General features: G+C 43.9%; 88 protein-coding genes (2 of these 88 cut by a window edge). 40 read left to right on the top strand and 48 right to left on the bottom strand.

Translation table 11 applies throughout. The features are described 5' to 3' along the window. Positions 1-1,046: the 5' portion of a BatA domain-containing protein gene (locus tag SNE26_RS08635; RefSeq protein WP_321558956.1), read on the bottom strand. 1,003 nt of this gene lie to the left of the window's left edge; the window shows 1,046 of its 2,049 coding nt (coding positions 1-1,046); it begins with the start codon at positions 1,044-1,046; its stop codon lies off the left edge, out of view. A gap of 208 nt (positions 1,047-1,254) precedes the next feature. On the opposite strand from SNE26_RS08635, the gene SNE26_RS08630 reads away from it, so the two are divergent. The 5 genes from SNE26_RS08630 (at position 1,255) to SNE26_RS08610 (ending at position 7,896) form a co-directional block, all read left to right on the top strand. Then, the gene (locus SNE26_RS08630; protein WP_321558955.1) at positions 1,255-2,250 is read left to right on the top strand and encodes an aldo/keto reductase; all 996 of its coding nucleotides are present in this window, start codon (positions 1,255-1,257) and stop codon (positions 2,248-2,250) included. Between the two features lie 16 nt (positions 2,251-2,266). Further along, entirely contained in the window at positions 2,267-3,442 is a 1,176-nt protein-coding gene (locus SNE26_RS08625) for a dipeptidase (protein WP_321558954.1), read from the top strand. 73 nt (positions 3,443-3,515) lie between these two features. Further along, a complete protein-coding gene (gene trxB, locus SNE26_RS08620) occupies positions 3,516-4,472 on the top strand; it encodes a thioredoxin-disulfide reductase (RefSeq protein ID WP_090526227.1) in 957 nt (318 codons plus the stop codon). A gap of 350 nt (positions 4,473-4,822) precedes the next feature. Continuing rightward, positions 4,823-7,129, top strand: a complete 2,307-nt coding sequence (locus SNE26_RS08615) for a family 20 glycosylhydrolase (RefSeq protein WP_321558953.1) — start codon at positions 4,823-4,825, stop codon at positions 7,127-7,129. Positions 7,130-7,149: 20 nt separating this feature from the next. After that, the gene (locus SNE26_RS08610) at positions 7,150-7,896 is read left to right on the top strand and encodes a hypothetical protein (protein ID WP_321558952.1); all 747 of its coding nucleotides are present in this window, start codon (positions 7,150-7,152) and stop codon (positions 7,894-7,896) included. A 204-nt stretch (positions 7,897-8,100) separates the two neighbouring features. Here the strand turns inward: SNE26_RS08610 and SNE26_RS08605 are convergent, their stop codons facing one another. Further along, positions 8,101-9,729: a carboxyl transferase domain-containing protein gene (locus SNE26_RS08605; protein WP_321558951.1), complete on the bottom strand. Its 1,629-nt coding sequence runs from the start codon at positions 9,727-9,729 to the stop codon at positions 8,101-8,103. Between the two features lie 178 nt (positions 9,730-9,907). Further along, positions 9,908-10,492, bottom strand: a complete 585-nt coding sequence (locus tag SNE26_RS08600) for a TIGR00730 family Rossman fold protein (RefSeq protein ID WP_321558950.1) — start codon at positions 10,490-10,492, stop codon at positions 9,908-9,910. Positions 10,493-10,597: 105 nt separating this feature from the next. On the opposite strand from SNE26_RS08600, the gene SNE26_RS08595 reads away from it, so the two are divergent. After that, a complete protein-coding gene (locus tag SNE26_RS08595; protein ID WP_321558949.1) occupies positions 10,598-11,377 on the top strand; it encodes a hypothetical protein in 780 nt (259 codons plus the stop codon). 74 nt (positions 11,378-11,451) lie between these two features. Here the strand turns inward: SNE26_RS08595 and guaB are convergent, their stop codons facing one another. The 3 genes from guaB to SNE26_RS08580 form a co-directional block, all read right to left on the bottom strand. Next, positions 11,452-12,924: an IMP dehydrogenase gene (gene guaB / locus SNE26_RS08590; protein WP_321558948.1), complete on the bottom strand. Its 1,473-nt coding sequence runs from the start codon at positions 12,922-12,924 to the stop codon at positions 11,452-11,454. A 187-nt stretch (positions 12,925-13,111) separates the two neighbouring features. After that, entirely contained in the window at positions 13,112-14,389 is a 1,278-nt protein-coding gene (locus SNE26_RS08585) for a pitrilysin family protein (protein WP_321558947.1), read from the bottom strand. A 95-nt stretch (positions 14,390-14,484) separates the two neighbouring features. Next, a complete protein-coding gene (locus SNE26_RS08580; protein ID WP_321558946.1) occupies positions 14,485-15,723 on the bottom strand; it encodes a pitrilysin family protein in 1,239 nt (412 codons plus the stop codon). Positions 15,724-15,848: 125 nt separating this feature from the next. Between SNE26_RS08580 and SNE26_RS08575 the strand changes: the two genes are divergently transcribed. After that, positions 15,849-16,412 carry a hypothetical protein gene (locus tag SNE26_RS08575; protein WP_321558945.1) on the top strand — a complete coding sequence of 188 codons (564 nt, stop codon included), beginning with the start codon at positions 15,849-15,851 and terminating at the stop codon, positions 16,410-16,412. A gap of 126 nt (positions 16,413-16,538) precedes the next feature. Here the strand turns inward: SNE26_RS08575 and SNE26_RS08570 are convergent, their stop codons facing one another. The 4 genes from SNE26_RS08570 to gpmA all read right to left on the bottom strand — a co-directional run bounded on the left by SNE26_RS08570 (position 16,539) and on the right by gpmA (position 20,372). Beyond that, a complete protein-coding gene (locus tag SNE26_RS08570; RefSeq protein WP_321558944.1) occupies positions 16,539-16,883 on the bottom strand; it encodes a phosphoribosylpyrophosphate synthetase in 345 nt (114 codons plus the stop codon). A 179-nt stretch (positions 16,884-17,062) separates the two neighbouring features. Then, positions 17,063-18,673: a hypothetical protein gene (locus tag SNE26_RS08565; RefSeq protein ID WP_321558943.1), complete on the bottom strand. Its 1,611-nt coding sequence runs from the start codon at positions 18,671-18,673 to the stop codon at positions 17,063-17,065. A gap of 434 nt (positions 18,674-19,107) precedes the next feature. Next, positions 19,108-19,593 carry a hypothetical protein gene (locus SNE26_RS08560; RefSeq protein WP_321558942.1) on the bottom strand — a complete coding sequence of 162 codons (486 nt, stop codon included), beginning with the start codon at positions 19,591-19,593 and terminating at the stop codon, positions 19,108-19,110. Between the two features lie 89 nt (positions 19,594-19,682). Then, complete coding sequence (gene gpmA, locus SNE26_RS08555) at positions 19,683-20,372, bottom strand: 2,3-diphosphoglycerate-dependent phosphoglycerate mutase (RefSeq protein WP_321558941.1); 690 nt, start codon at positions 20,370-20,372, stop codon at positions 19,683-19,685. A 178-nt stretch (positions 20,373-20,550) separates the two neighbouring features. Here gpmA and SNE26_RS08550 point away from each other — a divergent pair, with 178 nt between their 5' ends. The 5 genes from SNE26_RS08550 (at position 20,551) to SNE26_RS08530 (ending at position 25,036) form a co-directional block, all read left to right on the top strand. Next, positions 20,551-21,141, top strand: coding sequence for an acetate uptake transporter (locus SNE26_RS08550; protein ID WP_321558940.1), 591 nt, complete (start codon positions 20,551-20,553; stop codon positions 21,139-21,141). A gap of 23 nt (positions 21,142-21,164) precedes the next feature. Next, a complete protein-coding gene (locus SNE26_RS08545; RefSeq protein ID WP_321558939.1) occupies positions 21,165-21,548 on the top strand; it encodes an SRPBCC domain-containing protein in 384 nt (127 codons plus the stop codon). 58 nt (positions 21,549-21,606) lie between these two features. Further along, positions 21,607-22,383 (top strand): HAD-IIA family hydrolase, encoded by a 777-nt coding sequence (locus tag SNE26_RS08540; protein ID WP_090525692.1) that lies wholly within the window; start codon positions 21,607-21,609, stop codon positions 22,381-22,383. A gap of 328 nt (positions 22,384-22,711) precedes the next feature. Next, positions 22,712-24,391, top strand: a complete 1,680-nt coding sequence (locus SNE26_RS08535) for a hypothetical protein (RefSeq protein ID WP_321558938.1) — start codon at positions 22,712-22,714, stop codon at positions 24,389-24,391. A gap of 222 nt (positions 24,392-24,613) precedes the next feature. Continuing rightward, complete coding sequence (locus SNE26_RS08530) at positions 24,614-25,036, top strand: acyl-CoA thioesterase (protein ID WP_321558937.1); 423 nt, start codon at positions 24,614-24,616, stop codon at positions 25,034-25,036. Positions 25,037-25,038: 2 nt separating this feature from the next. Here the strand turns inward: SNE26_RS08530 and xerD are convergent, their stop codons facing one another. Next, positions 25,039-25,938, bottom strand: a complete 900-nt coding sequence (gene xerD, locus SNE26_RS08525; protein WP_321558936.1) for a site-specific tyrosine recombinase XerD — start codon at positions 25,936-25,938, stop codon at positions 25,039-25,041. 40 nt (positions 25,939-25,978) lie between these two features. Between xerD and aroQ the strand changes: the two genes are divergently transcribed. Together aroQ and SNE26_RS08515 are read left to right on the top strand one after the other, a co-directional pair. Continuing rightward, entirely contained in the window at positions 25,979-26,398 is a 420-nt protein-coding gene (gene aroQ / locus SNE26_RS08520; protein ID WP_321558935.1) for a type II 3-dehydroquinate dehydratase, read from the top strand. 79 nt (positions 26,399-26,477) lie between these two features. Then, positions 26,478-29,024: a mechanosensitive ion channel domain-containing protein gene (locus SNE26_RS08515; protein WP_321558934.1), complete on the top strand. Its 2,547-nt coding sequence runs from the start codon at positions 26,478-26,480 to the stop codon at positions 29,022-29,024. Here SNE26_RS08515 and SNE26_RS08510 read toward each other — a convergent pair. Further along, positions 28,996-30,039, bottom strand: coding sequence for a glycosyltransferase family 2 protein (locus SNE26_RS08510; RefSeq protein ID WP_321558933.1), 1,044 nt, complete (start codon positions 30,037-30,039; stop codon positions 28,996-28,998). The two genes, SNE26_RS08515 and SNE26_RS08510, sit on opposite strands and share 29 nt — an antisense overlap. Then, a complete protein-coding gene (locus tag SNE26_RS08505; protein WP_321558932.1) occupies positions 30,036-30,920 on the bottom strand; it encodes a lysophospholipid acyltransferase family protein in 885 nt (294 codons plus the stop codon). The genes SNE26_RS08510 and SNE26_RS08505 overlap by 4 nt, the downstream gene beginning before the upstream one ends. A gap of 35 nt (positions 30,921-30,955) precedes the next feature. Here SNE26_RS08505 and SNE26_RS08500 point away from each other — a divergent pair, with 35 nt between their 5' ends. The 3 genes from SNE26_RS08500 to SNE26_RS08490 are packed head-to-tail and all read left to right on the top strand — an operon-like array spanning position 30,956 to position 33,135. Further along, positions 30,956-31,567, top strand: coding sequence for a WbqC family protein (locus tag SNE26_RS08500; RefSeq protein WP_321558931.1), 612 nt, complete (start codon positions 30,956-30,958; stop codon positions 31,565-31,567). Next, entirely contained in the window at positions 31,568-32,692 is a 1,125-nt protein-coding gene (gene corA, locus SNE26_RS08495; RefSeq protein ID WP_321558930.1) for a magnesium/cobalt transporter CorA, read from the top strand. A 2-nt stretch (positions 32,693-32,694) separates the two neighbouring features. After that, on the top strand, positions 32,695-33,135 hold the full coding sequence (locus SNE26_RS08490) for a hypothetical protein (protein WP_321558929.1): 441 nt from the start codon (positions 32,695-32,697) through the stop codon (positions 33,133-33,135). Between the two features lie 36 nt (positions 33,136-33,171). Here the strand turns inward: SNE26_RS08490 and SNE26_RS08485 are convergent, their stop codons facing one another. Further along, positions 33,172-33,420 (bottom strand): DUF3820 family protein, encoded by a 249-nt coding sequence (locus SNE26_RS08485; protein WP_321558928.1) that lies wholly within the window; start codon positions 33,418-33,420, stop codon positions 33,172-33,174. Positions 33,421-33,457: 37 nt separating this feature from the next. Beyond that, the gene (locus SNE26_RS08480; protein WP_321558927.1) at positions 33,458-34,393 is read right to left on the bottom strand and encodes an MBL fold metallo-hydrolase; all 936 of its coding nucleotides are present in this window, start codon (positions 34,391-34,393) and stop codon (positions 33,458-33,460) included. Between the two features lie 165 nt (positions 34,394-34,558). Between SNE26_RS08480 and SNE26_RS08475 the strand changes: the two genes are divergently transcribed. Continuing rightward, on the top strand, positions 34,559-34,798 hold the full coding sequence (locus tag SNE26_RS08475; RefSeq protein WP_321558926.1) for a hypothetical protein: 240 nt from the start codon (positions 34,559-34,561) through the stop codon (positions 34,796-34,798). 52 nt (positions 34,799-34,850) lie between these two features. Here the strand turns inward: SNE26_RS08475 and SNE26_RS08470 are convergent, their stop codons facing one another. The 7 genes from SNE26_RS08470 to SNE26_RS08440 all read right to left on the bottom strand — a co-directional run bounded on the left by SNE26_RS08470 (position 34,851) and on the right by SNE26_RS08440 (position 44,149). Then, positions 34,851-36,161, bottom strand: coding sequence for an MFS transporter (locus SNE26_RS08470; protein WP_321558925.1), 1,311 nt, complete (start codon positions 36,159-36,161; stop codon positions 34,851-34,853). 20 nt (positions 36,162-36,181) lie between these two features. After that, complete coding sequence (locus SNE26_RS08465) at positions 36,182-36,844, bottom strand: bifunctional 4-hydroxy-2-oxoglutarate aldolase/2-dehydro-3-deoxy-phosphogluconate aldolase (protein ID WP_321558924.1); 663 nt, start codon at positions 36,842-36,844, stop codon at positions 36,182-36,184. Continuing rightward, a complete protein-coding gene (locus SNE26_RS08460) occupies positions 36,841-37,872 on the bottom strand; it encodes a sugar kinase (protein WP_321558923.1) in 1,032 nt (343 codons plus the stop codon). Before SNE26_RS08460 ends, SNE26_RS08465 begins: the two co-directional genes overlap by 4 nt. Next, positions 37,873-39,273 (bottom strand): glucuronate isomerase, encoded by a 1,401-nt coding sequence (gene uxaC / locus SNE26_RS08455; protein ID WP_321558922.1) that lies wholly within the window; start codon positions 39,271-39,273, stop codon positions 37,873-37,875. Positions 39,274-39,482: 209 nt separating this feature from the next. After that, positions 39,483-41,189 carry a sodium/sugar symporter gene (locus SNE26_RS08450; protein WP_321558921.1) on the bottom strand — a complete coding sequence of 569 codons (1,707 nt, stop codon included), beginning with the start codon at positions 41,187-41,189 and terminating at the stop codon, positions 39,483-39,485. A gap of 48 nt (positions 41,190-41,237) precedes the next feature. Further along, a complete protein-coding gene (gene xylA / locus SNE26_RS08445; RefSeq protein WP_321558920.1) occupies positions 41,238-42,563 on the bottom strand; it encodes a xylose isomerase in 1,326 nt (441 codons plus the stop codon). A gap of 110 nt (positions 42,564-42,673) precedes the next feature. Further along, entirely contained in the window at positions 42,674-44,149 is a 1,476-nt protein-coding gene (locus tag SNE26_RS08440; RefSeq protein ID WP_321558919.1) for an FGGY family carbohydrate kinase, read from the bottom strand. 130 nt (positions 44,150-44,279) lie between these two features. On the opposite strand from SNE26_RS08440, the gene SNE26_RS08435 reads away from it, so the two are divergent. Beyond that, positions 44,280-45,311 (top strand): LacI family DNA-binding transcriptional regulator, encoded by a 1,032-nt coding sequence (locus SNE26_RS08435; RefSeq protein WP_321558918.1) that lies wholly within the window; start codon positions 44,280-44,282, stop codon positions 45,309-45,311. A gap of 338 nt (positions 45,312-45,649) precedes the next feature. Here the strand turns inward: SNE26_RS08435 and SNE26_RS08430 are convergent, their stop codons facing one another. Then, positions 45,650-48,202 (bottom strand): glycoside hydrolase family 9 protein, encoded by a 2,553-nt coding sequence (locus SNE26_RS08430; protein WP_321558917.1) that lies wholly within the window; start codon positions 48,200-48,202, stop codon positions 45,650-45,652. A 488-nt stretch (positions 48,203-48,690) separates the two neighbouring features. On the opposite strand from SNE26_RS08430, the gene SNE26_RS08425 reads away from it, so the two are divergent. The 12 genes from SNE26_RS08425 (at position 48,691) to SNE26_RS08370 (ending at position 63,909) form a co-directional block, all read left to right on the top strand. After that, positions 48,691-50,601 carry an alpha/beta hydrolase-fold protein gene (locus SNE26_RS08425; RefSeq protein ID WP_321558916.1) on the top strand — a complete coding sequence of 637 codons (1,911 nt, stop codon included), beginning with the start codon at positions 48,691-48,693 and terminating at the stop codon, positions 50,599-50,601. 35 nt (positions 50,602-50,636) lie between these two features. Next, positions 50,637-51,980: a family 43 glycosylhydrolase gene (locus SNE26_RS08420; RefSeq protein WP_321558915.1), complete on the top strand. Its 1,344-nt coding sequence runs from the start codon at positions 50,637-50,639 to the stop codon at positions 51,978-51,980. A 35-nt stretch (positions 51,981-52,015) separates the two neighbouring features. Further along, positions 52,016-53,197 (top strand): endo-1,4-beta-xylanase, encoded by a 1,182-nt coding sequence (locus SNE26_RS08415; protein ID WP_321558914.1) that lies wholly within the window; start codon positions 52,016-52,018, stop codon positions 53,195-53,197. An 11-nt stretch (positions 53,198-53,208) separates the two neighbouring features. Beyond that, on the top strand, positions 53,209-54,783 hold the full coding sequence (locus SNE26_RS08410; RefSeq protein WP_321558913.1) for a glycoside hydrolase 43 family protein: 1,575 nt from the start codon (positions 53,209-53,211) through the stop codon (positions 54,781-54,783). Positions 54,784-55,189: 406 nt separating this feature from the next. Then, complete coding sequence (locus tag SNE26_RS08405) at positions 55,190-56,560, top strand: alpha-L-fucosidase (RefSeq protein WP_321558912.1); 1,371 nt, start codon at positions 55,190-55,192, stop codon at positions 56,558-56,560. A gap of 387 nt (positions 56,561-56,947) precedes the next feature. Continuing rightward, positions 56,948-57,310, top strand: coding sequence for a transmembrane 220 family protein (locus SNE26_RS08400; RefSeq protein ID WP_321558911.1), 363 nt, complete (start codon positions 56,948-56,950; stop codon positions 57,308-57,310). Between the two features lie 35 nt (positions 57,311-57,345). Then, complete coding sequence (locus SNE26_RS08395) at positions 57,346-58,218, top strand: EboA domain-containing protein (protein WP_321558910.1); 873 nt, start codon at positions 57,346-57,348, stop codon at positions 58,216-58,218. Between the two features lie 90 nt (positions 58,219-58,308). Further along, entirely contained in the window at positions 58,309-59,214 is a 906-nt protein-coding gene (locus SNE26_RS08390) for a TatD family hydrolase (protein ID WP_321558909.1), read from the top strand. Positions 59,215-59,252: 38 nt separating this feature from the next. After that, positions 59,253-60,107, top strand: a complete 855-nt coding sequence (gene eboC / locus SNE26_RS08385; protein WP_321558908.1) for a UbiA-like protein EboC — start codon at positions 59,253-59,255, stop codon at positions 60,105-60,107. Between the two features lie 30 nt (positions 60,108-60,137). Next, the gene (locus SNE26_RS08380) at positions 60,138-61,310 is read left to right on the top strand and encodes a 3-dehydroquinate synthase (protein ID WP_321558907.1); all 1,173 of its coding nucleotides are present in this window, start codon (positions 60,138-60,140) and stop codon (positions 61,308-61,310) included. Between the two features lie 21 nt (positions 61,311-61,331). Further along, entirely contained in the window at positions 61,332-62,543 is a 1,212-nt protein-coding gene (gene eboE / locus SNE26_RS08375) for a metabolite traffic protein EboE (RefSeq protein WP_321558906.1), read from the top strand. A gap of 13 nt (positions 62,544-62,556) precedes the next feature. Beyond that, positions 62,557-63,909: an alkaline phosphatase family protein gene (locus SNE26_RS08370; protein WP_321558905.1), complete on the top strand. Its 1,353-nt coding sequence runs from the start codon at positions 62,557-62,559 to the stop codon at positions 63,907-63,909. A gap of 59 nt (positions 63,910-63,968) precedes the next feature. Here SNE26_RS08370 and SNE26_RS08365 read toward each other — a convergent pair whose 3' ends face one another. The 14 genes from SNE26_RS08365 to SNE26_RS08300 all read right to left on the bottom strand — a co-directional run bounded on the left by SNE26_RS08365 (position 63,969) and on the right by SNE26_RS08300 (position 82,436). Beyond that, positions 63,969-64,925 (bottom strand): AraC family transcriptional regulator, encoded by a 957-nt coding sequence (locus tag SNE26_RS08365; RefSeq protein ID WP_321558904.1) that lies wholly within the window; start codon positions 64,923-64,925, stop codon positions 63,969-63,971. Positions 64,926-65,228: 303 nt separating this feature from the next. Continuing rightward, positions 65,229-66,209, bottom strand: coding sequence for a hypothetical protein (locus tag SNE26_RS08360; RefSeq protein WP_321558903.1), 981 nt, complete (start codon positions 66,207-66,209; stop codon positions 65,229-65,231). A 33-nt stretch (positions 66,210-66,242) separates the two neighbouring features. Further along, positions 66,243-66,899, bottom strand: a complete 657-nt coding sequence (locus SNE26_RS08355; RefSeq protein ID WP_321558902.1) for a hypothetical protein — start codon at positions 66,897-66,899, stop codon at positions 66,243-66,245. A 29-nt stretch (positions 66,900-66,928) separates the two neighbouring features. Beyond that, positions 66,929-68,431, bottom strand: a complete 1,503-nt coding sequence (locus tag SNE26_RS08350; RefSeq protein ID WP_321558901.1) for a RagB/SusD family nutrient uptake outer membrane protein — start codon at positions 68,429-68,431, stop codon at positions 66,929-66,931. A 69-nt stretch (positions 68,432-68,500) separates the two neighbouring features. Continuing rightward, on the bottom strand, positions 68,501-71,689 hold the full coding sequence (locus SNE26_RS08345; protein ID WP_321558900.1) for a SusC/RagA family TonB-linked outer membrane protein: 3,189 nt from the start codon (positions 71,687-71,689) through the stop codon (positions 68,501-68,503). Between the two features lie 1,006 nt (positions 71,690-72,695). Further along, positions 72,696-73,688, bottom strand: coding sequence for a helix-turn-helix transcriptional regulator (locus SNE26_RS08340; protein WP_321558899.1), 993 nt, complete (start codon positions 73,686-73,688; stop codon positions 72,696-72,698). 70 nt (positions 73,689-73,758) lie between these two features. After that, the gene (locus SNE26_RS08335; protein ID WP_321558898.1) at positions 73,759-74,322 is read right to left on the bottom strand and encodes a biliverdin-producing heme oxygenase; all 564 of its coding nucleotides are present in this window, start codon (positions 74,320-74,322) and stop codon (positions 73,759-73,761) included. A 42-nt stretch (positions 74,323-74,364) separates the two neighbouring features. Continuing rightward, a complete protein-coding gene (locus SNE26_RS08330; RefSeq protein ID WP_321558897.1) occupies positions 74,365-75,624 on the bottom strand; it encodes a S41 family peptidase in 1,260 nt (419 codons plus the stop codon). Positions 75,625-75,636: 12 nt separating this feature from the next. Further along, positions 75,637-76,644: a hypothetical protein gene (locus SNE26_RS08325; protein WP_321558896.1), complete on the bottom strand. Its 1,008-nt coding sequence runs from the start codon at positions 76,642-76,644 to the stop codon at positions 75,637-75,639. Between the two features lie 95 nt (positions 76,645-76,739). Continuing rightward, entirely contained in the window at positions 76,740-77,366 is a 627-nt protein-coding gene (locus SNE26_RS08320) for a hypothetical protein (protein WP_321558895.1), read from the bottom strand. Between the two features lie 249 nt (positions 77,367-77,615). Next, positions 77,616-78,584 (bottom strand): hypothetical protein, encoded by a 969-nt coding sequence (locus SNE26_RS08315; protein WP_321558894.1) that lies wholly within the window; start codon positions 78,582-78,584, stop codon positions 77,616-77,618. 16 nt (positions 78,585-78,600) lie between these two features. Then, complete coding sequence (locus SNE26_RS08310) at positions 78,601-79,395, bottom strand: HmuY family protein (RefSeq protein ID WP_321558893.1); 795 nt, start codon at positions 79,393-79,395, stop codon at positions 78,601-78,603. An 11-nt stretch (positions 79,396-79,406) separates the two neighbouring features. Then, a complete protein-coding gene (locus SNE26_RS08305) occupies positions 79,407-80,081 on the bottom strand; it encodes an HmuY family protein (protein ID WP_321558892.1) in 675 nt (224 codons plus the stop codon). Between the two features lie 3 nt (positions 80,082-80,084). Next, positions 80,085-82,436 carry a TonB-dependent receptor gene (locus tag SNE26_RS08300; protein WP_321558891.1) on the bottom strand — a complete coding sequence of 784 codons (2,352 nt, stop codon included), beginning with the start codon at positions 82,434-82,436 and terminating at the stop codon, positions 80,085-80,087. A 363-nt stretch (positions 82,437-82,799) separates the two neighbouring features. Here SNE26_RS08300 and SNE26_RS08295 point away from each other — a divergent pair, with 363 nt between their 5' ends. The 5 genes from SNE26_RS08295 to SNE26_RS08275 are packed head-to-tail and all read left to right on the top strand — an operon-like array spanning position 82,800 to position 87,050. Beyond that, positions 82,800-83,306: an HmuY family protein gene (locus SNE26_RS08295; protein WP_321558890.1), complete on the top strand. Its 507-nt coding sequence runs from the start codon at positions 82,800-82,802 to the stop codon at positions 83,304-83,306. Positions 83,307-83,328: 22 nt separating this feature from the next. Next, positions 83,329-84,177, top strand: coding sequence for an ABC transporter substrate-binding protein (locus SNE26_RS08290; RefSeq protein ID WP_321558889.1), 849 nt, complete (start codon positions 83,329-83,331; stop codon positions 84,175-84,177). Next, on the top strand, positions 84,174-85,214 hold the full coding sequence (locus SNE26_RS08285; RefSeq protein ID WP_321558888.1) for an iron ABC transporter permease: 1,041 nt from the start codon (positions 84,174-84,176) through the stop codon (positions 85,212-85,214). Before SNE26_RS08290 ends, SNE26_RS08285 begins: the two co-directional genes overlap by 4 nt. A gap of 1 nt (position 85,215) precedes the next feature. Then, complete coding sequence (locus SNE26_RS08280; RefSeq protein WP_321558887.1) at positions 85,216-86,031, top strand: heme ABC transporter ATP-binding protein; 816 nt, start codon at positions 85,216-85,218, stop codon at positions 86,029-86,031. Between the two features lie 2 nt (positions 86,032-86,033). Further along, positions 86,034-87,050, top strand: a complete 1,017-nt coding sequence (locus SNE26_RS08275) for a ChuX/HutX family heme-like substrate-binding protein (RefSeq protein ID WP_321558886.1) — start codon at positions 86,034-86,036, stop codon at positions 87,048-87,050. A gap of 277 nt (positions 87,051-87,327) precedes the next feature. Here the strand turns inward: SNE26_RS08275 and SNE26_RS08270 are convergent, their stop codons facing one another. The 4 genes from SNE26_RS08270 to SNE26_RS08255 are packed head-to-tail and all read right to left on the bottom strand — an operon-like array spanning position 87,328 to position 94,539. After that, positions 87,328-88,566, bottom strand: a complete 1,239-nt coding sequence (locus SNE26_RS08270; protein ID WP_321558885.1) for an alkaline phosphatase family protein — start codon at positions 88,564-88,566, stop codon at positions 87,328-87,330. Positions 88,567-88,577: 11 nt separating this feature from the next. After that, positions 88,578-89,498, bottom strand: a complete 921-nt coding sequence (locus SNE26_RS08265; protein WP_321558884.1) for a metallophosphoesterase — start codon at positions 89,496-89,498, stop codon at positions 88,578-88,580. A gap of 6 nt (positions 89,499-89,504) precedes the next feature. Then, positions 89,505-91,295, bottom strand: a complete 1,791-nt coding sequence (locus SNE26_RS08260; protein WP_321558883.1) for a RagB/SusD family nutrient uptake outer membrane protein — start codon at positions 91,293-91,295, stop codon at positions 89,505-89,507. A gap of 34 nt (positions 91,296-91,329) precedes the next feature. Further along, a complete protein-coding gene (locus tag SNE26_RS08255) occupies positions 91,330-94,539 on the bottom strand; it encodes a TonB-dependent receptor (RefSeq protein WP_321558882.1) in 3,210 nt (1,069 codons plus the stop codon). 177 nt (positions 94,540-94,716) lie between these two features. Between SNE26_RS08255 and SNE26_RS08250 the strand changes: the two genes are divergently transcribed. Continuing rightward, positions 94,717-95,325, top strand: a complete 609-nt coding sequence (locus tag SNE26_RS08250) for a TetR family transcriptional regulator (RefSeq protein ID WP_321558881.1) — start codon at positions 94,717-94,719, stop codon at positions 95,323-95,325. Here SNE26_RS08250 and SNE26_RS08245 read toward each other — a convergent pair. After that, positions 95,311-95,556, bottom strand: coding sequence for a hypothetical protein (locus SNE26_RS08245; protein WP_321558880.1), 246 nt, complete (start codon positions 95,554-95,556; stop codon positions 95,311-95,313). The genes SNE26_RS08250 and SNE26_RS08245 overlap by 15 nt on opposite strands. Positions 95,557-96,110: 554 nt before the next feature. Here SNE26_RS08245 and SNE26_RS08240 point away from each other — a divergent pair. The 3 genes from SNE26_RS08240 to SNE26_RS08230 all read left to right on the top strand — a co-directional run bounded on the left by SNE26_RS08240 (position 96,111) and on the right by SNE26_RS08230 (position 102,249). Beyond that, positions 96,111-97,712 carry a tetratricopeptide repeat protein gene (locus SNE26_RS08240; RefSeq protein ID WP_321558879.1) on the top strand — a complete coding sequence of 534 codons (1,602 nt, stop codon included), beginning with the start codon at positions 96,111-96,113 and terminating at the stop codon, positions 97,710-97,712. A gap of 224 nt (positions 97,713-97,936) precedes the next feature. Next, complete coding sequence (locus SNE26_RS08235; protein ID WP_321558878.1) at positions 97,937-99,937, top strand: DUF4157 domain-containing protein; 2,001 nt, start codon at positions 97,937-97,939, stop codon at positions 99,935-99,937. Positions 99,938-100,212: 275 nt separating this feature from the next. Beyond that, positions 100,213-102,249, top strand: a complete 2,037-nt coding sequence (locus tag SNE26_RS08230; RefSeq protein WP_321558877.1) for a DUF4157 domain-containing protein — start codon at positions 100,213-100,215, stop codon at positions 102,247-102,249. A 186-nt stretch (positions 102,250-102,435) separates the two neighbouring features. On the opposite strand, the gene SNE26_RS08225 is transcribed toward SNE26_RS08230, so the two are convergent. The 6 genes in view from SNE26_RS08225 to SNE26_RS08200 are tightly spaced (at most 14 nt apart) and all read right to left on the bottom strand, a layout consistent with a single transcriptional unit that may run on beyond the window. After that, complete coding sequence (locus SNE26_RS08225) at positions 102,436-103,797, bottom strand: ATP-binding protein (RefSeq protein WP_321558876.1); 1,362 nt, start codon at positions 103,795-103,797, stop codon at positions 102,436-102,438. Next, a complete protein-coding gene (locus SNE26_RS08220) occupies positions 103,782-105,692 on the bottom strand; it encodes a contractile injection system tape measure protein (protein WP_321558875.1) in 1,911 nt (636 codons plus the stop codon). The genes SNE26_RS08225 and SNE26_RS08220 overlap by 16 nt, the downstream gene beginning before the upstream one ends. A 1-nt stretch (position 105,693) precedes the next feature. Then, positions 105,694-107,184 (bottom strand): hypothetical protein, encoded by a 1,491-nt coding sequence (locus SNE26_RS08215; protein WP_321558874.1) that lies wholly within the window; start codon positions 107,182-107,184, stop codon positions 105,694-105,696. Next, entirely contained in the window at positions 107,160-109,592 is a 2,433-nt protein-coding gene (locus SNE26_RS08210) for a hypothetical protein (RefSeq protein WP_321558873.1), read from the bottom strand. The genes SNE26_RS08215 and SNE26_RS08210 overlap by 25 nt, the downstream gene beginning before the upstream one ends. 14 nt (positions 109,593-109,606) lie before the next feature. Beyond that, entirely contained in the window at positions 109,607-111,544 is a 1,938-nt protein-coding gene (locus SNE26_RS08205; protein WP_321558872.1) for a tail fiber domain-containing protein, read from the bottom strand. A gap of 11 nt (positions 111,545-111,555) precedes the next feature. Next, on the bottom strand, positions 111,556-115,343 hold the 3' portion of the coding sequence (locus tag SNE26_RS08200) for a baseplate J/gp47 family protein (protein WP_321558871.1). The gene runs 49 nt beyond the window's last position; only the last 3,788 of its 3,837 coding nucleotides appear in the window; its start codon lies off the right edge, out of view — the gene reads right to left on this strand; its stop codon occupies positions 111,556-111,558.

The following is a 115,343-nucleotide window of genomic DNA, read 5'->3' as shown; positions in this document are numbered from 1 at the left end:
AAAAAACCATCAGAAGCAAAAACAGCTTTTAAGTAAGCGTTAGGTGTACCTCCGTCAATCAGTAAAACCGGCATTTGCTGCTTTACATTAAAGCTGAAGTAAAACTGGTTATCAAATGTAACCGGGTTATCCTGTAGCTGAACCTCGCCGCGCTGCCATCCGGCTTTTAAACCCGAAAACGATAAAGTATCGTTTTGAACTTCACGGGCATTGATACTGAAACTGCCAAGCGCTTTCTGTCCGCCATTGATCAGGATCTTGAGGGGGATTTTTTCGGCCTTTTTTGCTGCATAATTATGCAGGCGTACAACCAGCTTTTCACTTTCGCCCGGGCGGTGCACAGCACTAAGCAGCCAAACCGAATCAACCGCCACATTAGGCAGGTTTCCGGCCTTAAGCTGAACAAGGCTAATGGCTATATTGCTATCAGCTTTTACAGGTTTATCATTTTTGCTTTTTTGAAAATCTGAAATAATGAATATCGACTTAACTACCCCAGCTTGATTTTTCAACAAGTTTTCCTGCCTGCTGATCACCTGTTGCAGGTCCCTGCTTTGCGGACTTACCTTAACCGCATCAACAGCATCATTAAACTCATCGCGACTAAGCAGTCGTTGATGTTTACCCTCAAAATCTTGCGTGAGTAGTTGAAAGCGGTCGTTTATATTGTAAGCCGAAACTATTTCTTTGGCGCGGCGTTTAGCCTCATCGAGCAATGAGCCCTCGCGGTTAAGGGTTTCCATGGAGTAGGAATTATCTACAAAAACACTGATCGTCCGCTGTTTACCCGCATTAGCATCCTGAGCGCCGGGGATAAAAGGGCGGGCAAATGCCAGTATCAGAAACAACAAAGCAAGCAGGCGCGAAGCCAATATCAATCGTTCCTTTAAATTACGACGCGATGCCTGCTGCTCCTGCACTTCCTTTAAAAACTGCACATTGCTAAAATAAACCTTCTTGTACCTGCGAAAATTGAACAGATGGATCACAACCGGGATAGCCAGGCTTAGCAACGCGAATAAAAAAGCAGGATATAAAAAATACATATTTTATATAGGTGGTTGTGCTATTTACAAATGTGGCAATTAATTTTTTAATATGCTGATAAGCAAATTCCAGATATGCAGATTTTACTCAATCCATAACCACAGCTTTCTATTTATTACAACAGTTAAATTCTTATCGATGAGTCGGAACCCTTTCAAATCATGTTTAATTAAATATATTTGAATCGAACATCAATCTACTTTTAAAATGGAATACAGAAGATTAGGCGAAAGTAAACTAAGTGTATCGGCGATAACCTTTGGGGCATGGGCTGCAGGCGGCTGGATGTGGGGCGGAAACGATGACCAGGAAGCTATTGATGCCATGCGCGCGGCTTATGATCTTGGAATAACATCAATTGATACCGCCCCGGTTTATGGCCAGGGTAAAAGCGAAGAATTGGTTGGCCGGGCAATTAAGGACCTGCCACGTGACAAAGTGCAGATCCTCACCAAATATGGTTTGCGCTGGGACCTGGCTAAAGGCGAATTCTTTTTTAAAAGCAAGGATAACGGCGGGAAAGATATTGATGTTTATCGGTATGCCGGTAAGGATAGCATTATCGCCGAGTGCGAAAGCAGCCTCAAACGGCTTGGTACCGATTATATCGACCTTTACCAGATCCACTGGTCGGACAAAACAACGCCTATTGAAGAAACGATGGAGGCTATCCTGCGCTTGCAGGAACAGGGGAAAATCCGCGAGGCAGGCGTTTGCAATTACGATGTAAGCCAAATGCAAATAGCTGCCAAAACCATTAAACTGGCTGCAAACCAGGTTCCGTTCAGCATGGTTAACCGTGCTATTGAGGATGAGCTGGTTCCCTATTGCATCGAGAACAGGAAAGCGATACTGGCTTACAGCCCGCTTGAACGCGGTTTGCTGACCGGGAAAATGAAACCCGGCCAAAACTTTGGTGAGGGCGATCATCGTGCGGGTGTAAAATATTTTAAAGATCAAAACATCGAACGTACAAACGCTTTCCTTGCCAAAATAAAACCATTGGCCGATGAAAAGGGTGCTACGCTTGGTCAACTGGTTATCCGTTGGACAATCAATCATCCGGGTATAACAGTTGCGCTGGTTGGTGCCCGCAATGCCGAACAATCCATCCAAAACGCCAAGGCTATCAATATCCATATCAACGGAGAAGAAATGGAGTTTATCAATAACCAGTTAAGTGACCTGGTTATTGTTGGGTAAAACCTAAGATGTTTTTATGAGAAAACCGCTATTAATTTTCCCGTTATTGCTTGCATTGAAGCTATCAGCCCAAAACGCTCAGCAAATCCATCAAAAGGCTATTTTAATTGATACGCATAATGACGTTATTTCAAACGAACTGATAACCAAAGCCGATTTGGGCAAGCGTCAAACCGAAGGAAATTTCGACCTTGTTCGTGCTAAGGAGGGCGGCCTTGATGCCCAGATCTTCTCTATCTGGTGTGGTGAAAGCTATGGCAAAGGGACGGCGTTTGCTTTTGCCAATCGTGAAGTAGATTCGTTATATGCACTCATAAAGCGTAATCCCGATAAAATAACTTTAGTACACAATACCAAAGAGTTAAAAAAAGCGGTAGCCGATAAAAAGCTGGCTGCGCTGATAGGTGTTGAAGGCGGACATATGATTGAGGACAGGATGGATTATATCGACAGTCTGGCCAAACGCGGCATGCGCTATCTAACCCTCACCTGGAATAACAGTACCTCATGGGCTACCTCGGCACGTGACGAGGTTACCAAAAAAGATAGCCTGAAACATTTAGGGCTTACCGATTACGGCAGACAGATTGTGAAACACCTCAATGAGCTGGGTGTGATGGTTGATGTATCGCACGTGGGCGAACGTACTTTTTATGATGTACTGGCTACTACCTCCAAACCGGTGATCGCCTCACATAGCTGTGCTTATAGTATCGATCCATTTCGTCGCAACTTAAAGGATGACCAATTAAAGGCACTGGCTAAAAACGGCGGTGTAATATGCCTCAATTTTTACAGCGGCTTTGTTGACAGTACTTATACGCCAAAAGTTATCAAGTTTTTGAGCAAGCATAAGGTTCAACTTGATTCATTGACTAAGGTCTACAATGATGTCGATCTTGCTAATATCAGAATAAATACCTTGTATAAAACTGAATCAGACAAATTGAGACCACCGCTTGAGTTGCTGATCAAACATATCGATTACATAGTGAAACTGATAGGCGTTGACTATGTAGGAATAGGCTCTGATTTTGACGGTGCCGAATCATATCCCCTTGGTTTGAACAGCGTAAGTGATTATCCTAAAATAACCGAAGAACTCTTGAAACTGGGATATAAACAAAAAGATATAGATAAAATATTGGGCGGAAATGTGATGCGGGTACTTGCTGCCAATACAGGCAAATGATGTCACTTTGTTGACGATATGCGCTTTGCCTTATGCGCTTAAAATTGTAAATTCGCAACTCATTTATAATAAAATGTCTCAAGAAACTGAACACGTAAAATGCCTGATCATTGGATCAGGCCCTGCAGGTTACACTGCAGCTATATATGCTTCCCGCGCTGATCTTAAACCAGTTATGTACACCGGTTTATTAGCCGGCGGTCAGCTTACTCAAACTACCGAAGTTGAAAACTTCCCGGGCTATCCGCAAGGTATTATGGGCCCCGAACTGATGGAAGATTTCCGCAAACAGGCCGAGCGTCTGGGTACCGAGATCCGTTTCGGATATGTTAGTTCTGTTGATTTTTCAAGCCTGCCACATAAAGTAGTGGTTGATGATGTAAAAACCATCACTGCAGATACCGTGATTATCTCAACCGGTGCTTCAGCTAAATGGCTTGGCCTGGAATCTGAACAAAAATACAGCGGCTTTGGTGTTTCGGCCTGTGCTGTTTGCGATGGCTTCTTTTTTAAAGGCCAGGATGTAGCTATTGTTGGCGCCGGTGATACCGCAGCCGAAGAAGCTACTTATTTAGCTAAACTGGCCCGCAAGGTATATATGATTGTTCGCAGGGATGAGTTCCGTGCTTCAAAAGCGATGGTTCACCGCGTATTGAACACGCCAAACATTGAAATTTTATACAATACCGAAACCAAGGAGATTTTAGGCGATGGCCAAAGCGTTACCGGTGTTAAGGTGATCAATAATCAAACGAATGCCGAAACTGATCTTGACGTTACCGGATTTTTCGTGGCAATTGGTCACCACCCTAATACTGATATTTTTAAAGGCTGGTTACATATGGACGAAACCGGTTATATTATTACCCGTCCCGGCTCAACCGAAACCAACGTTGAAGGCGTATTCTGCGCCGGCGATGCACAGGACCACATTTACCGCCAGGCTGTAACGGCAGCGGGCACCGGCTGTATGGCCGCCATCGACGCCGAGCGCTACCTGGCTGCTAAGGAGCATGTGGTGACAGCGTAATTGGAGCCCCACCCAAACCCTCCCCTAAAGGGAGAGGGCTTTAAAAAGCGACAAGTAACTACTTGTCGTTTTTTTTTGTTTTCAAATTATCTCCCCCGTTGCCGTGTCCTCACGGCAACTTATCGCTTCAAAATAATGCATGGATATTGTCATGAGGGCCACACAACGGTGGAGCTTCTCCTGAAGCTGAATTAAACAGATTATAGTAATTTATTGGCTTATAGTAGTAGGTTCAGATAAGCACCTGATCACCCAATCAGTTAATGAACTAATTTTTTACATACCAAAACTTCTTATATTTTTTTAAAAAGATTTATCTTACGGGCTCATACTAACCTGATCGATAAATTATGTATAAAAAGGCTCCTTTGATACTGCTTGCCGTGCTTGCAGTGTGCACCACCACTGTGAACGCGCAGGATACCGACCCAAACCTGGGTATCATCCCCGCTCCTGTTTCGCTGAAAAAAGCTCCCGGCCAATTTGTTTTGAGCCAGGAAACTACTATCCAAGCGGATACACCTTCAAACAAAGCAGTAGTATTTTTTAAAGATTATCTTGCCAATAACCAGGCTTATAACAAACCCGTTGTTGTTGCTAAAAGCGGCACGATTACAAACGTTATAACCCTAACAGCCGCCGGCACCGATGGGTTACCTGCCGAAGGTTACCGTTTAACGATCACACCTCAACAGGTAATTGTTGCAGGTAAAGGTTCCGGGTTATTTTATGGCGTACAAACCCTGCTTCAACTGATGCCGGCCGAACATGCTGCTACCATTAAACTGCCATGTGTGCAGATTGAAGATTATCCGCGTTTTGGCTACAGGGGGGCCATGCTTGATGTTGGTCGCCATTTTTTTGGGGTAGAGATGGTTAAGAAATACATTGACCTGTTAGCCGCCTATAAGCTTAATACTTTTCACTGGCACCTTACTGAAGACCAGGGTTGGAGGATTGAGATAAAAAAATATCCAAAACTAACCCAGATTAGCAGTATGCGTGCGCAAACACTGATTGGTGGCTATCGCGACCGTACCCCGCAGCAGTTTGACAATACTCCATATGGGGGCTTTTATACACAAGACCAGATCCGCGAGGTAGTAAAATATGCGTCGGACAGGTTCGTTAATATAGTGCCCGAAATTGAAATGCCGGGCCACTCACAAGCGGCGCTTGCCGCCTATCCGGAATTAAGCTGCGATCCCGGCAAAACTTATAAACCTGCCGAAACCTGGGGCGTTTTCCAGGATATTTATTGCCCTAATGAAAAAACGTTTGCCTTTTTGCAGGATGTTTTGACCGAGGTAATGGCGCTTTTCCCGAGCAAATATATTCATATTGGTGGTGACGAAGCACCGAAGGACGCCTGGAAAAAATCGGCTTTTTGCCAGCAACTGATCAAAAAATTAAAACTAAAGGACGAGCATGCGCTTCAAAGCTATTTTATACAACGGATTGAAAAGTTTGTAAACTCAAGAGGCCGCAGTATCATTGGCTGGGATGAGATTTTAGAGGGCGGCCTTGCTCCCAATGCTACAGTAATGAGCTGGCGTGGTGAAGACGGTGGTATTGCTGCCGCGCAACAAAAACATGATGTGATCATGACGCCGGGAAGTAACGGTTTATACATCGACCACGGCCAGGGCAAACCAAGCCAGGAGCCATTAAGCATTGGGGGTAATGAACCGCTATCAAAAATTTACAGCTATAACCCTACCCCTGCTGTATTATCGCCTGATGAGCAAAAATATATCAAAGGTGTACAGGCCAATTTATGGACGGAATACGTAGCAACTGATGCTAAAGTTGAATTTATGCTGCTGCCAAGGCTCTTAGCTTTATCGGAAGTAGCCTGGTCGCCGCTGGCTAACAAAAATTATACTGATTTTGCCGATACACGTTTACCAGGGCACTTGGCATGGTTGGATAAAAATGGTTTTGATTACCATGTACCAACAGCTATCGGCGCAAAAGATACTGTAATGATAGGCAGCAAGTTGACAGCTGTTCTGAAAACTTCTGTCGAAGGAGCTAAAGTTCATTATACTATTGACGGTTATACCCCACGCGAAACAGACCTGATTTATACTATTCCTTTAAATTTTGATGTGCCCCTTGACCAATACCGGGAGTTGCAAACCATTGTAATAACCCCATCGGGCAAGCGAAGCAATGTAACCCGCACATTGGTTTATAATAAAGCGCCAATGGCTGCCGTTAATTATACAGGTACAGCGACCGGCGTTAAGTACCAGGTTTATCCGGGACTTTATACCAGCACTAACCAGCTTGGCACAATGCCTGCCGATAGCGGTGTAAGCAAAACCTTCAATACAGCCGATCTGAGAAAAAATAAAGGTAAATACGGTGTTATTTATTCAGGATTTATTAATATTGATACCGATGGCGTTTATAGCTTTGCAACATCGTCGGCAGGTGGTTCGGTATTACTGATTGACGACCAACTGGTAGTTGATAATGACGGAAAACATACCATGAACGAGCAGATGGGTGCTGCGCCGTTATTAAAAGGCTACCATAAAGTAACTGTAAAATATTTTGACCAGGGAACCGGGCCTGTGGCGTTAAAAGTATTTATCACCGCGCCGGGCAAAGCCAAAGCCGAGTTAACACCAGATGCATTGTATAATTAAAAGTTGAATCATAAAAAAATATGACTAACAGGTTTTACCTTTTTGTGCTTGCGATAAGCGCATTAATGGCAGGATGCGGCGGGACGGAAACAAAAAAACCCGCTACTCCAACGGTACCTAAAAAGCCGGAATTAATGGCGCCTTTCAGGTTTCACAAACTGATAGAGGTATCGCCGGGGCAAAGCTATGATGTTTTGAGCTGGGGCCGCGGTTCAGAAGAAGCCGGGGCCTTCATGATATTACATTCGGATTCATCGGCCATAAAATATACCACAACAACCGGTGATTTGGATGGTGCTATTATTGACGTTTACAATTCAGACATGGATGTAGATGGCAACCCGGAGATCCTGATCCAGGCAAAATCAAAAGATACAACCAATTATACATCTATCTACGCTTTTGAATTTAACGATAATAACAGCAAGCCTGATAAGCTCGATTTTCCAAGATTAACCAGTTCACAGCGTAAAGGCTATCGTGGTAATGATAATTTCTATATCAGGGATGGTAAGCTGATGCGGGAATTCCCGATATTTAATGGCACAGGCAAAGAGGCCAAACCTTCAGGGGCTAAACGCCAGCTGGAGTATGGTTTACGCGGTAATGAGTTTACTGTAAAACAGTTGAGTAAAGATTCGACTGATGTAAGCAATAAAGCATCCGATAATCAACCGGTTAAAGTTGAGGAGAAAAAATCTTCGGATAAAAAAAGCTCATCTTCGTCAAAATCACCAAAGAAAAAGCATAAAAGACATAGAGGTTAGTTTTATTTGCGTTACAAATGAACGCAAGATAATCTTAAAAACGTCATTGTGAGGTACGAAGCAATCCCCGATCGGCAGGTCCGCCCTGTAAAGTTCGCGATTGCTTCGTACCTCGCAATGACGTTTTATCTACAACTTATCTTTAAGTATCTTCAAATAAGAGATTTTACTAATCCCCTATCTCCAACCTCTAATCACTAAAAGCTACGTTTGTATCACCCCCACATTAAATGCCTTTTCAATAGGCGCATGATTAGCGGCCTCGATGCCCATAGATATTACCTTTCGGGTTTCAAGCGGATCGATGATCCCATCAACCCAAAGCCTGGCTGCTGCATAGTATGGAGTTGTTTGGGCGTTATACCTGTCGGTTATCTGTTTTAACAATTCAGCTTCTTTTACAGCATCAATCTCTTCACCTTTGGCTTTGAAGCCGGCTGCCTGGATTTGTAACAGCGTTTTGGCTGCTTGTCCGCCGCCCATTACTGCAATTTTGGCCGATGGCCAGGCATAGATCAATCGCGGATCATAGGCTTTGCCGCACATGGCGTAATTGCCTGCCCCGTAGCTATTGCCTATAACAATGGTAAACTTAGGCACAACAGAATTTGCTACTGCATTCACCATTTTAGCACCATCTTTAATGATGCCCCCCTGCTCCGAGCGGCTGCCCACCATAAAACCGGTGACATCCTGTAAAAACACCAACGGGATCTTCTTCTGATTACAGTTCATGATAAAACGGGTAGCCTTATCTGCCGAGTCGGAATAGATCACACCGCCAAATTGCATCTCCCCTTTTTTTGATTTGATCACCTTGCGCTGATTAGCAACAATGCCTACGGCCCAGCCGTCAATACGGCCTAAGCCGCAAATAATGGATTGTCCGTAACCATCTTTATAGGGTTCAAACTCTGAATTATCCAACAAACGGAGCATGATCTCCTTCATGTCATAAGCCTTTTCCCGGTTATCGGGCAGTATGCCATAGATTTCTTTTTCACTGAGTTTTGGAGCAGAGGGTTGGATCCGATCGAAACCGGCTTTGGTATAATCGCCCGTCATGCTCATGATATTGCGGATGGAATCAAGCGCGGCCCGATCATTAGGCTGCTTATAATCGGTAACGCCTGAAATTTCGCAATGGGTGGTGGCACCTCCGAGGGTTTCGTTATCCACATCCTCACCAATGGCCGATTTTACGAGATATGACCCCGCCAGGAAAACCGAGCCCGTACCTTCCACAATCATAGCTTCATCGCTCATAATTGGGAGGTATGCCCCTCCTGCTACACATGAACCCATAATGGCAGCGATCTGGATAATCCCCATACTGCTCATGATGGCGTTATTGCGAAAAATCCGGCCGAAGTGCTCCTTATCCGGAAAGATCTCGTCCTGCAAGGGCAGATAAACCCCGGCCGAATCGACGAGGTAGATGATGGGTAATTTGTTTTCAATGGCGATTTCCTGGGCACGGAGGTTCTTTTTAGCCGTTATCGGGAACCAGGCCCCTGCTTTTACTGTAGCATCATTAGCCACAATAATACATTGCCTGCCCGATATATACCCGATACCGCAAATAACACCACCGGATGGGCAGCCGCCGTGTTCAGCATACATCCCGTCTGCAACAAAAGCACCCACCTCCAGCCATGGTTTATCTTTATCAATCAGATAATCCACCCGTTCGCGGGCCAGCATTTTTCCTTTTTCTTTTTGTTTGGCTGCTGCTTTTTCGCCACCGCCCTGGTATACTTTGTTAAGCCGGGTGTTTAGTTCGTAAACAAGCTGCTTGTTAATATCTTCATTTTTATTGAATTCGATATTCATAATTGGTTTTAGATAGGACAGGTAATTTAGAAAATTTCCTATCTAAAAAGGGAATTGCAAACGGTTTTGTTTTAAAGAGATAAGACAGTTAGCAGTAAATAGTTGGCAGCAGGCAGTTCATCAGCTTATAAACCTTCGCAAACACCAAAACTTTTGACTAAAACTTCGAACTTAAGACTTAAGTAAGATTTCTATCCTTAAACCATACATCATCGGGTTTGGCATTGAAATTATCCATCAGGTTTACCAGTTCTATTGGATTGCCAGAGGTAAGGATCAGTTCGCGATTGGTTGGCTTTAGAAAACGCTGCTCAACCATTACGTCCATCTGTTTAAGTAACAGGTCGTAAAAACCATTGACGTTTAGCAAGCCGATCGGGTGATTATGCAAACCTAATTGCAGCCAGGTTAATACCTCAAAAAATTCTTCAAGGGTACCTAAACCTCCGGGAAGTGTGATGATACCCTCACAAAGGTCATTCATCATTTGCTTGCGCTGGTGCATATTTTCAACTATATGCAACTCCGTTAAACCGGTATGCCCAACCTCTTTATCCATTAAAAATTGCGGAATAATGCCTATGGCCTTGCCTCCTCTGCTTAACACGGCATCTGCTATTAAACCCATAACACCAACTTTACCGCCGCCAAATACAAGGGCGATATCACGACTCACCATTACCTCCGCCAGTTGATCAATAGCTTGTTTTAATACAGGGTCGCCGTTGAAATTAGCGCCGCAGAATACACAGATAGATTTCATGCTCAATAATAGTAAAATTTGTTTGATGGCCTATTAAGGTTTTGTTACCGGTTAATTCTATTACAACAACATTTATATTATTGATATATTTAAAAAAATTATCACATGAAAAAACCTATTTTAACCATTATCACCTTTTTTATTATTGCAGCGCAGGCATTCGCGCAAAACATTACAACTCCTAACGTTGAGCAAAAAGACGATCAGTCAACAATTATCAAAAAAATTGAAACCAATAGCCAGTATACTATTGTGACTTTTGAAAACTACGCCTATCAGGATAATGCTTGGGTCCAACTCAATAAAGAGATCTTTATTCAAACTGATTTGAGCAACGAGCATTATGACTATGTTAAGTCGGAAAACATAGCCATGGTGCCCAATAAAGATGTATTAAAAAAGGCTGGTGATAAACTTGAATTTAAAATCTATTTTAAAAAAATACCGGCTGCTGCAAAATCCATTGATATTATTGAACACGCCGGGTTACACAAATCCGGAATAAGTTATTTTAATTTTTATAATGTTAGTTTAACCGAACAAGCTGCCGTAACCAAGCGTGTTAAGGTAACAGACGTAGTTTTGCTTCCACCGCCACCAGTTGCCGCCGACTCAGCCTCTACAGGTTCATTTTATGGAAACTCCTCCAATGATATGCAAAACGCGATGAGTTCTATGGGGCCGATGTATGCCTCGATGGCTAAATCAGTACTCGATGCTCAGCTTGCCTATTTTAAGCAACCAGGCAAAATAGCCGAAATAGCTAAATTAAATAAAGACTATTTTGACGCGCTCGTTAAAGTAGGTTTCAATTATGATCAGGCATTGAAGATCATTACAGCCAACGGCTTAATTTCAAAGTCTTCATCTATGACCGGCCAATAAGGTCATTAAAAACAAAAGAGTCTGAAAGATGCTGCATCTTTCAGACTCTTTATTTTATGCAGTTTATATAAGAGTTACCTGCTGGTATAGTTAGGAGCTTCTTTGGTAATAGTGATATCATGCGGATGGCTTTCGCGCATACCGGCAGCGGTGATCCTCACAAATTTGGCACGTTGCAGGTCTTCGATATTGGCGGCACCACAATAATGCATACCGGCACGTAAACCACCGATGTATTGGAATATCACTTCGGCCATGCTACCTTTAAATGGTACGCGGCCAACAATACCCTCAGGAACCAGTTTGGTTACCACGTCGGTTTCATCCTGGAAATAACGGTCTTTTGAACCTTTAGCCATCGCTTCAACCGAACCCATACCACGGTATGATTTAAATTTACGGCCTTCGTATATAATAGTTTCGCCGGGTGATTCTTCCACACCGGCAAATAATGAACCTGCCATGATTGAGCTCGCACCGGCTGCTATAGCTTTAACGATATCGCCGGTTTGTTTGATACCGCCATCGGCAATTACCGGGATACCGCGGCCTTCAAGGGCTTTGGCACATTCGTAAACTGCATATAACTGCGGTACACCTACACCTGCAATGATACGGGTAGTGCAAATTGAACCAGGGCCAATACCTACTTTAACCGCGTCTGCGCCGGCATCGGCAAGGGCAATAGCAGCATCGCCTGTGGCAATGTTACCGGCAATTACCTGCAGGTTAGGATAGAGTTTTTTAACTGCCTTAACCATATCAATAACTCCTTTTGAGTGGCCATGTGCTGTATCAACCGTAATCACATCCACACCGGCGTTAACCAGTGCAGTTACACGGTCAATGTTATCGGCGGCTACACCAACAGCTGCACCTACGCGTAAACGACCGTACTCGTCTTTACAGGCGTTAGGGAAGTTTTTAACTTTCTGAATATCTTTATAAGTAATGAGGCCTACCAGTTTCCCATCTTTATTCACAACCGGTAGTTTCTCAATTTTATTGCTTTGCAGTATGTTGGCAGCGTCAGTTAAGGTTGTCCCTTCCGGTGCAGTGATCAGGTTAGTTTTGGTCATTACTTCGCTTACAGGAACGCTCATATCCTTTTGGAAACGAAGATCGCGGTTGGTGATAATGCCTTTCAGGTTATGATCGGCGTCAATTACCGGGATACCACCAATGCTGAATTCTCTCATGATCTGGAAAGCATCTGCAAGTAAAGCATCTTCAAGTAAAGTTACCGGGTCCTGGATCATACCGCTTTCTGAGCGTTTAACCTTGCGCACCTCATCGGCTTGCGCCTGTATGGTCATGTTTTTGTGCAACATACCTATACCACCTGCCTGTGCAATGGCAATAGCCAGATCAGCCTCGGTAACGGTATCCATGGCGGCCGAGATAATAGGAATGTTTAACCGGATGCTTTTAGTTAAGTAAGTGCTGGTATTCACTTCGCGCGGTAACACTTCTGAATAAGCCGGGAGTAGTAAAACGTCGTCGTAAGTTAATCCTTCGGCAACAAATTTTGATGGGTCTAACTGCATAGCAAATAATTATTTTGGAGTTATTATTTGCCGGGCAAAGGTAATAAAATATTTCGGATTTTGGAATTTCGATTTCGGATTTATTTAAAATTGCCCTGAGATGATAATTGGCGGCACCCTTTAATCTCCCCGGTTGGGGAGACTTGTATCTTTTAGCCCTCCCCATCCGGGGAGGGTTGGGTGGGGCTTAATATTTCCCTACAATCACTTTGTAAAACTGATCGAAGTTGAAATAAGTATTAGCCAGTTGAATCAGCTTATCTGAAGTGATATTTTTTACGGTTACCGTGTACCTGTCATAATAATCATAATCCAAACCCGCAAAATAGATGGTTTTGAACTTGTCGGCATGCGAAAACACATTTTCAAGGCTGCCCAATAATGAGCCAAGCATATAATTGCGCACTAATGATAATTCTTCTTCAGGCAACAGTTCAGTTTTCAGGATGTTTATTTCTTTTTCAATTTCGGCAACCGCCGGCTTGCAAACATCTGCGCCAACTTCAGTCGCTATAAAAAATGACCCGCCCTGCTTAAATGAGGCCAGCCCCGATCCTATACCATAGGTATACCCTTTATCCTCGCGGATGTTAGCCATTAGCCGCGATCCAAAATAACCGCCGAATACCGTATTTAAAACCTGTAACGCCTGAAAGTCCTCATGCGAACGGTTGATGATCGGTGTACCTATCCGGATTGCCGATTGCAATGCTTCCGGTTTCTCTGTAAAATAAAACAGGTTGGCTGCTGCTTTAATATCGGGCTGTATTGTAATAGCCGGGGGTAGGTTATTTTCCCAGTTTTTATCAAAGGTATCTGTAAGCAGTGTTAGCGTTTCCGGTTCAACCTTACCCGCTATAATGATAGTGCAATTTGAAGGCTGGTACATTTTTTTGTAATGTGCCAGCATATCATTGCGCTGAAGGGTTTGATAGTCGGTCATCTCGGCAGCATATCCAAAAATGGTAGCTCCATAAACTGCCCTGTTAAAAGCCCTGCGGGCCACAACATCATTTTTTTGCAGGCTAACCTGCAATTTTTGTTGTTGATTGCGCTTGAAAGTCTCCAGTTCCTTTTCCGGAAAAATGGAATTGTTCAGGATATCGGCAATAACCGGCAGCGTGTGATGCAGGTGCTTGTTCAGGCTATACAGTGTTACCTGCGAGTTTTCGTACCCATAATCAACTTGCAAAAACGCGCCGTAAAAGTCAATTTTGTCGGCAATTTGCGCAGCTGTTAAAGTTGTAGTACCATCGGTAAGCATGGAGTTTACGGCCATATTAAGCAATGGCTTCGCCGGATCAAAGCTCAGGTTGCCGAAGATCCACTCAATACGCACCAGCTCCTGGTCGCCGGAGTTGAAGCAAAAAATATTGCAGCCATTGCTGAGTTTCCTGTGCTCCGGCCTAATCAGATTAATATTATCGATAGCCCTGAATTCGGGGGCTAATTTTCTGTTGATCATATGTATACTATTTGACCTTGATTTTCATGATTTTAGGATTCTTAATTCAATAAGTACTTTGTATCAGGGCAATCCCAAAATCAGGCAAATCAAGGTTACTTCTCTGCTAAATAAATAAGCGTGGATGAATTATCTTTTCTGAACAGTTTATTGGCTTGTGCTTTTACCTGAGCAGCGCTTACAGCAAGATATTTTGCTGTTTCATGGTTAATCAGGTCAGCATCGCCAAGCAACTCAAATGAGGCCAGGTTCATGGCCTTATCCAATAATGACATTTCTGAGAAAATCATGGTTGATTCGGTTTTATTCTGAACTTTAGTAAGCTCATCTGCCGGGATCTCCTCAGCTTTTATTTTCTCCAGCTCTTCCCATAATGCCGCTTCCGCCTGTTCAATGCTGATGCCTTCAAGCGGCTTGCCTTCTAACACAAACATTCCTTTATCTAAACTGCCGGTAATGTAGGCATGAACCTCGCTAAAAATCTGTTTTTCCTTGATGAGCGATTTGTACAACCGTGACGAGTTACCGCGGGAGAGAATATCCGAAAGCAGCTCAACCACATAATAATCCTCGTCGGTACGTGTACCCATCTGGAAAGCTATATACACATCATTAAGCGGCACTTTGGCTGTAACAGTTTCACGCCGGGCTTCCTGTTGTTCAGGTTCCTGGGGAAGGCTGCGGTGATATTTTTCGCCGGCCGGGATCGGGGCAAACCATTTTTCGGAAAGCGCTTTTACCTGTTCGGTGGTTACATTACCGCCTACCACTACAATTGCGTTTTGAGGGTTGTAATGTTTTTTGAAGAAGGCTTTTACGTCTTCGATTTGTGCATCCTCAATATGTTTGATGGTTTTACCAATGGTTGCCCAGCGGTAAGGGTGTTTTTTGTAAACCAGCGGGCGAAGCTTTAACCAAACATCGCCGTAAGGCTGATTTAAGTAACGTTGTTTAAACTCCTCTATAACCACGTTACGCTGCACCTCAAGGCTTTTTTCGCTAAAAGCAAGGCTCAGCATCCGGTCACTCTCCAACCAAAATGCGGTTTCGAGGTTGGCCGATGGCAGGGTTATGTAATAGTTGGTAATATCGTTGCTGGTAAAGGCATTATTTTCGCCTCCTACCCTTTGCAGTGGTTCGTCATAAACAGGAATGTTTACGGATCCGCCAAACATCAGGTGCTCAAATAAGTGGGCGAAGCCGGTTTGTTCCGGATCTTCATCGCGTGCGCCAACATCATACAGAATATTGAGCACTGCCATTGGCGTTGTATTATCTTCATGCACAATAACCCTGAGGCCATTGTCAAGTGTAAATCGGTTGAATTTAACCATGTATCTATTAAATTGTTAATACGGACAGCAAATGTATAACTTTTGGTGACATTGAAAGTGAATGCCAAAAATGAGCAAGTGTTTTAGGTTAAGTATCGGCATTTATTTACTTTTAAGCTACTATAATGACCCGCGACGAACTCACACAAAAAATAGCGAACACCATAGGCAAACTCAAAGTGCTTGAACTAAGCCGTATTTTGACCGAACAACAGTTTGATTTGCGCGACCTGATAGACACTACCTTTCATTCCGACAAGCCTCTCGCTTTCCGCGCGGCATGGCTGCTTGAAAATATGTTTTTGAAGGATGCTGATGTTTTTACCGGCAACCTGCAATATTTTATTGAACGGTTACCACAGGTTACGAACCCCGGCTGCCAAAGGCATTACGCCAAAATACTGATGCACGCAACCGAAGAAAAAGAACACTCCCCGGTAAAACAAAAACTTAACAGCCTTGATCTTGAACCTGCTGTTGAGCAGCTTTTTGACTGGATGATAGATCCAAAAGTTAAAATAGCGGTGAAAGTATTTGCGGGCTGGGCTTTGCTTAATTTGCGGTATCGTTACCCCTGGGTGGCCGATGAGTTGCCTGCCCAGCTTGAATTCCTGATGCGTAACGGTACTGCAGCCATCCAGTCGGCGGGGAGAAAAATGATGAAAGAATTGAGCCGTAAACCTCTCTGAATCTCCCCTAAGCAGAGATTTTTAAAGATTGACCATCATAAAAGCCAAAAGCCGGCAACAAATATCCCGCTGTCCCTACAGAAATATTTGTCACCGACTTTTAACTTAAGATTTTCGACTTAAGACTTACTCCGTCGGCCTGTCTTCACCGTGCAGGTTATGACTTACCTGGCCATGATGCAACTTGGCAGCCAGGGCTGATGAGCTATCATCAGCATAAGTGCCATAAGCATTTACCAGCACGCCTTTTAAGTTATATTTTGACGATGATACAGCGTATACTATCGACATATCCGATGGGTTACTTGGGCCTTCAAAGCGGTAAAACTCATCAATCTCAAAGTCATCGGCAGTCATCCTGATATCTTTTTCTTTATCATCAATAGTATCGCCATCAAGGCTAAGGTTGGCCGTATATCCCCTCTTCATGAGGTCATTAGTGGCATCCACTAAGGTTTCATAATTTTTCATGGTGATGTTTTTGTATAGGTAAACAAGAGACGACCTCATTGATCACCTCGTACTATGATAACTGCAAAAGCAACTAACTTGTTTGAAGCAGGGAAATAAAAAAAGTCCTGTTGCCGGTGGCAACAGGACTTAAACTAACAAATGTAATTCTCCCTTTCGGAAGAAAGGTCATGATATACTTACTGGGCTTTAGCCAGCCAGAACGACGCATTTAAATGAAATGACGAATGCGAGGTATATCCTGATGGAGCATCGCCCGACCAGCCGTTAAACAAGTTATCGCCGGTATCGCCTGTGCCGTCATCAGCATCTGAACTATCACCGATCCAAACCACGCGACCGCTTCCATAGGTTGCCAATAATGCCATAGCATTGGCATTGCCACCATTGGTAGCGCTGTTACGCCAGAATAATCCTTGTACGCTTGAGTTGTTGGTCGGGAACAGGGTTGCTGTTGAACCATCGTAGAAAGCCATTTTTGAAGCAGTGCCTGCCGCACCGTTCAGTACTTTCTGTGCATCGGCATTGGAGCCGGTATAAACGTTGGTTGACGGGCTTTCGCTGATATCAACATAATTTACGCTAAAGCCGAATGGGTTATTGTTATTGATACCGTTGTTGGTCATCAGATCATTCCAAACCCTTGGCGAATCATAACCATCACCGTCACGGTCTGAAGGGTTGTAGCCATTGGCATCAGTACCGGCGGTTGTTGCCGCGGTATGATCAGCTATCATGAATAAACCGCCACCGTTAGCCACAAAGTTCATCAAAGCAGTTTTTTCGGCAGCAGTAAATAAACGGTTAGGCTCGCAAACAACAAATACATCGTAGTTGCTCAGGTCCTGCGCGCCACCGCCGCCGTAGGTAATTGCTGTACCTACGGGAAGCGATTCAACCAGCTCACCACGTTTTACCAGTTCTACAGCCCAAGCTGAAAGAGCACCTTTCCAATAAGTTTCGGTAGTAGATGAAGTAATACCTGTGTATGAAGGAGTAGGAATGCGTTGTGCCTTGGTTTCGGTAGTTGTACCGCCTGTGTAAATAGCAACCTGCTCAGTGCCATCAGCATCTATCTGCCAGTCGGCGCTGCCTGCGTTTTCAAGGTGACTTGCATCAAACAGGAATTTTTTGCCTGTAAGCACGGTACCGCCGCCTGTACCGCCGCCGCTGTTATCATTAATGGTGATATCATCAATATTGATACGGTTAGTACCGCCGGTTAGCTTACGGATCTCTAAACGTACAGTACCGGTTTGTGTAACTGTAAATGTAGATACTGTTAATGTTGATGTAGTAGTAATTGCCGAACCCGACTGTGTCCATGACGAACCGCCGTTAACTGAATAAAACAATCCCCAGGTGCTTGGGCTGTCGCCGCCGTAGGTAGCGCTTTTAATGGTAACTGTGCTGACGCCTGTAGTAACATCAAACAGCATAGTAATTTTACCGGTATTGCGTACACGGGCACTCCAGGAACCCGCTTTTTGGTCGGCAGAGAGATTGCCGATCAGGGCATCATACATATTCCATGAATTGCCCGACAGGGTAACATTGTCGCCGCTTGATGAACCGGTTGGCGATACGTCATAAGCAGTTTTAGGGCTGGTTGCGCCAACTTCAAAACCCTGTGTTAAGGATACAGCTAAGGTTTTAATTGTTTTTGAACCGGTAGCAGTTTGATCAGCATCTTTCAATGCAGGCATCTGGCCATTTTTTTGACAGCTTGCCAGCATGCCGGTTGCGGCAGCGGCCAATACCCACATACGCAGATTAGTAAGTTTTAGCATAATGATTTTTTAGGTTTTAATGTATAAGTTAATAATGTTAAATTATACGGTAAAACTGCACAAAGGTTAATTCGTAATTATTTCTATTTCATTAACTTATTGTTAAGTAAACCTGGTAAAACTTACAATCCGGCTGTATCATAAATCAAATCGACCACCCTTGGTGCTGTGTTACCTATGAATTGAAATTTAGCCGATGATATTTATGCAAAAAGGGGGTTTACACATTTTCTGCATAACAAACACCCAATTATTTGATTATTAATTATTTATGTAAATATCAACCCTGAATTGTGTTAACCCTGTTAACCCCCTTTGGTTAGTAGGGTCAACCCAAGACTATATACAGTATAAGTATCTTAGTAAATCAAAAAAAGAGGCTGATCATGATATTCATGATACAGCCCCCTTTCACTATTAAAAATCATTCAAGCCTATCTGGCAAAATAAGCTCCTATTCGCTTAGCAAAAGCTACGGTAAGGATCCCGATGAATATTTTTGCACCTGCCAATATTACACTGCTTTGTTCATTAACATTAGCAAGCGTATACAGGTGATATAAAAAATCGGGAATAGTGCCAACCAACAATAATCCTCCTATTATTACCAGGGATATTTCGTAGATGACTTTCCGCTCGGCAAAAAGTTTCGCGTTTTCCTGGTAATCACTTTCATTGGTGATCCAGCGGGTAATCTTTTTTGTGCCGGAAATAAGCAATACGGCTAACACGATCAGGAAAATAAAGTTTAACCCATTTACGATTAAAAGGCTTCCCTGGTCGGCAGCTTGCTGCTCGACAGGTGAACTTGCATGGTTACCGATAAAAGTAATCAGGCCGGGAAGTTTAGAGATATCGGCCACCAACAGGTATATACCCAGTATTTTAATGGCGACCTCATAGATGTCGGATTTTTTCATTCGTATTAATTAGGGATTAATTGGTTTATGGCTTACAAGATAAACAATTGTACTACAAGTAAAAGAGAAATGAAGGTCCGGAGGGCAAATTATTCCAGGTAATAATGCCTGATCCTATTTAAGTCGCCATCAAGTTCATAAACCCAGGGGGTAGCGGTAGGGATTTCCAGCGCAGTTACTTCCTCATCACTTAAATTATCAATGTATTTTATAAGCGAACGAAGGCTGTTACCATGTGCTACTACAATAACCTTTTGATTGCGGCGCATAGCCCTGACAATTCTTTCGTTCCAAAATGGCAATACCCTGTCCATAGTTTCGCTCAGGTTTTCGGTTAGCGGGAGCTCACGCTCGGTCAGGTCCTTGTATCTGAGATCACGGCCAGGGTATCGGGCGTCATCTTTAGTTATAGCAGGCGGGTGTTCATTCGGGTCACGCCGCCATTTTAACACCTGCTCTTTGCCATATCGGGCAATAGTTTCATCTTTATTTAACCCTTGTAAGGCACCATAAAAGCGTTCGTTTAGCCGCCATGATTTTTCAACCGGGATCCATAGGTGATCGAGCTCCTCCAGTATGTAATGCAATGTTTTGATTGATCGCTTTAAATAGGATGTGAAGCCGATATCGAAATTGTAGCCATTCTTATTAAGGATCTTTCCGGCATGATGGGCCTGTTCGTAGCCTTTTTCTGACAGGTCGACATCTTCCCAGCCCGTAAATCTGTTTTCCTGGTTCCAGGTACTCTCGCCGTGGCGTATTAATACTAATTTTTGCATAGGTAGGCGTCTCTAAATCTCTCCTAAAGAGAAAACTTTTATTGTTGTTGTTTAAAGCCCTCCCGCCGACAGGGTTTGGGTGGGGCTACCGCAAAAGTAGGTTAAGGGTGTGAAAAACTTGCTTAATATTTATAAATCAGTTAGCTTGCGGTACAAACCAAATAAACTAAAACCTATTATGATCCCTACTACACCAGTACCAGTGAAGGATGGCATTGCCAACCCGGCGCCGCTTGGCCTTTGCGCTTTCGGAATGACCACCGTTTTATTAAACATTCACAATGCCGGTTTTTTTGAAATAAACACCATGATATTGGCCATGGGCATATTTTACGGCGGTTTGGCGCAAGTTATTGCCGGGGTTATCGAAGCTAAAAAGAACAATACCTTCGGGCTGACAGCATTTACTTCCTACGGATTTTTCTGGCTTTCATTAGTGGGCCTTTTGGTAATGCCTAAGTTTGGCTGGGGAGCTGCACCATCTGAAGGAGCCATGATCGCTTACCTGAGCATCTGGGGTGTATTTACCCTCCTGTTGTTTTTTGGTACATTAAAGCTTAACCGCGCGCTGCAATTTGTTTTTGCATCGTTAACCATATTATTTTTCCTGTTAGTAGCCGGCGATGCTACCGGCAATGCAGGCATTAAACACCTGGCCGGTTATGAAGGTATTATTTGCGGGGCATCGGCCATATACACCGGTATCGCTAATGTTTTGAATGAGATTTACGGAAAAACCGTTTTGCCAATTGGCCCGGTGAAGGTTTAAATTATTTCAGCTAAATTGCGCGGGTGAAAGATTTTAAAAAATATTACAGCATACCGGCCACTCCCGAAGAGATCTATATGGCCATCACCAACCCGGTTACCATTGAATTGTGGACTGGCGACGTCGCCGAAATGTCAACAGAGCCCGGTACCGAATTTTCTATGTGGGATGGCAGTATTGTAGGTAAAAACATTGAGTTTGAACCCAATAAAAAAGTAGTGCAGCAATGGTATTTTGAAGGACAAAGCGATAATTCTATCGTTACGATCAAACTGCATGCTGATAAGCAGGGCACTTCGGCCGAGTTAAGGCACACCAACATTCCCGATGATGATTATAATGATATTGTTGACGGGTGGAACGACAGCTATTTTGGCGGCCTGATCGATTTTTTTGAAGGAGCTTAAAACGCCGGTTATTCAACATCGCCTCTTTAACAAAACAAAACATTTATAACTTATACTTATGAAACAAGGTCTTTTAATTGATATGGATGGGGTAATTTACAGCGGGGAAGAACTGATACAGGGCGCTGATAAATTCATCAAACACCTTATTGATAACGATATACCATTTGCCTTTATGACCAACAACAGCCAGCGTACCAGCCTGGAGGTTGTACGCAAGCTTAAAAGATTGGGAATAACTGTAGAAACAAAACATATTTATACAAGTGCCATGGCTACCGGGAAATTTTTGGGCGATCAAAGCCCCAATGGTACCGCTTTTGTGCTGGGCGAGGGCGGCTTGCTGAGCAGTTTGCACGAAAACGGGATCACACTTGTTGACTCCGACCCGGAGTTTGTTGTTTTGGGCGAAGGCCGCAACTTTACTTTGGAAATGGTGCAGCGCGCGGTCGACATGATCCTGGCCGGCGCTAAGTTTATAACCACCAACAGGGACCCCTCTCCTAAAAAACCGGGCTGGAACAATTTAGGTATAGCAGCTACAACAGCCATGATTGAGGAAGCTACCGGTCGTAAGGCCTTTGTAACCGGAAAGCCAAGCCCTGTAATGATGCGCTCGGCAAGGAAATTCCTGGGCCTTGAAACCGCCGAAACCACTGTAATTGGCGATACGATGGAGACTGATATCCAGGGCGGTGTGCAAATGGGCTATAAAACAATCCTGGTGCTGTCTGGTATCTCCAGTAAAGACCAGCTGAGCCATTATGCGTTTAAGCCGGATATGGTGGCAAGCTCGGTTGATAAGATAGTTTTTCCGCTTAAGTGGTGGTCATAAAACAGATTCTGTATCCTCATCAAAAGCGGACGGTCCACAAGATCGCCCGCTTTTTGTTTTTAGCGATATTGTCAATTAGCTCATCGAAGGATGTTTGATCGAAACGTAATTTCATTAAGTTTTTATTAAGTATTTTTTAATCCTACAATGGTTATTTGCCTCCAACCAATTAAAACCGATGCCTTTTCCTAAAATGGCTGCGGTTAAACCATTAAACCAATATTGCTATTTATGTCTGTTACCGTATTTAAACCTCCGTAGGTTTTTTAGCAGGTTATGCCTGTATCCCGTCAATATACCAATCTATCAAACAATCACATCTAAAATTATGAACTTAAAAAAACTTTATGTTTTAAGCTGTGCGCTTATTATAGGTATTGCAAGTGCCTGCTCAAAAAAGGACCTGGCTGGCAATTCAATCAATACATCAAATAATAATCAGTCAAAAATAAAAACAGCAGCTTCGCCGGTTGGTGATGTTGTGGGTAAAATTACCGTAGGCTACCAAGGCTGGTTTGCCGCTATTGGCGATGGTTCGCCCATTAATTTATGGTGGCATTGGTCTAACCCCAATAACCAGGCCCCTAATTCCAATAATATCGGCGTTAAATCGTGGCCTGATGTACGGGAGTACACCAGCACTTATCAAACAGGGTTTGCCAATCTGAATAACGGAAGCCCGGCAAAGCTGTTCTCTTCCTTTAATGACCAAACAGTTAATGTTCAGTTTCAGTGGATGCAGCAAAATAATATTGATTGCGCGGCGCTGCAGCGTTTTAATCCAACTGGCGGCGAAGGTCCGGTACGAGACGCTATAACTGCCAAGGTAAAAACCGCCGCCGAGGCTACAGTCCGTAAATTTTATATTATGTACGATGTAGGTGGCTGGACAAACATGCAGTCGGAAATTAAAACCGACTGGACAAATAAGATGTCGGCCTATACCTCATCATCGGCTTACGCCAAACAGAATGGTAAACCGGTAGTCTGTATCTGGGGTTTTGGCTTTAACGATAATGATCATCCATTTTCAGCGGCGGTTTGCCTGGATGTGATCAATTGGTTTAAAAGCCAGGGTTGCTATGTTATAGGAGGCGTACCTGCTTATTGGCGCGACCCTAACGCCACTGAGGTACGGCCTGATTTTTTGCCAACCTTTAATGCCCTCAACATGATCTCGCCCTGGATGATCGGTAAAATAGCTAATATAAGTGAAGCTAATAATTTTTACAACAATACGCAGGTGGGCGACCAGGCTTATTGCAACGCTAATGGTATTGATTATCAGCCATGCGTACTGCCTGGCGATTTGCAATTACGTCAGCGTGTGCATGGCGACCTGATGTGGACCCAGTTTTATAACCTGATCCGTGGCGGCGCACAGGGACTGTATATATCGATGTTTGATGAATACAATGAAGGCAATCAGATTGCCAAAACATCAGAGAATTCATCATTTGTTCCGGCGGGATCTAATTTTTTATCGTTGGACGAGGACGGTACTGTTTGCTCTGCTGATTATTATTTGCGGTTAACAGGCGATGGCGGCAGGATGCTAAAAGGACAAATTGCGCTTACTGTTGTACGCCCTACCGCTCCTGTAGCGGGTGGCAGCAATCCAACCACCCCTCCAATAGGACAAACGATAACCCTTAAAGGTTCAAACAATAACTACGTAAGCAGCGAAAACGGAACACAACCTATGAATTGTAACCGGGTTACCGCCGGTGGCTGGGAACAATTTACTATTGTTGATGCAGGCGGTGGTAAAGCTGCCTTGTTAAATTCGGGTAAATATGTATCATCTGAAAACGGTACCCAGGCTCTTACCTGCAACCGTACGTCTATTGGCCCGTGGGAACAATTTGACTGGGTGAGTAATGCCGATGGTACCGTTTCCTTCCGGGGTGGTAACGGAAAATACATTTCAGGTGAGAATGGCACACAAGCCATGACCTGCAACCGGGCTACCGTTGGCGGCTGGGAATCATTCAGGGTCAACCAATAAGTTTATTTATCTTTTTAAGGAAAGAGGCTGTGTTTACAGCCTCTTTCTGTTTAATCTGCTGTCTTATTTCATAATATATTTATTAAACATAAAAAACATGTGATATGCGATTAATCATAAGAATTTGTGTAAAAATTTAACTGCCTTATTGTCAAAACAAAGCATACTTGCCTTGCCGAACCCAAAAGATATTGAATTGCCTTTACTTACTATATTTGCTGTATGGATACACCGCTCCAACTTTCCACCTTCGAATCTGAGTTTCGCGTACGCCCTGATGATATAGATATGTTTCAGCACGTACATAACAGCAAATACTTTGATTATGTACTGGCTGCGCGCTACGATCAGATGGAGCGCTGCTATGGGATGGCCATGGAAAAATTTATGGAACGCGGCTTTGGCTGGGTGGTACGTACCGCCCACGTGGACTATAAGCGCGCCTTAACCATGGGCGATTACTTTATTGTAAAAACCGGTATTGAAAGTATTGACGACAAAGGCTGCAGAGTAAAGTTCAGCATCACCAATAAAGCTACCAAAAAGATCTGTTGTGATGGCTGGTTTGATTACGTGATGATTGATATGGCCACCGGGCGTGGGGCAAAGATCCCGCAGGACGTAATTGATCAGTACCTGATCTGACCTTAACTGCGGGGATGAAACTGGCTTATCGTACTTTTTAAATATTCCCTATCCAAATGAGTATAAATTTCCGTTGTGGTAATACTTTCATGGCCCAGCATCTCCTGCACCGCCCGCAAATCTGCGCCCCCTTCTACCAGGTGTGTGGCAAAGGAATGCCGAAAGGTATGGGGACTTATCTTTTTCTTAAGCCCTATAGTTTCGGCCAAGCTTTTGATGGTTAAAAAAATAATTTGCCGGCTTAATCTTGTACCGCGCCGGTTCAGGAAAACATAATCCTCCTCGCCTCTTTTTATAGGGTTATGTACCCTTACATTTTCTATCCAGATCTTCAGCGCTTTTATAGCTTCACCTCCTATAGGCACTAATCGCTCTTTGTTGCCTTTACCGGTTACTTTTATAAATTCAATATCAAGGTACAGGTTGGAGAGTTTCAGTTCGGTGAGCTCAGATACACGCAGGCCTGAACCGTATAGGGTTTCCAGGATGGCTTTGTTACGTATGCCTTCGGGTTTGGAGAGGTCCAACGCAGCTATTATTTTGTTAATTTCCTCGTAACTTAACGTATCCGGCAGCTTTCGTCTGATTTTTGGCGATTCGAGCAGTTCTGACGGATCTGTTTTGATAACATCTTCCATCAACAGGTACTTATAAAATGCTTTGATCCCCGAAAGGATCCTGGCCTGGGATGACGGGATCATCCCCAACTCATTTATCCAGTTGATGAACTCTCGTAAATTAGTTAAAGTAATTAATTCGGGTTTCAATTTAAGCGGCTGTGAATCTGAATATTGATATAGCTTTTCTATATCCCGGCTATAAGCTTCGATGGAGTTGTCGGACAGCGACTTCTCTAATTTTAAATATGCCTGGAAACCTTTTATTGCCGAACGCCAATCCAATTGATTTTAGTTTTGATGATTTATAGCTAAGTTTGAACTGATGAAGATACAAATAATAAACGGCCCCAATCTGAACCTGTTAGGTGTTCGCGAAAAATCAATTTATGGCGATGCCAGTTTTGAAACCTACCTCGAAACCCTGCGTCAACGCTATGCAAACATCACCATTGATTATTATCAAAGCAACATTGAGGGCGAAATTATAAATAAACTGCATGAAGTTGGCTTTAGTTATGATGGTATTGTAATGAACGCAGGGGCATACACCCATACGTCAATTGCCATTGCCGATGCTATCGCTGCTATCAACACGCCGGTTATTGAAGTGCATATTTCCAACGTACACAAACGCGAGGAGTTCAGGCATAAATCAATGATTGCGGCTAATTGCCGCGGCGTAATTGCAGGCTTTGGGATGGATAGCTATCGCTTAGCCATTGAAAACCTGTCGCTTAAATAATATTAAAATATTTTATCGTTTTGATAAAACGCTTTTGGCAAAAAAGCGTTTAAACATTGCTTCCAGCTTATTGTTACAGATGCTTAAAATATTCAGAGTTGCCGCGCTAAGTTTGCTTTTTGTTACACTGTTAAGCAGTGTTAATACCTTTGCCCAAACCAAAAAGAAAAAGCCAAGATCGGTAAGAGACTCGCTTCGCGCCTCTATCCTTTCGCGCGATTCGATGATGCGGGCGCTTAAACGCTCGGATACATCGGTAAATAACCTGCTGCAAAAGGTTGAATATTATACATCTGCCTTTAACCAGATCAAAAGCAATCTGTCAAAAAAGTTAGATACTGCCGATATCAGTACCAAACTGCCGTCGTTTGAAAAAAGGGTTACACTTATCAAATCGCTTATTGACAATGATAAATCAAGCACGTTAAGATATTTATATACCATCAGGGATGTGCTTACCCGAAGTGATGATCAGCTTGACTTGTGGCAGGAACAGCTTGCCGATATCAATAGTAAACTCGTTCAGAATCAAAACGATCTGGACGCCATATCGCGCGATAGCGTTTTAAAGATCCTGCCCGCCGATAGCTCACTGGCCACTACTTATCTTATCCAAAAAATAGCTATCGACAGCAAATATCACCGTCTGGACACCACCAACAAAAAGGTGATGGTGAAGGTAGGCCTGCTGCAAAACCGCACTTCGGCTGTTTATATTACTATACTCGACCTTAAAGACCAGATTGATACCAAGATCAGGGACTTTAGTATCAGGGCCATGTCGCAGGAATATAACAACATCTGGAGCATGAATGCCGACGAAGGCAACGATTTTGGAACAGCTACAAAGGCTACTGCCAATATGAACGCCAAGCTTTTTAGCTTTTTCTTCGGTCGGGATATACTTATTCATCTTGCGGGATTAGTAGTATTATTTGCCTTTTTTGCCTGGGTGCGCGCCAGTCGCCGTAGGATCATACGTGACAACGATACGCCCGAAAGTGTATTTAGCCAGGCCAATTACGTTGTAAATTACCCGTTCGCATCCTCAATTATTTTAACCTTTACATTGCTGCCTAACGTTTATGATCATCCGCCTGTGATTGTATTGGAGATGTTTTTATTGGTGTTGATGATCGCCTTGCTTTACCTGGTAAAAAAGGCATGCCCGGCAACCATGTTCCGTTACATGCTGCAGTTATTTGGGATCACTATTATTTACAGCCTGAGCAATCTTTATATCCAGGTAACCAATATCGACAGGGTGGCTATTTTGATTTTAGGCATGGCTGCATCGGTAATAAGTTTCAGGTTTTTATCAAAAGTGCGTAAAGCCAAGGACGATTACCTGCCTTATACCGGTTTTATATTGAAGGTTTTTATATTTCTGCAGGGCTCATCTTTTGTGTGTAATGTTTTCGGCAGGGTGAGTTTGGCTAAGATCATCGGTATTAGTGTGGTGTATAACCTGTGGCTTGCCCTGGCTATGTATTATATAGTGCATATCATTATGGAAGCCTTGTTCCTGCAACTGGAAGCCGGTAAAAAGAGCAACAATCTTACCTCTTTTATCGATTACAAATTAATGCAAAATAAGTTCAGGAGCGTGCTGAGCATATTGGCTACCTTGTTGTGGCTGGTAATGCTTACGCAAAACCTGAACGTTGAAGATACCGTATTTGATTACCTGGGCGATTTTCTGACCAAAAACCGCAGCATTGGCGGTACCAATACCCAGTTCACGTTTCAAAGCGTAATCATATTTGTTGCCGTGATCTGGCTGTCATCTATCGCGTCAAAGATCATCAGCTATCTTTATGATATTGCGGCCAAGCATGCCAATGATATTGACGTTGCCAAGAAAAAGAACCGCACCTCTACCCTGCTTATCCGCATTGGTGTGATTGCTTTAGGATTCTTCCTTGCCGTTGCTGCTTCAGGTGTACCTATTGATAAAATCACCATTATTATCAGTGCCTTTGGTATAGGTATCGGTTTCGGTTTACAAAACATAGTTAACAACCTTGTATCGGGTTTGATATTGGCTTTCGAGAAACCTATCCAGGTTGGAGATATTATTGAGGTAGACAGTCGCTCGGGTACTATAATGGATATCGGCATCCGCGCCAGTAAAATTGCTACTGCAGATGGCGCAGAGGTAATTATCCCTAATGGCGACTTAATATCTCACCACGTAATTAACTGGACACTAAGCAATAATAACCGCCGGGTTGAACTGATTATTGGGGTAGCATATGGATCCAATATCGAACAGGTAAAAGAGGTGCTGATCAGCTTGCTCCGCGATCATGAAGACATCATGACCGAACCTCCTCCCTCGGTGTTTCTGCATAACTTAAATGAAAGCTCGGTTGATTTCAGGGTGTTTTTCTGGGCAGCTGATATCAATACCTGGCTTGGGCTTAAAAGCCGTGTATTGGCAGATATCTATGATGCCTTCAATAAAGCAGGCATCGACATACCATTCCGCCAGCAGGATGTGCGTGTAATATGGCCAAAAGGCTTGCCTCCCATTAAAGTAGAAGCGCCGGGCTTAAACGACAAAGCAGAAGAGCCGGAACAGGGTGTAGATGACGCTAAAACTCCGAAGGATCAAGATCAGTAAAATGAGTTTTCTTTTTCACAAAGAAATCCCAAACGATACTGCCCCTGTATATACCTGCAGTATTTTGTTTCCTAACTTCCCGACTTTCGGACTTTCGGACCTTCGGACTTCCCGACTTAAACAGACTCAACACAAAACTTTGGTGCGCCCTGCTTACCGCCCAGGCGTCTTTACGCTTGCCTTCCATCAAAAACCTGAACAAGGCAAGCAGATCCATTATAAAGCGGATACAGATCACCCAAACTGCGCGCCAAAAAGGAAGGTTCTTTTTTATAAGCAGCAGGTTATTCCTGAAGTTGAGATAGGTCTTAAACGGATTTTCGGCATTTAGTGTACCACCACCAACATGAAATATGGTTGATTGCGCGCAGTACATTACTTTATAACCCATATTTTTTAAACGCCAGCAAAGGTCGATTTCCTCCATGTGGGCAAAAAAGCTTTCATCAAAACCACCGGCTTCATCCCAGATACTTTTTTTGATGAACAGCGATGCCCCCGACGCCCAGAACACTTCGCCCGATTGCTCATACTGGCCAGTATCCTTTTCCAGTTCGTAAAAGATCCTGCCGCGGCAAAACGGGTAACCATGCTTGTCAATAAAGCCCCCGGCGGCGCCAGCATGCTCAAAATAATCTTTTTGTGCGTATGACCTGATCTTTGGCGCAGCAGCGGCAATTAAACCATCGCTTTCCATTAATTCAATTACCGGGTCAATCCAACCGGGGATAACTTCCACATCCGAATTAAGGAGGATATAGTAATCAGCATCAACCTGGGCCAGCACCCGGTTATAACCGCCTGTAAAGCCGTAGTTTTTATCATTTTGGATGATCTTAACTGATGGATAATGCTCACGCATAAATGCCGTCGAGTCATCAGATGAGGCATTATCGCCCATCACAATCTCCAGGTTGGGATACGTTGAGGATAATACCGAAGGAAGAAATTGTTTAAGGTATTTTAGGCCGTTCCAGTTTAAAATAACTACAGCAACTTTAGGTGTATGGGTCATCTATGTAAATCCTCCGGCTTAAACTTCCATCTCCGGTGCGACCATAACCAGTATTGCGGTTCTCTCCTGATCATCCCCTCAAGGTATTTCACGTGCATATCTGTTATTTCGTGTTCGGCAGTTTCTTTTGGTGTTTCGGTAAGCGGGATTAGCGTATATTCATAATATCCGCGTTTTACCCTTTTCATGTCGTAAAAAACAACAGCGGCATCAATTGTTTTGGCAATCTTTTCAATCCCCAAAAATACTGCAGTCGGCTGGTTTAAAAAATTGGTGAAATAGTTTACCTCATGCATCACAGGAGTTTGGTCGCCAACCAATACACTAACGGTAAGTTCCTTGCGGTATTCAATCATTTTACGCAGTGTTTGCTTCATAGCAACCGGCTGCCCGCCAAACCTTGACCGGATCTTAATAAAAAAATCATCAAATGTTTTGTTCGACAGGTTTTTGTAAATGATCATGAACCTTTTATCGGTAACAAAGTTGAAATTGAGGGCCGCCATTTCCCAATTGCAATAATGGCCGGCAACTGCAATAATACTTTTACCTTTAGCAAAGTAGTCAAACACGAGATCGGAGTTGGTAGCCACTACCCTTTTCCGGATCTGTTTTTCTGATACGGTGATCATTTTAATGGTCTCTACTATCAAATCGGCCAGGTAACGATAATACTTTCGTTCAATATCGTGGCGTTGCTGATCTGTTTTTTCCGGAAAGGCATTGCGCAGGTTTTGCTGCACTACATCGCGGCGGTAATGAATAATGTAGTAAATAATAACAAACGCGATATCGGATAAAATGTATAAAAACCAAAAGGGAAGCAGCGATATAAGGTATAAAATTAATATCCCTAACTTAGTAAAACCCTTTTTTATCATTATTTTAGCCAATTTTGAGCACAAACATAAAATATATGATTGAAAAAGGCGCTGTGTTACCTATGTTTTATCTTCCGCCGGTAGATTATTTTGTACAGTTAAATACGTACAAGCCTGATATACAGATAGAAAAAGAAGAACATTTCCCTAAACAAACTTATCGCAACCGGGCTAATATCTACTCGCCCGATGGTGTGCTGGCATTGGTGGTGCCGGTAATTAAAGGTTCAAAAAATCACACTAAAGTTAAAGATGTAAAAATCAGCTATGATTTTATGTGGCAGCGCCTGCACTGGCAAAGCTTACAAGCCTGTTACCGCCGTTCGGCTTATTTTGAGTTTTATGAAGATGACTTTGCACCTTTTTATGAAAAACAAATTACCTACTTGTTTGATTATAATCAGGAGCTTTTGAACCTGCTGCTTAAGCTCACCAAAATAAAAACAGAATTAAATTATACGGATGAATACCAGGCCGAATATCCTAACCTGCATGATTTTCGGTTTTCTATCCATCCCAAAAAAGAAAGCGATATGCAGCAGAAACCATATTTCCAGGTATTTGAAGACCGTGGGGGCTTTATGAAAAACCTAAGTATCATTGACCTGCTGTTTAACCAGGGTCCGCAAACCATAAACTATTTGTAGATGAATGGCAACTTTAAACGCCTGCGCCTTAAAAAGCACAAACAAGCGGGAAATGTAGGCGACCGACCGGGTACTATCAGGATAGCCGAGGATGCACTGAAACCCATTATATCCGTTTACTCATACAATAAAGATGAACTCGTAACCTGTGAGGGCAAGGATATCAAAACGGCATTAAAACAGCTCAATAAATGCGATAACCATACCCATTGGATCAAGATCAATGGTTTGGGCGATGCCGCGCTCATTGAGCAAATTGGTGAGCATTGCAATATAAACCCCCTGGTTTTGGAGGATATTGCCAATACCCACCAGCGCCCCAAATTTGATGAATACGAATATTATGCTTTTTGCACCAGCCGGATCATTCATTTCAATAAAGATAACGAGATCATTAACTGCCAGTTTTCGGCTATTATTAAGGATAATATCATCATTAGCTTTGAAGAAGATCATACGGAACGCTTTGATGCAGTTAAGACTCGCTTAAAGGCTGGAAAGGGTGCTATCCGCACTGCCGGTCCCGGATATATGTGTTATGCGCTTACCGACACTATAATTGATACCTACTTTGTGCTGCTGGCCGAAATTGGCGATCATTTGGATGCCCTTGAAGATAAGCTTTATCTCAGCGCCGATAAAACCATCATGTTTAATGCCCAGCAATTAAAACGTACATTGATTGTTGTACGCCGTGCCAGCTGGCCCGAGCGGGATAAGATCAATGACATGATCAGGTCTGAAAGTCCGCTGATAACTCCCGAAGTTAAATTGTTTTTGCGCGATGCCTATGACCATTGCATCCAGGCCATGGACCTTATTGAAAACTATAAAGAGGTGACGTCAAGTATCATCGACCTGTACCTATCCATGGTAAGTAACCGCATGAACGAGATCATGAAAGTGCTTACCATCATTTCCGTGATCTTTATCCCACTTACTTTTATAGCCGGTATATATGGGATGAATTTTTCCCGGCAGGATGATAAAGGCCATATCCTTCCGGATAATATGCCCGAATTGTACTGGCATCATGGTTACATTTATGCTATCGTATTTATGTTTTTGATAGCCATAATACAGGTGTTTGTATTTTGGAAGAAAGGCTGGTTTAACAGATTATAGCGATGGAGGGTATAGATAAAATATTAGATCCTAATACAGGGAAAATCTTCTTATCTGAAAAGTTCTACATTAATTCAAATACCAAACCTAATGACCTGAAGATACATTTTGGACAAAATGAACTCAGATCATTAAGTATGGGAAATGGCTGGATTCATTACTCAATTAAAAATGCCCAAATAGCAGGTGAATATTTCATTTTTATCTTCCTGTTTTATAAAGACTTCTTAAAGACAGTCAGTTTTGCTATTTCAGAACTTCCATTTTCTGAAACTTCATGGAATGATTGGAATAAGGAAAAAGAAATAAAAAACAAAAGCATCTTTGAAAACTGGTTGTCGAAACAAATAGGTACTCAAAGAAGTTTTGCGTGGGGTAATATCAGTACTATCCTTGATGAAAAAAGTGGCAGCTCGGCTATTGTACTAAATTATAGAGAATGATTATCTCTGAAACTCCGGTTTAGCCCATCTTTATCGCTATCGGTTTCCTTGCCGAAAAAGCGATTGCTTCACCATGAAAAGGATCTCGCCCAAGCCATTGGTTTTAATCTCGAACGTGGTTGATAACAACATCCCCATTTTATCTTTAGTAAAACCCTTGCCGGCCATCCACTCCAGGTATGATACCGGGATATCAGCTATAATAGTGCCTTTATATTTACCGTAAGGCATTTTGGTTTGTACAATATCGATGAGAATTTTAGGATCTGGTTTTAAATTTTCCACGCGGTAAAGGTAAGCACAAACCGATGGGATTCTCCTCCTATTCCTGCAATCCTTTTATAATAAAAAATGTCGCGAGTGCAGCTGCGATACCAACTGTTGCTTTTAAAATACCGCTGCTTACATAAGGCGGAATATAGGTTACGCCCATTTCATCAGCGACAGCCGGATGCCCTACATATCGGCCTTTTGCCGGTATTGCTACCTGCTCAAAGTTATCGGCCAGTTCATGTAATTGGTCATGCAGCTCACGGCCGCGCATTATGGGGCCATGGCCTGCCGCTACTGTACGTGGTTCAAGCGCGGCAAGCCGGCGTACCGATTGAGCAGCCGCTTCCCAGTCGGAAGTAAAGTACCTTGGCGGGCCTGTTAGTTTCTTAAGCGAACTGAATGAATATAAAGCTGATTCGGCCTTAGTGGTTGAAAACGCATCGCCGGCTATAAGAGTTGAATTTATTGGCAGGAACAGCGAAATATGCCCCGGTGTATGGCCTGGTGTGTGAATGATCTTCCATTCGGGCAGTTCGGGGATCCCTGCTTCCATGTCGATGGCCTTTACCTTTGTGCCGAGGTTTATAGGCGCAGTAGGGAAAAATACAGATAACAGGCTCATCATGCCATCAGCCAATGAAGGATCGGCCGGCGGATATGATGATAGGCCGGTTAAATAAGGTAATTCAAATGCGTGGGCATAAACCGGTACATTCCAGATCTCCAAAAGCTCTGCCAGGCCGCCGGCATGGTCGGCATGCCCGTGTGTAAGCACAATAGCTGCTGGTCTGGTTCCCGGTCCAAAAAGTTCCTCGGCCATGGCTATGATCTTATTGGCCGAACCTTTTAACCCCGTATCAACCAAAACCCAGCCTTTGGCAGCACCGGGACGGTTAGCGATCATGTAAACGTTAACAAATAATAATTTGGTTCCCCATACCCTTTGCGATACCTGGAAATATTTTGTACTGAGCCTTCTGTTCATGGTTTATAATTATTAACAAAACGTAACTCGTGTATTAAAAGTTTTAGCTACCTTAAATTTAAGCACAATTTTATCAGCCTAAAAACAAACAACATGACCGCCATCTCAAGACTGATGCAAACAGAAATTGCCCGAACTATGTTAGGTTAATAAATTATAAACACTATGGAACAACAATTTGACGCCACACTTACGGGGACTGATAGCATTATTGAAGGCACGGCACAACAAGTAACCCTTCAAGGGTATACAAACGCTTATGAGTTTAAGTCAATAGATGAAACACTGCATTTGGTAATAGCCAAAGATGAGGACGGCGAATGGATCAGGATTGATGGTACAGAGCCCTACCTTTCAAGCTGGATTGATGAACTGGCCGAACAGGCGGCGAGTCACTCTTTATAAAAAAGAAAGCCGGGTCAAAATGATCCGGCTTTCTTCATATTATTTTATATGGTTAATCCAATTCAATTGGTTTCATTTTAGGCACTAAAAAATGCATAATGAGCCAGGCTAAAATGTAAGCGCTGCCACAAACAAAAAACATAATGTAATAGGCTATCTCAATCTTACCGATTGACCGATAATACACAAACAGGTTTTTCTGCACCGCAAGCGATAGGAATACTCCCCCTATCGAACCAAACATACCACCTAAACCGGTTACCGAACCTATGGTACGTTTTGGGAACATATCCGAAACTGTGGTGAAAATATTAGCGCTCCATGCCTGGTGTGCCGATGCTGCTATACCAATTACTATAACCGCGAGCCACATATTAACACCACCCAAAATCTGGGCGAATATGATGGGTATTACTGCCAGCGCATAAATAAACATGGATGTTTTACGGGCTTTAAACACCGGCCAGCTATTTTTGATGAGGTTCATGGGCAGCCAACCTCCGCCAACACTGCCAAAGGTAGACATAGTATAAACCAACGCAACAGGAATGGCTATTTCTGTACCTTTTAAATGATACTGACTTTCCAAAAAATCAGGTAGCCAAAAGAGGTAAAACCACCATATAGGGTCGGTAAGGAACTTGCCTATAACAAATGCCCATGTTTGTTTAAACGAAAGCAGCTTGCCCCATGATATTTTCTTTTGCTCAACAGGCTGCAAAGCCTCGGTTTGGCTGTCATGATCACTGTTGATGTAATCGAGCTCGGCTTTTGAAACCTTGCTATGTTTTGAAGGTGCACGATAAATAACCTGCCAAAGCACCAGCCATATAAAACCAATAGAACCTGTGATAATAAAGGCCCATCGCCATCCCCAGGCAACCGCAATAAACGGGACTGTTAAAGGAGCAACTATGGCGCCAATATTTGCACCTGAATTAAAGATGCCTGTAGCGAAAGCACGCTCCTTTTTCGGAAACCATTCGGCCACGGTTTTAATAGCCGCAGGAAAATTCCCTGCCTCGCTGAGACCTAATGCAGAACGCACTACGCCGAAGCCAAAAGTGCTGCCAACAAAGGCGTGGCATACCGCCGAAATACTCCATAGTAGTGTTGAAAGGAAATAGCCCAGCTTGGTGCCTATCTTATCGATGATCCTTCCGGCAGCCAGCAGGCCTATAGAATAGGCTATTTTAAATGCAATCTCAATATTGGCATAATCACCATCATTCCAATTGAACTCCTTGGTAAGGTCTGATTTAAGCAAACTGATCACCGCCCGGTCAAGGTAATTAACGGTTGTTGCGAAAAACACCAGCGAGCAGATCACCCAGCGGTAGTTTCCAACTTTTTCTTCTCTCATTATAATTTAGGGTTAACAGGCTATTTAATGGTTTGTACTATTTCCAGCAGCTTGAGGGTATCGTTATACAGCTTGTCGTACTCCTGGTTTTCCAGTACGTTTTTGCTGATGAGCTTGCTGCCCATGCCCACCGCGCATACCCCTGCTTTAAACCAGGTACTGATGCTGTCATGGTTCAATTCAACCCCACCTGTTGGTATAAACAATTGGCCGGCAAACAAATCCCTGATTGAGGATACAAACTCGGGCCCCAGTATATTGGCCGGGAATATTTTTATTAAAGCAGCTTCATTTTGTTGAGCTGTGTAAATTTCGGTTGGCGTCATACAACCGGGAATCCATAACAGGTTGTGCTGCGCTGCCAGTTTACCCACTTCAGGGTTAACAATTGGCGACACGATGAAATCGGCTCCTGCCTCAATAAAGGCCTCAGCCTCCTGAGCACTTTTAATGGTACCGATACCTAATTCAAGTCCCGGCATTTCGCCATTGGCCAATGCTTGTTTTAACACCCTGAAGTTTTCGAGGGCGGCAACGCCCCGGTTGGTATATTCAAATACCCTTATGCCTGCTTTATAAAGTGTGCGGGTTATTTGCAGGCTCACTTCCGGGTCTTTGTAAAAGAACAGCGGTAATGTCCCTTGCTTTAGTATCGCGTCAAGTACTATGTCTTTTTTGCTCATTGTTTCATTGCGTTATAAATTTTATCAACTGTTTTGGTGGTCGCATCGCCTTCAATAAACAGCTTTTCGAAAGCGGCTGCAGTTGCAAAGTCCAGTAGTTGCTGCGGATCCTGCTTGTTATAAAAGCCGTAGATAAGTCCTGCCATAAAGCAATCCCCACTGCCTACTTTATCAACCACAGTTTCGGTTGTATAGGTTGGCGAATGATAAAAGCGATTGCCCGCATAAAGCGAAGTATAATATTCAACGCCTTTACCGGCATCAAAACGGAAGGTATTAGCAACAGCCCGGCAACGCGGGTAAGCCTCCATAATCCTTTCGGACGAGTAAAGCCCTTCCTTAAGGTAAATGCTTTGCTGACCCGATTCATGAATATCCGGCGTAACGGGAATGCCCAGCATAGTTTCCTCGGCCCAAACATTGCCCATAATTATATCGGCGTATTGTACCAGCTTTGGCATTATCTCCGTTGGCTTTTTGCCGTACTGCCACAATTTAGGGCGATAATTAAGATCAACAGATATGATGATATGTTTCCTGCTTGCCGCCTGTAAAACCTCCTCGCAAACATCGGCAGCCTGCTGGCTTAACGCCGGGCATATTGCGCTGAAATGAAACCAGCTTACCCCTTCCAGAACAGCATCCCAGTTAACCATGCCCGGTTTCAGATCGGCAAAGGCCGAACCGGCACGGTCATATACAATGGCATTGTTCTTTACATCTTTACCACGGGTAAGGTAATAAAGGCCTATCCTGTTACCACTATGATGTATTGCTGATGTATCGATGTTTTTGCTTTCCAGGTAGCTGATAATCTGTTCGGATAAGGCATTATCAGGCAAAGCGGTAAAATATTTTATTGGCTGCTCCCAAAGGGCTAAAGCATTGGCTACGTTAAGCTCGGCGCCACCCATAAAAAATGGCAGCTTATTGCTTTTTAGCCATTGCCCTTCGCCATCGGGGCACATGCGTAACAACAGTTCGCCAAATGACAGGATACTTCCCTTTGTATTTTCGATATTGCTCATTTAAAAATTGAAATAGTTTTTGGCGTTAAAATAGCAAATATCGCTCACGATCTTGCCAGTCCATTCAATATCATTTGGCAGTTCGCCGTTTTCAATATCATCGCCCAACAGGTTACAAAGCAACCTGCGGAAATATTCATGCCTCGGGAACGACATAAAGCTCCTCGAATCGGTAAGCATACCAACCAAACGGCTCAGCAGCCCCATATTTGATAAAGCGTTTAATTGCTTGATCATGCCATCCTTTTGATCCAGGAACCACCAGGCCGAACCAAACTGCATTTTTCCTGCTACCGAACCATCATTGTAATTACCAACCATGGTAGCAAACAGCTCGTTATCGGCGGGATTTAGATTATAAATAATGGTTTTAGCTAACTGGTTAGTGGTATCCAGCCTGTTCAGGAATTTAGATAGTGCCCTGCCCTGTGCAAAATCGCCGATAGAATCCCAGCCTGTATCGGGACCTAAGTTGGTTAAAGCGCGTGCATTATTATTGCGCAGCGCACCAAGGTGAAATTGCTGTACCCAGCCCTTTTCATGATCCCAAATGGCAAAATAGTACAACATAGCCGATTTAAATTTCAGGATCTCCAAAGGAAGGAGTACGTCGTTATTTCTGATCTTACCGAAGATAGCGGTAATCTCCGCATCGGTATAGTCTTCCGCGTAGATCTGCTCCAGGCCATGGTCAGATAATTTACAGCCATTCGCCGCAAAATAATCATGACGGCTTTTAAGAGCTTTCAGATAATCATCAAAATTTGAAATATCTACATTAGCCACAGCTTGTAGCTGATCGATGTATTTGTTAAGCCCGGCAATATCATCGGCATTCATGGCTTTATCAGGGCGATACGCAGGTAATATTTTTACGCTATATGCGTCCTGCTTCAGTTTTTGATGATAACTGAGATTGTCCAGCGGATCATCAGTAGTACCAACAACTTCTACATTTTTATTTTTGAGGATATTGCGGATGCTAAACTCCGGCGATTGCAGCTTTTCATTGCATTGAGCGTATATTTTTTGCGCCGATGCTGGCGAAAGCAACTCATCGATACCAAAATACCGTTGCAATTCGAGGTGTGTCCAATGGTATAGCGGGTTTCTTAGCGTATATGGTACGGTAGCAGCCCATTGCATAAACTTTTCTTCGTCGGTTTTATTACCGGTGATATAAGCTTCATTTACACCATTTGCCCGCATGGCGCGCCATTTGTAATGATCGCCATAAAGCCAAATTTGGGTTATGTTTTTAAAATTGATATCATCTGCTATCTGATCTGGTGGCAAATGGCAGTGGTAATCAATAATAGGCTGATGGCTCGCAAACTCGTGGTATAAGCGCTGCGCCGTTTTAGTTTGAAGTAAAAAATCCTGATCTAAAAAATTCTTCATTGGTTGTTAACAGATGAATACCATGGTTATTGGTATAGTAGTTTATGCTTGTAAGCGGCAAATTACACATCATATAGGCAAGTTGGAAGTAATAAGACCAAACAATCCACGCAAACGTTTTCGTTAACCGGTAAATGCTATCAACTACGAAGCAAAAAGGCGATGAGTATTAACCCATCGCCTTTTTTTATCTGTTGGTAAAATTTATGCTACCAGAAAATTGAGTACAATGCAACTACAATACCGGTTACAATTAATGCACCTGCTAAAAATCCTCTTGACGTTTTAAACATCGAAGCTTCAATTTCAAGGCCATTTGTTGTAACGCCCCTGGCCTGGTCAATTTTTGATATAATGTACATACCGATAACGCAGAGAATAAATACAAAACCCATACGGTCAAGGAAAGGGATTTCGTATAACTTGGTTACCTTATCATCCTGCAAGGCTAATTTTGAGAAGCCATACGGCGACAGGAAACTCAGATCAATAAACCTTGGGCAAAGTTTAAAGAAGCATGAGAATATGAACCCGCCGATGGTTGCAAATAATGCAGCATTTGAAGTCGCTTTTTTCCAGAAGAAACCAAGGATAAACATGGCAAAGATACCCGGAGATACGAAGCCCGTATATTCCTGGATATACTGGAAGCCCTGCTTACCTTCGCCCATTAATGCTTTACCGATAAGCTCAGATAACAGGATACCTAATAACAAGGCAACCAGTACGGAGATTTTACCCAGGTTAACCAGTTTCTTATCGGTAGCTTCAGGATTGATTGCTTTTTTGTAAATATCCAAAGTAAAGATGGTAGCGATACTGTTTGCTTTACCTGCCAATGAGGCTACAATTGCAGCAGTTAACGCGGCAAATGAAAGGCCTTTTAAGCCGCTTGGCAATAAGTTTAACAGTGACGGATATGCTTTGTTAGGATCCAATACACCTGATGAGCTTGCCATTTCCTGGTGGAACATACCTTTTTGATATAACAGGTAGGCAGCAATACCAGGCAGCACTACAATAACAGGCATCAGCAACTTAAGGAAAGCCGCAAACAGAATTCCGCCGCGGGCAGTTTTAAGGTTTGCGCCCAAAGCCCTTTGCGTGATATATTGATTACAGCCCCAGTAATTAAGGTTAGTGATCCACATACCGCCAATCAGTACAGATAAACCCGGAAGGTCCATGTAATTTGGATTATCCTTTTTAAAGATCATATGGAAGTGATCTGTAGCTTCGCTATGGAGGATCTTGAAACCGTTTAATAAGCCTGTGGTGCCTTCTTTTTCACTTAACAAAGTAAGTGCAAGATAAGATGCCATTAAACCGCCCAATATCAATACCGCCACCTGAATAACGTCAGTATAGCCGATAACCTTCATACCGCCCAGTGTAATAACTGCCGAGAATATCGCAAGCAACCAGATACACAGGTGAATATCCAGGCCTGATATACCGCTGACAGCTAATGCACCAAGGTAAAGGATAGACATTAAGTTAACCACGATGTACAGCAACAGCCAAAAGATGGCCATGATCATAGCTACTGTTCCGTTATACCGCTGGTGCAGGAACTGCGGCATGGTAAAAATCTTATTTTTAAGATATACCGGGATAAAGAAAACCGCCACAATGATGAGGGTAATAGCAGCCATCCACTCGTAAGTAGATATCGCCAGACCCATTTTAAACGCAGACCCACTTGTACCTATAAATTGTTCGGCAGAAATATTTGAAGCGATGAGCGATGCGCCGATAGCCCACCAGGTTAACGACCCTTCGGCCAAAAAATAGTCTTTTGAGGTGGCATCGGCGTTGTGTTTACGCTTATACACCCACCAGCCGTAACTGGCAACAATTACAAAGTAGATAAAGAAAACAGCATAATCGCCATTCGAAAGGGTTTTGAGGTTCATTGTTTTGGTTTGTCTTTGGGTTTAATATGTATGATTGACAATTATAAACTATATATATCGATTTATCAAATTTTCGATGTATTCTTGTTTACCGCTTGTCACTTTAGGTTCGCCATTAGCTATCGCATAGTTACGCAAATCTTCCAAAGAAACCTTACCCTCTTCAAAATCTTTCCCGGTGCCGGCATCAAATGAGGCATACCTGTCGGTACGTAATTTTTTATATTCCGATTTTTGCAAAATATTATCAGCAGTTACCAAAGCCCTTGCAAAAAGGTCCATACCGCCAATATGCGCATAGAACAAATCGGCCGGATCAGTTGAGTTACGGCGGATCTTGGCATCAAAGTTAATACCGCCACCCTGGAAACCACCTGCCTCAAGAATGATCAGCATGCACTCGGTCACTTCATTGATATCGTTAGGGAACTGGTCGGTATCCCAACCGTTTTGCGTATCACCGCGGTTGGCGTCTATCGAACCTAATAAACCTGAGTCGGCAGCTACCTGAAGCTCATGCTGGAAAGTATGGCCAGCCAATGTGGCATGGTTAACTTCAAGGTTCAGTTTAAAATCGTTGATCAGATCGTATTTCTGTAAAAAGCCTAACACTGTGGCGGCGTCATAATCATACTGGTGTTTGGTTGGCTCGCATGGCTTAGGCTCGATAAAGAATGTACCCTTAAAGCCTTGCTTACGGGCATAATCTTTAGCAGTATGTAAAAACTTAGCCAAATGCTCCTGTTCGCGTTTCATATTGGTATTCAGCAGGCTCATATAACCTTCACGGCCACCCCAGAAAACGTAGTTTTCGCCACCTAAAGCAATAGTTGCATCAAGTGCCGCTTTTACCTGCGCGCCGGCATGTGCCAATACATGAAAATCAGGATTGGTTGATGCACCGTTCATATAACGTTTGTGGCTGAACAGGTTTGCAGTACCCCAAAGCAATTTTACACCGCTGGCAGCCTGTTTTTGTTTGGCATAATCAACCAAAGCCTGTAAACGGCGATCGTTTTCGGCAACATCATTGCCATAATCAACCACGTCAACGTCGTGAAAGCAGTAATACGGCAGGTTCATTTTGGTGAGGAACTCAAATGCCGCGTCCATTTTGTCTTTTGCGCGCTCAACGGCGTCAGATTTTTCATCCCATGGGAAAACATGCGTAGCGCCGCCAAACGGATCGGCACCGTTACCGCAGAACGAGTGCCAGTAAGCTCCCGCAAAACGTAAATGATCTTTCATGGTCTTGCCGGCCACTACCCTATCCGCATCATACCAGCGAAACGCCAGCGGGTTATCTGATTCAAGACCTTCAAATTTTATCTGGCCTATTTCTTTGAAAAATTCTTTTTCGCCTGTTACTATCATTTTAATTATTGAATTAGTGAGTTATTGAATTAATGATTTTTTTATTGGGTAATTGTTGAATTATTTATTTGGATACACGGGCAATACCTTTCGCCTTTAACCTTAACCTTTCACTTCAGTTTCGCCTCTAAAAGAGTTTTCCACTCCTGGTAAACCGGTTCAAATTGGTCTGTAGTTGGTTCAACCAGTTTAATGGCTTTGATATTGCTGAATGCTTCGGCCGGTGATTTGAAGATACCCGCACCTATGCCCGCGCCTAAAGCTGCGCCTACGCTACCATCGTTATTATAAAGTTCAACAGGCACACCCGTGGCATTTACAAAGGTTTGGGTGAACAGATCGCTCAGGAAAAGGTTGCTTTTGCCTGCGCGGATCACGGTAGGGTTCATGCCGTTGCCGCGCATAATATCAAATCCATAACGGAACGATGAGGCTATCCCCTCTTGCACCGCCCTGAAAATATGTGCAGGTGTATGCAGGTTAAGGTCGATATTTTGAAAATGTGCACCCACTTGTTTATTATTTAACATACGCTCTGCACCGTTGCCAAATGGCAATACCTGCAGGCCCTCGCTGCCCAGGGGCGCTTTTTCGGCTTCTGCATTCATTTGGTTATAGCTATAGCCTGTACCGAAAGCGTTTTTTACCCAGCGATACAAACTTCCGGTTCCGTTAATACAAAGCAGTACGCCAAGCCTCTTTTGCTCATCAGCATAATTAACGTGTGCAAAGGTATTGATGCGTGATTGCTGGTCATAAACCAGTTGGTCATCCACGCCATATATAACACCCGATGTGCCGGCTGTGGCAGCTACCTCGCCGGGGTTAAGCACGTTTAATGAGAGGGCATTATTGGGCTGGTCGCCGGATTTATAAGTAACCGGAATGCCTGCCTTTAAATTCAGTTTTTCGGCAACGGAGGCCTGCAAAGTTCCATGCGAGGAAAATACGGGGTTTATAACCGGGAAGAGGTTTTCGTCAAAACCAAAGTAATTGATAATTTCTTTAGAGATGCCGTTAGCCTTAAAATCAAAGAATACACCTTCAGATAATGCAGAGACCGATGTGGTTATCTCGCCTGTAAGCTTCATGGCAATATAATCGCCGGGCAGCATGATCTTATCAATTTTACTGTAGATCGCCGGTTCGTTCTCTTTTACCCAGGCCAGTTTTGAGGCCGTAAAGTTACCCGGCGAATTGAGCAGGTGCGACAGGCAGTGTTCTTCTCCTATTACACCAAAGGCTTTATCGCCTATTTCAACGGCACGGCTGTCACACCATATAATACTATCGCGTAAAACATTTTGATCTTTATCAACCAATACCAGGCCGTGCATTTGGTATGCTATACCTATGGCTGCTATATCTTTTGCATTATAATTGCCTTTAGCATGACAGCGCTCCAATGCTTTTTGTGCCTGCTGCCACCACATGGAGGGAGACTGTTCAGCCCAGCCGGGATGCAGTGCTTTAATTGGCGACTCCTGGTCGGGGTATTGTGCCGAAGCGATTGTATTTTGCGTTGCGGCGTCAACAACACTTACTTTTACCGACGAAGTACCTATATCAATCCCTAATAACAGCATAGCCTATTCAGATTTTTGTATGATTTTTTGGTTGTATTTATTAATTGGTAACTTAACGCAACGAAAATAAAGAAATAAATAAAAATTGCAATCGATTGCGTAAAATATTTTTTCCAACTTGCACGCTATAATGAAGAAAGTTAAACGCACCACCATTTATGACATTGCCGCCAAGCTCGGCATAACCGCGTCTTCGGTATCAAGAGCGCTGAATAACAGCAGCCAGGTGAACGAAAAAACCAGGGAGCTGATCATCAAAACCGCCGATGAGCTCAATTATAAACGCAACACCCTTGCCTCCAACCTGCGCAAAGGGCATTCAAAAACCATTGGTGTGGTGGTACCGCGGATAAACCAGAACTTTTTCAGTAACGTGATAGCCGGCATTGAGGAAACAACCTATCAAAAAGGATACAACCTTATCATCTGCCAATCGGGCGAAGTACATGATAAAGAGATCCAGTGCGTTAATACGCTCATTAACCAACATGTGGATTGTATAGTAATATCGGTATCGGCGGATAGCTACGACTATCAACACCTGCAGAATGTACTTGACCATGGCATTCAGCTGATCCAGTTTGACCGTGTTGCCGAAGAGCTGGAGACCCTCAAAGTGATCAATGATAACGAGCAGGCTTCGTTTGAAGCGGTATCACACCTGATAGAGAATGGGTACAAACGCATTGCATTACTTGAAGGTCCGCAAAACCTCAATATTTTTCGCCAGCGAAAAAACGGGTACCTGAGGGCATTGGAAACGTATAAGATTGCAGTTATTGATGAACTGGTAGTTGAAAACGCCTGGACAAAAGAACTCGGCGCCGAAGCTACGCGTAAACTGCTTAACCTCCCTCATCCTCCTGATGCGATATTCGCTTCAACGTCCGATTTTTCGGCTTTAGGTGTTCTGGAAGTGGCCAATGCGATGAATATTAAAGTACCATCTGAACTTGGCATTTGCGGTTACTCTAATGAAGCATTTACGGAGATCACAAGTCCGTCGATAACTTCGATAGACCAATTCAGTGTTTATATGGGTAAAACTATAGGTAACTTATTTTTCCAGGAGATTGCCAATACTGAGGTTTCAGTTAAACCCAAGATCATCAGTATAAAACCGGAATTGATTATACGGGGCTCCACAGCAAAGAAGGGATAAGGCCCGAGCCCCTCTAAATCCCACAACTGGCGCAAGTATGAAGGGCTGGAAATGTGTGTAAGGGCTACTTGTGCCTGTCTCAGTATCTTACATTTCTGAAAACACCGCTCACGAGTTCCTAACCTGGCGCCGTAGCCTTTACGAACTCGCACCGCTTTTGTTTAAAGAAAGTACCTATCCCCCAAACACATAAGTAATACACAGAGAAGCCCTGCCGGCAAAATGCTGACAGGGCTTCTCTGTAATGAACAGTTTACCTAGATCCACCTCCCCGACTTCATTGATTCGAAGTCGGGAAAGTGATTGCTAAAATTTGAAATAATGCTCCTTTAACTTAGTTAATTATGCAGACCTAACTGATTAGCGGCTCCTGACAAAACAATGTACTGAGCACAGCCGGCAATTGTTACTTCATTCTCCCCCCAGAAAAACGGCCAGTCTTCCTTGTTTTCCGGAAAATCAGGTTTGAGCAGCAGTATACCAGGCACAACCCCACCGGCAATAAACCTGAAATCGGCCCGGTTATTACCATAGGTTACTTTTTTTGAACGTACACCTACTGATGATACAAAGGAAAGGTTTGAATAAGGATGGCACCCAAAGATATAATTCAACCCTTTGTAAACATATTCGGGGCCGATTATATTAGGGAAATACTTATTTGCGTAATAGTTGGTAATGGCGTAGTTAATAACCTGTCCGCTACCGCCCCATCCGCCCGGTGTAACGGGTACACCATAAGGGTTCTGTTTATCATACTCATCGCACGTGGCTTTGTATTTTTGCATGTAGCCCGCTATTTTATCCTGGTAATCTTTATCCATATAAGGGTAAGCGTGCAGCGCATTTATCATCACAAAGCCCGGAAAACGATCAAGCATCGGCATGATCAATTTTTTGAAATGATCGGCATACAGCTGATCTTTGGTTGTGATATACAATTGAAGAGCGGCAAGCATTTCGTTACCTGCAAGGAACCTGTTACGTGCCCGGGCTGCCGAGTCCATGTGCATTTTCAGGCTATCGTCTTCATGCCAAAGTCTTTGGGCACATTGGAGGCTTTTTAAGGCCAGGGTATCATTATATCCTTTAAGCGCCCTGCTGGCAGCAGCAAGTGCAGCAGCTGTCTGGTAATCCAATGCTATGTTCCTTGTGGTGAACGCCCACCGGTCATCCATGGTACCGCTTGATTTACCGTCGGTTTGGTAGGGCTTCAGCGAGGCGTTATAAGGCAGGTTATCTGTTTCGTTAACGGCGTCCCCGAGGTGATGGTACTGGTGCAGATTCGGCACTATGATTCCGCGCGCCGGATGGCCAATGTTCACCACCTGCGCCACCAGGTTAAGCGTGCCGTGTTCTATTTGCTGCAAAAGATCAGGCTTACCATCGGGGCGGTGTATATCTACGTACCGTGTTGGGTAATCTACATATGTTTCGTCGCGATCGATTTTAAAATTCTCCCAGGCTTCAACAAAACTCAATACAACGCTGCAGTGCGATGGCGTTTCAATGTCAAAGTCGCCGGCATCAAACCAGCCGCCAACGTTAAGCCCGGGGATCCGTTCAAGCGGTTTATATTTGGTATCAGTAGTTGGCCCCATCTGGTAAGTGTCAAAGTGCTGGTGGTTTGGAGGTGCCTGCAAGGCATCGTCAAGGAAAGGCGCACCGTGCCATACACGGTAGGCTTCGTTAACCATCATGTGATCCATCTGAACCGGAAACCAAACATCCATTGTGGGATGCCCTATATTTTCATAAATATTTGCATTTATGGGGAATGCATTGGTTTTTTGGTCGCCATAGGCTATCACATATAATCCGGCCTTTTTTACACTGCTGAAATCAAATTTCAAATAATTGTAACGGGTAAATTGCCCCCAGTGCTGTGCAGCTGATTTAAGCCGCTCAAGGTATTTCCCATCGGGTGTTACCTCAAAAAGCGTCGCGGTTTTTAATGGTGTATCATTTTTATCCAGCTCTATTACGGCGGTCTTTTGCTGATCCGGGCGATAACCTACCTGCGAAAACTCTATTACCGGCGCACGCTTCCAACCAGGAACGGCGTTAGGCTCAATATACCATGTTAACACCTTACCCGTTTTACCGGCCGGCAACAAACTGCGGACGATAAACCATCCGTTTTGTGCAAGGCTCCGGCCGTCAAACAACTTAAGGTCTGCATCCAAGGATTGAATTTTAATGGTGCGCTCGGGATCTTCAGGTGCCATTAACAGCGTTTTACCGGTAGCAAGCGGTGCCGGATCGATAAATTCATTACGGCCGCGATCGTCAAATGTGGTATGACCGGCAAACTGCGGGATTTTTTGGCTTGATGGAAGCATTTTTGTCAAACCCGCCGGATACAGCGGAAATTCGCCTGGTTTTCCATCAATCAAAAATGTTTTTTCAAAATAGGCTGATGGTATGATCTCAAGATTAAACCCTGCCTTGCCCGCTAATTTTTCCGGCACCGGTTTATCCAGATACAAATTCAGCTCAACACCGTTGCCCTTAGGTGTTACGCTGATCTTTGAATCAAAATCGTAGCCTTCATAACGCATGGTTACGTCAATACGATGATTAACGCTATCAACCGTGCGGTTTACCAGCGTGGGCACCAGGTCCCACTGCTCGGGCGTATTTTGCAGGCGTACCGCGCCGCCGGTAATGGTACGAACGCCGTGGTGTATCAGTTCAACACCGGCCGTTTTCTCGTCCTGAAAAATTCCGTTGTATTGGTTACTGAATACCAGTACGTTTACGCCGGGCGTTTCGAAATAGCCCAGCTTGTTTAATTTTAGTTTTTGAGCCATGACATGGATAGATAACAGGCAAAGGATCAATGCCATCGCCACCATAACCGGCTTTGGTGAGTAAATTTTTAATTGCATGGTTTATAATATTGATTATAGAAGTTTATGATCGGGCATACCGATTACGGACCGTACGAAAGTATCCGTACAAAAGCTGGTTTGCTACCACAATCCAATATTTTGATACCACGAATGTATCTACACTCCTCTGCGGTAAAAAAGCTATATGATTGTTACAATCAATGCAGGTAAACCACTATCCGGGAATTCATAAACCTTCAAAACAAACTCACAATCAATAACTTAACCAAAAGTTCCATCAATCAACAGCAAACAGCCGCTACATTTACCTTTCGCCCATTTATTTTCGCCAACCTGGTTTATTAGTTATTTTTTTGGCCTTAAACATTCGTGCTATCATTATCATGATTTGTGTTAACCACAGCAAAGTGCTTGCCCTACTTTCGGGTATTCCTCAAACGAGCAAAAACTAACACAATTTAACCCGCTTTAGCCTCTTTAATCCGAAAGACAATCAGTTTAGCGGATTAACTGACAACAGAATTATGAAGAAGATAGCCTACCTCACCGTCATTGGCATTTTGCCTGCCCTACTGGCCCTTTCACAGCCGGCTCTTAAACATTCACCTGCCGGCTTCGACACTTACCGCGCTGGGATAGCACACGGAAAATTAGACACCGTCACCTATGATTCAAAAACAGTTGGCTCCAAACGCCGCGCGGTAGTATACCTGCCGCCCGGGTATACTGCAAAAAAAACATATCCTGTTCTTTACCTCCTTCATGGCATTGGTGGCGATGAATTTGAATGGCTTAACCAGGGCAAGCCCCAGGTGATATTGGATAACTTGTATGCCGATAAAAAACTGGAACCAATGATTGTGGTGTTGCCCAATGGCCGCGCAATGAAGGATGACCGCGCCACCGGCAATATAATGGCTCCGGATAAAGTAGCCGCATTTGCAACTTTTGAGCATGACTTGCTGGATGACCTGATCCCATTTATCCAAAAAAAGTATCCTGATTATACCGATCGCGAACACCGGGCGCTGGCCGGATTATCAATGGGCGGCGGTCAGTCACTTAATTTTGGACTGGGAAACCTGGATAAATTTGCCTGGGTTGGAGGCTTTTCATCGGCACCTAATACCAAAAAACCGGAAGAACTTGTACCTGATCCCGATGCCGCGAAAAGTAAACTTAAATTGCTCTGGATCTCCTGCGGCGATCATGACGGCTTAATGTCATTCAGTAAACGTACCCACGACTACCTGGAACAAAAAAACGTACCGCATATCTTTAGTGTCGAGCCGGGGATACATGACTTTAAGGTTTGGAAAAATGACCTTTACCTGTTCTCGCAGTTCCTGTTCAAACCTGTTGATATCGATAGATATAATGCGATGATCAAGGGCGGCCCTGCATCTACCAATATCAGAGGCTCAAAATATCCCTTTATCCAGCCCGACCACCGGGTGATTTTCCGCTTTAAGGCACCGGATGCACAAAAGGTGCAGGTTGACCTTGGCAAAAAATATGATATGGTGAAAGACACTGCCGGCTATTGGACAGCCACAACAGATTCAATTGGCGAAGGCTTCCATTATTATTCGTTGATTATAGATGGTGTGGCTACAACTGATCCTGCCAGCCAAACCTTTTACGGCATGGGACGTATGGCAAGCGGCATAGAAATACCATTTGACGGAGGCGGCTATTATGCTGTTAAAAACGTTCCGCACGGCGATATCCGTATCAAAACTTATTTTTCAACCGTAACTAAATCATGGCGAAGGCTATTTATTTATACCCCGCCGGGTTATGATGCAAGCCAGGTTAAATATCCTGCGTTGTATATACTACATGGCGGCGGTGAGGATGAAACCGGCTGGGCAACCCAGGGCAAAACCGATATGATCATGGATAACCTGATTGCAGCCAGGCAAGCCAAGCCCATGCTGGTGGTAATGCCCGATGCCAATTTCGGCGGGGGTTTTGGTGAAGCCGGCCTCAAAACCTTTGCAAGTGAAATAAAACAATGCATTATCCCCTTTATAGAAAAGAACTACCGGGTTGACCGCACCGCGCAAGGCCGTGCCCTGGCCGGGCTTTCCATGGGCGGACTTAATACTTTATATACCGGCATCTACAATACCGATACGTTCAGTTACCTTGGCGTATTCAGCTCGGGGTGGATTTTACCTGTACAAAATACCATCGCTGGTACACAGTATGACTTTATGAAGAAAAATGCCGCCAAAATCAACAGCAACCTGAAAGCATTTTGGATAGCCATGGGCGGCAAGGAGGATATTGCTTATAAAAATTGCCAGGTTATGCTGGGTAAGCTGGACGAGATGAAGATAAAACATACCTATTACGAGTACCCGGGAGGCCATACCTGGCCTGTTTGGCGAAATGATCTTTACAAATTTGCCCCCATCCTATTTAAATAATTAACGATCAAAAATCAGATCAATACATTCGTTTCATGAAAAATATTAAGTTCTGGCTATTGCTATTCGGATCAGTACTGAGCTTTGCCGGGCGATCCGTGGCACAAAATCCATTGATCAGAGACCAGTTTACGGCCGATCCATCGGCCCGCGTTTTTGGCGACAGGGTCTACGTTTATCCATCGCATGATATTAAGGCAACACCCGGCCATGGCCGCCCTGGTTGGTTCTGCATGGAAAATTACCATGTTTTTTCATCAGCCAACCTCACCGATTGGACTGATCATGGCATGATCATCAGCCAAACCACAGTGCCCTGGGCCGACCCGGCTTCGTACAGCATGTGGGCTCCCGACTGCATTTTCCGCAACGGCAAATATTATATGTATTTTCCTACAACCGCAAAAGGCAGCGAAAACGGCCGGGGCTTTACCATAGGTGTAGCGGTAGCCGATAAACCTTACGGCCCGTTTACCCCACGCCAAGAACCTATAAAAGGGGTACACGGCATTGATCCAAATGTGTTTATCGATAAAGACGGGCAGGCATACCTGTATTGGGCGCAGGGTAACCTGTATGCCGCAAAGCTTAAGGAAAACATGCTCGAACTTGCTTCAGAACCGGTAATTTTAACTGAGCTGCCGGATAAAGGGCTAAAGGAAGGCCCCTACCTGTTTGAACGTCAAGGCGTTTATTATTTGACCTATCCGCATGTGGCAAATAAAACTGAAAGGCTGGAATATGCTACCGGAAATAATCCGATGGGGCCTTTTAAATTTGCAGGCGTGATTATGGATGAGTCGGCTTCCGGTTGCTGGACCAATCACCAGTCTATCATCCGGTTTAAAAATCAATGGTACCTGTTTTACCACAACGATGACCTGTCACCTAACTTTGATAAAAACAGGTCGATAAGATGCGACAGCCTGTTTTTCAATGCCGACGGAACAATCAGGAAAGTTATCCCAACCCTGCGTGGCGTGGGAATAACCAAAGCCTCAGAAAAAATACAGATTGACAGGTACAGCGATAAGGACAGTACCGTTAAAATCTCTTTTCTTGATACCGCAAAAAGATTTGACGGATGGAAGACTACGTTCAACAATACCGATAGCTGGGTTCGTTACAATCGTGTTGACTTCAATGGCAAAAAATTTAAAGAATTGCAGGTTATGGCTAACGCGGAAGGCCCGGCAACTATAGAGGTGCGGCTTGGCAATACCACCGGACAATTACTGGCGACAGCGAAGATTGGCAAAGGAAGCGATTGGCAGGTTACGCAACTCCCTCTCACTTCGCCTCCTCCAAAAATTGCCGACTTGGTAATCGTATTAAAAAGCGGTACGGCTGCCAACATTGACTGGATAAGCTTTAAATAAATCCGATTACATTAGTCAAACTGTTCCTTACTAAAATGAAACTTAAAACTTTGATATCTTTTGTATTTCCGTTATTGCTGATGAGCTCTGCTGCTTTTATGTCGTTCACAAGCCGGCAGGCATTACATCCTGGGACAGGAGAAAATCGGGTTACCCATTCGCTATACAAGCCGGATAAAGGTTTGAAAGATTATTACCGAAAATATTTTCCTATCGGTGTTGCAATAAACACGGCTGCACTTAGCGGGCCTCAAGCAGAACTAATTGCAAAGGAGTTTAACAGTGTTACGCCGGAAAACGATATGAAAATGGGTCCCATTCATCCGCGCGAAAATGAATATAACTGGAAAAACGCCGACGCCATCGTAGCATTCGCGCAAGAGCACCACATGAAAATCAGGGGCCACAATTTGCTTTGGCATGCCCAGGCACCTGCATGGATGTTTAAAGACAGCACGGGCAAACAGGTAAGTAAAGATGTGTTACTGAAACGGCTTAAAGATCATATCACCACAGTAGTCAATCATTTTAAAGGTAAGATCTATGCGTGGGACGTAGTTAACGAAGCCATTGATGATAAGCCCGATAACTACCTGCGTAACTCGTTATGGTACCAGATCTGCGGCGAGGATTTTATTGCCAAAGCGTTTGAATACGCCCATGAAGCAGACCCAGACGCCCAGCTTTTTTACAACGATTACAATAGTGAAGTTCCATCCAAGCGGGATAAGATCTGCAAATTGCTCAGGAGCCTTAAAGATGCGGGCGTACCTGTCACCGGAGTAGGCCTGCAGGGCCACTGGAAATTAACTGACCCCAGTTTGCAACAAATAACTGAAGCTATGGATAAGTATGCAGCGCTTGGATTAAAGCTGCAGATCACCGAATTGGATGTTACCGTACGTACCGGCCCGCCGCATAAAGCAGGCGATCAAACGGTGCCGGATTCCGCATATACTGAAACCATGGCCGCCCAACAAGCCGAAAGGTATAAGGCGATCTTTGAGATCTTCAGGAAATACAAAAAAGTAATAACCGGGGTTACTTTTTGGAATGTATCAGACCGGTACAGCTGGCTTGATTTCCGTGGTGGCGGTATTGCCGGCGGCGCAGCTGCCACCGAGGGCACAAGCCGCAAAGTTATCAAAGCCTACCCTCTCCTGTTTGATGAAAAACTTCAGCGAAAAAAGGCATATTGGGCTGTGGTTAACTTTTAACATAAACTTGAATGAAAACAAAAAACATCGCATTTCTTAAACTGGCAGTTACCTGCCTTTTATGGCGACTGGCAGTTATGCCTTTAAACGCGCAAACAGCACAAAACCCCATTATCTATGCAGACGTTCCGGATGTATCGATGATCAGGGTTGGCGATACCTATTATGCAAGCAGCACCACCATGCATCTTAGTCCCGGGCTGCCTATCATGAAATCGAAAGACCTGGTAAACTGGCGCATTGTAAGTTACGCATATAATACACTTGACAGTGGAGATGCCCTTAACCTGGCAAACGGAGCAAGCGCATATGGCCGGGGCTCATGGGCAAGCAGCTTACGTTATCATAACGGTACTTTTTACGTTTCAACATTTTCGGGCACTACCAACAAGACATATATCTACAGCACAAAGAACATCGAAAAAGGCCCATGGAAAGAAATGTCCTTTAAACCGGCATTACATGACCACTCACTTTTTTTCGACGATGACGGCAAAGCTTATATGATTTACGGGAGCGGCAGGATCATGCTGGCCGAACTGAATGATGACCTGTCTGGCGTCAATCCTGATAAAAAACCGCAAATCCTGATCGAAAATGCCAGCGCCGTTGCCGGTCCCAATATTGGTTTGCCTGCCGAAGGCTCGCAACTGTTCAAAATTAACGGCAAATATTACCTTTTCAATATCAGCTGGCCTAAAAGCGGAATGCGTACCGTTTTAATCCACCGGGCCGACAAGCTGACCGGACCTTACGAAGGCCAGGTAGGGCTTCAGGATAAAGGCGTGGCCCAGGGCGGGCTTATCAATACCCCGAAGGGCGATTGGTATGCGTATTTATTTCGTGATTTTGGCGCCGTTGGCCGGGTGCCGTACCTGGTACCGGTTACCTGGACAGATGGATGGCCTGTATTGGGTGTTGATCACAAAGCGCCTGATACGCTGGACTTACCTGCAAATAAAAGCCTGATGCCGGGTATTGTATCCCCGGATGAATTTAGCCGTAAAAACGGGGAGCCAATGCTGCCTTTGGTGTGGCAATGGAACCACAACCCGGATGATCAGTTATGGTCGTTAAAAAAGCGGCCCGGTTATTTGAGATTAACCACCGGGCGACTGGACAGCACATTCCTATCGGCACGTAACACGTTAACGCAACGCACCATTGGCCCCCAATGTTCAGGAACAACTTTAATTGATGTTTCCAAAATGAATGATGGAGACTTTGCAGGTTTGGCTTTACTACAACAAAAGTATGGCTTCGTCGGTGTTAAATCAGATCATGGCTCCAAATGGCTTGTCATGTATAACGCGCAATCCGGATCGGCCACAGAAACAACCCGTATACCTTTAAAGCTGCCTGCAGTCTATCTTAAGGCAAGCTGCGATTTTACTAACCGGACAGATAAAGCCTACTTTTTTTATAGTTTCGACGGGCACAAATGGGAACCTATTGGTACGCCGTTGCAGATGGCTTATACAATTCCCCATTTTATGGGATATCGATTCGGCCTGTTCAACTATGCAACCATGTTAACGGGTGGTTATGTCGATTTCGACTTTTTCCATATCAGCACTGCACCATAAAATAGTTATGCCCCTGATGGTCTTTACAGAATAATGCTGAGATTAAGGGGCCTTTAACCAGCATGATCCGGAAAGGCGACTAAGTATTCTTTGCACTTCGCTTAACGCCCCGGCCCATTGATCTGATAAACACAGAATCGAATGGGTCAAGCATGCCGGGATATTCCACAGAGCGGGCGGTTGCCCATTAAGCAGCTATGAATTGCCACCAAAGGTCATTGACAGCCTACCAACAAAAGAGGGTCGGATTTATGCCAACGAAAGTCTGATTAATATAATCCTGATACGTGGGTTTTACCTAATTTCGCGTAACCAGATAAACATAAGACAACCCCTGCCGTAAGTTATTGCAAAGAACCTTTGTAAGCGAGAAGATGCCATGTTGTCAATTATATAAACTAAAATCATGCTCAAACAAAAAATAAAAATTATTGGCACCGGGCTTATATTAATTCTCATGAGCTATTCTTTTGCGGCAAAAAGCCAGGAAATGGGCGACGCAGAAAGAAAATCAATGGAAAAAGGTAAGGTCTACCCCTCATTAAAGGGTGTAGGGCAAGGCGTATCGGGCCCGGGTTCCAATCTTCCGCCCGAAAAGATGCAGTGGTGGGAAGATCAGAAATTCGGGATGTTCATACATTGGGGCTTGTATTCAATCCCGGCCACGGGCGAATGGACGATGTTCAACCAAAAGATACCTGCTGAGGAATATGCCAAATTAGCTGATCAGTTTAATCCGAAGCATTTTAACGCTGCAGAATGGGCTAAAGTAGCGAAAGAGGCAGGTATGAAGTATATGGTAATGGTGAGCAGGCATCATGATGGTTTTGCCCTTTGGAACAGCCCTTCAAGTTATAAGCATTTTGATAGTTGGGAAACTATCGCTCACCGCGATTTTGTAAAAGAGTATACAAATGCCTGCCGTAAAGCGGGTTTGTATGTTGGTATTTATTACTCCCCGCTTGACTGGCGTTTTCCGGGTTATTTTGATCCGAAAGGGCTTCCTGACAATGCAGCCTTGCTCAAGAAACAAACGTATGGGCAGGTAGAGGAGTTAATGAAAAAATATGGCAAAATAGATATTTTGTGGTACGATGGCGGCTGGCTGGCGCATCAAGGTACTGATGCCGACGCGGCCTGGTTTTGGGAACCATTAAAACTTAATGCCATGGTACGTAGCTATAACCCGGATGTGGTCATTAATCCAAGATCGGGAATGGTGGGAGATTTCCAGACAGATGAAGGCGGTGGCGATGTTAAGGGCCCCATTATTCCCTTCCCATGGGAGAAATGCCTGAACCTTAACGAAACAAGTTGGGGATATAATAAAGCTCAGCGACTGATGCCGCTGAAAAAAATTATAAATATGCTTGTTAATACTGTTGACCGCGGCGGAAATATGTTATTAAATGTTGGGCCAGACCCGGATGGTGTTATTCCTCCAACGCACGTGGACCGGCTGAAAGAAGTGGGAAACTGGTTAGCAAAAAACGGGGAAAGTATTTATCAAACGCGTCCCGGGCCTTTTCAACCCGTTGATGATTTTTATGGTGCTACTTACAAAGGCAGTAATATATACATCCACCTGCTCAAAATGCCGGAGGGAGAAACCGTAATTAAATTGCCGCCAATTAAACAGACTATTACAACGTGTTCGGTGCTTCATGGTAAAAAGGTTAAATTTCATCAGGATGCAACCGGTGTCAATCTTGACCTGGCCACAGTAGGATTAGATTCGCTGGTAACCACTTTGGTATTAAAAACAAAAGGCAACTAACTAATCCATATCCGAAAGATTGAGTTAAGTAACTTATAATCAGCACACTGACGGTTATACCCTTAAGTGGTTATATCCAAATTGGCGGGTTGGGTCAAAAGGTAGTGGCTTATACGGTAAAATAATACTTATGCAAAAATGCAAGGCTGCAATGTTGTTGCAGTTTTAACATAGTGGTTTTACCGCAACCACTCATGCCAGCAATTGCTATAATCTTAGCAGTATTTAAAGTTCAAGTTGTCAGAACTTACAGCTCACGCTTTTCAACCGTGGGTATTGTTACGAGAATTCATTCCTGAAATTGTCAAGCGTTAGAAAATATATATTGATATATGAGCCTTAGATTACATTACATTTATTAATTTGCCCGGCCCCGATCTGTTCAATATGGTTGCTATTATAAATATCATTTTCTGTCTTTCTTTCCTGGTCTTCGCTTACCTTAACCTCAACGATGTCGATCCATGGCTTTGGGTACCGATCTACCTTAGTGCGGCGGTATGTTGCGGGCTGGTAGTTTTTCACCAGGTTTATCCGAAGTTGTATCTATGTTTGATCGCGATATACCTTGTTCACGCATGTATCATTTATTTTTCTAAAGATGGCGTCCGCGACTGGATAACGAAATATAACAAGCCAAGTCTGGTAGAAACGATGCAGGCAGACAAGCCCTATATAGAAAAAACGAGGGAGTTCTTTGGCCTGCTGATTATTGCCGGCGCATTGCTCATCAATTATATCGTGGCCTGAGCAACACAGATCGGCCAACCCTGATGATTGAAGATATGTTCACTTATGATATAGAAAAATTTAAGTCCCTGCTCACAGATCTCATTGCAAGGCATATAAGCCCGGATGCCAAAGACTGGCTGCTGGCCCAGGGAGCTCATGCTGCATCTGCCGTGGCATTTAACACTGCCTTTGCCGCTTTGCCGCGCAGGACAGGAAAAGCACCGGTTAATGCCGGTCCAGAAAACGAAGCTGGTTTATCGGCTATCCGTAAAGATTTTTCGATCGCAGGATGGTCGGTTGACAGGCTTGCCAGGGTATGGTTGTTGTTAACACTTGATACCACCGATCAGGAGCGTTATCAACGGAACATTGAGAACCTGTTTTTAGCTGCTGAAATGAACGAATTGGTCGCTTTATATTCGGCTTTACCTCTGCTTGATTATGCCCCGATATGGGTACAGCGCTGTACGGAAGGGAACCGCAGTAATCTGGGCGTTGTGCTCGAAGCGATCATGTACCACAACCCCTACCCGGCAGAAAACCTACCCGAGCCGGCCTGGAACCAAATGGTATTAAAGGCCCTTTTCACCGAAAAAAGGCTAGACCTGATCACGGGATTGGACGAGCGTGCCAATGCCAGCCTTGCACATACATTGATCGATTACGCGCGCGAGCGCAAATCTGCCGGCCGGGATACAGATCCTATGCTATGGCGATTAGTAAGTCCCTTTATGGATGATGCGATACTGCAGGACATTCGGGAAGTATTAACGGGCTTAGGCGAACTTGAAAGGGAAGCGGTGGCATTAGCTATTGCTGAAAGCAGCTTTCAGCCGGCAAAAGAATTATTGAAAGCTGGTGCTTTAAAGGTGGCGGCGGGCAGAAAAACGAGTTGGAACGAATTTATTAACGGTACAAAAAATTAACTTTGGGATATGTGTTGCAGCAATTTTGAAAACAGAGAGCAAATACCTGGCGAAAAACCAGAGTCATTTGATATAACGACCACAAAAGGTATGCGTTTTTTTGACCCGCATGTACATATGACATCCCGTACTACTGATGACTACCAGGCTATGGCCGATGCGGGTGTGGTGGGGCTGATAGAACCTGCTTTTTGGCTGGGACAGCCCCGGACGGGCATTGATAGCTTCCGCGATTATTACAGCAGCCTGGTTGGCTGGGAAAGATTTCGCTCATCGCAGTTTGGCATTAAACATTACTGCACCATAGGGCTTAACTCCCGCGAGGCAAACAATGAAAGCCTTGCAGAACAGGTGATGGAATTACTTCCGCTGTTTGTTTATAAAGAGGGTGTTGTGGGTATCGGTGAAATAGGTTTCGACGATCAAACCGCGGCTGAAGAAAAATATTACCGCTTGCAACTGGAGCTGGCTAAGGAAGCCGGCCTGCCGGTACAGGTCCACACGCCGCACCGCGACAAGAAAAACGGCACGCGCCGTAGTATGGACATCGCGATAGAACATGGCATCGATCCTTACAAGGTCATCATTGATCATAACAACGAGGAGACTGTTAAAGAGGTCCTTGACCGGGGTTTTTGGGCCGCATTCACGATTTACCCATTCACCAAAATGGGTAATGAGCGTATGGTTGAAATCGCCAGGCAATATGGCCCGGAGCGGATCATGGTCAACTCGGCTGCTGATTGGGGCATCAGTGATCCCCTGGCCGTACCGAAAACTGCTGCACTAATGAAAATGCGCGGCATCAGCGACGAAGATATCCAATTGATTACCTACGGCAACGCGGTTGCTGCTTTTGCCCAGAGCGGACAGCTCGATGAAACTGATTTCGCGGCGGTCAGGAACGTTGATCAAAGCGTAAAATTTGAAGGTAACAGTATATTGCGCGGCGGCCAGCAACCGAGAATCGATAAATCATCCATCATCATAAGCTAACCGTGATCTTCAGGAAACTGTACATTTATCTTCAACTCATGCGGCCGGCCAATATTGTCACCTCGGTCGCTGATATTCTGGCGGGGACCGCTATTGCCTGTGTCCCGGGCAGTTTACCGGAAACAGCCTGGCCGGCAACCCTCCTGCTTTGCCTTTCCACAGCCTGCCTCTACGGCGGCGGTATTGTTTTTAACGATATTTTCGATGTGGAGCTTGATAAAATTGAACGGCCTGAACGGGCCATCCCCTCAGGCAGGGTTAGTTTACCGGAAGCTTCAGTGCTCGGCACATTGTTGTTAAGTGCAGGCATCCTGTTGGCGTTTCTCGTTTCGGCGGCATCGGGTATGCTCGCGGCAGCTATCGCGCTCTGCGCACTGTTCTACGACAAGTTTGGCAAACATCATCCCTTTTTCGGGCCGCTTAATATGGGGATGTGCCGGGGATTAAATCTGCTGCTGGGAGTCAGCATAATACCGGATGCGCTCAACCATTGGTCTGTGTTGGCATTAGTGCCTGTGGTTTACATATTCTCAATCACCCTGACCAGTCGTGGCGAAGTTCATGGCGGCAAAAAGAGCAACCTGTATATAGCAGCGTTTCTGTATGCTGTGGTCATCGCTTTTATCAGCTACTTTTCGTACGTTAATAACCGGCTGCTATGGTCACTACTTTTCATCTTACCATTTACCTGGATGATATTCAAACCGCTGCTCATAGCCATAAGAGAGCCGATTGGCAAAAATATTGGTAATGCCGTAAAGGCCGGCGTAATCTCCCTGATATTGATGGATGCTTCCTGGTCTGTCACATTCAGCTCGCTTACATTCGCCCTGATGATCGCCTGCCTCTTACCGCTCTCAATGTGGCTGTCGAAAATATTTGCAGTCACCTAATCAATTTCAATAACAATAGATCTTTCCTTTATGGAACATTTGCAACAGAACTTCAGCGTAAAATATAGTTACAACGTATTTTTTACTTCGGCCTTATTCGCAAACGACAATCCCCTTATGAACGGTTTTCTGACAAACGTTGCTACTTCAGGCGCGTCAAGGAAGATCCTTTTTGTGGTCGATCAGGGGGTTGCTGACGCCCATGAGCATTTATGCTCCGATATCAGTTCCTATTTTCAGGCGCATACTGCTGTTCAACTGGTGCCCGATATATTGCTGATACCCGGCGGTGAGTACGTAAAGAATGATGAACGTTATTTTGATTTGATCCTTGAAGCGGTAAATAATTACGGTATTGACCGGCATTCATACATCGCCGCAATAGGTGGCGGGGCCGTATTGGATATGGCAGGTTATGCCGCTGCTGTAGCCCACCGGGGAGTAAAACTTATCCGTATACCAACAACTGTGCTATCTCAGAACGATTCAGGAATCGGGGTAAAGAACAGCATCAATTATTTCGGGAAAAAGAATTTTCTGGGCACATTCGCGCCCCCTGCCGCTGTTTTTAATGATGAACAATTTTTGACCACGCTGACCGACCGTGACTGGCGTTCGGGGATATCAGAAGCGATCAAGGTTGCCCTGATCAAAGACCCTGTTTTTTTCAGCTGGATAGAGCGGAATGCCCCCGCCCTCGTGAGCCGCGATGCGGCAGCAATGAATTACCTGGTTTGGCGCTGCGCGCAGCTGCACATGCAGCATATTGCCGGTATCGACCCCTTTGAAAGCGGCTCATCACGCCCTTTGGATTTCGGGCATTGGAGCGCGCACAAACTGGAATATCTCAGCAGTTTTAACATCCGACATGGTGAAGCGGTAGCCATGGGAATTGCCCTGGATACGGTTTATTCCTGCCTTTGCGGCCGTTTAACCGCTGCGGACAGTGAACGCGTGGTAAGCCTGATCCAAAGCTTAGGTTTTGAAATCAGTCACAGGCTCTTAAGGATCAGCGGAGATGACAGCCCTGTATTGCAGGGCCTGGAGGAGTTTCGTGAACATTTGGGCGGAGAGCTCACCATAACGTTACTCAATGCTATAGGCGAAGGCGCCGAGGTGCATGAAATTGATACCCAGCTTTTGAAGCAAGCGAGTATTGACCTGTACAACCGGCAATTCGAACTTCAGCAAACGCAAATTTAAATAATACAAACATCTGCCATCATGAAAATAAATGCAGCACACCTCACCTATTGTACCAATATCCATCCCGCGGAGAACTGGCCGGAAACTTTCGGGGCCCTGCAAAACCATTTCCCTGCAATCAGGACCGCCCTTGCGGGGAAGGAACGAATGGGTATCGGCCTGCGCCTTTCCAATATGGCCAGCCTCGGTTTGCTGGCAGAGGAAGATAACTTAGCGGAGTTCAAACAATGGTTGTCTGATCATCATGCTTATGTTTTCACGATGAACGGTTTCCCCTACGGCGGTTTCCATAACACCATAGTCAAGGACGAGGTGCATGCGCCGGACTGGACAACAGCTGAGCGCGTGGATTATACCTTACGCCTGTTTCATATATTGGCCGGATTACTTCCTGAAGGCTTGCAGGGAGGGATTTCAACCTCACCCTTAAGCTATAAACCATGGCATGCGGCCGGTAAGGCCAGGAACACTGCAAGGACGATCGCCACGGAGAATATTTTAAAGGTGGCGGCTGCACTTTTTGAAATACACCGTTCGGCCGGGATCCTGATGCACCTGGATATTGAACCCGAGCCGGATGGCTTCCTGGAATCAGGCCGGGAGTTCATGGATTGGTTTGAGAACGACCTTTTACCGCGTGGTGTCTTAATGCTGGGAGACCAGTTCAACCTGTCTCCAGCTGATGCCGAAGCAGCTGTAAAACAACATATTAACCTGTGCTATGATGTTTGCCATTTTGCTATCGGCTATGAGGAACACGAGCGCGTCATTGATGAACTGGCCGCGAAAGGTATACGGGTAGGCAAGATACAGATCAGTGCTGCCTTAAAGGCCCAGCTTCCGGTGGAATTGGCGACGAGGGACGAGGTGAGCGACGCGCTTGCCAGATTCAACGAGCCAACGTATCTGCACCAGGTGATCGCCAAAACCGCAAGTGGAGAATTGATCCGCTATCCCGATTTACCGGAAGCCATGGCAGATAGCCGGAACCCGGTAGTTAATGAATGGCGTGCGCACTTCCATGTACCTGTCTTTGTGGAGGATATGGGTGTGGTGCAATCAACACAAAACGACATTGTCAGGGTGCTCAACAAATTCAGGAGCGCTGCTTTTACACAACACCTGGAAGTGGAAACATATACCTGGAGTGTATTGCCTGATGAGCTGAAGGCCCCCCTAACGCAATCGATCATCCGGGAATTGGATTGGGTTAAAGCGCAAATATCATAAAAGAGAAGCCAATATGAATAAAACGGTAGTTATTGATGTAGTGGGTTTATCCACATCTCTGATCGGCGAGCATACACCATTTCTTAAATCATATATCAAAGACAGGCATCTGACGCATATAACGCCTGTATTGCCTGCTGTTACCACCGCTATGCAGTCCGCCTACGTCACCGGTAAATTTCCTGTTGACAATGGCATTGTGGGTAATGGGTGGTACGACCGGGCGGATTGTGAAGTAAAATTCTGGAAACAATCAAACAAACTCGTGGGGGGTCAGAAAATATGGGATAAGGCCAGGAGCGAAGATCCCTCTTTCACGAGCTCGGTAATGTTTTGGTGGTACAATATGTACTCCTCTGCAGATTACTCCGTGACACCCAGGCCGAACTACCTCGCCGACGGGCGAAAAATGCCGAATTGTTACTCGGAGCCCGCCGGCCTGCGTGACCACCTCCAGGCAAAGCTCGGGCAGTTTCCGCTTTTTCAGTTTTGGGGGCCCGGCGCCAATATCAAATCAAGCCGTTGGATAGCTGATGCTGCAATGGAAACAGATACGCTGCATGACCCAACGCTGACGCTGATCTACCTGCCTCACCTGGACTATTGCCTGCAAAAATTCGGCCCGGATTTACCGGTTATCGCCAAAGACCTGAATGACATTGATAAAATTATCGAAGACCTGGTTTCCTTTTACCGGGAAAAAGATGCCGGGATCATCATCCTTTCCGAATATGGGATCTCCCCGGTAGACCGGCCGGTTCATTTAAACCGGGTGTTGAGGCAAAACGACCTGTTAGGCATCAGGATTGAACGTGGACTGGAGATACTTGACCCGGGCGCTTCCAAAGCCTTTGCGGTAGCTGATCACCAACTGGCGCATGTCTACATCAACGATGCGAGCATAACGGCAAAGGTCAAAGCACTGCTTGAAGCCGTGCCTGGTGTTGAAAGGGTGCTTAACCAGGAAGAGCAAGCCGCGTATCACATCGATCATCCCCGGGCCGGAGACCTCGTTCTGATTGCTGATGAAAGAAGCTGGTTCACTTATTATTTTTGGCTGGATGATGCGCTTGCCCCGGATTATGCCCGCGTAGTTGACATCCATAAAAAACCGGGTTATGATCCTGTTGAAATGTTTATGAGCTCAAAGCTCCGCGCCGGCTATAAGTTGCTGCGCAAAAAAGCGGGTTTCAGGTATGTGATGGATGTTATTCCCCTGGATGCTACCCTGATAAAAGGCTCGCATGGCCGGGTGGACGTACCGCCAAAATATCAGCCGGTGATCATTACCGATAGCCCATTGGAAAAACAGGACCTGATAGCGACTGACGTTCATGATATCATCTGGAGGCATCTGAAAAATTGATTAGCTCACCTGCTTCTATACTGATTCAGCGTGTAAAGCCATACGTATTGCCCCACCCTTTAGTTATTTGCAAGGATTAAAAAGCTTTCATACGCTCCGTCCCTGTTCATGCTAAACACGTTGTTGTTGTTATAGCGATCGATGTAGCTCTTCGGCGTTAGCCCAATTAAACATTTAAATACCCTGTTAAAGTTTGTAATACTTGCAAAGCCGCATTTGTAAGCCACATGATTAATGCTTTCAAATTTATGAGCGATGAGTTTCTTACAGGCTTCATTTATCCTTACCTCATTTAAAAATGAAATGAAAGTGTGGCCTGTATGTTTTTTAAAATAGCGGCAAAACGAGCCAGGCGTCATATAAGCTATATCGGCCACATCCTCAAGCGCAATAGGTGTATTATAATGTTGCATAATGTAATTATAAATTTTCCCAATCCTGATCCCTTCATTTTCCTTAATAGACGGGAGCTTACTTTGGGTAGCTAAGGCACTGAATTTACATTTGGCAGTTGTAAAATGGCCAATGAGGTTAAAAAAATGTATAATCTGGTCCGGGCCCGATGCATTATCGAGTGCAATCATGGTTTTAATCACCTTATCAACAATTGCATCAGGCACTTTAAAACCATTTTTAAAGTGCTGAAAAAAGGCTAAAGCAGGCTTCATCTCCGGCATAGAAAAAAGAGGGAGCAGCGTTTCTTCGGGATTAAAGAAAAAGCTCAGCGCTTCAACCTTTTTTTCGGATTTGCGTTCGAAGTATTCCGGGCTGCTTTTAAAAACATGCGGTAAATTTGCTCCCATTAAAAATACATCGCCTGCACAATAATCATGTACATTATTACCAACAATCAAGGTCCCCTCCCCACTCCTGATCCAGGTTAATTGTATTTCCTTATGCCTGTGCAAATATGGATAATGATGAGGCAAACTAACTCTCTCAACAATAACACTTCTATCGTGAGGAACCGGGATAGTAAACTGTAAAACTTTCATGATCTGGGTTTGATTTATCATGAAATTACAATTGCTTAAATTGAAAAACTAATTCTGCTCCCTTATCAGATAATATCTAACCACTACTTGTTAATTTGCTGCAAGTACCCGCTTAAATTAAGTGTTATTTACACAATAAAATAAGGAAAAACACGAACATAAGTAACCCAGTATGTATAAACACTATTTATTAGTGTTCAATTAACACTAATAAAGAAACAGGTAAGCGCCTGAATAGCATGACAATTCAAAATGCCTTATAACTGCAAAAAGCTGATGGTTACTAAACCATCAGCTTTTTGCAGTTATACTTTAAAGAAAATACTATGGAACCCTTACAATATCTTTTATAGTAACAACAACAACAAACGTTCCTTTTGTAAGGTTATAATTTATGGTAAATGTAGTATTTGCGTTGGAGCCCGAATCATTATGCGTACCGGCTACGCTATAGTAAGTAATTGCAGTACCAAAGCCGGGGTACTTTTTCGCGGCACTAAAAACAGGCATTTGAGGCACTCCGGCCGGATATCCGTATTCTAAAGAAGTATCCGTTTTTAATTGCGGGTAATAAGGATCCCAGTCTGACCAGATGGGACGAGCCGGTCGTCCAATCACTTCACCTTTTGACGGGTTAAAGGAATGGCCGTTTTTATCCTTCCATACATAAATGATCTTATTAGGGCCGGCAGCATTATGGGTTATTTTCAGATCCAGCAACGAGGCTGCTTTGGTTACAAAGGTTGTAAATTTATTATCAGATTGATTGTAGGCCAAATAAGTGAGTGTATCTGGCGAGGCACCCTGAACAATTATTTTACACGCGTTGTTAAGGATTTTTGTTCCGCGGATATTGGAAACCTGGATATCAAAATTATAGCTCCCTAACGGAACAAATTTAGTGGCTTGTGTAAACTGGAGCCGCCCCCCTATTCCGTTGATACTAAACGGTGCAAGGGTGCTGTCCTTTAGTTTAAGGTTTAACAATGCTTCGGTTGAGTCATTGTAATCAACAGTGCCTTTAAATACCCTGATAGTATCCAGTTTCAGCAAAACACCGGAAGCGTCCTTACCCGTAGCCATATCCCTTACCGCTAATAGTTTAACGTTGAGGGGTGTTGTTGAACCATCAATTACCAGGCCGGTAGAAACCGTCGTTATCCCCTGCGAAACAGTGAAAGGATTAATGTTGTAAAAAATATTATCGCTTATAAAACCCTTGGGTACTTTTTGGCAACCATATATGATGAGCAGGGCGACTGTCAATAACAATGACGCCAGCATCGCTTTTTTATTTTTGAGCATGTTGTTATGATTTTAATATAAAATAAACCAATACTATAATTTATTGAGTGCCGCGTTATTTACCAGCACATGCAGGGTAGTTCCTGTACTTGTTTGTACCCCTGTGGTTTGACATTGCAGAACCAGGTCTACAGGGTCATCGGCAGGAGCGCCCGGCGAACCATCAACCACACTATTTACTTTTACATATTCAAGCGTAAAATAATTGAAGGTAGGCGCGCTGTTGGTAAGGTAAACCGGTACGCCCGTGCTTATTTTTTTAATAGCCGATGGGGCAATTGCACCAACCTCGTTGGTATACAAAACAGAGTTTACGGTAGCATCATCAAGCGTAATAGTTTTGTTGAACATATACTGGCTAAACAGCTTAGAGCTCACCGAATCCTTAAGCTGTTCAATACTGGTAACTTTCAATGTATTCATAAGCCCGTTCACAGACATATCTGTAAATGCGAAAAAGGTTTTGGCGCTGTTCACCGCATCTTTCAGCTTATAATGGTCAATCAGCATAATAACTGTATCAAACTGGTGATACTGGTTATTTTTAAGATAATCATAGGTAGAATATGAAGTATAAGCCTTACTTACGCCCCCATCTGTGAGATACCCGTCCTTTTTGCAGGCAGCCATACTGCAGGCTATAAAAAGGCCCAGCATGATCAGGATATTATTTTTTATACTGTGTTTCATGTTTTCTGTTTATTTAATTAAGCGCGTTATCAATTCATTACCTTGCCTACCCAAAACGCGGTTTGCGTAAGCTGGGAGTTGTTAATAAACAATGTTGGGTCAAGCGGCCAGTAGTATTTCCCCGCAGCAAACTCGCCGGGAGATATATTATCAAATTGCTGCAAATGATTTATCCTTTCAAGACGCACCAGGTCATAAAAGCGGTGCCCCTCCAAAAACAATTCCCTTCCGCGTTCGTCAATTACTGTTTGTAAAACATCGGCACCTGCTACACCCGTAATGGAGGCTGCATTGCGGGCAGCACGAACCTTGTTTACTAATGATAAAGCAGTGCCGTAATCAGGAGACGACCTGGCGCAAAGTGCTTCTGCTTTTAATAATTCAATATCGGCAAGCCTGAAAATGACGATATTATTTAATGATACCTGGTAATTGGCATTACCATTTACATTTTGAACATTAACGTATTTGATACATTCATAAAAAGAGGTTGTACCGCTTGATAAACGCAGGAAACCTTTTTTTAGGCGAACGTCATTAGTATCGGTGTAAAGCGCATTAACCTTGCTATCATCAATAACCCAGGCAGGTACCGCACGTTTATTATAAGGAGCCGTAAGTGTTGAGCCTGCAAGTGTATAATAAGTGTTTGCATCGCTGCTTTCAGATATATTATTCTGCGCAATTTCAAAAATACTCTCCTGCGACTGCCCTTTATAGATATCCATAAAATTGGCAGCACTCATTAAACTGTATGACCCTGAATTGATCACCGCGTCGCAAGCCGTATTGCAGTTGTCATAATCGCCCATCCAGGCATAGATATGTGCAAGCAGCGCATAGGCTGCACCCTTATCCGCACGTACTGCTCTGTCTGTTGATGAATTATCTTTTAAGTTTAAATACTGCGTGGCTTTGGTTGCATCGGCAATAGCTTGTTTTAATACCGTAGCCTGCGATGTCCTTCCGTATTGTTTAGAAACCGTTTCTTCAGTATTTTCAAGCACCAGCGGCACATCCCCCCAAACACGGCACATAATAAAGTATGCAAAAGCCCTGGTAAAATAAGCCTCGCCCAGGTACCTGTTTTTCGATGTTGTTTGAGATGCTGTATTATCGCCGGTAAACGCAGTTACAGGCATGTTATTGATATAAGTAAGGCACCGGTTGCTTTGTGCTACAGCGGTATAGAAAGGAGTGTAAATCCTTAGCTTTAAAAGCGGATCATAAGTAAACGAGCTTTGTACGGCAGTCCCCCAGCGCATATTAAGCACATTGCTAAAGGATGGGTCTTCGGCCGTTAAAAACTCACCGGATGTAAGGTCTCCATAGCTGTAATAAGCAATTGAAGCATTAAAGGCCGATCTTAGCAACGAATAACTTGCGGCTACACCGGCATTAGCATCTCCCTCTGTTTTCCAGGTAGTTTGATCTGTTGCGGTGCTTACCGGGGTTTGATCAAGGAATTTTTTACAGGAAGTAAACAACAGCACCAGCACTGTCATATATAATATTTGATTTTTAACTTTCATTTTCACGTTAGTTTAATTTTAATGATTTGACTTAAGGAGATTGGCGAACAATCCCCAATTAAATCCGGCTTACAGATCGATATTTAAACCCAGTGTATACTTTGCGGCAGTTGGATAGATCACATTTGACGAACCGGTTGTAGCATCAACTAACTCGGGGTCGGCTATATCTTTCGCCTTTTTCCAGATAGCCAGGTTATCGCCCATTACATACACATTAACACGTTTAAGCCCCAACGATTTAAGCCACCTGTCGGGCAGGTCGTAACCAAGCGTTACGTTCTTTAATTTGATAAAGCTGCCATCCCTTATAAAATAATCGGTACCGATATTCCAGGGATCAGTTTGGGAACCGTTAGGGTAAACAAGGCGGGCGTAAGTTGTCTGATCGCCGGGAACCTGCCAAAACTGGTTAAGCGTATTGGTAAAGGTTGCCACGCCAGCTGCTGGTCCCCAGCTGCCAAGATTGCGGGTGCCATTAAGCGCATCAGATAAAGCACCATTTAATATTTTCCTGCCCGCAACAAACGAGGCAAAAAAGCTCAAAGTAACACGTTTGTAATTGAAGGAACTGCCAAACCCGCCTGTATATTTAGGGTTCGGGTTACCTGCAATGTATTTATCATCATTGGTAATATTATAATCGCCGTTTACGTCAACATATTTGGGGTCGCCAGCCTGGAGCGGCACTCCATAATAAGTCTCTTTTCTACCTGTAGTGGGGTCTGAAGGCACATCGGCATTGGTTGCGTAAACACCGTTGGTATGAAACACCCTGTAGCTGAATAAAGGCTCGCCAAGGGTAAGGGTTTTATAAAACCATGAGTCGCCAAAAAGAAAGTCCCTATTGTTATTTGGCAGCTTGGTGACAAGGTTTTGGTTGATAGATACATTAAAATTAAAATTCCATTTAAATGGAGATTTAGGCCCCATAACGTTGATGTTTGCGGCAAACTCGAGGCCATGGTTACGGATATCTACATAATTCCCTGAGTAGTATTGATAACCGCTTGTGGCCTGCGCAGGCACGTTATAAAAAAATACATCTTTCGCATCTTTCTGGTACCAATCAACAGTTATATTAACACGGCTGTTAAACAGCTCCATATCTGCACCGAAATCAACCTGGTGGTCTTTTTCCCAACGTACGCTATTGCTTGATTTCACCCCAAAACTGTAAAAGTTGTTATAATACGGGAAAGGGGAAATTACTGTAGTGCCATTATACGTGCTTGGGGAACCACCTAAATAACCGTTAGGGTTAATCGTTCCGTTAGTGCCTGCCAAACTACTGGCATCGGTACTCAGCGTTTGGTATTTTGAATACCACTGGCCGGGATCTTTACCGTCGATACCGTAACTGGCCCTAAATTTTAAAAAGTTAACTACTTTTTTTATCGGGGTAAAAAACGGCTCGTCAGATGCTATCCACCCGATAGCCATAGCCGGGAATGTGCCCCAACGGTACTGCGGACTATAAATAGACGTAGCATCGCGCCGGAAACTTGCCGTAAACAGGTATTTGCCCGCATAATCATAATTAAGCCTGCCATAATATGATTCGGTAGTTTTACGCGAATAGCTGGTATTAGTATTGAGGTTGATACCCGCAGGTACGGTTTGCACAGAGTATATTCCTGAAACATTGATACCTGCTGCAGACGAGTAATTATAATTATTTTCATAACTGTACAACGATGCGCCCACTGCAAAAACAAACCGGTGTTTCCCAAAATCCTTGTTGTATTGCAATAGGTTTTCAAATGACCATGACGGGCTGCTGCTTACGGTACTGTAAGCGGTGTTCAACGTACCATTAAGTATCTGCGGCGAAAAATAATCGTATTTGTCGGTATAATTTGTTGACCCGTAGGTACTGTTGAATGTCAGGTTTTTTGCTAAAGTATCTGTCAGGTGAACCGAACCAACAATGGTAAATGTCCGGTTATCATCATAATAATGGGTCTTCCCGCTGTAAACAGCAACCTGCTCCGGACTAAGCTGCAACAACGAGCTCGGAAAGTTCCAGGCTGTAAACAAATAGGCGCCCGCGCCGCCTACACCATGGCTCTGTCTTTGTGAACTCATCAACAAGTCAACCGCGATAGACATTTTTTTGAGCGGCTGGATGGTAAGGTTTAAATGAGGCGTAATTTTTTCAAGTCCATAACCGTTAAGTACACCCTGCTCGTTGTAATGGTTTACCGATAAACGGTATGATGTTGTGCCAGCGTAACCCGCGACAGCGGCACTCTGGCTATTCACTACCGTTGTTTTCCTGATCAATAATCCCTGCCAGTCTACATCATTGTTAAAAGCAGGATTTAAACTATCTGTTAATGCCCTCGGGATTACGCCTTGCTGTATGTTATTATAACCCAGCTGCCCTTGCAGTAATTTTAGCTTTAAAGCGCGTTCTGCCGCACCGGTGGTAACTTTAATTAAATTAGGCGACGTTGTTACGCCTGCAAATGCCGAAATTGATACCTGCGGCTTACCTCTTTTGGCTTGTTTTGTTTTTACGATAATGACACCATTACCGCCTCTTGCACCATAAATAGCGGCAGCCGATGCATCCTTCAATACATCTATCGATTCAATATCGGCGGGGTTAATTAATGCAAGCGGGTTATTATTGCCATATGCTGTTCCTATTGCGTTTACATCAAATATAACCCCGTCAATAACATATAATGGGCCTGAATTGCCCCCATTGGCATTGCCAAAGTCAACATTGGTTGATCCGCGGATAACGATATTCGTTTTCGCTCCTAACTCACCGGTGCTTGACAACACGCTCACACCGGGCAGCCGCCCCTGCAGCATCTGGTCAAAGCTGGCTTGCGGTATGTTGGCAATATCCTTGCCTTTTATCGATGATACCGCTGCGGTAACTTCCCTCCTGCTTTGACTTTGATAACCAACCACAACTACATCGTTTAATGACTGTTCATCCACTTGTAGCGTATATGATGTATTTTTGTCGCCCGCTTTGGCTTCAATCCGTTTGTAACCTATCAAACTGATAATAATTGTATTTGAATTGCCTTTAAGTTTAAGTTGAAACCGGCCTTCCATGTCAGTTACAGTCCCGTTGGCCGGAATTCCTTTTTCGGAGACTGTTGCGCCGGCTATTGCTTTTCCTTCTGTATCTTTTACCTTTCCCTGCACTATAACGCCATTAGTTTGAGCGTAAACAGGGTTAAGGAAACTACAGGATATGCAGCACAGCATAAGGTATAGTATAAGTTTTCTCATGTGTTTGGGGTTTATTGTACGTTGAATGTTTGCTAAATATTAGTGATGTGTGCGGGTGCAACGTTCGGTTCATTGCGGATCCGCCTGTTTGTTTTGTTCATGTCATGTATTGCATTTTTAGTGGTTTTTTTAATATTTCAAAACAGTTTAGGTACAGGGCATCGCAAACAAAGGGCATAGCTTATCCAATCCGCGCTATCGGTTAAATGAGTTAAAAAAATCTTTGTGAGCTGCTGTTTTATATTGACAGAACAAGTGCGTTAAAACGCCTGTATTTCATCTGCCCTACAAATTTAATTCCTGAGGGCTTCCTACTTTTTTATAAATTATCTTTATATAAGCCGATTTTCGCTGATATTAAAATATGCAACGAAAACGGGCAGCCGATTCTGCTTAACTTCAAATCATTAATATTTGCAATCGCTGAAAATGAAATGTCAAAAGCGCAGGCATTTATATTCTTTCATAACAATGATCGGACTATTACCTTCATTCGTATTTACAGAATTTTGGAAATACAAGGCCCTCTCACTTGCGATATTTGGGAGGTATGTGGGCCTTGGTCTCAAAATCCCGATTGAAATATTTTTTATTAACATCCGGTTGAAGATCATCCGGCGTAATCCTGCGACTAACGAATTTAATATTTTCAAAAACTGAACTGTTTTGAAGCGGCGTTTGCGGTTTTATGGCCTTGCTCAGGCACATTGATGGGATATAAAGTACCGCCTAACGAATTAAAGTACCTTGAACTAAATCACCTCGTTACAAAACGGTTTGTGATATGCGACCGGTAAGTGTTGGGTATGAACTTGCACAAGTTGGTCATCAACTGGAGCCTGCGATCCTGACAACATCTTAATAGAGAATATTATATCGCAACATCATCGTAAACAATAAATAATAACAATTAAATAATTGCGATCCTGCTTTTATGCCAAATGTCTCTAACAGTCGGTAGCAATCACTTGTCCTTACCCAATGTAATATTCAATATCTGACGGCGTTACACCGTTAATTTCACTTCGCTGGGCAAAATGCCGTAATATTTTTTGAAGGCACTTGTTAAGTGCGCCTGGTGTTTAAAACCGATGGCATGAGATACCTCGCCGATACTTTTATGATCGTCGATGATCATTTTTTTGGCGGTTTCCATCCTTAATCTTGTGATATATCCGTAAATTGTTGTACCATAGTAAGCTTTAAAACCCTGCTTCAGTTTAAATTCGTTCAGGCTGATGAGCCTTGAGAGTTTTTTTATGGTTGGCGGGTTAACATAAACTTTATCCAATAATTCCTTTGCCTGGTACAACTTTTCAAGGTCATCGGTTTTTATCTGCAAACTGTTTTCGTCCTCCCCTTGCTTCTGCATTTGCTCAAGCTGCAGCATCAGCAGTTCAAGAACTTTTGATTCAGTGTAAAACTTTTTAAGCTCACCTGTTTTTTTGCATTCGCAGATATCGGTGATCACCCTTTTCATTTCGGGAGTTACGGCCAGGTCCTGTGCGGCAAGTGATGTGTATTTACCCTCCATAATGGCCGATACAAATGATGAATGGATAAGGGCATGCCTGTCGATCAAATGAAAATAATACTCTTTGGAAAGCACCATTAAAAAGTAGCTATACTCCATATCGGGCACAACTTCATATTTGCCTTTTGATGAGGGTATGTAGCGAATATTGTGGCGGTTATTGCCATAAATGCCTTTCTTTAATAATTTTGGAGGCGTGCTACCCGATTCGTAAAATATAAATTGCGAGGTAATGGTTTCGCCCTCCACTTCCGATAAGATGCGTACATGCTCATTAAACTGCATATTGGAATGAAGCAAAAACAACCCACCCGAGCTTAGCTGATAATAAAATAGTTTTTTTACAGGCTCGCGCTTTATCGAGATATGTTTTTCTGAAAGCTGTGAACCGGGCGAATAAGCGTCGGGCAGTTCCTCAATAAACAACCATTCATCAAAACCTTCAATCTTCGACTTTATCTTCATTACAATTTCAATACAGGTAAACTTAAAATGGGTTTAATATCCAATATGCAGCGCAACGGCCGGTTATCCGTTAATCGGCTGTTCTTGTTTCGGCAAACACTGCAGCGAAGTGATTAAATGTATCATTTGCGGTATGCGCAGCAGTAGTTTCTTCTTCATCGTTGGCGGCGCTTGCATTCAATATCGAAATAAAAGCACCCCACATTTGGCCGGTTGCGGGTCCGTAACCTGAAAAGAACGATACGCCCCCGGTAATGCCGCCTTTGGCCAGCATCTGTACAATAATGCTTCCACCCATAATGGAGCCTTCCATTACGTACAAAGCGCCAAGCGCCTGGATCAGGTTATTAATTTCAGGGACTGTTGTTTCAGGCAGGCTGTTGATATCTCCACCCAATGCTTCTATATCGCTTTTAAGGAATGATGAATTTCTGCGTTGTGCATGATCCGGTAAAACATCAACGGTAATAAAAGGCGCAATTACTTTTTCCAGGTGATTGAAGTAGGCATAAAAATGCCTCAGTAAATCGGCATAATCCTGGTTACTGCGGATCGCTTTTAATTTCTGAACTACTTTTTTTTCTAATTGCTGATGGGCTTCTTTGGTAGCCTCTTTAATAGTTGTGCTTAACATATGTCATTTTTTTATGTAGGAGTTTATCTCCTGGTGTATTAATTATTTCTTTAGTTTTAATCTGTTCTCGATCATTCCGTCCTGTTTTATTATGCTACCAGCCGGACTTGATTTAAATACGGAAGCTATTTGTACCGTTTTATTATTTGCCTGTTGTTGCACTGTGCTTAACGACGTACCATTAATCAACTCCAGTACAGCGCTCAAACAGGCTTCATTAGGGTCCCCCAGCACAGGCCCTCCTTCCGGCGTTATTTCAACATCTGCGGGGATCCCCTGAAAATATTCAGACCAGCCCTGCGCGTTACGGATCAGGAAGCCTGATAAATAAACATTGTACACATCTATCTTAACCGGGAAAAAACCAACGGGCTTTCCATAGGTGGTGCCGCCGACAAGCTTCACATTAAAATAAGGCTTCAGGGCGCTGATGAGCAACTCACTTGCCGAAGCAGTAGCAGCAGAGGTTATGAAATAAATATCCTTTACCGTTTCCATACCGCTTTGCTTATTGAAATGATGCGTGTTTCCCGCTTCGGTGTAGTCAACATCGGACAGGGTAGCCGTACGACCTTTGTAAATTACCGTATTGCCGTTGGCGTCATAGTAAGTTTGATTTTTAAGTGTGGTAGCGCCTGATGCCTGTAGCAAGGCATTATATTGCTCAGAAAACATCACCTTTCCGTTTAATGCTGATGGTGCTATCAAGTTGGCAACATACTCGGCTGTTTCAACAAAACCGCCGCCGTTGTACCTCAAGTCAATTACGAGCTGCCTGGGGTTAGCGGTTTTAAGCGTAGCGAACGCAGCATCAAGCAAGTCCTTACAAGTATTTAATTGGGGAAACGAGCCCAACGCAACATAGGCGACATTTTTGCTAACCACTGTATCTTTTAACACAGCATTCAATACCGGAGCCCCGACAGCAGCCAGCGAACCGTTACTGCCCAGCTCCGTAAGGAATGAATATTTTGGCGAACCCGGGGTTACCGGCTCCTCATATTTAAGACTGGTTTGCGGGTTAACCTTTAATTGCGATAAATCAAAAAGTTCGGCATTAAACGCGTTCAATACTTGCAAATCCGATGCGTATTTCCTCGGATTAAAGGCAGCATATGATGGTAATGCATCACTCCAGAGGTAAATTTGTTTGGCATACAAATAAATAGAATCAAGTGTAAACTGGGCGCGGGTACCTGTAGTTGGCGAAACAGGAAGCTCAGGAGTAACAACAGCACTTTTTCTGCATGCCGACAAACCGGCAGCAAGTACTATAATTTCGAGAGCTTTTAATATCCGCATTTTATGATTCCCTTAATTTATAATAGAGGTAGCAGGTTCTGTAGCGGCATCCCATACATATGCAGCCGGCCTCTCTCCGTTTTCCAATTCAAACGGCAATATGATCAGGGAGATCTTCCCATTTGAAACGTCATCCGGCAGTTTAAAATGAATTACGTTTTGGGTTAGCCGGGTAAGCGGTACTTCATAAAAGAGATCTTCAGAGCCATCATCTGCTCCGTTTGGAGGCCTTACCAAAAGCTGTGCATTCACGAACTTACCCGTAAAGTATTTTTTAGCTAAATTGGAAAATGTATAGTTGAAACTTATTTCGTTTCCGGCCTTAAGCGATTTTCCGGCTTCGTTAAATGTACAGGTAACAAGGCTTGACAAAAATTGAGGACGGCCAAAATGATAAGGGCCTTTGGTAATAATATTTTGCCCGCTTACTAATTTTATCTTATAAAAACCCGTATCTATACTGCCATCTACAGGCAGGTTGACCACAATGCCAAGAGAATTGAACCTCGAAGCGTTTTTCAAGCTAAGGGGAATGCTTTTATTGCCGCTATTGACCAGGTATAATTTAGTTTGATTGGTATCAGGAATAAAATATTGCCCCTGTATTGAAAAATAAGGTATGGTAAACTCATAACCGGCAGCAACTTCAAAAACCAGTGCAGGCTGATTGATCATCGGCAATAGAAAGTAAGTTTTTTTACTGCCATCCTGTGCAGTAACCGTATAGGCAGTTCCTCTTTTAAAGGCAACACTTGTGCCCGATGCAGGACTGATACCGGCTCCCGAAGAAACCGAAATTTGAGGCGTAACATTAACAGGAACAGTTTGAAACGGAGGCCAGTAAACCCTTATACTGTCGCCCACAATGGAAGCTTTGAGTTTATTTCCGGCGGAATCTGCAATGGTAAATTCTTCTACGTTGTTGTATGCTGTTTTTACATACTCTTTTTTACAGGAGGCCAGCAAGAGCAAAAGCGAAACGACAAGAGATAAATAAAGTATTGGTTTGATTTTAATCATTTTTTAATAGTGATAATCATTAAAGAGAAGCACCTGACCCGGATCAGATGGCCAGGCACTATCTCTTTGATGTTATTTACAACAGGACTTTTAACTTAATTGATCAAAGTACCTCTACGGAACCAGTAACGGCCCCTGTTTAACGTAGCTGAACCCTGGCCATCAGCAGCATAGCATTGGAAAGCATAAATGGTGGTTCCGGTGCTAAGGAACAATACTACATTATGTGTGTAGTTTACCGCATGGGTAGTGATGTTGTAATTTAACCATCCGTTTGCGCCAACCGGGTTATTAAGGGAATCGGTAGAGGTATTTAACCCCAATGTGGTTGATACAGTGGTTGCAGCGGTATAATCACTGTTGTTAATAGTATTAAGTGTTTTAGTAGTATTTAAATATTTGAGTGTATAGCCTGATTTTGCTGCCATTGCCAGGTTATTTGTTGAAGTAAAAGTTAAATGATAAGTAATAGCACCGGTTGAGTCCTGTGCACCATTGGCAATATTCAGATATTTTGTGCCATATGTGCCTGGTGCAGGTGTTGGGCTTCCATAGTCACCGGTTAATAATGTTGTAGTAACGCCGGTTACTGTTGCACTTTGGTTTGCAGCGGGCAAAGGTTTTACGCTATCGCTATTGTTTTTTTGGCAAGATGAAAATATTACTGATACAGTGATTACAGCAACAGCTGTTTTTGACAGGTTTTTGATTATTGAAATCATGGTAATTGTGTTTTTAAATTAAATTTTTATTTAATTCGCATGTTGAACGCTGTAAGGCCTTCATTATCGTCCAGGATAATGTTTTACAAGTCTTATAAAGCGCATTGATCTTGACCGGCAGGTGGTTTGCGAGAATTTACCTGCCGGTTTTTGTGTTTTTCGGGGCTTTGATGTTTACATAGGCTTCGGTTTTATGGTTAAACATAGGGTTGATTATAATCCGCCTCCGTGTGCGCAGCGTTTAATGTTTTAACCGCCGGTGTTGGATTTAACCACCAGCGGCACATTGGTTACTACCGGCTGCCAGTTGCCAAACTGAAAACTAAAAGGCGTGCTGCCCCAGCTGCCGGCAGGCAAACCTTCAGGAACTTTGATCACAATCTTTGTGCGGGTGCTGGTTTGAACAGGGAAATCATAAGCCTGTCCGCTTATCGTAGCTTTCACCGATTTCAGGTCGATAAATACATCTGCCTGGTTAATAAAACTGATGGAATCACCGGCTGCTACAGTTTGCGTATTAAACGTAGTTGCAATTTGCGGGCGGTTGTAGTAAACCCTTAGCGGTTTATCCATTTTCACCGAATGGCCAAGATAATCTACCTGGACATTATAACGGCCACTATCAATATCCAAAGGCGCTTTGATACCCAGTATATAAGTGTCGCCGTAACTATCGGCGTTGGTAACGATCTGCGCAGTGCTCAAATCGCCAAATACAGTTTTATTAGTAGCAGTGTTTAAGAGTGTTACTTTTAGCGATGCTGTACCCGTACTCAAAAAATTACCGCTGATCAATGTGAGTTGACCATTAGGAATAGCCCTGGGGTCAAGCTCAAACCAGTTTAAGGTAAGGCTGGCAGTATTTTGCTGTATAATATTCAGCTTGTAAGTACGTGTCGTGCCATCCCCTCCTTTTACCGTGTAGGTTTGCCCGTTGTTATCAACACTCACTGGCTGCGCTGTAGCTGTAAGGGCAGCGTTGGCATCTAAAGTGATTTTAGGTTCAATAACCGTTAGGCCATAATAGTAAGGAATGTACACGGTTATGGTATTTTCAATATTATCAACCGAACCGTAGATCACCGTATCCTGTACGTTCACCACCTTATATTCCAGGATCTTGTTTTGGGGCAGCGCATCGGGATAGATTGTTTTTTTACAGGCAGCAAATACGGTAATAAGGCCGGCGAGCAATAAGTAGAAGTATTTGATTTTCATAGTGTAAGTATAGGGTCTATTTGATCTCAAATTTTGTGCTTCCGGCAGGTACTATTACATATTCAAAAGTGAAGTACATGTGCGGGGTATCGGTAAACATCTGGTCGGGCGTAAAAACGTCCTTGTAGCAACTGATCATTTTGATCTTCGCATAATCGCCCGAAGCGGTTTTAACAATGATGGTTCGTGCAGCCAGGGTACTACCGTCGGCCAGCTTGAGCGGATTGCCCAGTGCATAAGCTACATGTACTTTGGTAGCGCTGCCATCGCCAACCACTGTTCCGCCAAAATCATACAGGTACCAGCCGGTGCCTGTACCGAAGCTTCCCTTGTCATCTGTACCTATCAGGCCTTTACCTGTGTTAAAATCAGCAGTCGCAGGGATAGCAGTTACATCATCAAAGGTCTGCTGCACAATGGTGATCCCCCCTTTGCCAGGTCCCTGGTAACCGGAGTTTGTTGCATCGGTATTATTGTTACCGCCTAAAAAGCTGTTATAAAGTCCACTTAATGAGATATCCCAAAATGAGGTTTTAGCGTAGCTTGCCGGCTGTTCTTTTTTATAATCAAGGCTAAATAGGATTTCTGTTTTAGGCGTTGTAGGGTTTTGATCATCGGTTTGTGCTGCCAGGTTTTCAACCCGCTGCAATTTGTAGTAAGGCACCTTGTCGGCATCCCTTATTGGGGCAACAGGTGTGGGATCAGGCGTTACCGCATCATTTTTTTTGCATGCAGTAAAGGTTAATGCTAACACAGCAAGCATTAAAATACTTGTAGCAGCACGCTTTTGAAATATATTTATGACTTTCATGATTAATTGTTTTAATTTTTGGTTGATAAATTCCTGCTGCCATCCTGCTGAACAAAGTAGCGGAACGTGAAATAAGGAGATGGCCAGTTTAAATCGGTTACTACAGCGGGCGCACCTTTATACATACTTACCAGTTCAAGCTTGGCGTATTTACCTTCGGCAGTGCGCAATACAAAGGTTCGGCCTTTTACAGGGACTGCTATGTGTGTTTTTAGATCATAGAAATACCATCCCGAGCCGTTACCCGGATCCCAGCCAACCGAGGTTACACCTTTACCGGTGAAATCGGCATCAGATGGCGCTTCCTTCACAAGATCGTAAGCCTGGTTAACAGCGATTAAAACCCCTTTTCCTTGTCCGCCAAATCCGTAGCTTCCCGGGTTGGTACCGTTGTTAATCCCTATATATGAATTGTATTCACGTCCAAAAGAGAGATCCCATAAGGAGCTTTGCTTGGCTGTACTATCAACTTTACCATTAGTAGAAAAGCTGAAATAGAAAGTTTTAAAGCCTGTATTAATGGTGCTGCCAACATCACCAGGCAAATCGGCAACTACCGTGCTGCTGCCATCCTGGAGCTGTGGTTTTACCTGCTCCTTTGTGCATGAGCTAAGAGCGGTAACCACAGCCAGGGCGATGAGCAGCATTTGATAATGGTTTTTATAGGTTGATATTAGTTTCATCATAGTTTATTGTTGTTTAAAAAATCGATAGTTAAGGCCAAGCATAATGGTACGCCCGCTTTGGGCCGGCATCAGTTGATCACGGTAGTTAAAGATGTTGTCGGCAGTCAGCTGTACCGAAAAGTGATTGTTCATCAGTTTTTTTTGCACCGATGCGTTGAACAGGAAAAAGCTGGATACATAGGTGTCATACGGGTCAAGAAATCCGTTGGGCAGGTTTGCCTCCTGGAAACCATACTTGCCCCGGTAGTTAACCCTGAAAGTGCCGGTGATGCCTTTGGGTTCGTATTCATAAGTAAACTTTATGTTTGCCATGTGCCGGGAACGGTTATTCAACCCGAAATAGTCGGATGTTTTTGAGCGGCGGGTTTGACCGGTATTGGTATCATATACCCCGGCATAATTGCCTCTGCCTGCTTTGATCGAATCAATAACGCCCCTATCTTTCGCATAAAGCAGTTGATAGCCTGCCGACACATTAAACCCGCGAACCACCCTCCAACTCAGACCAACATCGGCACCGATCAGAAAAGCACGATCTATATTAAAATAAGAGAACACCTGCTGGCCGCCTTTTTTTGAAGCCACCTGGTCGGTATTGATAAAGTTGCGTACGTTATTATAAAAGCCATTTACATCCGCCTTTACACTGGCGCTTAGCTGCAAAGTAAAGCCGGCGCTATAGGCCACAGACCGCTCGGGTTTAAGTGTGTTTACTTTAGCTGCATTGGCAAATACTGTTGCTATCTGCCCGGCATCCTGTAGTTTCTGAAGTTCGGCGGCGAAAACATCGGTACCTAAAACGGTATAGCCACCGCCTGCCAAATTGGTAAAATTGAGGTATAGCTGTCTGAAATCGGGTGTTTTAAAGCCGGTTGCTATCGCCGCCTTTAAAGTGAGTGCTTTCGCAGGCCGATATTTTACACCAAAACTTGGGTTGAGGCTGCTACCGTAACGGCTATGGCGCTCACCTCGCACACCACCGGTTAGGCCCAGTTCATCACTCAGTTTCCAGTCGGCCTGCCCATAAGCAAAGGCTGTTGACTGGCTTTTAACCCCGCTGTACAGGTTGTTATTCATCGTTTCGTACTGGATACCCGTACCACCTGTAAGCACCATAGTACCCCAGTAGGTTTGGGAGGCCTGTAATTCGCCGCGATGCAGGTATTGCACAAAGTTGTTGGCAGGTATAACCTGGCTGTTGGCCAGGTTGGTAATGTTTTGATCGGTAGCGTAACGGGTAAGGTAATATTGCGTTTTTAAACGCAGGCCACTCTTAAAATTTGTATTTAAAATAGCCGACGCATTCAGGTCCCTTTCAACCAGCACATCGCGGGTTGGCACCGTATTGTAAGCAGTTTGATTAACCGAATTACGCACCGCATACCTGCCTGTTATATTAAGCGCATTCATTTTACTTAAAGTGTACCTGCCCCTTCCCTGTATGGTATAGCTATCATAAGGTGGTGCCGTTTTACCTTCGCTCAGGTAAGGGTTGGCGTTAAAACCATCGGTACGGTAATAATTACCGGATATATAACCCGAGCCCCTGCCGCCTGTAAAAGGTGTTTCACCTTCCAGTGTTGCATCCAACGTATTAAAACTGCCATAGCGTAAACTGGCCAATCCCTGGCTTTGTGATATATTTTGGCGGGTAACTATATTGACTACCCCGGCCAATGCCTCGCTGCCAAACAGGCATGATGACGCGCCTTTAATGATCTCAATCCGTTCGATATTAGCAACTGTTATACGCGACAGGTCAAAATTCCCGGAATTACGGCCTGTCATCGGCTGACCATCTATCATGATCATGGTATAGCCGCTGTCAAAGCCCTGCAGCTGAAGGCCTACCGCCCTCGCACCCGAACCTATATCATTCACAATAGCCAAACCGGTTTGCTCTTTCAATACCTCATCCAACCGACGGCTCCCCATCATCTCAATCTGTTTTCGGCTGATCACTGTTGAGGGCATCGGTGTGCGGGTAAACTCGATCAGGTTATCGTGGCTTTCCTGTTTGCCCAATACGTTTACCTCTTTAAGGTTTTGTGCCGATACCTTTAACCGGATACTTAAATTATTAACAGAAGCTTTATTGATAACAACCTGCTGAAAGCGCTTTTCATACCCCACAGCTGAAATGATCAGCGTGTATTCGCCCTGCTTTAACTGTTCAATCATAAAACGGCCAACCGTATCAGTTTGGGTGCCTCTTAAGTTTTCTTTGATAAGGATAGTAGCTGCATTAACCGGCTCCCCCAGTTCGCTCTTCACCTGCCCGCTTATTTTATAAAGGGGTTCGGCAGCGGACTTTAAAAAGCAGGAGAGATAAAGCATCAGGTAAAATTTAAACATTGAATACAAATTACATTTGCTTATTTTTAATAAGTCTAAATAAACAAAAGCAAAAGTCGTTTATAGAAATGAGAAATCATTTACGCAATCGGGATTTTCTTTTACTGTTTAAGGATAAAGTTTTACCCTTTTTGGAGGAGCAGATAAACTACGACAAGAACCGGGGACATTAATAAAGAGACAGGTAATATACAAACAACTAAAAATCAAATATTTGCACAAACACTATTTAGAAACCAAAAAGCCAACGATTAGCTTTTTCTTAAAATACCAAGTCCATAAAAACCTGCTTATTATTTTGAATTAGTCTAATTAAATAGTTGATTTGCATAATCAATGCCACATTCAAATTAATTTCAGATCATGATCAACCTTAAAAAAATAAGTTACAGGCTCCTGCTAACCGGCTTAATAATGCCAATTGGCTACGCTTTTTCGCAAAGCTCTGCTATAAAAAAAATCCAAAATCTTAATGCGGCTGATAAAATGGCCTACTTTAATTTCGAAAAAGGAACTGAAGTAAACGAGGCTGATACCGCGAAAACCGGCTGGGATATCTCTTTTCAACACACCGGCATTATTGTACAAGGTGCAGCCGAAGGGCAGATTGTTTCAGATGCGTCATTTGATAAGATCGATAAAGCACCGGCATCGGGCTATAAAAAAGGTAAGCAAGCTATTCCGTGGGGAAGCGGCAATGGTTGGTATACTTATAATATGGATAACCACCAGATCAGTCCTATCCCAGGCAAGGTGATCTTTATCCATACAGCCGCCGGTAAATTTTATAAACTAATTATTGATAGCTACTATAAAGACGGACCGGATGGAGCTTCGGCTAATTATACATTCCGTTACAGCGCTCTTTAAAACGGACCTGCACCCAATTACTATGAATTTATTCACCAAATACATAAAAGGCATTGCCTTCCTCCTACTGATAGGCTTCAGCATAAATGCCAACGCAGCGGCACCTAAGCGAATCATTACCCTAAGCGGGGCTTTAACCGAAACTGTCGATGCCTTAGGCTTTGGAAAAAATATCGTAGCTGTTGATGTAACCAGTATTTACCCGGCCTATGTTGTCGCCTTACCCAAAGTAAGCAAAAATCGTACAGTATCTGCCGAAGGATTGATCTCGTTCAAACCCGATTTGATACTTGCCCCGGAAGGCAGCGTGTCAAAAGAGATAGCCTATCAGCTGCAATCAGCCGGTATCAATCTCGTTAATATCAAACAGGATTATTCTGTAAGTGGCCCGATAGCTTTTATTAAAGCGGTAGCCGCTGCGCTCCAGGTTCCGGCTAAAGGTGAAGCTTTGGCTAAACAAACACAGGCCAAAGTAGGTAAGGCATTGGCCGGTGTTAAAAAGAGCGCTAAAATACCGAAAGTGTTATTCATTTATGCCCGCGGTACTGGTGTAATGCTGGTTGCCGGGCAACACACCAATATCGATGCTATCATATCGTTAGCCGGCGGTAAGAATGCGGCACAGGGTTTCGACAACTTTAAGCCATACACTACCGAGTCGTTAATAGAAGCAAACCCCGATGTGATTTTGATGTTCGATTTTGGATTGAGCAGCCTTGGCGGAGCTGAAGCCGTATTAAAAATGCCGGGGGTAGCCCAAACCAATGCTGGTAAAAACAAAAAAATCGTGCAGATGGACGGAGAGCTTTTGATCAACTTCAGCGTAAGGCTTGACCAGGCTATTACAATGCTGAACAAAAACCTGCAATGAAAAACGGACTGATCTATACATTATTAGGCTTAGGCGTTTTTTTTACAGCAGCCCTGTCGTTAAGTTTGGGCGCCATGAAAATACCTTTTCAGGATGTGTTACTCATATTGGCAAAAAAAGTTTGGCTATTTAAAAACATAGCTGTTGATGAGCAGTACGACACCGTATTAACCATTGTGCGCATGCCGCGTGTAATCATGGGCCTGCTTGTTGGTGCGGCTTTAGGTATTTCAGGCGCGGCCATACAGGGTATTTTTCGCAATCCCCTTGCCGAACCAGGATTGATAGGGATCTCATCCGGAGCATCGTTGTTCGCGGTACTCATTATTGCTGCCGAAACGGCTTTGTTAGCCGGTTTGGGCAATTTACCGGGTTACTATTTACTTGCCTTTGGCTCGTTCGCAGGGGCTGGGATTGCCACATTTGTTGTTTATCAAATCTCCCGTAATGATGGCCGGCCCAATGTAGCCACCATGCTGCTGGCCGGCATAGCTGTTAACGCGCTTGCGGGGGCTTTAACTGGTTTAGTTACTTATATGGCCAATGATCAGCAGTTACGCAATATTACGTTTTGGTTGTTAGGAAGCCTTAGCGGCGCTACATGGCAAATTGTTTTATGCCTTGTACCATTTGTGTTTATTCCATTAATACTTCTGCCTGCCATGGCCAAAACGCTTAATGCCTTCGCCCTCGGCGAAACACAGGCGCAGCAATTGGGCTTGCCTGTTGGGCGGGTTAAACGATGGGTGGTAGTATTGGCCACCATGGCAGTTGGCGCATCGGTAGCTGTATCGGGCATTATCAGCTTTGTTGGTTTGCTGGTACCACACATGGTGAGGCTTATATTTGGGGTGGATAACCGCCGCGTACTGCCGGCATCTGCATTATTGGGTGCCCTGATCCTCACTTTGGCCGATATGATAGCCCGCAAAGCGGTTGCCCCGGTCGAGTTGCCTATCGGTGTGATAACCGCTTTACTGGGCACGCCGGTCTTCCTGTATATTTTAATAAAAGACAAAAAGAAAATTACCCGATAAGATGCTTACAGTCGAAAACGTAACTTATACAACCGGGAAACACACCCTGGTAAAAGATGTATCGTTTATGGTGCACCCCGGCGAGGTTATGGTGATCCTGGGCGCCAACGGGGCTGGAAAATCATCGCTGATGCGTTTGCTCAGCGCCGAAAAAAAACCATCAACCGGATCGATCTCCCTGTCGGGAAAACCTTTAATTCATTATTCGGCAAAAGAGCTGGCATTGAAACGTGCTATCCTCAACCAGCAAAATATTATTAATCTTGATTTTTTGGCGATGGAGATAGTGCAGATGGGCCGCTATCCGCACTATGGTAATAAACCGGCAACGCACGACCTGGATATTATTGACGAGGTAATGGCCATCACCGGCACAACGCACATGGCCGAACGCTCATTTCTGTCGTTATCCGGCGGCGAGCAGCAGCGCGTTCACCTGGCGCGTGTGCTGGCCCAGATCTGGGACACGCCGGAAGCGTTATTATTATTGGATGAGCCGGTATCAGGCATGGATATCCTGTATCAGCAGCAAACGCTATCGCTGGCTGCCATGCTGGCAAAAAAAGGTTTTATGGTAGTAGCCATTTTGCACGATATTAACCTTGCCGCTCAATATGCCGATCAAATCATGATGCTGAAAAACGGACGTAAATGGTACCACGGCTCCCCTGCCGAGATATTGAATACCAAAAGCATTTACGATGTTTTTGAAACCGAGGCCGATGTTTTCACCAATCCCAACACACTTAAACAACTCATTATGCCTAAGGTAATCGAACACCAGGCACAAGCTATAGTTAGAACTTTATACAATTAAATATGGAAACCATATCATTAAAAGAACAATATCTTGCATTCAAAGCCGAAAATCCCAGGAAAAGGATCAGGGATATAGCTGCCGCACTTAACGTTAGCGAAGCCGAATTACTGATGACCGGTCTTGGCGAAAACGTGACCATTCTTGAAAATAAATTTGAGGACCTGCTAAAAGAGATCACCTCCTTAGGTTATGTAATGGCCCTCACCCGTAACGAATATTGCGTTCACGAGCGCAAGGGCATTTACGAGAAAGTTTCATTCGGCCCGCATGCTGGTTTGGTTTTAGGCCCTGATATCGATCTCCGCTTATTCATGAGCCATTGGAAATTAGGCTTTGCTGCAGAGGACAACAACCTTAAAAGCTTCCAATTTTTTGATGGCAACGGTGTGGCGATACACAAAATATATCTTACAGATAAAAGCAATACCGAAAAATATCCGGAACTGGTCGCTCGTTTCCGCAAAGCAGATCAGCAAGCGGTTGCCCTATTGCCAAGCCCTGCCCCTGCCAAACCTTCATTGCCTGACGAAGAGATTGATGTTGCTGAATTTCAACAAGCCTGGACAGCTTTACAGGATACCCACGAGTTTTTTGGCTTATTGAAGCGTTTTAACCTTAACCGCACACAGGCCTTAAGGCTTGCCCCTGCCGGTTTTGCAAAGCAAATAAATACCGGTGATTTTAAAACCGTAATGCAAAGCTGCTCGGCAAAACAAGTGCCAATAATGGTATTTGCGGGCAACCAGGGCTGCATCCAGATCCATACCGGTACGGTTACCCGTTTGGTTGAGATGGATGTTTGGTTTAATGTACTTGATCCCGAATTTAACCTGCATTTGCGTATGGATGCTGTGACCTCGGTATGGCATGTGGTTAAACCTTCAAGCGATGGAGATATCAACTCCCTTGAGCTTTTTGATGCCGGGGGCGAAATGATTGTGCAGCTATTTGGCAAACGCAAACCTGGTTTGCCCGAGCTTACCGGCTGGCGAGAAGTGCTAACCGCGATTTCTTAATGTTCTAATTATTTTCTATAAAGGAACTTTATTGTGCCGAACCGCGATTGTTGCATGGGTTGAACATACAACGGCGTAAGGCCTTTGCCAGGTTATTGAACATTTTGTTGTCAACAGATCAAAAGGCCGAAATTTTGAATGTTCTTGAAAATACAACCTAACTAACAAAGGCAGAACACAGCAGCATATCAATGACCCCGCAATAGCGAACATCTCTAAGCTAACATGTCCTGCTCTCTCCAGGTTTTTGAGACAATCTTTCAAACTAAAAACCTGCTTAGTTCTTCAAAACAACCCACTTATTCACAATATTATCCGGTGCCTCAACAATAATTTTATAAAATGCAGAAGGATAGTTTTTCACATCAGCAAAGTAATGTTGTTGGGCAAGGTCAACCTCTGCCAGTAAGTGATAATTATCTTCCCCGCCGGTTTTAAAATAATTGGTGGTAGCCAGCCAAATTTTGGCTTTGCCGGTTTTTCCAAGTGCTTTCCAGCTAATGTCGAGGTGATCTTGTACATAGTTGGCTTTAAGTGCGGTTACCGATACAGGGCCCATAAAAGGTGTGCCGTCAATTTCCCGCGCAACGTTTTCAGGCAGTTTCACGTCCAGGTAGCGGGCAATGGATGGCATAATATCTACTATGCCTAAATCAAAATACCGCGCGTAGATATTTAGGTTTTTATAATTGCTAACCATCCAGGTTGACCGTTGCCTTTCGGATTGACCGCCGTGCCCTTTGCCAGTCCTTTCATCCCGGCCATGGTCAGTTGTGATCACAATCAGCCAATCTTCTTTAAAGTTTTTTTGGCGGTAAGTGATGGCATCCCAGATCTTACCCATCTGCGTATCCAGCATACTAACTGCTTTATAAAACTCAGGGCTATCACCATACCGGTGGCCCATGTCGTCCGTGTACTCGAGGTACACCCATGACAGGTCGGGACTGTTAGTTTTGATAGTATTAGCTGCCTGTTTAACAACTTCCTCATCAATCAGGTGCATGTAATCCGATTTTTTATCATGCTTAAACCGAACGGTATCCAGTTCATACCCATCAAAAGCATAATCGGGTTTGAAGTTGCCTGTGGCGGGCAGGCCATCGCCCAGTAATTTGGTACGGTTATCTGTCCAGCTGGAAAAGATCGCTGTTTTTTTATTGGGGTATTGATCTTTAAAAATTCCGAAAATATGGCGGTAGTTGTAGTTGGGGGCCGTGATATCATTATCGGGCACATTGTGTTTATTTACCCAGGTACCAGTAAGCAAACTGTTATAACCTACTGCCGATATGGTTGGCGTTTCATTATAAGTTCCTTTATCGCCTCCCACATGGATACGCAGGTACGATCCTGCTTCAATAATCTTTTTAAAATTAGGCAGATCCACACGTTCCATTACGTCGGCGGGGATCCCATCGGCAATAACATAAACCACCTTTTTTTGCCTTTGGGCTAAGGCTGCTGCCGATAAAGAAAGCCAGGCTGCAACGCAAATAATTATTTTTAACCTCATTGTTTTTTTATTTAAAAAGTGTGCGGATAGTATTCATTCTCCACAGTGCCATCTGCGTAAAGTTTCAGGATGGCATATCCCGGCGGAGTTTCCAGGTAATAGCCCGGACCGGCCGATTCGGCATCTCCTTTACCCCACCAAAAACCGCTCATTGCGCCGTTACAGCAGTACAGTATATCATTGTAAACCGTATGATCCGACAGGTGGTTATGGCCGCTCAGGCAGATCCTTACTTTATCTTTATGTTTATAAAACAGGTCTTTCAACTTTTTACAGTCTGAGTGGCCGCCGCCCACCAGTACCTGTGTGGTACCCAGGATGGGATAATGCGACATTAGCAGGGTTGGCGTTCCGGCAGGTAGTTTTTCCAGGTCCTGCTGCAGCCAGGCGTACTGTTCGGCATCCAGCGAAATATTGCTGTTATTGCCATCCAGGATAATGAAATGCCAGTTCTTTTTGCTGAAGCTGTAATAACGGTTCGGGATTTTGAGGCGTTTTACCACGTAATCTTTTCCGAACATTTCATCGGTTTTTACCGGGGCTTTCCACCAGGGGTCATGATTGCCTATGCAGCTGTATACTTCATATTTGCTTAACAATTGCAGGCAGTCATCCCATATACCCCATTGTTCGGTAACCTGGTTCCGCACTACATTATCGTACGAGGCATCGTTGATCGAGTCGCCGCCGTTTAAAAAGAAATCGGGCTTGTATTTGCTGACGACCTGCTTTAAGCAGTTCTTAAACCTATCGGGGGCGTTATCACCGGCCCTGATGTGAACGTCAGTAATATGAGCTACCGTCAACACCGGTTTGCCTTTGCTTCTTTTTTCTGCCGGCGATAAAGCCATGGCGGGCATGGCGCCGGTGGCTGCCACACCCGCAGCTATGCCTGCAGCGGCCTTTAGTAATGCTCTTCTTTTTATTTCCATGGGATGTTACCAGCCAAAAATTTGTTTCAAATTAGGGTTCAATACAACCTGCTGCTGCGGGATAGGGCGATAGTAAAATTTCGGCTCCTCAAAAGTCCTTACAACATTTTCGGTTACGATGTTACCGCCGCTGTTCCCGTTTTTCAGGTAAACCGTAGCATCGGTGCCAATGGTTCCGGCACGATAGTATACCAGTTTTACGCCGAGCGGGTTTTTCTCTTTCTGTTCTTCGGCCGGAATGGTAGCTGCCCTGTCAATCAAAATGATGTCATCTACGCCATCTCCGGTCAAATCATATTTACCCAAACCTTTAAAGTACATACCTTCAGGGCTTTTAATAAGCAGTTTACCAACCTTCCAGCGCATCAAATCATCAAACCTTAAATTTTCAAAGGCGAACTCCACCCTGCGCTCACGCCTGATCTCGAGGATAACACCTATGTTGGATGTTACATTCGGGTATTGCAATTTCAAAGCCGGATCGGGATTAGCATTCGCCACGGCGAGGTTAAGATCAGGCAAACCGGCCCTCCTCCTTAATAAATTAAGCGATTGATCTAACTGGCTTTGGGTTAAAGTACCCAACTCGGCCAAAGCCTCGGCATAAGTAAGCAATATTTCCGCATAGCGATATACCGGGAAATCCACGCCATTCAGTGTATTGTTATCCGTGCTGTTTACATAGCCTTTTAGCTGGTGATAACCGGTAAAATTTTTATTTAAACGCTGGATATAAGGCGTTGCATCAGGAACCCGTACCCAACCTGGATAAACCATAGTTTGCGACATGCGCGGATCGCGGTTTTTAAATTCCTCAACAAATCCCATCTGCGCGTAATTGGCAACATCAGTAAAACGGCTTCCGTCTTTCATGAGGTAGGTCTGAATCAGATCTTTAGCAGGCGCCTGCTCGTAATCGCCAAATACGGTTGAGTTAACGTTTTGGCCTTTGCCTTTTGTTAAATCAAAAATATTGGCCAGGATCACTTCGCTGTTGCCGGTAAGGTCCTGGCTCGAAAATAAAGCCGCGTAATCCTGCTCTGGCTTTCCTGTATTGTAAATCGTGAATTTACCGCTGGCGATAATCTCACCGGCAACCCTCGCGGCAGTTTGCAGGAAGGTATTAGCAGATTCTTTTAAACCCAATTCGTCATGATATTTGCGATACGTGCCTTCATACAGCGCAGCGCGGGCGTACAAAGTAGCCACCGCCCATTTACCCGGCGTACCGGTTGGTACACTTTCCCTTACGTTTTTATAAGCAAAGTCCAGGTCAGCCATAATACTATCAGCAACCAGCTTGCGCGGGTCACGGCCTTTATACAGGTCTTTATCCGCAGGGTCTAAAGTGCCCGAATACCATGGCACATCAGAAAAACGCTTTACTTTATCCAGGTAAAATTCAGCTCTATAGTACCTGGCCAAACCTGCATAATGATTTTTAATGGTCTGGGTAACCTGGGCCTTTGAATAATTTTCGAGTAAATAATTGATGTTGCGCAATCTTGTCCAGCTCCATCCGGTGGTGATGTTTTGTGAGTTGGCGCTTCCAACCATAATATTTTTTACTTCAACGGCTGCTGTGGTGGCAACGTTATCGGAGCTCTGATCATTAAGGTAGGTACCACGGTCGGGTTGGGATAATAAACCGTTTACGTATAAAGCCAGGTCCTCCTCGGTATTAAAAAAAAGATTGGGCGAAATGGAAGTTTGGGGAAAACGGTCGAGCCCTCCCTTTTTGCAGGCCGCAAGGGTGCTTACTGCCGCAATAACTAATATATATAGATACTTTTTCATTTTACTTTGATTTGAAATGTAATGAAACATCAGGTTAAAAGTCCAGGTTTAAACCCAAAGCATACCTGCGCTGGTAAGGATATGCCCAGGCGCTTGGCCCCTGGTTAACAGCCTCCGGATCGATATATTTTTTAATGGCCGAAAACTCATACAGGTTCTCGCCGGTGGCGTAGAAACGCAGGCGGCTCACGCCGATCTTCTTAGTCCATTTAGCCGGGATGGTATAACCAATTGATACGTTTTTGATGCGCAGGTAAGCGCCGTTCAACAGGTATTTGGTTTGCGGGATATCCAAACCACTGCCATAATTGGCATCGGCAAGCCATGATTGTAATACAGGATATTCTGAATTGGTATTGGCATCGGCAAGGCCGGCGGCAATATAAGAAGCGGAGTGCTTAGCCCTTTGCTCCGGCGAATCTGCCGCACCACGATAGTAGTTCAAATTCCAGGGGTATACGTTGGCATAAGGCTGTTGGTACGGGCCCCAGAACAGGTAATGATGCGGATAGAAATCTCTTTTCAAAACACCCTGAAGGAATACGGCCAGGTCAATGCCACGCCAGTCCATATTGATATTAGCCCCAACAGTATAGCGATCTGTACTGTTACCTATTATTTTTAAATCCTTAGGATTTTTAGTGCTTAAGCCTGTTTCTATCTTTCCGTTTCCGTCAAGGTCCTTGTATTTAGGCCAGCCTTCTACGATAGATAAAGCGCCCCATGGAACAATCGCCGATTCATCAAGAGCGGCAATTTCTTCTTTGCTGCGGAACAAACCGTCGTTTTGAAGTCCCCAAATCTCGCCGATATCCTGCCCTACGCGATAATTGGAAAACAAACCCTGGTCGTTTTTAAATTTAGTGATCTTAGATCTTGAATCGGCAATGAATATTTTAGCATCAAAGTTGAATGGTTTTGAACCAAGCTCAAACCTATCCCGATATGATATTGATAACTCCCAGCCTTTGGTGCGCAGATCGGCAGCGTTTTGGCGTGGCACCCCGGTGCCCAATACGCCCGGAAGTTCCTGGCCGGCGGTCAGCATTCCCTTGGTATCGCGGATGTAGTAATCAAAAGTAAACGACAACTTATCATTCAACAAACCGATATCGGTACCAAAGTTACGGGTTGAAACCCTCTCCCAGGTATATGTTTGCGGGTCAACATTCAGGCCGGGTGCGCCTGTAATGATCTGGTTTTGGCCGGCACCTCCAATCAGGTAACCCGAAGTTCCTGTTGCAAGCGACTGGATATAACCAAAGTCGCCCACGTTCTGGTTGCCAAGATCGCCGTACGATGAGCGCAGTTTAAATGTTGACACAGCAGGTGCCAGCGGTTTAAAAAAGTTTTCGCCGCTTACTATCCATGCTGCAGAAGCCGAAGGGAAAAAGCCCCATCTTTTTGAAACCGGGAAACGTGACGAACCATCGTACCTTCCGGTAGCCTCAAGGATATATCTATTTTTAAAAGTATAGTTCAACCTTGAAAATACACTATTTGTGGCGTATGCCGAGTAGCCGCCGCTTGCAGTAGCCGTACCGCTGGTAAGCGATAAATACGGTAATGAAGAAGAGATCAGTACATCTTTACCCGCATTAACGGTAGAGTAGCTGTAATCTTCACTGTTAAAACCCACCATGGCGCTAAAAAAATGATCGCCCAATGTTTTTTTGTAGGTTGAGTATACGTTAAAAGCGTTGTTATATAAATAACCGTTGCCTTCGCTTACCGATCCTGTCCCGCCTTCTTCCCTGATATCATTCGGGCCGTAACCAATTTTATATTTTTTTGTGTCGGTATGTGTCTTCCACAGCTCTCTTTTAAATGAAGCGTCGGCATTCACCTGCAAGTCGCCATTTAGAAATAAAGCGGCGGCGCTGGTAATATTCTGAAAACCGAACATATTTTGGAGGCTGTTGCCGCCATCAGTAAGCTTAGCAGCCAACCTGCCGGCCGATGTATTTGCCCATGTACCGTCGGGGTTGGTAGCCACATCGGTAGGCATCAGGTAGTACAAATCGGTTATGCTTGAGTTTGGCAGCGCGCGTTTGGTTTGATAGATGCTCAGGTTATTATCAATCTTTAGCCATGAAACAGGCGAAAAACCCACTTTAGATCTCAGCCCGTAGCGGCTCCAGTAATCATCGGTAAGTTTGTTTAAGCCGTTATCCTTAGTATAATCGGCAGAAAGATAATACGTAAGCGGCTTATTGTTTACAGTGGCGCCGCCCGAGAATGTTAAGGTGTGGCTTTGAGATGAACTGGCGTTATTGAAGAAATATTTATACCAGTCGTTACTCCCCATGTATTCCCATTTGGTTGGGTCTGTTGGATTAAGGCGGGTATCGGCAATTGATGGGTTATCCGATCTTTCTTTTGCCCAGCGGTAATACTCGTCAGAGTAGTTGACATAATCCCACGGGGTATTATCGGTAGAGGTTTCCAGTACCCTCGAAAAAATATAAGGGTCGGTTACGGGTTTTGGCAGCAAGGTTGGTTTAGCCCATGATGTATAAGTGTTATAGCTGATGGTATTATGGCCTGCAATGCCTTGCCTGGTGGTTACAAGGATCACACCAAATGCCGCCCTTGCGCCATAAATAGCCGCAGACGCTGCATCGCGGAGTACCGTGAACGACGTAATATCAGAGGGGGTTAACCTTAGCAGGTCGTCATTGCTTGTTGCCGGGATACCATCGATAACGATCAGGGGCGAACCGCCGTTAATTGACGTATAGCCCCTGATATTAATGGTTGGCACTGTACCAGGCGCACCACCCGGATAGGTGATATTTAAACCCGGGCTCAGGCCCTGTAAACCCTGAATTACGTTAGCAAGCGGCCTTGATTCCAGTTGCTTTCCGGAAATCTGGTCGATGGCGCCGGCGATGTTGATCTTTTTCTTGGTACCAAAGCCTACCACTACAACTTCGTTCAGGTTGGCGAAGTCATCTGATAAGGAAACGTCAATTTTCGTTCTCCCGTTCAGCGGGGTTTCTACGGGCTTATATCCCATAAATGAAAAAACCAGCACGGCATCTGGTTTCAAATCGGTAAGCGTATATGCACCATTTTTGTTTGTGGCGATACGCAAATTTGTGCCCTTTACATTAATGTTTACACCGGGCAGCGTCTCTTTTGTTTTTGCATCAGATACTACACCGTTTACGGTGATTCCCTGGGCAAAGCCGCTGCTTATGGTAAACAGGAGCAGGAAGATCCAAAGTAGCTTTTTTTTCATTTGCTTGATAGTTATTTTTAATTAGACGAGGGTTTAAACCGCCGACTAAATTCCCTATCCGATATTAATACGAAGTTAAGCAGGGATTAATAAATTGATTGAACAGTCAATCAATTTATTAATAATTTGATTATGCAGATTTCTTTTTAGTAGTTTGCAACAAAATCGCTACAAAAGATGGGTCGCAAAAGTCTTAAGGAAACAAGACAACTGGAAATAATCAAGATGTTTTATGAAGTGGCTAAAAAGGAAGGCTACGAAAATACCTCGATAGCTAAAATTGCCAAGGTTATGGATATTAACCCGAGTTTGATTTTACATTATTTTGCAACCAAGGAAGACCTCACCTACGCACTTATCGATCATATCCTGGAAAGTTACTTATTGATATACACTGTTAAAGATAAAGATCAGGCAACTTTAGAAAACCTGCAGCGTACTGTTGAAATGCTGTTTTCGAAAGAGTGGAACCTGCTTTTTGACGACGGGCTTTTCTACACTTTTTATGCCCTGGCTTTCCGCGAGGAAAAGATCAAATCGAAATACAAGGTCATCCTCGATTCATTGCGTCAAGGTTTGGCGGCGATTATTGAACAATGCAACGAAAAAGGGCTAACCACAATTAAGGCCCCGCAAACAGCCGCCGACTTTATTTTTGTATTAGTTGATGGTGCTTATTTCTATCTCTCACTGGAGAATGACATGGCAGCCTACATCCAAAGATTGAACTTTTACAAACAAAAAGCTTATGAGTTTTTAGAGATCCCTCAATTAACGGTTGCGTAACTGCCGGCCCAAAGCATACATACCAATAAACATCCACAGTACATTTGCAGCTGCGTTGGGAAGGTCCTGCGAATTAACGGCTGTTGCTGCCAGGCACAGGCCGCCAAGAATATTTAACATCTGAAACAGCCATGATTCGGCTTTAAGTACCTTTAAGCTTAATAAAAGGTAGCCGAGTGTACATAAAACTACGCCAAGCCAACCTATACTGGTAGAAATAAATTTTGACATATAAATCAATAACCTACTAAATTGAGTTGAGGTGTACAAAAATGCGTTAATAAATTTAATTTAAACACGACATCTGAAGATTCCGGTGTTTGATCATTTTACTCTGAAGTTGAAAAGCAACAGCTCCATGACAGCTTGATTATTCTATTAACCTTATTGCAAGCGCACTTTAAACACTACCGGGCGAACCGGGGACCCGGAATCGTGTGGTCAGTGACTCCGGAAAATCCATTAAATCATGGAAGTCAACCAGTTGCAGTTTAGTTTACCGAGTTCTACGAACAAGAGATATGCTATTTTGTATGGTGAGATGGTTTAGCAAAACATTATTGTTCCTGGGTTTTGCCCCCCTGCTGCTATATCATGGCATTACGCCGCACCACCATGCAGATGAGGACGGCACACTTCCTAAACACGCGGGGCATCACCCGCTTGAGCGCGTAAGAATCGAGTACATTTTGTTTTGTTTTATTTTACCGTAAAGAGCTTACGCTCAGCATAGGGGATTTGCCGGTTTAAGGCTATATTTGGTATAAAACATAGTAAAAAAACAGATGCGGGATAATACAATGCATATTGTTGAACACAATACTTCCTTTTCCGATTCATTGCTTTGGAAAATCCATCGCGACTATTATACAAACGCCGGCATAAAGGCCTGGCGGGATGGCGATGTGCCGCACTATATCACTAATAATTCGGCCGTGGCTGCTGCCTATGCCGAACTTATATTTGCTTTCCTCCGTGACCGTGTACGGCTTTTTCCCGCTCAAAAAGAGACCATCTATTTGCTTGAACTGGGAACCGGATCCGGGCGATTGGCCTATCACCTGCTAACACGCCTGGAAACGCTATGCGAAGGTGCAGCCTTTGAGGTGCCGCCCTTCACTTATATCATGAGCGACCTATCCGCTAACAATATTGCCTTTTGGAAAAATCATCCTAAACTTAAAAAATTCACCGACAAAAACTGGCTCGATTTTGCTTTTTTTGATGTGAAATGTACTACAGAGCTTAACCTGCAAATGCAGGGGCTGACTCTAAAAAAAGGTCATCTGCAAACACCGTTGCTGGTAATAGCAAACTACCTTTGGGACAGCGTACCACAGGATCTTTTTTACATTACCGGACGCAACGTTTACGATGGAGAAACAGTACTTTCCGTTCCCGAACCGCATGACGATACCTCTACTCCAACCCAGTTGATGCAACAAATTGAGGTAACTTACCACAGTAAACTTACAGACGCGGCCACACGATACGCCGAAAAAGAATTAAACCTCCTTTTAGATCATTACCGCCAAAACATCAAAGATTCGTGGGTATTGTTCCCTCACATTGCCATTGGCTGCCTTGAACGTTTACACCGTCTTTCTGCCGAAGGTTTTTTGCTGATCTCGGCCGATAAGGGAAGACATCAAATACAGGACCTGGACGACAAAATGCCACCCCAGATTATTAAACATGCCGGCGGTTTTTCTTTAAATGTCAACTTTCACGCTATCGACACATATTTTACGGCGCAAGGGGCGTTGTCGCTCACTACCCGTCAAAATCATCAATCAATTAGTATATGCACCTTATTGGCGCTTAAGGTACCTGAAGATTACGCCGAAACAAAATCAGCTTTTCGTAACCAGGTGGAGCGTTTCGGCCCCGATGACTTTTTTCGCCTGAAAAGGCATTTTGTAGATAACTGCTACGATATGAACCTGATGCAAATGGAATCCTGCATCAGGCTATCGTGCTTTGACACCAATATATTTAAAAATCTTTTGCCGTGTTTGCTGTACATAGCCGAAGAAGCCAAACCCGATGAGATAGCTAATTTTAAATTACTTTTATACGAGGTTTGGAACAATTATTACAGCATGGGCGAGGAAGGCGATTTAGCTTTTGATATCGGTTCGGTATTTTATCAGCTTTGCTGCTATCAGGATGCTTTGTTTTTCTTCGGGCACTCGTTGGAGGCACATCCGCCGGATACTGCGGTGCTTTACAATATCGCCGGGTGTTATTACGTACTCAAGAATGATGAACAGGCCTTGAAATTTATTGCCCGAACGTTTGCTTTAGACCCTAACCATAAGGGTGCCGCCAGCCTTATAGAATCCATGTTAAAGCAAACTCAGCCCGGTGTAGCACCAGGGGCATAAAATCAGTTTATTTTTGACAAAAAATACAGGAAACGATTTATTTGACTGCGAAACAATAACTTCCCAAAAAAGCTGATCTAATTTTTTAAATTGCCCTAAGCTAAAGCATTTCCATAAACCTCCGCATGAACAGAGAAACGAAAGCCGTTAAAGAACAACCATCGCATTTAGCGGTTAAGGATAGCAGCAAGGCAGCCAAAGGTTTCGCTGCCGTAACCCGGTTTATGCACCCGGATAAATCAGGCCAAACCCCGGGCAACGCTCTACCCGCCCAGCTAAAAAGCGGCGTGGAAGCGCTTTCGGGCCTGCCAATGGATGACGTGCGCGTTAGCTACAACTCACCGGCACCCGCCCGCGTAGGTGCGCTGGCTTATGCCAAAGGCAACCAGATACATATCGGCCCCGGTGAGGAACAGCACTTACCGCACGAAGCCTGGCATGTTGTACAGCAAAAGCAGGGCCGTGTTAAACCCACTTTACAGGCCAAAGGGCTTGCTATAAATGATAACCCTGCGCTTGAAGCAGAAGCGGATATGATGGGGCAGCGTGCGGCGCAGCTGAAAACGGCAGGCGATTTACACGTAACGCCGCTTTATAATCCGGTTTCGCAATATGCGGGTGTAGTACAGCGCAAAATAGGCCTTGAATTTCAGGCAGTTAATAGTATTTTTTTAGGGAATATAACTGAAAATAAGGAGCGTTTAGGAGGAATTAAGGGTGAGTTTAACGTAGAGGGTGATGACTTTGCCGACGGTAACAAACCTCTGGATTTAGAAATTGTGACAGAAGCGGTTGACGAAAACCCTGCCGGGCGTGAACAGCTTATGAAAACCATGGTTAATATAGTGAAGTTTTTAAGCCAGATAGAAGATAATTTACCTTTAGAAAAAATTAAGGGTTTAGACTGGGAAGAAAAAATTTCTGAAAGATTTGAGGCTAATGTGACCATTAAATTTGCTGCAGAGATGGCAGAAAATGAAAGAACCAAACCTGCAGAAAAAGAAATAGTAGATCCCACGCCCCCGGATGTCGATGCCGATTTCGATTTCGATGTCGTTTTCGGTAAATACGAAGAACTTAAAGATCAAGCAGATAAATCACGGAAAGAGAAAGAACAAGTAGAAGCTGAAAGAGAAAAAAAGAGGGTAGAATTGCCCCAAAAGTATAAAGAAGATTTGTTAGAAATTCCAAAGTTTATTGTAGACAAAAGCGGAAAAATGTTCTCTCCTCAAGCTACTGTGGGTGTAAAGTTTGAAAATGTAGTTGATTTGATTGAGCATTTAACCAGCGCCCCCCTTAAAACCGGAGGTATTGAAGAAGCTTCCAGTGCTACTGAAACAAAAGATGAGGAAAAAAAAATATCGGAGCCACAAAAGCATGCAAATCTTATTGGATGGGGCGGCGGCCCAGTTCGTAAACCATTTAAACTAACATCCAGGCAGGGCCTGGAGCAAGCAAAAAGCAATATGGGGATAACATCGACCAAAGTTAGAGGAATTGCTGCAATTGCTTATGGCTTAGCAAAGAACCACGAAAATCCGGATATTAACGTGATTGGGGATCCTATGCCGACAAGGGATACAAAGGACCCTAAGGACATTAAGTCAACAGAAGCGCCGAAGTCGGCGAAGCGGCAGCAGGCTTACATAAAAGACATGATGCCTTTTATGTTGAGGACCGGTCTTTGGCCGTTTATTAACAATCTTAACCCAAGTGAAATATTAGAATTAAAGCAATTACTTATCGACGACACTTTAAATTTAAAAGTTACGCCAATTCCCAACAAAGATGACATAGCCCCCGATAACGTACCTACTGTTAAAGCAATACTTCTTGATTTGATCAAGAAAAAAGAGACGCCGGAACATAGACAAGATGAAGAGGACAAGGAGGAACAGAAAGACGTAAGCGACCTACTGCAAGATGAAGAGGTGGCGGGCTACGGCGAAATAAGAATTGGTGAGACCATGAAAAAAAAATATAAAATGAAGAGCCTCGATGATATTGGCCCTTCGCAGGCAGGCCCGGGGTCGCCCGTTGAAAAGATACGGCAGGGAGCAATTATCGAATTGAGAAAATTAGGTAGCCGAATGCCGATAGGCGGGCTTATAAATTACGCCCTGGCTGTTTTTGACCTTATTCATGCTATACATCATCCCGGTTTATCTTCAGAGCCATCGCCGGCAGTATCCTCGTCGGCATCTGTATCATCTTCTTCCTTGTAACTGCTTGTCAAATTACGTTCCTGCGGAATGTATCATTTGAACCGGGATGTTCAATTATAGGATGTTATTTTTTATAAAACCCAATATCGCGTGATTATCATGCAATGCATCAGCTAATTTCATTTAGTTACCTAAATGTTATGCACACAATAGTTATTGCACCGGGCAGTTTTATCGTGCTGTTTTAAATTACGATATACCAGGGCGGCACACCCGGATCAGCGGGAAAACAGAATTGTTTTTTAAATTGCACTAAAGTATCCCATAATAATCACATGAACAGGGAAAAGAAAGTCGTAAAAGAAGAATCATCGCATTTGCCGGCCGAAGGTGGCAATAAGGCAGCCAAAGGCTTTGCCGCGGTAACCCAGTTTATGCAGCGGGATAAATCCAGCCAAACTACAGGCAATACCTTACCCCCCCGGCTAAAAAGCAGCGTGGAGCATCTTTCTGGTGTGCCGCTGGATGATGTAAAAGTTAATTATAACTCGGCCGAACCGGCACAAGCAGGTGCCCTTGCTTTTGCTAAAGGTAATCAGATCCACGTGGGGCCGGGTCAGGAACAGCACTTACCGCACGAAGCCTGGCACGTTGTACAGCAAAAGCAGGGCCGTGTTAAACCCACTTTACAGGCCAAAGGGCTTGCTATAAATGATAACCCTGCGCTTGAAGCAGAAGCGGATATGATGGGGCAAAAAGCCATACAACTAAAAACAGCGCGGCAGCTACCGGTAACCATACCTAACCACCTCCCCTTGCCAACAACAGATGTTATACAAAGAAAGATAGGGTTCGAATTTCAGGCTTATGACAGTATTATTTTTGAAAATTTAAAAGAAATTAAACAAACTGCAACATTAGGTACCGACAAAGAAAAATTATTTGACGTGATAGCCGATGGCGGTGCAGACAACCTGCCTGAATTAGAATTCAAAACAAAACCCGTTGACGAAACCAAAGATGGCCGCGGCGAACTGGTGCGAATTATAAAAAGGATAACCTCATTTTTAAATGAAGTGACGGATGGCGGCGAAGTAATGGGCATAGAAACAGTTAAATGGGATCCGGATTATGAAGTGGCACCCATAATGAAGCTGATTATGGAAGTTTTGCAACAGGACAGCGATGAGAAAAAAGAGGAAAACAAAGCTATAAGTTTGGGGGAAAAAGCCGGAGAGGATACCAGTGATGATGATGACGATGATGACGATGATGACGATGATGACGATGATGATGATGAGCATGAAGGAGAAAAAGTGCATAAAGTAGAAGTAGAACATAAAAAAGAACCAGTTGAGCAAAATGCCCTGGAAACATTTCGTATAAAAGGAAGTAAACATTTCCATCCGCAGGCAACAATCGGGGTGAAATTTGAAAAGATTGCCCAATTGATTGATTATTTAACCAAGGCGCCGTTTAAAACATTTGATGATGACAAAATGGCTATCGAAACAAAACATAGCGACGAAGTGGCACTGGGTACCGGTACGGCTTCAGAAGCGAAAAACGAAATGCTACGAACACCAATCACGGAAATAAACAGGAGTGCCCCTTCAGCGTTGGTAAATTTGTTTGGCTGGAGTGGAAAAGAAGACCAAAGGGCATTTAAAGATGCATGGGCCACTGCGCAGCGTGAGGCCAGGAGTGAAATTAAATCAGGGTCAGAAAAAACAATAAGTTTCGCAGCAATGTTATACGGTTTTGCCCAAAATATAACGAGCGAAGTAAAGCCGGCTGATGGCGGATATTTTAAATACTGGATGCCGTTTATGCTTCGAAATGGCTTGCTCCCTTTTTATAATTCTTTGTCTCCGGAGGAGAAAGAAGAAATAGATGCCCTAACAGGATTAGACAGACGGGTTATTCCCGACGGCTTAACCGAGGAAAGGAATATTAGCGGATCCGATAGTTATAAAACTGTTACCATTCAAACTATTTTAACATTCTTAAAAAGGAATGTAGATCTGTTTCAAAAGACCGTTGTGAGTGGTTATGGAAAAATTAACCCTGAAAATTATATGTTTTGGGGAGATATGAAAGCTATTGGCGACATCGGCGATTCTGAGACTGAAAAAAGCCCGGAAAAGATAAGACAAGGCGCTATTATCGAGCTACGAAAATTAGGTAATAATGTTCCACCGGAAAAGCTTGAAGAATTTGCGCTTGCCGTTTTTGACCTGGTTATGTTGATAAACTCGTCCGGTACCCCCGCAAGCACTTCAACATCTTCAACATCCTCATCATCGTCGCACACGTCAACGTCATCCAGTTCCTCTTCGCTGCCATCCCCAACTCTCCCGGCTACTGATTAAAACAAACCGCATTAAATTAAAGCAAACATTGTTTTCCAACCTGCTATGCCAAAACATCTTCGATGTCCGCACCGGACAAAGCGAGGTCAGCAAAAGCTGGTAGCCATCCGGTCATCCACATTGCCCCCTGCAATGCCTTAACCGCTTGTAGAAACAGTGTTTTTTTGTAATTATCGACACGATACTTCAAATAATTTTCCCCTCTTTTTGCAACTCCCTACGTATGCCGTCGTCAATATCTTTTGCGGTAATAAAAATGGCGTTATTCTTCACAGCTTTCAGGCAGCAATAGCGCACCACGTTAACTATGGAGCCCCCCGAAAGTGCATATTTTTCGGCCAGCAACTGTAATTCCACTTCCTTTGCAGGCTGCATTCCTTCGGAGAAGGCATTTTTCCAAAGTAAATACCGCTCATCCGCACCCGGAACAGGGAAATAGATCAGGGATTGAAACCTCCTTAAAAAAGCCTTATCAATATTATCTTTTAAGTTAGATGCCAATATAACCATACCATTATGATCTTCTATCCGCTGAAGCAGGTAAGCAACTTCCTGGTTGGCAAAACGATCATTCGAGCTGTTTACATCCGTACGCTTGCCAAAAAGTGCGTCGGCCTCATCAAAAAACAGTATCCAATCCTTACTCTCGGCCCTATCAAAAACTCTGGCAAGGTTCTTCTCCGTTTCGCCCACATAGCGCGATACGATAAGCGAAATATCAATACGGTACACTTCGTTGCCTGTCGCTTTACCAAGTAATGCGGCTGTAAGGGTTTTCCCGGTACCCGGCGGACCATAAAATAATGTTTTGTACCCTGGCTTTAAACGTTTTTGTAGTCCCTGCAAACTTAACACATCTTTTCCATGCCTAATCCAATCCAGTACTTCTTCAACGCCTTCCCTGCTGGCGGTAGCGAGCACAACATCATCCCAATCAAGGCCTGTTGTTAGCAATTTTGCGGGGAAGCTTTCACTATACATTGGTTTTTTATGCGTGCCTGTGATAAGGGGGCCAATATAGTCGTCCTGCACGTGTAAAAGGGAGTTAAAAAAAGAGTGCTCATTATGTGCATCCTTCAGTTCAATAACCCCCAGTTTAATGAGCAACTCATCAGGATCAAACAGCTGATGATATTGAAAGCGCAGCTGAAGGTTGTTTCCTGCCAACAAAAACAGCGCCGTTTGAACTGTGGGGATAAAGTTGTTTGCAGTTGCCGAGCTTATGCCGCCAAACTCCGAAAATTTTTTATCGTAAGTAATATTTTTGGCAAAAAAAGCGTCAAGTAGTTCGGGCTTTATGCCGGGTGCAATGGCCAGTGCAAGCAATACACGCTGTGGAAATGATAATTCATTAGCCATAATAAAGGCAGGATAGGGCCCGTCCTCCGCATTTATTGCAGGTGGCAGTATTTCAGTTATAGATTTGTTTGAGGTATTTTCGTTAAAATACAAGCGTAAGCGAAGATCAATGATCTGCCTCAGCCACTCCATTTCTAACGTTAAAAACGCTGCGTTTTTTTCTATTACCGATTTTAGCTTAGCTGCCATTCTACAAAAATTAAATTGTCCATCCACGGGAGTTTAACAATTTGGTTTGACCATGGCAACCTATCTACAAGGATGTCATAGGTTTCTCTTTTTACCTGTAGCAGCCAATTTCCATCGCGCGTGCTTAAAATCCCTTCGCGTTGCAGGTAGGCCTGCCGCAGGCCTTCAACCGACAAGGTTTTCCACATTGGTGCATTAGCTATCACAGCTGCAAGTAAGTGATCTGCTTCATCAAATTCGTGCTGCATAATCTCCATCTGAATGTCTACCGGTTCAAACAAATCCATACCGCATAATAATTTATTCAGTGGAAGAAAAGGTTCAAAAGGTTGGCTATCGGGGCCCATGGCAAGATATTGGAGCAAAAGGCAGGCCTTGTACTGATCCAAACGGTCTGTAAAAACATTGTCGGTTGTAAGCCCCAGTTTTGAAAAAAAACGTGAAAGAAAAGGCCAAAGCAAAATTAGCCCGGCATGATGGATGTAGAGCTTATCGGTATCGTTAAAAGAATTGATGACCTGTGCCAAACCCGCCTGGTATGCTTCTTCCTCCCGGGATTGACCGGCATTTGTTACCGTAGTGTTTTGCTCTGGTATTTGTTGGTTCAATTGCCTGTTAACCGTTGCCGCTATATCTTGCGTTGGCGCCTGTTCATCCAATTGTCTATCTGTCTTCATCGTCGCATTTTGCGGTGAAGTTTGTTGGGCAGACTTGTTGTCATCAGCCGTCACCGGTAGTTGCGCCGGGCCAATTTGTTGATCTGGTTTTATATCGGGGGGCGTAACCGGTTTTTCCTGTCGCCTAATTTGTCCGTTTTCGGTTAAATCAATAAACAAGACCGGAGGCGCTATTCTATACTTTACCAATTCCTGTTTAAGCAATGTCCTGATTTCATTTAAAAGCCTTTGAATGTTAGCGATTATAGCTCGCGGGGTATCGCCGTCCTGCGTGGCAATGATGGTGTTGCCCGGATTGTTTGCCGCGGTACCTGCTATCAGCAAGGCGAGTGTTTCTGTTAGCTGTTGCGAATAAGCTTTCCCTAAGTTTTCTACTGCCATTGCTAAGTTGCGCACGCTCCTATTGTAAAAAAACATTAACTCAGCATACAGTTCATTCTTATCCTTTTCATTTATCAGTATGGCTTCATTTTTATTAAATCCTTCAAAAAAAAGCTTTATTACCGGCGATATGCCTCCTCCAGATAGCCGGCTGTTTTGCGAAGCGTTTGTAAATAAAGCTATCCAACATTTTTCCCGGAAGTATCTTTCATTTTGACCCGCGCTCAGGGCCTTGTATAAGTACCGGTAATTTTTTTCAGCAGCCTTGTTGGGCGGGTCGAGTTTCTCAATTATCAGAAAAAGCAAATCATCAGTGCATGTGTAAATTAAGCGCTTAAGCGATACCATTTCAACAGCAACACGGTCAAACAGTTCACGATAGCTGACTGAGGGCTGAGTTAATAAATCTCTTATCGCCTTTTCAAACATAGCCGGCTCAGTTTTTTTAGCCCACCACGGAAAGGCACCGGTTTGAAGAAAATAAGCGACAAGCTCAAAATCTGCCCCCCGCACGATGGGCAAATCCTGATCAGTTGCCACAACGGGAGTTGGTGTACTGATTAACGCCGGTTTACCCATGCGTAACTGTTCCTCCATACTTGTCTCCAATAAATGCTGCAGGTTATCTGCGTATATCAAACCAAGGTCAATTTCCCAGCGGTCTATCCGGTTCGTTTTATCAGGATCGCCTAATGTGTCAAGGTAGCTGCCAATTATCGGCATCAGCTTATCTTTTAATATTTTTGATACATTATTTTGGATCAGCTCAGCATCAAGCCGGTCATCAATTTGAAGGTCAAGTAGTTGCCTTTTTATCACATGACTTTGTTGTACCATATCAGATGCTTACCTTTACGGTATCTATAATTACAGAAAAACCGGTGGTAGATTTAGTAGCTGTTACCTCGAATGACGCTGTATCTGCTAAAGGGCCAACGGGCAACAGCGCCATATCCTTTTCTGCTTCGTTGTTTTGGTTACATGTATCAACAACAAACAAGCTTTTTGCAAACGTCCTATTACCTTTTAAATCAATTTTCTCCGTTTTATATAGCCGTTCAATCACATTGGCGCTGACACGGGTATTACCAATGCCATAATTGCGGTGGTAAAACACGGGAGGATCAATCATTTCTTTAGTGCCGGGATTGCGCAGCTGGTATAATATACCACGTTGCGGCTGATCTAAACGGATAGCCTTATCGCCCGAGCCGGTAACACTCACCACGCTCAGCTTTTTATTTTCATCAGGATAAACCGGTATTATTACTTGTGAAGTCAATTGACCGGTATGTGATGCGTCCGATAGTTTTTGTGCTGTGACAACTATAACCATATCCTCTTTTGCGGGTATATTTAAAAGAATATCAAACGTATCGCCGTCGCCGACAAACCAATTACTTAAAAGATTATCTGGTGGCAACAATGGTTCGTCGGAGTCTATTGCCTCCAGTTTTAACTGGTATTTTACTGATTTTTGTGTATTACCAAGTCTCAATCCTACCTTACTCCCGTAATCAGCAGCACCGGTTTGAGTTTTAGATTTTTGCATAAACCAATCCAACGGTAAATTAAGGTCGGGCATTACGCTTATGGTGGTAACCTTTAACAAAACACCCGACAATCCGGTGTTTTCATCAAAAACGGCTACGCTGAGTTCCATATCCTCCCGCAGTCCGTATATTGTTTCAAGCCGGATGTCGGCATCGTTACCTAATACCAGGGGGCTTATGCGAACCGCAATTATTTCATCGGCTCCTGTAGTTTTAACGGCAGGATAGGGTGTGGTTTCAAGCTCCTGTTTGTTGTCAATGCACATTAACTGAGAAACAGATAACGCTTCGCCTGATTTGGTATAATAGATAATGGAATAATTGGCGTTCTTTTGCGCATTTTTTACAATCAATACCGCTTTATCACCATAATTTAACAGGTTCCTCCCGGCCACAACTTCGAGCCCCGTGTTTACACCAACCCGTATATTGGCCCCCTGTAGCAGGACGCAGCTATTTTGCGGCGAATATATTTTAGTGGCAAGTACCCTGAACGCATGCACCTGGTTTATCAGCAAACCGGTTTTAAGTATCAGATCTGACCGGCTATCTGTATGCAGCCCTTCGCCGGGATTGTTTATGTCTTCAAAAACGCGGTATAATACGTCAGGCTGGCTGTTACTAACTATCAGCTCTGCTGCATTATTGTAAAACACCACATCACTAACCGCTTTTACCGGCAGGTCAAATAATGGATAGGTGCCGCCTATCGGGTCTAAGAGCATATCAAGCAGGGTGTTCCGCGCTCCTCTTAATAGGTAATTTTCTTCGGCCATTGTAAAAATGTGCTAAGTTCTTTTAATTCGCCAAGGAAAATCCGGAAAACATTTTCAAACCGGTTTAGCGCGTCATCATCCATCCATTTAATATAAACGGTTAAATGAGCGGGTGTTTCTTCGCGAATGGTTGTTTCAATAAATTCCCTGAACTTGCTGTCTTTAAACCTCCTGTTGCTGTCGGCAAATACAAATGTAAGCTGAAAAGAGTAAGGATCGGGTATTGGGGATGTTTGCTTAGCAAACGCGAATATAGTTGAGTTAATATCGTTGCGTTTCCACAACAACGCCGGTTCGTTATTTTTTTTGCGCTGCGCAATCGTATCCTGATCATAACCAGCCATTATCCGGAAACTGTCTACAAGAACCTCCGATACCGTATATTCTGTTTCTATGCCCTTGTCGGCTATTACAATCACATCTCTATTTTGCAACCCATGCACTGCGGACTCGCAAATAACAAAACCCTCAGTATCTTTTTTAAACCCAGAGAAACTATGGGTATCCATAAAGCGATCAAGGATCGTTTTATCTGAAAGCATCGGACGTAGTAAGATATGCTCTATCATATGAAAACCGTCCCGGTTATCTGTTAAGCTTCCCTTTGTATAATCCAATATTCCCAATTTTCCCGCTATCCGTTTTTCCAGTCCTGATATATTGTCATTTCCCCATGTTAGCTGTGAATAATTGAACCCCTTCCCTCTTTGGGCACTTATGACCGGATAGTTATAAAGAAAATTCAATTTGCTTTTTATCAATACATTTTTATATAGTTCCAACCTTTTTTTTTCCTGTACTATAGCATCCTTTTCCTTTGTATTTGGCGAGGGAAAACTATCGTTTAACCATACGGAGAAATCATTTAGGCTTTCGCCGAACCTGGCGAGCAGGTGATTTAAAAAACGGTCTTTACGTTCAAGCGCCTGCGCTGGTGCCTCGGTTAAAATGGCCATATTTTCATCGTTATAACCGGGGTTTAATAACTCTTCTACGCCGGGTATTTTGCCAACCAGCGATTGATGAAAATAAGTGTGAATATCATGATTATCAAAGGCAAAGAGGTTTTTTATTCCTGCTGCCTGCTGAAAATAATTAGCCAGTATTTGTTCAAAAAATAACAAATAAGCTTTAAGCTGTTTTGCCTGTGCCTTTCTTAATGGCGGCGCCGACCCTGGCAAGCCAATTTCGCCGATGCCATAAATTTCGGGGAAATGATTCTGGATAGAATAATAGCCGCCAATGTTGCGCACATCTGGTGTATCGGGTATAATATCCCTTTCATTTTGTGGCAGCTCCGTAAAAGCGCCGGTATTTCTCAATTGCATCAAATAATCTGATACAGCTTCTTTATTGATGTTAAGCGCATGTCCGTTTTTCTGAAATTTTAAGGTATCCAGGCAAGCATCTTCGTCAAGTACGGGAAAGCGGTTAATATCCAGGCTGATTGCCCAATTGTTCTCCTGTTCCTGGCTTGTTACTCTCATCCAAAGCTCATCGGTCACTCTAACATCAGGTTCGCTCATTATTTCGCGGATCAGATCTGAAGCATATAGTTTTGACCGGCGGGACAACTGTTTTAGCTCATCATCATCAATAAAGCCGTGGTGAAGTGCAGGCCCGTCCATAATTTCATCTATTGCTTTACCTTTGGCCAACATTTGGGATAAAGTATAAAATTTAACGGCAGGCGAAACCCAATCTGCGATGCGGTATAAAATATTAGCAGCCAAAACATTAACATCTTTGGTACTGCCTATTTCAATATTGCCCCTAAGCGTAACCCTATCCTCCTCCATTACCTTTATATCATCAAAGTCTTCACACAGGTTACGGCATTCATATAAGCGGGCACATACTTTATTTAATAGTTCGGTATTTGATGCATTTCGGCTTGTTTTAGCAATCAACACCCGGTATAAGCCCTTGATTTTAACCTGGCTCAATGAGTTTGAGCTATGACCTTTCAATTGCTTTTCGCCTTGGTGCAACGAGAGCGTGTTCTTTTGGGGGTCAAAATAAATGGCTGGCTGCGGGTTATCTATTTTTTCAACCCAGGCGTTTTTTACGCCCGGTATGTCCAATAACATTTTCCTTAAATCGGCTAAGGTAACCGGGTTAACGGTAAGAATGGTGGCCGGGCTGTACAGGCTGCCATATGTGTGCCCATCAGGTTTAGCAAGCAGTTCCCGGGCATCAAAACTAATGCGATAACTTAAATCGGTAAGGGCGTAGCAAAGTTGATCTAAAATGGTAACACCCGGATCATGTGTATTATAGTCAGTCCAGGTGCTACCTGCAAGCCGCTGCAAATAACTGATACCCTCTTCACGGAGCGTATCAAAATCGAGCCCGGGAGATTCGGGTGCCTCGCTATTTAGCGTTACAGAGCGGTTAAGGATATCCATCGTGCGGCCAAATCTCAGTTTTTTAAATTTTCTATGGTGCTTAGGCGCAGTTCAAAATCTGCCAGCATTGCTTCTAATATCTGGTTTTTAGCTTTCAGTTGTTCATTTTCAATTTTAAGCTGTTGTGTGGCGCTTATGTTAAGCACAAACAGGCGGTTATAATCAAGCATTTTGAAATCATCTACTTGTTTACCGTAAACCAGCGCATCCTTGTATTCATCGGCCTGGCCTTCAATAGTAAAGCTATACTCACCGGTTACGGTTACCACTTTTTCTTTTTCTCCTGATGAGGTAAGGAGTTTCAGCGTATTGTTATTTTGCAGCCCGTGCGGCTTACCCATTGTAAAGGTAACGGTATTACCTGCTCCTGTCACGTTTTCGGCGGCCGCGTAAATATCGGGTACAAACTCCTGTTTGCTTAACACGGCTTCCGGGAATACCTCTTCTACCTGTTGGGCTATCAGGCCTTTTACCGGTTGATTGTCTGTTTTTTGGGAGTCGATATGTTGATAGTTGGTTACCTGTAAATTACACAATATGTCAAGGTCGGCCACATTGTTAGTACTTGTTAAATTTTTTTTGATCCGGAGATCAGATGTTACCCTAACCGTACCGTTTATCCTGATGTCGCCAAAAAAATCAACCGATTGATCAGCCGTGAGATAAAGAAGCTTTTTATATCTTGGCAGTATGGGCTGTAAAGGGGCCTCTCTCCCATCATAATTATAAAACATAAAACCACCGGGGCCTCTTCCGCTATTGTTGATAAAGGTGGTTTCCCCGGTTCCGTTGTTAACGTTCCAGTTCATATATCCGCCTTGTTGTTTTGAATAAAACTCACTTACTATGGGTCCCCCTTCAAAATAAACAGTGCCGTGAACATCCAACTTCACAGGCGGCCTATCGTTTGCTTCTCTTACCCCTATGTTTACGCGTCCGGTTGCCTGAATATTTCCGTCGGCCTGGATATCTCCCTTCGTGCTGATAAGCCCTTTAGCATCAATAGCTCCATCAGCGTGAATATTTACTTTTGTGCTAATGAGCCCATTAGCATCAATAGCACCGCCTGCATGAATATTTCCATCGGTGCTAATAACCCCTTTGGCCTCAACAGCACCACCAACAATTACCTTATCTTTCACGCTCACAACGTTAGCCTCTACAGCACCACCAACAATTACCTTATCTTTCACGGTAATAACATTTGCCTCTACAGCACCACCAGCAGTTACCTTATCTCTCGCGATAATAACATTAGCTTCAACAGCACCATCGGCAGTTACCTTATCTCTCACGCTGATAACATTTGCCTCTACAGCACCACCGGCAGTTACCTTATCTCTCACGATAATAACATTAGCTTCAACAGCACCACCGGCAATTACCTTATCTCTCACACTGATAACGTTAGCCTCAACAGCACCACCGGCAGTTACCTTATCTCTCGCGACAATAACGTTAGCCTCAACAACACCATCAGCATGAATATTTGCTTTTGTGTTAATAAGCCCGTTAGCATTAATGTCGGCCATGGTACTAATAGTACCGGTGACGTCAATAGCACCTTTAATATGCATTTCTCCGGCTACATCAAGCCTGGCTTTGGGCATTTTATTTCCAATGCCCACGTTGCCTGTTGCTTCGTCTATAAACAGACGGCTTTCGCCTCCGGCGTTGGCAATATTAAACCCTGGGTTAGCGGGCGCGTCGGCCGGGGCCGGGTTTAAATTAATTTTCCAGGCAGGCGGTTGCTTAGGATCAAATGATTTGGATAAAGACAGCAGTTCCTGCGTATCACCCACGGCCATAATGGTTAGCGGATCGCCCGGAGTTCTTTTAACTCCATCATCAAGCTGATTAATGCCCGATTCGATCAAGTCTTCGAAGTCGGCTTGGGTGGGGATACAGTTGGCTTTGAAACGAGCTTTCAGATCTACTTTATTCTTTATCATGACTTCCTTTTTTATGTAATTATTAGGTTGGGGGGTATTATAAAATCGTTGGCAACTTCCATATAACCAATTCCAATCATCGAATCGGGAGAAAAATCGTCGTCCTTAAGGAGCGTTATTTCGTGATGAGGGGCTGATATCAGGACCACATCCGGACTTTCGGGCTCGTCATTTCCCGAACCGCCGTCCGTCCGGTTTATATCTATAAAAGGGCCGCCATTTATACTTTGCGATAACCTGATGGTAGCCACGTGATCGATGTACGGTTTTTTTGCAATAAAATTGACAACGACGTTGTTGTACATTCGTCCGCCAATGATGATATCGGCATCATCGTTATACGCCCATGGCGACAGGAATTTTTTAAGATCGGCTTCTAATTGGGTCAAATAAAATTCTTCGTTAAACCCTTCCCGTATTCTCACCCTTGTTTTAATCTTCAACGTTACATAAACAGCGTTCCTTACTTTAACGGTTGCAAAAGGCGGAATACGTTCGTTGAGATATTCGGTTATTGAAAGCAGCAGGCCTGGGTGTACTTTTGGCTGAAACTGATCAAAGGCAAACTTCCCTTTGATATTGGGCAGTACAATTATATCTACCTTACCCATATCAGCCGGCTGCGCCGAATAATTTCCGGGCATACATTTTACTTTGTATATCTCGGGAAATTGCTGCAATACCAGCCGTTCATAGTCCCAAAGCGTAAGCGCCCGGTTTTTATGCCTTAAGCGCTCGCTAACACGGTTATAAAATTGTTGATCTGTTTCCCCGGGCCTCCCTTGTGCCGAAGCGAAGGGCTGTTCCAGCCTTTTTATACCTGGAGTAATTTCGGCCAGGCCCTTTATGCTTCCTGGTCCCAATAAATTCACAAAGTGATCGGCAGCATTGCCCTGATCGATAAATATTGCACCAGCGCTTTGTGCAATAATGTCTATTGCATCGGGCATGGCAGCGGTTTGCTCATTTACCGCGGCCCTTAGCCAGTAAAGGCCTTCGCCCAATAATGTGTTTTGATTGGTGATACCTGCAGGAAGTTTCAATTCAATAATACCGCTGTTAACCAAGCCATTGGTGGTATCAGATACAATAGTTGATTGCGGCAACGCCACCCATCGGTTATCGGTAAGAAAACTCCAGGATACGGCGGGCTGAACCAGTTCAGGGTCTGCGGTTCCTTCGGCAAGTTGAAACAATAATGATAGGTTTTGTTGCCTGTTGAGGTTTGTTAAACCAATATAAAGTTCGCCGGCATAATTTAAAGTTGGAATTAAACGGCCACCGGCGACCGCTAACTTTGAATAACCAAAGGCATTAATGCTGTACAAACATCCCGTACTACTTTCCTTTGCTGCAAAAATTTCGAACGAGGTGGTATATCCTGCGCTTAGTCGTTTTAGCCTGGGCGTGTATGGCATATTTAAAACGGCTGTCCTTTTAACATCATCGGCGTAGGCCAGCATTTGTATTGCCTGGAGCGAAGGATAAGCAGCGTGGTTAAAATCATCCATCAATTCAAGGATGAAATACCTTTTTTGGTTAACTATTGCTTCCTGGTTATTAAATTCTGTAGCGGGTAGATCGACGTAGTTATCGGGTACGATTACCGGTTTGCCTTTTTCAAAAAGTTTAACTTCACCAAGGCTCAATGGGTTTCCATTGCTCACCAGTTTAAGCTCAGCTTTAAAATGATCGTTCCCTGTAATTTCTTTGTTCGATCCGTTCAGTTCCTGGTCATATACTTTTCTATAGGTTTCGTAGTAGGTTTTAAACGATAAAGGAGCGTTCATCCACTCAAAGTTTAGTGTTAATGAGTTGATGGGCGCGGCTACCAGTTCGGGGTGCGAAAAATAAAGCCGGTCGCCGGATAGCGGTGCCGGGCCAAAAGGTTGAAACGGATTTTTGGAATCAAGCCACGAGATATCGTTTTGAAGTGAGAACGACTTGATACCGCTAACCGTAATATCCGCCTTTACTTTTTCAATAAACATACTGTTAAAAAGCCCGTACCACTTTTTGAACTGTTGTGCGCTATCAGTTACCGCACCGCCGGCCAATACCATTACTATCGCCGGGTCAGTAACTTTTAAGTTCAATATCTGCCCGGCTATGGCGTTGTCTGTAAGCACCAACGGCGCTGATGCGTCGAGATCGAGCTTAATACATAAGGTATTGCTTTTAACGGTTTCGTCGCCGGCATCAGGTAAGGAATCTGTCAGGGACGCATCTCTTCCAAAGCGTGCCGGGTCGTCAAACTGAAGATGGGCGCTATATATTTCATTCCAACTTTCGGCTCTGCCCATAAAAAAACGGAATGGACATGGTTGTTTTTTATCTTCAAGTGCTTGTTTTAATTGACTGGCTTTTAATTGATCAATGGGTTTGAATGAAATGCAAAGATCGATTTTACAGCTCCCTTCGCTTAATGCAAAGCGCGGCGACGAAATTGCTAAACCTAAAGCCGGTTCTATTGTATTGGCGGCATGAGGATTGGGTTCGCCAAACATGCGGAAGCGACCGGGCGGCCCATCAGGCCTGTCCGCCTTCACGTCGGCTGATGCTAAAATGCCAAGCCATTCTGTATCTGCCGGAATTTCAGGCAGAATACCTCTTTTTTGTAAAGTAGTTTCAAGTATCACATACGCTGTCGCCCAATCCGGATTCTTTGTATCTTTTTTCGCGATGAGGTTTGCAAGCCAAATAAAATCGTCTGCCGGCAACAGCAGTTTTCCTTGCACATATAAACCTGCCTCGGTCTTTTCGTCGCTATTATTTGTTTGCAGGTATTCCTTAATCTGTAAAAATCCTGTCTCGGTTACAGTTTTGCCTTTAAATTTAGGTAAACGCTCATCGGCACCAGCTAATATCAACTCAATGAACTTAAATCCAGACGCATCGCCTTCAAGTTCCATCCGTTTTACATGAAGTTGCTGTCGCCTGTAAGCTCCGGTGAGCCAGGTTGATATTATATCAGCGTTTTGCCCTCCAACGTTATCTGTAACAAAATCAACTATCCCGTTAAGTTCGGAGCTTTTTAGCTGATATTTTATGGCCTCAGCTTTAACCACATCGTTTTTAATACTTTTATCCCTGTTCAGAAAAAGGTCGGGGTTAAAGGTATCATACCCGAGTGCCATATTCAGCATCGCCCTAACTGAAGCCAACACATCCTTTTCGGTCCATTTTTCCTTCAGCGAAATGAATTTTTTTTCGACGAAGACCGACTTGATCCTGGCTACAGTGGCTTTGGTTATTAGTGTATCTTTCTGTATCTTATATACCAGATCTTTGCCAAGCGTATCTTTACCGGCGTTTACAGCCGTTCCTTTTTCCAGCAGCAATTCCTCAACATCATTGCTTAATTCAATAATGATATTCACCACATCAGGAATCGGCTTCTTTCGGCTTAAGCCCAGTAACTCACCGTAATAAAGATCAAGGTGTTTTTTTGTAAATTGGTTTAACTGTGTTTTTATCGTTTCCAGCAGCTTCAAAAAAGCAACAAACAATGCCAGGTGCGGGTTAGCGTACACTTTGGCTTTTTCGGGCTGTTGTGCCGCAAATAGTTCAGGATCATTAATATAAATAAGCAGATCGGCAAGCCATTTGTCCTGTGGCAACCCTTGTGCAGCGCCACCGGTTAAAAATGCCCCCCAGTTAGTTGAAGACTCATTATCTGTATTATAAAAACGCAGGTAATGGGCAAAATCCCTGGCAAATACAATAAAATCGCCGAGGCTACGATCCTCAATATTGATATAGGCAGGGTCAAGTTCGGCCATCAGCCTCTGCGACTGGC

It is taken from the genome of Mucilaginibacter sp. cycad4, assembly GCF_034263275.1.
Lineage (GTDB): Bacteria > Bacteroidota > Bacteroidia > Sphingobacteriales > Sphingobacteriaceae > Mucilaginibacter.
This window is presented reverse-complemented; position numbering and strand designations above follow the sequence as displayed.

What these genes read in the sequence shown, in the direction of transcription:
- SNE26_RS08630 (WP_321558955.1), top strand. Translation starts at nt 1,255, where the DNA reads ATGGAATACAGAAGATTAGGCGAAAGTAAACTAAGTGTATCGGCGATA.
- SNE26_RS08625 (WP_321558954.1), top strand. Translation starts at nt 2,267, where the DNA reads ATGAGAAAACCGCTATTAATTTTCCCGTTATTGCTTGCATTGAAGCTA.
- trxB (WP_090526227.1), top strand. Translation starts at nt 3,516, where the DNA reads ATGTCTCAAGAAACTGAACACGTAAAATGCCTGATCATTGGATCAGGC.
- SNE26_RS08615 (WP_321558953.1), top strand. Translation starts at nt 4,823, where the DNA reads ATGTATAAAAAGGCTCCTTTGATACTGCTTGCCGTGCTTGCAGTGTGC.
- SNE26_RS08610 (WP_321558952.1), top strand. Translation starts at nt 7,150, where the DNA reads ATGACTAACAGGTTTTACCTTTTTGTGCTTGCGATAAGCGCATTAATG.
- SNE26_RS08605 (WP_321558951.1), bottom strand. Translation starts at nt 9,729, where the DNA reads ATGAATATCGAATTCAATAAAAATGAAGATATTAACAAGCAGCTTGTT.
- SNE26_RS08600 (WP_321558950.1), bottom strand. Translation starts at nt 10,492, where the DNA reads ATGAAATCTATCTGTGTATTCTGCGGCGCTAATTTCAACGGCGACCCT.
- SNE26_RS08595 (WP_321558949.1), top strand. Translation starts at nt 10,598, where the DNA reads ATGAAAAAACCTATTTTAACCATTATCACCTTTTTTATTATTGCAGCG.
- guaB (WP_321558948.1), bottom strand. Translation starts at nt 12,924, where the DNA reads ATGCAGTTAGACCCATCAAAATTTGTTGCCGAAGGATTAACTTACGAC.
- SNE26_RS08585 (WP_321558947.1), bottom strand. Translation starts at nt 14,389, where the DNA reads ATGATCAACAGAAAATTAGCCCCCGAATTCAGGGCTATCGATAATATT.
- SNE26_RS08580 (WP_321558946.1), bottom strand. Translation starts at nt 15,723, where the DNA reads ATGGTTAAATTCAACCGATTTACACTTGACAATGGCCTCAGGGTTATT.
- SNE26_RS08575 (WP_321558945.1), top strand. Translation starts at nt 15,849, where the DNA reads ATGACCCGCGACGAACTCACACAAAAAATAGCGAACACCATAGGCAAA.
- SNE26_RS08570 (WP_321558944.1), bottom strand. Translation starts at nt 16,883, where the DNA reads ATGAAAAATTATGAAACCTTAGTGGATGCCACTAATGACCTCATGAAG.
- SNE26_RS08565 (WP_321558943.1), bottom strand. Translation starts at nt 18,673, where the DNA reads ATGCTAAAACTTACTAATCTGCGTATGTGGGTATTGGCCGCTGCCGCA.
- SNE26_RS08560 (WP_321558942.1), bottom strand. Translation starts at nt 19,593, where the DNA reads ATGAAAAAATCCGACATCTATGAGGTCGCCATTAAAATACTGGGTATA.
- gpmA (WP_321558941.1), bottom strand. Translation starts at nt 20,372, where the DNA reads ATGCAAAAATTAGTATTAATACGCCACGGCGAGAGTACCTGGAACCAG.
- SNE26_RS08550 (WP_321558940.1), top strand. Translation starts at nt 20,551, where the DNA reads ATGATCCCTACTACACCAGTACCAGTGAAGGATGGCATTGCCAACCCG.
- SNE26_RS08540 (WP_090525692.1), top strand. Translation starts at nt 21,607, where the DNA reads ATGAAACAAGGTCTTTTAATTGATATGGATGGGGTAATTTACAGCGGG.
- SNE26_RS08535 (WP_321558938.1), top strand. Translation starts at nt 22,712, where the DNA reads ATGAACTTAAAAAAACTTTATGTTTTAAGCTGTGCGCTTATTATAGGT.
- SNE26_RS08530 (WP_321558937.1), top strand. Translation starts at nt 24,614, where the DNA reads ATGGATACACCGCTCCAACTTTCCACCTTCGAATCTGAGTTTCGCGTA.
- aroQ (WP_321558935.1), top strand. Translation starts at nt 25,979, where the DNA reads ATGAAGATACAAATAATAAACGGCCCCAATCTGAACCTGTTAGGTGTT.
- SNE26_RS08515 (WP_321558934.1), top strand. Translation starts at nt 26,478, where the DNA reads ATGCTTAAAATATTCAGAGTTGCCGCGCTAAGTTTGCTTTTTGTTACA.
- SNE26_RS08510 (WP_321558933.1), bottom strand. Translation starts at nt 30,039, where the DNA reads ATGACCCATACACCTAAAGTTGCTGTAGTTATTTTAAACTGGAACGGC.
- SNE26_RS08505 (WP_321558932.1), bottom strand. Translation starts at nt 30,920, where the DNA reads ATGATAAAAAAGGGTTTTACTAAGTTAGGGATATTAATTTTATACCTT.
- SNE26_RS08500 (WP_321558931.1), top strand. Translation starts at nt 30,956, where the DNA reads ATGATTGAAAAAGGCGCTGTGTTACCTATGTTTTATCTTCCGCCGGTA.
- corA (WP_321558930.1), top strand. Translation starts at nt 31,568, where the DNA reads ATGAATGGCAACTTTAAACGCCTGCGCCTTAAAAAGCACAAACAAGCG.
- SNE26_RS08490 (WP_321558929.1), top strand. Translation starts at nt 32,695, where the DNA reads ATGGAGGGTATAGATAAAATATTAGATCCTAATACAGGGAAAATCTTC.
- SNE26_RS08480 (WP_321558927.1), bottom strand. Translation starts at nt 34,393, where the DNA reads ATGAACAGAAGGCTCAGTACAAAATATTTCCAGGTATCGCAAAGGGTA.
- SNE26_RS08475 (WP_321558926.1), top strand. Translation starts at nt 34,559, where the DNA reads ATGGAACAACAATTTGACGCCACACTTACGGGGACTGATAGCATTATT.
- SNE26_RS08470 (WP_321558925.1), bottom strand. Translation starts at nt 36,161, where the DNA reads ATGAGAGAAGAAAAAGTTGGAAACTACCGCTGGGTGATCTGCTCGCTG.
- SNE26_RS08465 (WP_321558924.1), bottom strand. Translation starts at nt 36,844, where the DNA reads ATGAGCAAAAAAGACATAGTACTTGACGCGATACTAAAGCAAGGGACA.
- SNE26_RS08460 (WP_321558923.1), bottom strand. Translation starts at nt 37,872, where the DNA reads ATGAGCAATATCGAAAATACAAAGGGAAGTATCCTGTCATTTGGCGAA.
- uxaC (WP_321558922.1), bottom strand. Translation starts at nt 39,273, where the DNA reads ATGAAGAATTTTTTAGATCAGGATTTTTTACTTCAAACTAAAACGGCG.
- SNE26_RS08450 (WP_321558921.1), bottom strand. Translation starts at nt 41,189, where the DNA reads ATGAACCTCAAAACCCTTTCGAATGGCGATTATGCTGTTTTCTTTATC.
- xylA (WP_321558920.1), bottom strand. Translation starts at nt 42,563, where the DNA reads ATGATAGTAACAGGCGAAAAAGAATTTTTCAAAGAAATAGGCCAGATA.
- SNE26_RS08440 (WP_321558919.1), bottom strand. Translation starts at nt 44,149, where the DNA reads ATGCTGTTATTAGGGATTGATATAGGTACTTCGTCGGTAAAAGTAAGT.
- SNE26_RS08435 (WP_321558918.1), top strand. Translation starts at nt 44,280, where the DNA reads ATGAAGAAAGTTAAACGCACCACCATTTATGACATTGCCGCCAAGCTC.
- SNE26_RS08430 (WP_321558917.1), bottom strand. Translation starts at nt 48,202, where the DNA reads ATGCAATTAAAAATTTACTCACCAAAGCCGGTTATGGTGGCGATGGCA.
- SNE26_RS08425 (WP_321558916.1), top strand. Translation starts at nt 48,691, where the DNA reads ATGAAGAAGATAGCCTACCTCACCGTCATTGGCATTTTGCCTGCCCTA.
- SNE26_RS08420 (WP_321558915.1), top strand. Translation starts at nt 50,637, where the DNA reads ATGAAAAATATTAAGTTCTGGCTATTGCTATTCGGATCAGTACTGAGC.
- SNE26_RS08415 (WP_321558914.1), top strand. Translation starts at nt 52,016, where the DNA reads ATGAAACTTAAAACTTTGATATCTTTTGTATTTCCGTTATTGCTGATG.
- SNE26_RS08410 (WP_321558913.1), top strand. Translation starts at nt 53,209, where the DNA reads ATGAAAACAAAAAACATCGCATTTCTTAAACTGGCAGTTACCTGCCTT.
- SNE26_RS08405 (WP_321558912.1), top strand. Translation starts at nt 55,190, where the DNA reads ATGCTCAAACAAAAAATAAAAATTATTGGCACCGGGCTTATATTAATT.
- SNE26_RS08400 (WP_321558911.1), top strand. Translation starts at nt 56,948, where the DNA reads ATGGTTGCTATTATAAATATCATTTTCTGTCTTTCTTTCCTGGTCTTC.
- SNE26_RS08395 (WP_321558910.1), top strand. Translation starts at nt 57,346, where the DNA reads ATGTTCACTTATGATATAGAAAAATTTAAGTCCCTGCTCACAGATCTC.
- SNE26_RS08390 (WP_321558909.1), top strand. Translation starts at nt 58,309, where the DNA reads ATGCGTTTTTTTGACCCGCATGTACATATGACATCCCGTACTACTGAT.
- eboC (WP_321558908.1), top strand. Translation starts at nt 59,253, where the DNA reads ATGCGGCCGGCCAATATTGTCACCTCGGTCGCTGATATTCTGGCGGGG.
- SNE26_RS08380 (WP_321558907.1), top strand. Translation starts at nt 60,138, where the DNA reads ATGGAACATTTGCAACAGAACTTCAGCGTAAAATATAGTTACAACGTA.
- eboE (WP_321558906.1), top strand. Translation starts at nt 61,332, where the DNA reads ATGAAAATAAATGCAGCACACCTCACCTATTGTACCAATATCCATCCC.
- SNE26_RS08370 (WP_321558905.1), top strand. Translation starts at nt 62,557, where the DNA reads ATGAATAAAACGGTAGTTATTGATGTAGTGGGTTTATCCACATCTCTG.
- SNE26_RS08365 (WP_321558904.1), bottom strand. Translation starts at nt 64,925, where the DNA reads ATGATAAATCAAACCCAGATCATGAAAGTTTTACAGTTTACTATCCCG.
- SNE26_RS08360 (WP_321558903.1), bottom strand. Translation starts at nt 66,209, where the DNA reads ATGCTCAAAAATAAAAAAGCGATGCTGGCGTCATTGTTATTGACAGTC.
- SNE26_RS08355 (WP_321558902.1), bottom strand. Translation starts at nt 66,899, where the DNA reads ATGAAACACAGTATAAAAAATAATATCCTGATCATGCTGGGCCTTTTT.
- SNE26_RS08350 (WP_321558901.1), bottom strand. Translation starts at nt 68,431, where the DNA reads ATGAAAGTTAAAAATCAAATATTATATATGACAGTGCTGGTGCTGTTG.
- SNE26_RS08345 (WP_321558900.1), bottom strand. Translation starts at nt 71,689, where the DNA reads ATGAGAAAACTTATACTATACCTTATGCTGTGCTGCATATCCTGTAGT.
- SNE26_RS08340 (WP_321558899.1), bottom strand. Translation starts at nt 73,688, where the DNA reads ATGAAGATAAAGTCGAAGATTGAAGGTTTTGATGAATGGTTGTTTATT.
- SNE26_RS08335 (WP_321558898.1), bottom strand. Translation starts at nt 74,322, where the DNA reads ATGTTAAGCACAACTATTAAAGAGGCTACCAAAGAAGCCCATCAGCAA.
- SNE26_RS08330 (WP_321558897.1), bottom strand. Translation starts at nt 75,624, where the DNA reads ATGCGGATATTAAAAGCTCTCGAAATTATAGTACTTGCTGCCGGTTTG.
- SNE26_RS08325 (WP_321558896.1), bottom strand. Translation starts at nt 76,644, where the DNA reads ATGATTAAAATCAAACCAATACTTTATTTATCTCTTGTCGTTTCGCTT.
- SNE26_RS08320 (WP_321558895.1), bottom strand. Translation starts at nt 77,366, where the DNA reads ATGATTTCAATAATCAAAAACCTGTCAAAAACAGCTGTTGCTGTAATC.
- SNE26_RS08315 (WP_321558894.1), bottom strand. Translation starts at nt 78,584, where the DNA reads ATGAAAATCAAATACTTCTACTTATTGCTCGCCGGCCTTATTACCGTA.
- SNE26_RS08310 (WP_321558893.1), bottom strand. Translation starts at nt 79,395, where the DNA reads ATGAAAGTCATAAATATATTTCAAAAGCGTGCTGCTACAAGTATTTTA.
- SNE26_RS08305 (WP_321558892.1), bottom strand. Translation starts at nt 80,081, where the DNA reads ATGATGAAACTAATATCAACCTATAAAAACCATTATCAAATGCTGCTC.
- SNE26_RS08300 (WP_321558891.1), bottom strand. Translation starts at nt 82,436, where the DNA reads ATGTTTAAATTTTACCTGATGCTTTATCTCTCCTGCTTTTTAAAGTCC.
- SNE26_RS08295 (WP_321558890.1), top strand. Translation starts at nt 82,800, where the DNA reads ATGATCAACCTTAAAAAAATAAGTTACAGGCTCCTGCTAACCGGCTTA.
- SNE26_RS08290 (WP_321558889.1), top strand. Translation starts at nt 83,329, where the DNA reads ATGAATTTATTCACCAAATACATAAAAGGCATTGCCTTCCTCCTACTG.
- SNE26_RS08285 (WP_321558888.1), top strand. Translation starts at nt 84,174, where the DNA reads ATGAAAAACGGACTGATCTATACATTATTAGGCTTAGGCGTTTTTTTT.
- SNE26_RS08280 (WP_321558887.1), top strand. Translation starts at nt 85,216, where the DNA reads ATGCTTACAGTCGAAAACGTAACTTATACAACCGGGAAACACACCCTG.
- SNE26_RS08275 (WP_321558886.1), top strand. Translation starts at nt 86,034, where the DNA reads ATGGAAACCATATCATTAAAAGAACAATATCTTGCATTCAAAGCCGAA.
- SNE26_RS08270 (WP_321558885.1), bottom strand. Translation starts at nt 88,566, where the DNA reads ATGAGGTTAAAAATAATTATTTGCGTTGCAGCCTGGCTTTCTTTATCG.
- SNE26_RS08265 (WP_321558884.1), bottom strand. Translation starts at nt 89,498, where the DNA reads ATGGAAATAAAAAGAAGAGCATTACTAAAGGCCGCTGCAGGCATAGCT.
- SNE26_RS08260 (WP_321558883.1), bottom strand. Translation starts at nt 91,295, where the DNA reads ATGAAAAAGTATCTATATATATTAGTTATTGCGGCAGTAAGCACCCTT.
- SNE26_RS08255 (WP_321558882.1), bottom strand. Translation starts at nt 94,539, where the DNA reads ATGAAAAAAAAGCTACTTTGGATCTTCCTGCTCCTGTTTACCATAAGC.
- SNE26_RS08250 (WP_321558881.1), top strand. Translation starts at nt 94,717, where the DNA reads ATGGGTCGCAAAAGTCTTAAGGAAACAAGACAACTGGAAATAATCAAG.
- SNE26_RS08245 (WP_321558880.1), bottom strand. Translation starts at nt 95,556, where the DNA reads ATGTCAAAATTTATTTCTACCAGTATAGGTTGGCTTGGCGTAGTTTTA.
- SNE26_RS08240 (WP_321558879.1), top strand. Translation starts at nt 96,111, where the DNA reads ATGCGGGATAATACAATGCATATTGTTGAACACAATACTTCCTTTTCC.
- SNE26_RS08235 (WP_321558878.1), top strand. Translation starts at nt 97,937, where the DNA reads ATGCACCCGGATAAATCAGGCCAAACCCCGGGCAACGCTCTACCCGCC.
- SNE26_RS08230 (WP_321558877.1), top strand. Translation starts at nt 100,213, where the DNA reads ATGAACAGGGAAAAGAAAGTCGTAAAAGAAGAATCATCGCATTTGCCG.
- SNE26_RS08225 (WP_321558876.1), bottom strand. Translation starts at nt 103,797, where the DNA reads ATGGCAGCTAAGCTAAAATCGGTAATAGAAAAAAACGCAGCGTTTTTA.
- SNE26_RS08220 (WP_321558875.1), bottom strand. Translation starts at nt 105,692, where the DNA reads ATGGTACAACAAAGTCATGTGATAAAAAGGCAACTACTTGACCTTCAA.
- SNE26_RS08215 (WP_321558874.1), bottom strand. Translation starts at nt 107,184, where the DNA reads ATGGCCGAAGAAAATTACCTATTAAGAGGAGCGCGGAACACCCTGCTT.
- SNE26_RS08210 (WP_321558873.1), bottom strand. Translation starts at nt 109,592, where the DNA reads ATGGATATCCTTAACCGCTCTGTAACGCTAAATAGCGAGGCACCCGAA.
- SNE26_RS08205 (WP_321558872.1), bottom strand. Translation starts at nt 111,544, where the DNA reads ATGATAAAGAATAAAGTAGATCTGAAAGCTCGTTTCAAAGCCAACTGT.